At 70.4% G+C, this 81,361-nt stretch carries 72 protein-coding genes, 4 tRNA genes and 1 pseudogene (1 of these 77 only partly in view); 43 read left to right on the top strand and 34 right to left on the bottom strand.

Going from position 1 to position 81,361, the window contains the following annotated elements; translation table 11 throughout:
* Together D0Y53_RS00620 and ppnN are read left to right on the top strand one after the other, a co-directional pair.
* Positions 1-2,121: outer membrane beta-barrel protein (locus D0Y53_RS00620; protein ID WP_117201182.1), on the top strand; the 2,121-nt coding region annotated here is incomplete at its 5' end.
* A gap of 131 nt (positions 2,122-2,252) precedes the next feature.
* A complete protein-coding gene (gene ppnN, locus D0Y53_RS00615) occupies positions 2,253-3,635 on the top strand; it encodes a nucleotide 5'-monophosphate nucleosidase PpnN (RefSeq protein WP_117201181.1) in 1,383 nt (460 codons plus the stop codon).
* 3 nt (positions 3,636-3,638) lie between these two features.
* On the opposite strand, the gene D0Y53_RS00610 is transcribed toward ppnN, so the two are convergent.
* Positions 3,639-4,328, bottom strand: coding sequence for a type IV pilin protein (locus D0Y53_RS00610; RefSeq protein ID WP_158550542.1), 690 nt, complete (start codon positions 4,326-4,328; stop codon positions 3,639-3,641).
* Here D0Y53_RS00610 and D0Y53_RS00605 point away from each other — a divergent pair.
* From D0Y53_RS00605 to D0Y53_RS00585, 5 genes are all read left to right on the top strand, one after another.
* Positions 4,303-4,854 carry a pilus assembly FimT family protein gene (locus D0Y53_RS00605; RefSeq protein ID WP_233511572.1) on the top strand — a complete coding sequence of 184 codons (552 nt, stop codon included), beginning with the start codon at positions 4,303-4,305 and terminating at the stop codon, positions 4,852-4,854. The genes D0Y53_RS00610 and D0Y53_RS00605 overlap by 26 nt on opposite strands.
* Positions 4,848-5,477, top strand: a complete 630-nt coding sequence (locus tag D0Y53_RS00600; protein ID WP_117201178.1) for a PilW family protein — start codon at positions 4,848-4,850, stop codon at positions 5,475-5,477. The genes D0Y53_RS00605 and D0Y53_RS00600 overlap by 7 nt, the downstream gene beginning before the upstream one ends.
* A 1-nt stretch (position 5,478) precedes the next feature.
* Entirely contained in the window at positions 5,479-7,215 is a 1,737-nt protein-coding gene (locus D0Y53_RS00595) for a hypothetical protein (RefSeq protein ID WP_147318969.1), read from the top strand.
* A 9-nt stretch (positions 7,216-7,224) separates the two neighbouring features.
* The gene (gene pilV / locus D0Y53_RS00590) at positions 7,225-9,642 is read left to right on the top strand and encodes a type IV pilus modification protein PilV (RefSeq protein ID WP_117201176.1); all 2,418 of its coding nucleotides are present in this window, start codon (positions 7,225-7,227) and stop codon (positions 9,640-9,642) included.
* Positions 9,643-9,685: 43 nt separating this feature from the next.
* A tRNA-Asn gene (locus D0Y53_RS00585) sits at positions 9,686-9,762 on the top strand.
* Positions 9,763-9,917: 155 nt separating this feature from the next.
* Here the strand turns inward: D0Y53_RS00585 and D0Y53_RS00580 are convergent.
* Entirely contained in the window at positions 9,918-10,454 is a 537-nt protein-coding gene (locus D0Y53_RS00580) for a GspH/FimT family pseudopilin (protein ID WP_158550551.1), read from the bottom strand.
* Positions 10,455-10,888: 434 nt separating this feature from the next.
* Between D0Y53_RS00580 and uvrB the strand changes: the two genes are divergently transcribed.
* From uvrB to D0Y53_RS00520, 12 genes are all read left to right on the top strand, one after another.
* On the top strand, positions 10,889-12,922 hold the full coding sequence (gene uvrB / locus D0Y53_RS00575) for an excinuclease ABC subunit UvrB (RefSeq protein WP_117201174.1): 2,034 nt from the start codon (positions 10,889-10,891) through the stop codon (positions 12,920-12,922).
* A 405-nt stretch (positions 12,923-13,327) separates the two neighbouring features.
* A tRNA-Val gene (locus D0Y53_RS00570) sits at positions 13,328-13,402 on the top strand.
* Between the two features lie 244 nt (positions 13,403-13,646).
* Positions 13,647-15,563: a threonine--tRNA ligase gene (gene thrS / locus D0Y53_RS00565; RefSeq protein ID WP_117201173.1), complete on the top strand. Its 1,917-nt coding sequence runs from the start codon at positions 13,647-13,649 to the stop codon at positions 15,561-15,563.
* A gap of 54 nt (positions 15,564-15,617) precedes the next feature.
* The gene (gene infC, locus D0Y53_RS00560; RefSeq protein ID WP_233511594.1) at positions 15,618-16,142 is read left to right on the top strand and encodes a translation initiation factor IF-3; all 525 of its coding nucleotides are present in this window, start codon (positions 15,618-15,620) and stop codon (positions 16,140-16,142) included.
* Between the two features lie 623 nt (positions 16,143-16,765).
* Positions 16,766-16,963: a 50S ribosomal protein L35 gene (gene rpmI, locus D0Y53_RS00555; RefSeq protein WP_117201171.1), complete on the top strand. Its 198-nt coding sequence runs from the start codon at positions 16,766-16,768 to the stop codon at positions 16,961-16,963.
* A 13-nt stretch (positions 16,964-16,976) separates the two neighbouring features.
* Positions 16,977-17,336 (top strand): 50S ribosomal protein L20, encoded by a 360-nt coding sequence (gene rplT / locus D0Y53_RS00550; protein ID WP_117201170.1) that lies wholly within the window; start codon positions 16,977-16,979, stop codon positions 17,334-17,336.
* Positions 17,337-17,579: 243 nt separating this feature from the next.
* Positions 17,580-18,605, top strand: coding sequence for a phenylalanine--tRNA ligase subunit alpha (pheS, locus tag D0Y53_RS00545; RefSeq protein WP_117201169.1), 1,026 nt, complete (start codon positions 17,580-17,582; stop codon positions 18,603-18,605).
* A 92-nt stretch (positions 18,606-18,697) separates the two neighbouring features.
* Positions 18,698-21,085 (top strand): phenylalanine--tRNA ligase subunit beta, encoded by a 2,388-nt coding sequence (gene pheT / locus D0Y53_RS00540; protein WP_117201168.1) that lies wholly within the window; start codon positions 18,698-18,700, stop codon positions 21,083-21,085.
* 67 nt (positions 21,086-21,152) lie between these two features.
* Positions 21,153-21,455, top strand: coding sequence for an integration host factor subunit alpha (locus tag D0Y53_RS00535; RefSeq protein ID WP_117201167.1), 303 nt, complete (start codon positions 21,153-21,155; stop codon positions 21,453-21,455).
* On the top strand, positions 21,448-21,804 hold the full coding sequence (locus tag D0Y53_RS00530) for a MerR family transcriptional regulator (RefSeq protein WP_117201166.1): 357 nt from the start codon (positions 21,448-21,450) through the stop codon (positions 21,802-21,804). The genes D0Y53_RS00535 and D0Y53_RS00530 overlap by 8 nt, the downstream gene beginning before the upstream one ends.
* 168 nt (positions 21,805-21,972) lie before the next feature.
* Positions 21,973-22,049, top strand: a tRNA-Pro gene (locus D0Y53_RS00525).
* A 122-nt stretch (positions 22,050-22,171) separates the two neighbouring features.
* On the top strand, positions 22,172-22,402 hold the full coding sequence (locus D0Y53_RS00520) for a hypothetical protein (RefSeq protein WP_147318968.1): 231 nt from the start codon (positions 22,172-22,174) through the stop codon (positions 22,400-22,402).
* A 12-nt stretch (positions 22,403-22,414) separates the two neighbouring features.
* On the opposite strand, the gene dxs is transcribed toward D0Y53_RS00520, so the two are convergent.
* The 7 genes from dxs to D0Y53_RS00485 all read right to left on the bottom strand — a co-directional run bounded on the left by dxs (position 22,415) and on the right by D0Y53_RS00485 (position 29,511).
* On the bottom strand, positions 22,415-24,337 hold the full coding sequence (gene dxs, locus D0Y53_RS00515; protein WP_117201381.1) for a 1-deoxy-D-xylulose-5-phosphate synthase: 1,923 nt from the start codon (positions 24,335-24,337) through the stop codon (positions 22,415-22,417).
* A gap of 84 nt (positions 24,338-24,421) precedes the next feature.
* Positions 24,422-25,528: a hypothetical protein gene (locus D0Y53_RS00510; RefSeq protein WP_117201164.1), complete on the bottom strand. Its 1,107-nt coding sequence runs from the start codon at positions 25,526-25,528 to the stop codon at positions 24,422-24,424.
* Positions 25,529-25,744: 216 nt separating this feature from the next.
* Positions 25,745-26,434 carry an HNH endonuclease gene (locus tag D0Y53_RS00505; protein WP_117201163.1) on the bottom strand — a complete coding sequence of 230 codons (690 nt, stop codon included), beginning with the start codon at positions 26,432-26,434 and terminating at the stop codon, positions 25,745-25,747.
* Between the two features lie 59 nt (positions 26,435-26,493).
* Positions 26,494-28,284, bottom strand: coding sequence for an acyl-CoA dehydrogenase C-terminal domain-containing protein (locus D0Y53_RS00500; protein ID WP_117201162.1), 1,791 nt, complete (start codon positions 28,282-28,284; stop codon positions 26,494-26,496).
* Between the two features lie 79 nt (positions 28,285-28,363).
* Positions 28,364-28,840, bottom strand: a complete 477-nt coding sequence (locus D0Y53_RS00495; RefSeq protein WP_117201161.1) for an LEA/WHy family protein — start codon at positions 28,838-28,840, stop codon at positions 28,364-28,366.
* 82 nt (positions 28,841-28,922) lie between these two features.
* Positions 28,923-29,306: a hypothetical protein gene (locus D0Y53_RS00490; RefSeq protein ID WP_147318967.1), complete on the bottom strand. Its 384-nt coding sequence runs from the start codon at positions 29,304-29,306 to the stop codon at positions 28,923-28,925.
* A gap of 129 nt (positions 29,307-29,435) precedes the next feature.
* Positions 29,436-29,511, bottom strand: a tRNA-Phe gene (locus D0Y53_RS00485).
* A gap of 193 nt (positions 29,512-29,704) precedes the next feature.
* Between D0Y53_RS00485 and D0Y53_RS00480 the strand changes: the two genes are divergently transcribed.
* Positions 29,705-30,106, top strand: a complete 402-nt coding sequence (locus D0Y53_RS00480; RefSeq protein WP_117201159.1) for a DUF6491 family protein — start codon at positions 29,705-29,707, stop codon at positions 30,104-30,106.
* A 10-nt stretch (positions 30,107-30,116) separates the two neighbouring features.
* On the opposite strand, the gene D0Y53_RS00475 is transcribed toward D0Y53_RS00480, so the two are convergent.
* The 4 genes and pseudogenes from D0Y53_RS00475 to ftsY all read right to left on the bottom strand — a co-directional run.
* Positions 30,117-30,389, bottom strand: coding sequence for an oxidative damage protection protein (locus D0Y53_RS00475; protein WP_117201158.1), 273 nt, complete (start codon positions 30,387-30,389; stop codon positions 30,117-30,119).
* On the bottom strand, positions 30,386-31,468 hold the full coding sequence (mutY, locus tag D0Y53_RS00470; RefSeq protein ID WP_117201157.1) for an A/G-specific adenine glycosylase: 1,083 nt from the start codon (positions 31,466-31,468) through the stop codon (positions 30,386-30,388). The genes D0Y53_RS00475 and mutY overlap by 4 nt, the downstream gene beginning before the upstream one ends.
* Positions 31,455-32,777 (bottom strand): AsmA family protein, encoded by a 1,323-nt coding sequence (locus D0Y53_RS00465; RefSeq protein WP_117201156.1) that lies wholly within the window; start codon positions 32,775-32,777, stop codon positions 31,455-31,457. Before D0Y53_RS00465 ends, mutY begins: the two co-directional genes overlap by 14 nt.
* A 19-nt stretch (positions 32,778-32,796) precedes the next feature.
* A pseudogene (gene ftsY / locus D0Y53_RS00460) lies at positions 32,797-33,735 on the bottom strand (signal recognition particle-docking protein FtsY); the annotation flags it as partial.
* Between the two features lie 325 nt (positions 33,736-34,060).
* On the opposite strand from ftsY, the gene rsmD reads away from it, so the two are divergent.
* The 7 genes from rsmD (at position 34,061) to D0Y53_RS00425 (ending at position 39,694) form a co-directional block, all read left to right on the top strand.
* The gene (gene rsmD, locus D0Y53_RS00455) at positions 34,061-34,696 is read left to right on the top strand and encodes a 16S rRNA (guanine(966)-N(2))-methyltransferase RsmD (RefSeq protein WP_117201155.1); all 636 of its coding nucleotides are present in this window, start codon (positions 34,061-34,063) and stop codon (positions 34,694-34,696) included.
* Positions 34,693-35,196 (top strand): pantetheine-phosphate adenylyltransferase, encoded by a 504-nt coding sequence (gene coaD / locus D0Y53_RS00450; protein WP_117201154.1) that lies wholly within the window; start codon positions 34,693-34,695, stop codon positions 35,194-35,196. The genes rsmD and coaD overlap by 4 nt, the downstream gene beginning before the upstream one ends.
* Positions 35,197-35,227: 31 nt before the next feature.
* A complete protein-coding gene (locus D0Y53_RS00445; protein WP_233511571.1) occupies positions 35,228-35,713 on the top strand; it encodes a hypothetical protein in 486 nt (161 codons plus the stop codon).
* Between the two features lie 166 nt (positions 35,714-35,879).
* The gene (ggt, locus tag D0Y53_RS00440) at positions 35,880-37,613 is read left to right on the top strand and encodes a gamma-glutamyltransferase (protein ID WP_117201152.1); all 1,734 of its coding nucleotides are present in this window, start codon (positions 35,880-35,882) and stop codon (positions 37,611-37,613) included.
* A 21-nt stretch (positions 37,614-37,634) separates the two neighbouring features.
* Positions 37,635-38,525: an MBL fold metallo-hydrolase gene (locus D0Y53_RS00435; RefSeq protein WP_117201151.1), complete on the top strand. Its 891-nt coding sequence runs from the start codon at positions 37,635-37,637 to the stop codon at positions 38,523-38,525.
* Positions 38,522-39,247: a TMEM43 family protein gene (locus D0Y53_RS00430; protein ID WP_117201150.1), complete on the top strand. Its 726-nt coding sequence runs from the start codon at positions 38,522-38,524 to the stop codon at positions 39,245-39,247. The genes D0Y53_RS00435 and D0Y53_RS00430 overlap by 4 nt, the downstream gene beginning before the upstream one ends.
* Positions 39,248-39,268: 21 nt before the next feature.
* Entirely contained in the window at positions 39,269-39,694 is a 426-nt protein-coding gene (locus D0Y53_RS00425) for an MAPEG family protein (RefSeq protein WP_117201149.1), read from the top strand.
* Between the two features lie 660 nt (positions 39,695-40,354).
* On the opposite strand, the gene D0Y53_RS00420 is transcribed toward D0Y53_RS00425, so the two are convergent.
* Positions 40,355-41,854 (bottom strand): aminotransferase class III-fold pyridoxal phosphate-dependent enzyme, encoded by a 1,500-nt coding sequence (locus D0Y53_RS00420; RefSeq protein ID WP_117201148.1) that lies wholly within the window; start codon positions 41,852-41,854, stop codon positions 40,355-40,357.
* 145 nt (positions 41,855-41,999) lie between these two features.
* On the opposite strand from D0Y53_RS00420, the gene D0Y53_RS00415 reads away from it, so the two are divergent.
* The 6 genes from D0Y53_RS00415 to secF all read left to right on the top strand — a co-directional run bounded on the left by D0Y53_RS00415 (position 42,000) and on the right by secF (position 48,153).
* On the top strand, positions 42,000-42,431 hold the full coding sequence (locus D0Y53_RS00415) for an Lrp/AsnC family transcriptional regulator (protein ID WP_117201147.1): 432 nt from the start codon (positions 42,000-42,002) through the stop codon (positions 42,429-42,431).
* 7 nt (positions 42,432-42,438) lie between these two features.
* Positions 42,439-43,476 carry a tRNA preQ1(34) S-adenosylmethionine ribosyltransferase-isomerase QueA gene (gene queA / locus D0Y53_RS00410; RefSeq protein WP_117201146.1) on the top strand — a complete coding sequence of 346 codons (1,038 nt, stop codon included), beginning with the start codon at positions 42,439-42,441 and terminating at the stop codon, positions 43,474-43,476.
* 184 nt (positions 43,477-43,660) lie between these two features.
* On the top strand, positions 43,661-44,797 hold the full coding sequence (gene tgt / locus D0Y53_RS00405) for a tRNA guanosine(34) transglycosylase Tgt (RefSeq protein ID WP_117201145.1): 1,137 nt from the start codon (positions 43,661-43,663) through the stop codon (positions 44,795-44,797).
* A 73-nt stretch (positions 44,798-44,870) separates the two neighbouring features.
* Positions 44,871-45,224 (top strand): preprotein translocase subunit YajC, encoded by a 354-nt coding sequence (yajC, locus tag D0Y53_RS00400; protein ID WP_117201144.1) that lies wholly within the window; start codon positions 44,871-44,873, stop codon positions 45,222-45,224.
* Positions 45,225-45,308: 84 nt separating this feature from the next.
* A complete protein-coding gene (secD, locus tag D0Y53_RS00395; protein ID WP_117201143.1) occupies positions 45,309-47,177 on the top strand; it encodes a protein translocase subunit SecD in 1,869 nt (622 codons plus the stop codon).
* A gap of 13 nt (positions 47,178-47,190) precedes the next feature.
* The gene (gene secF, locus D0Y53_RS00390) at positions 47,191-48,153 is read left to right on the top strand and encodes a protein translocase subunit SecF (RefSeq protein WP_117201142.1); all 963 of its coding nucleotides are present in this window, start codon (positions 47,191-47,193) and stop codon (positions 48,151-48,153) included.
* A 312-nt stretch (positions 48,154-48,465) separates the two neighbouring features.
* On the opposite strand, the gene D0Y53_RS00385 is transcribed toward secF, so the two are convergent.
* The gene (locus D0Y53_RS00385; protein ID WP_117201141.1) at positions 48,466-49,308 is read right to left on the bottom strand and encodes an inositol monophosphatase family protein; all 843 of its coding nucleotides are present in this window, start codon (positions 49,306-49,308) and stop codon (positions 48,466-48,468) included.
* A gap of 90 nt (positions 49,309-49,398) precedes the next feature.
* On the opposite strand from D0Y53_RS00385, the gene D0Y53_RS00380 reads away from it, so the two are divergent.
* The 3 genes from D0Y53_RS00380 to D0Y53_RS00370 are packed head-to-tail and all read left to right on the top strand — an operon-like array spanning position 49,399 to position 53,325.
* Complete coding sequence (locus tag D0Y53_RS00380; RefSeq protein ID WP_117201140.1) at positions 49,399-50,202, top strand: RNA methyltransferase; 804 nt, start codon at positions 49,399-49,401, stop codon at positions 50,200-50,202.
* A 55-nt stretch (positions 50,203-50,257) separates the two neighbouring features.
* Complete coding sequence (locus D0Y53_RS00375) at positions 50,258-51,184, top strand: phosphate/phosphite/phosphonate ABC transporter substrate-binding protein (protein WP_425477020.1); 927 nt, start codon at positions 50,258-50,260, stop codon at positions 51,182-51,184.
* Positions 51,181-53,325: a putative bifunctional diguanylate cyclase/phosphodiesterase gene (locus D0Y53_RS00370; RefSeq protein WP_117201138.1), complete on the top strand. Its 2,145-nt coding sequence runs from the start codon at positions 51,181-51,183 to the stop codon at positions 53,323-53,325. Before D0Y53_RS00375 ends, D0Y53_RS00370 begins: the two co-directional genes overlap by 4 nt.
* Before the next feature lie 46 nt (positions 53,326-53,371).
* Here D0Y53_RS00370 and D0Y53_RS00365 read toward each other — a convergent pair whose 3' ends face one another.
* Complete coding sequence (locus D0Y53_RS00365; protein WP_117201137.1) at positions 53,372-53,980, bottom strand: exopolysaccharide biosynthesis protein; 609 nt, start codon at positions 53,978-53,980, stop codon at positions 53,372-53,374.
* The gene (locus D0Y53_RS00360; protein ID WP_117201136.1) at positions 53,970-55,280 is read right to left on the bottom strand and encodes a hemolysin family protein; all 1,311 of its coding nucleotides are present in this window, start codon (positions 55,278-55,280) and stop codon (positions 53,970-53,972) included. The genes D0Y53_RS00365 and D0Y53_RS00360 overlap by 11 nt, the downstream gene beginning before the upstream one ends.
* Before the next feature lie 233 nt (positions 55,281-55,513).
* Between D0Y53_RS00360 and D0Y53_RS00355 the strand changes: the two genes are divergently transcribed.
* Both D0Y53_RS00355 and D0Y53_RS00350 read left to right on the top strand, forming a co-directional pair.
* Positions 55,514-56,140, top strand: coding sequence for a DUF47 domain-containing protein (locus D0Y53_RS00355; protein ID WP_117201135.1), 627 nt, complete (start codon positions 55,514-55,516; stop codon positions 56,138-56,140).
* Between the two features lie 19 nt (positions 56,141-56,159).
* Positions 56,160-57,278: an inorganic phosphate transporter gene (locus D0Y53_RS00350; protein ID WP_117201134.1), complete on the top strand. Its 1,119-nt coding sequence runs from the start codon at positions 56,160-56,162 to the stop codon at positions 57,276-57,278.
* A 49-nt stretch (positions 57,279-57,327) separates the two neighbouring features.
* Here the strand turns inward: D0Y53_RS00350 and D0Y53_RS00345 are convergent, their stop codons facing one another.
* Entirely contained in the window at positions 57,328-57,738 is a 411-nt protein-coding gene (locus D0Y53_RS00345) for a hypothetical protein (RefSeq protein ID WP_117201133.1), read from the bottom strand.
* Positions 57,739-57,781: 43 nt separating this feature from the next.
* Here D0Y53_RS00345 and D0Y53_RS00340 point away from each other — a divergent pair, with 43 nt between their 5' ends.
* Both D0Y53_RS00340 and D0Y53_RS00335 read left to right on the top strand, forming a co-directional pair.
* Positions 57,782-58,114 carry an MGMT family protein gene (locus D0Y53_RS00340; protein WP_117201132.1) on the top strand — a complete coding sequence of 111 codons (333 nt, stop codon included), beginning with the start codon at positions 57,782-57,784 and terminating at the stop codon, positions 58,112-58,114.
* 81 nt (positions 58,115-58,195) lie between these two features.
* Positions 58,196-58,855, top strand: coding sequence for a rhomboid family intramembrane serine protease (locus D0Y53_RS00335; protein WP_117201131.1), 660 nt, complete (start codon positions 58,196-58,198; stop codon positions 58,853-58,855).
* Between the two features lie 55 nt (positions 58,856-58,910).
* Here D0Y53_RS00335 and D0Y53_RS00330 read toward each other — a convergent pair whose 3' ends face one another.
* Both D0Y53_RS00330 and D0Y53_RS00325 read right to left on the bottom strand, forming a co-directional pair.
* Entirely contained in the window at positions 58,911-60,923 is a 2,013-nt protein-coding gene (locus tag D0Y53_RS00330; protein ID WP_117201130.1) for a M13 family metallopeptidase, read from the bottom strand.
* A 165-nt stretch (positions 60,924-61,088) separates the two neighbouring features.
* Positions 61,089-63,194 (bottom strand): M13 family metallopeptidase, encoded by a 2,106-nt coding sequence (locus D0Y53_RS00325; RefSeq protein ID WP_233511570.1) that lies wholly within the window; start codon positions 63,192-63,194, stop codon positions 61,089-61,091.
* Positions 63,195-63,445: 251 nt separating this feature from the next.
* Between D0Y53_RS00325 and D0Y53_RS00320 the strand changes: the two genes are divergently transcribed.
* Both D0Y53_RS00320 and D0Y53_RS00315 read left to right on the top strand, forming a co-directional pair.
* Complete coding sequence (locus D0Y53_RS00320) at positions 63,446-64,819, top strand: MBL fold metallo-hydrolase RNA specificity domain-containing protein (RefSeq protein ID WP_117201128.1); 1,374 nt, start codon at positions 63,446-63,448, stop codon at positions 64,817-64,819.
* Between the two features lie 520 nt (positions 64,820-65,339).
* Positions 65,340-66,680, top strand: coding sequence for a DEAD/DEAH box helicase (locus D0Y53_RS00315; RefSeq protein WP_117201379.1), 1,341 nt, complete (start codon positions 65,340-65,342; stop codon positions 66,678-66,680).
* 810 nt (positions 66,681-67,490) lie between these two features.
* Here D0Y53_RS00315 and D0Y53_RS00310 read toward each other — a convergent pair.
* The 14 genes from D0Y53_RS00310 to trxA all read right to left on the bottom strand — a co-directional run bounded on the left by D0Y53_RS00310 (position 67,491) and on the right by trxA (position 80,586).
* On the bottom strand, positions 67,491-69,050 hold the full coding sequence (locus D0Y53_RS00310) for an FGGY-family carbohydrate kinase (protein WP_117201127.1): 1,560 nt from the start codon (positions 69,048-69,050) through the stop codon (positions 67,491-67,493).
* Positions 69,047-70,483 (bottom strand): glycerol-3-phosphate dehydrogenase/oxidase, encoded by a 1,437-nt coding sequence (locus D0Y53_RS00305; protein ID WP_117201126.1) that lies wholly within the window; start codon positions 70,481-70,483, stop codon positions 69,047-69,049. Before D0Y53_RS00305 ends, D0Y53_RS00310 begins: the two co-directional genes overlap by 4 nt.
* Positions 70,480-72,081 (bottom strand): FAD-binding oxidoreductase, encoded by a 1,602-nt coding sequence (locus D0Y53_RS00300; RefSeq protein ID WP_117201125.1) that lies wholly within the window; start codon positions 72,079-72,081, stop codon positions 70,480-70,482. The genes D0Y53_RS00305 and D0Y53_RS00300 overlap by 4 nt, the downstream gene beginning before the upstream one ends.
* A gap of 228 nt (positions 72,082-72,309) precedes the next feature.
* Positions 72,310-72,882 (bottom strand): hypothetical protein, encoded by a 573-nt coding sequence (locus D0Y53_RS12490; RefSeq protein ID WP_147318966.1) that lies wholly within the window; start codon positions 72,880-72,882, stop codon positions 72,310-72,312.
* Positions 72,883-72,975: 93 nt separating this feature from the next.
* Positions 72,976-73,797, bottom strand: a complete 822-nt coding sequence (locus D0Y53_RS00295) for a hypothetical protein (protein ID WP_117201124.1) — start codon at positions 73,795-73,797, stop codon at positions 72,976-72,978.
* Between the two features lie 81 nt (positions 73,798-73,878).
* On the bottom strand, positions 73,879-74,070 hold the full coding sequence (locus tag D0Y53_RS00290; protein ID WP_117201123.1) for a hypothetical protein: 192 nt from the start codon (positions 74,068-74,070) through the stop codon (positions 73,879-73,881).
* Positions 74,067-74,300 carry a hypothetical protein gene (locus D0Y53_RS00285; protein ID WP_147318965.1) on the bottom strand — a complete coding sequence of 78 codons (234 nt, stop codon included), beginning with the start codon at positions 74,298-74,300 and terminating at the stop codon, positions 74,067-74,069. Before D0Y53_RS00285 ends, D0Y53_RS00290 begins: the two co-directional genes overlap by 4 nt.
* A 128-nt stretch (positions 74,301-74,428) precedes the next feature.
* Entirely contained in the window at positions 74,429-75,046 is a 618-nt protein-coding gene (locus D0Y53_RS00280; protein ID WP_117201121.1) for an FmdE family protein, read from the bottom strand.
* A 143-nt stretch (positions 75,047-75,189) separates the two neighbouring features.
* Positions 75,190-75,339 (bottom strand): hypothetical protein, encoded by a 150-nt coding sequence (locus D0Y53_RS12930; RefSeq protein ID WP_199491977.1) that lies wholly within the window; start codon positions 75,337-75,339, stop codon positions 75,190-75,192.
* A gap of 157 nt (positions 75,340-75,496) precedes the next feature.
* Entirely contained in the window at positions 75,497-76,309 is an 813-nt protein-coding gene (locus D0Y53_RS00275) for a queuosine precursor transporter (RefSeq protein WP_117201120.1), read from the bottom strand.
* Positions 76,310-76,365: 56 nt separating this feature from the next.
* Positions 76,366-77,043: a DUF502 domain-containing protein gene (locus D0Y53_RS00270; RefSeq protein WP_117201119.1), complete on the bottom strand. Its 678-nt coding sequence runs from the start codon at positions 77,041-77,043 to the stop codon at positions 76,366-76,368.
* Positions 77,044-77,113: 70 nt separating this feature from the next.
* Positions 77,114-79,174, bottom strand: a complete 2,061-nt coding sequence (locus D0Y53_RS00265) for a bifunctional serine/threonine-protein kinase/formylglycine-generating enzyme family protein (RefSeq protein WP_158550540.1) — start codon at positions 79,172-79,174, stop codon at positions 77,114-77,116.
* A 71-nt stretch (positions 79,175-79,245) separates the two neighbouring features.
* Entirely contained in the window at positions 79,246-79,695 is a 450-nt protein-coding gene (locus D0Y53_RS00260; protein ID WP_117201378.1) for a DUF4442 domain-containing protein, read from the bottom strand.
* A gap of 12 nt (positions 79,696-79,707) precedes the next feature.
* A complete protein-coding gene (trxA, locus tag D0Y53_RS00255; RefSeq protein ID WP_117201117.1) occupies positions 79,708-80,586 on the bottom strand; it encodes a thioredoxin in 879 nt (292 codons plus the stop codon).
* Positions 80,587-80,741: 155 nt separating this feature from the next.
* Here trxA and D0Y53_RS00250 point away from each other — a divergent pair, with 155 nt between their 5' ends.
* Positions 80,742-81,361: the 5' portion of a hypothetical protein gene (locus tag D0Y53_RS00250; protein WP_117201116.1), read on the top strand. The gene runs 31 nt beyond the window's last position; only the first 620 of its 651 coding nucleotides appear in the window; the start codon lies at positions 80,742-80,744; the stop codon falls past the right edge of the window.

The raw sequence follows: 81,361 nt of genomic DNA, 5'->3' as shown, positions 1-81,361 counted from the left end.
ACCGGCATCAACCTGGAGAACAAGCGTTACCTGGCCAAGCTGGACTGGAACATCAACGATTTCCACCGCGCCAGCCTGACCTACCAGCAGACCGAGGAGTTCCTCCCCTCGCCGTACGACGATCGCGCCCAGAACGTGGTGCTGACCAGCCACTGGTACAACATCGACAACATCACCAAAAACACCTCGCTGCAGCTGTTCAGCGACTGGACCGAGAACTTCTCCACCGAGATCAAGCTGAGCCAGCAGACTTTCGATCAGGTCAACGGCAACCCGATCGACCAGCCGGAAGTGGATATCGAGGTGGCCAACGGCGGCCATATCTTCATCGGCGAAGACAACAACCGCCACGAGAACCAGATCAACACCGACCGGATCTCCGCTTCGATCTCGGGCACCTACTACGCCGGCGACCACACCATCAAGGGCGGTTTCGATTACCAGCGCCACGACGTGTACAACCTGTACGGCCGCGACCTGCACGGCACGTACCAGTTCGACAGCCTCGCGGATTTCGCCGCCGGCAACTACTCGCGGTACGACCTGCGCACGCCGGCCGACGGCTTCACGGTCGACGATACCGCCGCCGCGCTCGTCTACAGCCAGTTCAGCCCGTTCCTGCAGGACACCTGGCAGGTCAACGACCGCCTGTCGCTGATGTACGGCGTGCGCGTCAACATCCCGAAGGCTGCCGATGCGCCGCCGAAGATGCCTGGGTTCGAGGCGGCGTTCGGTTTCCCGAACGACTACAAGCTGGGCTCGGACAACAAGGTCGTGCTGCCGCGCGTGTCGTTCAACTACAGCTTCGACACCGAACGCCACTCGCAGCTGCGCGGCGGCATCGGCGCATTCCAGAGCGTGCCGCCGTTCGTGTGGCTGGCCAACCCGTACCAGAACAACGGCGTGACTTCGGTGTCGTATCGTTCGAACGACCCGGCCGATGCGCCGTTCAGCCCCGATGCGTTCAACCAGAACATTCCGACGGGGGGGCCGAGCGGAGGGGTGGCGCAGATCGATGCCATCGATCCGGATTTCAAGCTGCCTACCGTGTGGAAGACCAGCCTGGCGTATGACGCCGAGCTGCCCTGGTATGGGCTGCTCGGGTCGATCGAACTCCAGAACATCCGCGCGCGCGACGCGGTCTTCTACCAGGCGCTCAACATCGGCCAGGTGCAGGGCACCCTGGCCGACGGTCGCAACAGCTACTGGTGCACCCTCGGCAGCCTGTCCGGTTCCAACAAGAACTGCGGCAGGACTCCCGGCTTCGATTGGGATTCCACCCTGCTCGGCAATACCGACAAGGGCTCGTCCACCTCGCTGACCTTCGCCCTGAACAAGCCGCTGGTCGACGGCTGGTTCGGCAGCATCAGCTATACCTACACCAAGGCCGACGAAGTGGGTTCGGACGGCAGCTCGCAGGCGTGGTCCAGCTATCAGTTCGTATCCCGCGTCAACCCGAACGAGGAGATCGCCACCACCGCGACCCGCGAGATCCGCAATTCGATCAAGGCTTCGCTGGGCTGGGAACACGCCTTCTTCGGCGACTACAAGACCAGCATTACCGCCTACTACAACGGCCGCGACGGACTGCCGTACACCTGGATCATGGATGGCGACGTCAATGGCGACGGCATCTTCCAGGATCCCGCCTATATTCCGCTGGTCGATGATCCCAACGTCAGCTACGGCTCGGCTACCGCGGAGCAGATCGCCGCGTTCCAGGCGTTCATCGACGGCGATTCGTACCTGTCGTCGCATCGCGGCCAGATCGCCGGGCGCAACCAGAGCCGGTTGCCGTGGGTCAACCAGCTCGACCTGGGCATCCAGCAGGAGCTGCCCGGCTTCTTCAGCGGGCACAAGTCCATCGTTCGCCTGGACGTCTACAACTTCCTCAACATGCTCAACGAGGATTGGGGCGTCACCAGGCAAATCGATGGTTTCGACACCCGTTTCATGGCGGCTCTGGACGGGATCAATGCCGATGGGACCTATGTCTACGACCTGGGCAGCGACAGCAACCCGTCGTGGCAGAACCTCACGCCATACGATGCCGACTCCAGGTATCCCTCGCGCCTGGTCTCGCGCTGGTCGCTGCTGCTGACCCTGCGTTACGAGTTCTGATCCACCGCCGCAGGCAATCACGGACGGCCGGGGTGACCCGGCCGTCCGCGTTTCCGGCCGGACGCGGACACAAGGCCCTACGGCCATCCGGCTTTGCGCTAGAGTCGGAGGCTTCCAACGGATCGCATTGCATGAACGACAGTACCAGCACCCGGCTCCCCACCGTCGACGCCAGCCTCTATCCGCGCGGCGACCTCGACGTGCTCTCGCGCGAGGAGGTCGCGCGCCTGCGCGATGCTTCCACCGGCGGCATGCACGAACTGCTGCGGCGTTGCGCGCTGGCGGTGCTGACCAGCGGCAGCGCCAACGACGACCCGCGCGCCGCGCGCGAGCTGTATCCGGATTTCGACATCCAGGTGCAGCAGCGCGACCGCGGCGTGCGCCTGGACCTGTACAACGCGCCGGCGATGGCCTTCGTCGACGGCCAGATCATCCGCGGCGTCGCCGAGCTGCTGATCGCCGTGGTCCGCGACCTGATCTACACCGCCACCGAACTCGCGCCCGAGTACGCCGGCGAGCTCGGCACCGCGGCCGGCGTCACCGACGCCGTGTTCCGGCTGCTGCGCAACGCCGGCGTGCTGCAGCCGGGCGACCCCAACCTGGTCGTGTGCTGGGGCGGCCACTCGATCAACCGCGACGAGTACGAGTACACCAAGGAGGTCGGCTACCAGCTCGGCCTGCGCGGGCTGGATATCTGCACCGGCTGCGGCCCGGGCGCGATGAAAGGGCCGATGAAGGGCGCCACCATCGCCCACGCCAAGCAGCGCCGGCGCCACAGCCGCTACATCGGCATCACCGAGCCGGGGATCATCGCCGCCGAGTCGCCCAACCCGATCGTCAACCACCTGGTGATCATGCCGGACATCGAGAAGCGGCTCGAATCGTTCGTGCGCCTGGGCCACGGCATCATCGTGTTCCCCGGCGGCGTCGGCACCGCCGAGGAGATCCTGTACCTGCTGGGCATCCTGCTGCGCGAGGAGAACGCGCAGCTGCCGTTCCCGCTGATCCTCACCGGCCCGACCGCCTCGGCGCCGTACTTCGAGCAGATCGACCGCTTCCTGCGGCTGACCCTGGGCGAGGCCGCCACCGCGTGCTACCGGATCGTCACCGGAGCCCCGGCCGAGGTCGCCCGCGACATGGCCCGCGGCATCAACCACGTGCGCCAGTACCGGATCGAGCAGAAGGACTCGTTCTATTTCAACTGGTCGCTGGACGTGCCGCTGGCGTTCCAGCACCCGTTCGAGCCGACCCACGAGGCGATGGCGGCGCTGGATCTGCATCGCGGCCGCAAGCCGCACGAACTGGCCGCCGACCTGCGCCGCGCCTTCTCCGGCATCGTCGCCGGCAACGTCAAGGAGGCGGGCATGCGCCGCGTGGAGGAACTGGGCCCGTACCAGATCCACGGCGACCGCGACATGATGCAGGCGCTGGACGCGCTGCTGCGCGCCTTCGTCGAGCAGCGGCGGATGAAGATCGCCGGCGAATACAGGCCGTGCTACGAGATCGTGGCCTGAGTCTCAGATGCCGCAGTTGCTGGAACCGGCGGTCTTGGTCAGCACGCCGGCCGCCAGCGTGAAGGTGTAGGTGCCGCAGCGGTCGCCGACCTGCGCGCTGCCTGCGCGCGGCGCCGCGGTGATCTGGTATCCGGAGGGGCCGGTGCTGGCCGTCACGATGGTCAGGGTGTAATACGGCGAAGCCGTCGCATCCGGCAGCGCCGGATAAGCGCCCACGGCAGTGAAGGTCGGGCAGGTACCGACGGCGGACTGGCCATAGCATGGGTTTTCCGCCCGCCAGCGCTCGAGCTCCAGCTGCAGCCGCCCGATCTCCCGCACCGCGTCGGCGCGGCGTCCCTTGCGCACCGATTCGGTGTAACTGGGGACAGCGATGGCGGCGATGATCGCGATGATGGCAAGCACCACCATCAACTCGATCAGGGTGAACCCCTTGCTGATTGCGCGCTGACGCATCGCCGGCCTCCCCTTGGCAGTCGCGCCGATCTTAGCATCGCCGCGGAAACGCCAGCGGGCTCCCGGCGGACGTTCGTCCGTCCCCTGCGGCCGCCCGTCCGCCCGGGGCTTGTTCGCGACGATCCGGCCGCCTAGATTGCCCTGTGGGGAACAAGAGGGGTCGGCGATGCGCCTGCCGCGATCACGCGAAACCGGTTTCACCCTGATCGAGTTGATGGTGACCCTGTCGGTGCTGGCCATCATCCTGATGCTGGCCTCACCCTCGTTCGCCGACTTCTTCGAGCGCTACCGGCTGCGCAGCGCGGTGGACGACACGCTGTCGGTGTTCGCGCAGGCGCGCCAGGCCGCGGTGGAGGCGGACCGCAACGTCACGCTGGCCGTGGGCGGCTCGACCACGGCCTGGTGCGTGGGAGCGGTGCAGGCCGCGGAACCGGCAGCCAATTCCGGGGCGCTGGTGGACGAAACGCCCACGGCCTGCAATTGCAGCACCACGCCGGCTTCCTGCCAGGTGGACGGTGGCCAGATGACGGTCGACGGCTCCGGGCGTCCCGGCGTCAGCGTGGCCGCGGTCGGGACCGCGTTCACCTACGACAGCAAGGGCGGCACGCTGCGCGAAGAAGACATCACTGCCGGCCTGCCCAAGACCATTTCCTTCCTGTCCTCCAGCCAGCGCTACGGACTCGCCATCCAGGTCAACGCGCTCGGACAGGCGCGCGCCTGCACCATCGCCGGCAAGCGGCCGATCCCGGGGTACAAGCCATGCTGATGCGCTCGTTCCGCGACTCCAGGAGGGCGGGCGGTTTCACGCTCGTCGAACTGATGGTGGCGCTGGTAGTGGGCCTGATCGTGGTGCTGGCCGCGGTCGGCTTCGTGGTGTCCGTGGCCAAGGCGAACTCGGAGAACATCCAGGTCACCCGCCTGACCCAGGAGTTGCGGTCGCTGACCGACGTCATGGCGCGCGATATCCGGCGTGCGCGCTATGTCGTCGATCCGGCCGGGCTGGTGGGCGCCGGCCCGGCCGCGATCGATCACGACGCGATCTACCCGGCCCTGGCGGACGGCCCGCAGTCCTGCATCCAGTACAGCTACGACAACCCGCCGAACCTGCCGATCTCCACCCTGTCGCACCGGATCAGGCTGGTCGGCACTGATGTCGTGCTCAAGACGGACGCCGATCCCACCGCGGCATGCGCCAGCACCAGCGACGGCAGCAAGCTGAATTCCTCCGAAGTGCAGATCACGCAATTGCGCTTCAATCCGACGAGCGACAGCAGTTACGACATCGTGGTGAAAGGCAAGCTCGCCAACGCACCCGCCGGTTCGACGCTGGCGGCCATCGAACGTGAATTCCGCGAGACGGTCTTCGTCCGCTCAGGCCCGGTGAACTGACATGCATTTCCCATCCAAGAGAGGTCGCGGTCCGGGGACCGGATCCGCACGCAACGCCGGCAGCGCCTTGCTGGTCGTGGTCGTGCTGTTGCTGCTGGCGTCGCTGTTCGTGGTCTTCGCCCTCAACGTCGGCCGTTTCGAGCAGCGCACCTCGGGCAACGACCTGCGCGCCAAGCTGGCGCTGGAAGTGGCCGAATCGGGGCTTTCGCTCGGCGTGGAGTACCTCAACGCCCACAAGGCGCTGTTCGCCAGCGACGACCATTGGCGCCTGTGCGGCGCGACCGAGACGGCATTCCCGTGCGGCGGCGTGCCGGACAGCCGTCGCAGCACGATGTACACCTATCGCGCAACCGTGGGCGACGCGGCGACGACGATGTCGTCCCGGCTGCTGCCGCTTCCGGCTGCGCTGGCCGACAGCGCCGCGGGCAATTTCCCGGCGACCCGCCAGGTCGGAGCGGTGCTGTGCCGCGTCAGCGTGGTGACCCCGCCCGGCGGCGGCATCGCCTGCGCGGAGGATCCTGCCGACGCCTCCACGACCTGGGTGGTCACGGTCGTCTCCAAGGGCACGCTGACCGGCGAGGGTTCGAGTTCCACCATCACCCAGACCCTGGGCGGCTACAACGTCTTCAACCTGGGGCCCAATACCCCGCCGCTGGTCGCCTCTGGCGCCGTGGCCGTGGGTGGCGGCATCCAGATCGTGACCGCGCCGGACGCGGCCGGCTCGGGCGTGCCGACCTCGATCTGGACCCGTCTGGACGTCGATGCCAACGGCACGCCGAACACCTGCTATTTCGACGAGTTCCTGCGCCAGGGCGGCACCAGCAGCGGCCCTGCGTATTACGACGGCATCGCTGTCTGCCACACCTGCAATTGCCCGACCGACCAGTCGCTGTCCTATGGCAGCGGCGCCAAGCTGTGCGAGGGCATCGACATCGCCGATATTGAAGGTTCCGGTTCCGGGTACGACCAGGCCGCCTACGATCTCTACGACAAGAACGATGCCGTTTGCAAGAATTCGGCCAACCTCAGCATCCACCGCGAGGAATTCCCGGACGACATCTTTGCCTACGTCTTCGGGCAGCCCTCCTGGCGTGATGACATCAAGGGCAGCAGCCCGCCCTCGCCGTGCGCGCGCGACGACCTGGAATGCCATTTCGCCGAGACCAGGATCAACAACCCGGCCTGCAAGTACGTCGATGCCGCCGGCATCACGAAAGTCGCCTCCGTGCCGGAGGACACCTGCTATCTGCTGAACATCCAGAACAAGATCCACATCGGCGACGGCATCGACGATGCGGCCGAATGCGCGGCCCTGGGCGCGGGCACCAGCGGTTTCGTCTGGGTCCACAAGCAGGCAATCGCGGACATGCCCGGTTACGACTGCGACACGACCATCAAGGGGCTGGACGACCTGGGCAAGCCGAGCGCGCCGGTCGCCCTGATCTACGACGGCGAGCTGACCCAGGTCCACTTCCATCTGTACGGGCTGTTGTTCGTGCGCGAGCCCAACGCCACTACCGTGGTGGACAAGACGACCGGCGGCAGCGCCAAGCTGGGTCTCAACGGCGGCGCGGTGATCTACGGCGCCGCGGTGGTGCAGGGCAAGGTCGAATCCGGCGGCGGCGGTACCGCGGCCATCGTCTACAACAAGGACGTGCTGTTCAATCTCATCAACAATCCGGGCAACGTCAATCCGGCGTCGATCCCCGGGTCGTGGACCGATCGGCTGCGTTACTGAGGGCAGGCCATGAAAAGCTCATTCCAGTTCCGGGAGCGCGGTTTCGCCCTGCTCGAGGTGTTGATCGCGGTGGTGGTGCTCGCCACCGGCCTGCTGGCGCTGACCGCGCTGCAGGGTGCCCTGACCCGAGCCAGCGCGGACAGCAAGGCACGATCGCAGGTCGCGGCCTACGCGGCCAGCGAGATGGATCGCATCCGCAGGGATGGAATCGTGGCAGATAAAAGCGCGACGGCCGCCGGGACGGATGACATTTCGCTGGCCGCCAAAGCCGGCGGGTTGTCCGGACTGATCCAGACTGCCTGCGACATCACCTACAGCGCGGACACGTCGGGCAACTTCACCACGGCCGACACCGACTGCGCACGCAATCCTCCCGCAAGCGGGGCGGTCGCGTATTTCTTCCGCAATACGCTGACGCTTTCGTGGACCGACGCCACCGGCGGCTCGCGCGCGCTCAGCGTCTCCAGCGACATCAGTCCGCTGGCGCTCACCTCCAACAACGTCCTGGTCAACCGGCCGCCACCCGGCGCACTGGGCCTGCGTCCGATCGTGCGACGCGAAAACCCGGTGACCGAAGGCATGATTCCGATCGCCACAGGCGGCGAGGACAGCGAGCAGACTGCGGCGACCAACCCGAAGCCGAAGCTGCTCGGCGGCGACGACGGCTCGTACGTGTCCGACACCCGTTTCGACGTGCTGACCTATTCGTCGGACGCGCCGACGGACTTCGCCCGCTTCAACAAGCGCATCGAGACCGCGGTGGTCGGCTGCACCTGCCAGAACAGCACGGCGGGCTTCACCGGGAACGGCCCGGGTGCGGCGTTGAGGGCCTTCAATCTCGCCCAGGGCTACCGGCCCACCTACTGGTCCGGAACCGCGTACAGGACGCCGGAGATCGCGACGGAGGCCGTCAGCACCAGCCCCGCCGACGTGCCGCAGAGCGCGCTGTGCGACATCTGCTGCCGCGACCACAAGGATCCGACGGGCGTGACCGGGCCCAAGTTCAGCCCCTGGCCGGGGCAGACGGCGGCGCACTATCGCGTCGACGGCGCGGGTGCGTTCGTTGTGGCTGCCGCTAACGAAACCTATCTCGAGGCTTGCCGCGTGATCCGCGTGGACGGGGTCTTCCGCGTTTCCGCGGACCCGAAGATCCAGGACAACGCGCTGATCGCCACCCAGGTCTATCCCAGCACCGACACCGCTGGCTCGCAGCTGGCGGGGGTCTTGAACAACAACGCCGCGACATCCCCGGCCCTGTCCACCGATGGCAAGTCGGGTTACGTCGATTACGTATACGGTGCGGTGGCGCGCCTGTTCTTCGATGCAACCGCGGTGGCCGGCACCGGCAATGCCGTGGACTATGCGGCGCTGCAGGCCAGCTCGTTGAACGTGCCCAGCTACGTCCCGATCCTGCCCACCGCGGACCGGCGCTGGCTGCACTCGCGCATCGTGATGACCGATTACCTGGAGAGCGACGCACAACAGCGGGTGGTCACGGCCTCGCAGGACTGCGAGGCTCCGGCCTCGGACGCGGACAAGGCGCACTGCGTGCTGCCCTACATCCCCATGGCCACGATCAACACCACCGAGATCGCCACCTGGTCGCCGCGTGCCAGCACGGATGCGGACGCGCGCCCTGCCAATCTGGCCTCGCTCGCGGCGAAGTACTTCAATTTCGCGCGCACCGTCATCCGCCGTTTCAACTCGGCGCTGGCCCTGTTCGACTCGATCAATCCCACGGATGCGTCCGACCCGGCCGTCGACGAACAGTTGTTCGTGCAACTGGCGGCGACCGAGCCGACCCAGTCGGTCTGGCTGAACACGCCGAGCCCGAATCCCTCCACCGCGCGCTTCTTCGGCAACCCGCTCAATCCGATGCGCGGCTATGCCCAGACTTCGGCGCCGCTGTCGTTCAAGTTGTCGTGGAATTTCCCCTCGGGCAACCCGGCATCGCCGGTCTCCGGCAGCGCGACCGGCGACGATCCGACCGCCAGCGTCACCAACTCCGGCATCTGCTCGCCGAACACCTCGGCCAACAACACCACCAATCCGCACACCTGCAATGCACCGGGCACGACGGGGGTGGAGATTTCCCTGGCCGGCTACAACCGCATCCAGTACAGCGACGTCAAGGATGATTGTGCCGGGGGAAATGCGAAGACGTCGAAGCCCACCTGCGTGATCTACACGTTTACCGGCGCGACCGTGGATCAGCCCAACGGCACCGTCGCTGCCGCCAGTGCGACCGTGGTGGATCCGGCCAAGACCGGCAAGGTCGGCGAGATCATCCGCTTCACCTTGCCCTCACTCAGCAACGCGGTGGCGAATCCGAGCACCGTGACCGCCAGCTTCAGCCGTACGACCACTGACGCGACGCCGTCCTGCGACGCCAGCAACAAGACGGTCTGGACGATTCCTTGCCAGTGATCGAGTTGACTGGACCCGGGCGCGTCCGCATCATATGCGGCCCGCCCGAATAGCTCAGCCGGTTAGAGCACTTGACTGTTAATCAGGGGGTCGTTGGTTCGAGTCCAACTTCGGGCGCCAGACAAATCAAGGGCTTGCGAGCGATCGCAAGCCCTTTTTCTTTTGATACGGACGCTGCCGCTCCGGACCTGTTCGCCGCGGCTGGTGGTGGCGTCCGAGGCTTGCCTGGCGGGCGGCCCAGATGCTGTTGCTGGCGGTCCGGCGTGCAGTCCGGTTCAGCCCTGCACGCAGGCCTGGGCCGCCGCGTCGCTGGGCTGGCCCGCGCGCAGGCGCCCGTCGTTGGCCAGCACCAGGCTGGTAGCCCGGGCCGCGCCGCGGCCGTCGCACAGGGTGAAGGTGACGTTGGAGCCGGCATTGCCGCCGTTGGGCTGGAACACCAGCCGCTTGCGGCCGGCGGTGCTGCGCAGGCGAACCTGGCCGGGCAGGGCGGGTTCGGCGTGCAGCAGGGTCTCGTTGGGGCTGCGGACACGGTCGCCGTCGAGGTCGGCGTAGGCGATCCAGCCGCCGCTCCAGTCGGCCGTGTCGCGGCAGCCCGTGGCGTCGCCGGGGCAGAGCACGACTTCGCTGCCGGTGAGCGCGGCGTGGTTGACCGATTGCAGCAGCGACGCCAGCAGCGCGGCCTGGGCCGAGGAGGCGCGGGCGGCTTCGCTGGCGCCGGTCCAGGCCGGAACCGCGGTGCCGACCAGTACGCTGGCCACGGCCAGGGCGATGACGGCTTCGATCAGGGTGAATCCGGACGGCTTGCCGCGCATGCTCGGCTCCTGGCGAGGGGACCGGGGCAGGATGCGGGGGCGGGCGTGCCTGCGGGATCGGACGATGCCGGCCGGGCGGGTAGGAAAACGCCCGATGGCAACGCCTGATATGCCTGATGCGCAGCCCATTCGAGTTGCGGCGCAGCCCGCCGGCCCTTCGACTTCGCTGCGCTACGCTCAGGGCGACGGGGCCGGGAGAGGGCGCAGCCCGCCGGCCCTTCGACTTCGCTGCGCTACGCTCAGGGCGAACGGAGCCGGGAGAGGCGCGGTCCTCCGGCCCTTCGACTTCGCTGCGCGCGAACGGGGCCGGGAGCGCCGAGGGTTCGCGTGCCGATGCGATCATGGTCGGCGCACCCCGAAATATCGTCGACAGGAACCGGTCATGCACGACACGGCGACGGCGATACACTGGCCGATCCCCGCGACGCGACGCCATGAACGACACGCTCCATCCCGCCGGTTTCCAGCTGCTCGCCCCGTATTCCCCGGCCGGCGACCAGCCGCAGGCGATCGCCCGGCTGACGGCGGGTTTCGAATCCGGCCTGGCGCGGCAGACCCTGCTCGGCGTCACCGGCTCGGGCAAGACCTACACCATCGCCAACGTCATCCAGAACGTGCAGAAGCCGACCCTGGTGATGGCGCCCAACAAGACCCTGGCGGCGCAGCTGTACGGCGAGTTCAAGGCGTTCTTCCCGCACAACGCGGTCGAGTACTTCGTCAGCTACTACGACTACTACCAGCCCGAGGCCTACGTTCCGTCCTCCGACACCTACATCGAGAAGGACAGCTCGGTGAACGAGCACATCGAGCAGATGCGGCTGTCGGCGACCAAGGCCCTGCTGGAGCGGCGCGACGCGATCATCGTCTGCACGGTCTCGGCGATCTACGGCCTGGGCGACCCCGGCGAGTACCACAAGATGGTGCTGCACATGGTCCGCGGCGAGCGCATCGACCAGCGCGAACTGATCCGCCGCCTGACCGAGATGCAGTACACCCGCAACGAGATGGTGCTGGCGCGCGGCGACTTCCGCGTGCGCGGCGAGGTGATCGACGTGCACCCGGCCGAGTCCGACGCCGAGGCGCTGCGGATCGAGCTGTTCGACGGCGAGATCGAGAGCCTGACGCTGTTCGACCCGCTCACCGGCGAGACCCTGCGCAAGCTGCCGCGCTACACCATCTACCCCGGCTCGCACTACGTCACCACGCGCCGCACCGTGCTCGACGCGGTGGAGACGATCAAGGCCGAGCTGCGCGAGCGGCTGGAGTGGCTGTACGCGCAGAACAAGCTGGTCGAGGCGCAGCGGCTGGCACAGCGCACCCAGTTCGATCTGGAGATGATGGCCGAAGTCGGCTACTGCAACGGCATCGAGAACTACTCGCGGCACCTGACCGGGTACATGCCGGGCGAGCCGCCACCGTGCCTGTTCGACTACCTGCCGGCCGATGCGCTGCTCGTCGTCGACGAATCGCACGTCACCGTCCCGCAGATCGGCGCGATGTACAAGGGCGACCGCTCGCGCAAGGAAACGCTGGTGGAGTTCGGTTTCCGGCTGCCGTCGGCGCTGGACAACCGGCCGCTGAAGTTCGAGGAGTGGGAAGGCCGCGCGCCGCGCGCGATCTTCGTTTCGGCCACGCCCGGTCCGTACGAGCTGCGCATGTCGGAAGGCGAGGTCACCGAGCTGGTGGTGCGCCCGACCGGCCTGGTCGACCCGCCGGTCGAGATCCGCCCGGTCGGTACCCAGGTCGACGACCTGCTCGGCGAGATCCACGAACGGGTGGCGATGGGCGACCGCGTGCTGGTCACCACATTGACCAAGCGCATGGCCGAGAACCTGACCGAGTACCTGGCCGAGCACGACGTGCGCGTGCGCTATCTGCACTCGGACGTGGACACGGTCGAGCGGGTGGAGATCATCCGCGACCTGCGCCTGGGCAAGTTCGACGTGCTGGTCGGCATCAACCTGCTGCGCGAGGGCCTGGACATGCCGGAGGTGTCGCTGGTGGCGATCCTGGACGCCGACAAGGAAGGCTTCCTGCGCTCGACTGGCTCGCTGATCCAGACCATCGGCCGCGCCGCCCGCAACCTGCGCGGCAAGGCGATCCTGTACGCCGACCGGGTCACCAACTCGATGCAGCGCGCGATCGAGGAGACCGACCGCCGCCGGCAGAAGCAAATCGAGTACAACGCCGAGCACGGAATCACGCCGAAGAGCGTCGAGCGCGCGGTCCGCGACGTGATGGAGGGTGCGCGCACCGAGCCGGGTACGGTCAAGGTCGGCCGCGGCAAGGGCCGCAAGGTCGCCGAGCCGGCCGAGGACTACGCCTTGCTGACCCCGGCGCAGTCGGCGGCGCGGCTGAAGGAGCTGGAGCAGAAAATGTACCAGCACGCCCGCGACCTCGAGTTCGAGGACGCGGCCCGCGTCCGCGACGAGATCCGCCGGCTCAAGGACGCCCAGCTGGCCGGCTGAGCCCGGCAGGCCAGGCGACCGCCCCGGTCGCGCCGACCGTGCCGTTGCCTTCTCCCCGCTTGCGGGGAGAAGGTGCCCGCAGGGCGGATGAGGGGTGCGCGGTGCTGGTGTATTGCACGGAAGGCCGCGTTCCATGCCACCACTCCGCGACACTCGCACCCCCATGCCGGCGCTCTGCGGACAGACGCGCCCCTCACCCTGCTGCGCTGCGCGCAGCGGTCCCTCTCCCCGCATGTGGGGAGAGGGCGTACCGCATCACCCGCGCCCGGTAGCCGTGGATCCCTTTGCCCGCATGCGGGCAGGGGGCTGTCTCCCGGCGCCCGGAAAAATCCGCATCTTGGTTGTTGCAGGGCTCCGGCCGGGCTAGAATGCGCGCCCCCTGCCGGCGTTTTCCGGCAGGCGATCGGGCGGTTAGCTCAGCGGTAGAGCACTACCTTGACATGGTAGGGGTCACAGGTTCGAACCCTGTACCGCCCACCACGCGATTCCGGCGGGAATGGCGTGGCCCGACGAGCGAGAACGAAGGTGGCCCGCGGCAACGCCGGCCGAGCGTGCGACATGGACACTACCACCGCCCCACGCTGACACCCGCCCGAGGCTTCCGCATCCCGCAGGCGCCCTCGTGGCGCTTTTTTTGTTGCTGCGCCCATGGAGACGCGCTTGCGATAGTCTCCAACGTGCCGCAGCGCGTTGCGTTACCGGCTTACCAGGCAGGCCCTTGTCCATGATCGCCATCACCCTTCCCGACGGCTCGCGCCGCGAATTCGACCATCCCGTCTCCGTCGCCGAGGTCGCCGCCGCGATCGGGCCGGGCCTGGCCAAGGCCGCGCTGGCCGGCAAGGTCGACGGCCGGCTGGTCGATACCGGCTTCCGCATCGACCAGGACGCCGCGCTGGAGATCGTCACCGAGAAGCATCCCGATGCGCTGGACATCCTGCGCCATTCCACTGCGCACCTGCTGGCGCAGGCGGTGCAGCGGCTGCATCCGGGCGCGCAGGTGACCATCGGCCCGGTGATCGACAACGGCTTCTACTACGACTTCGCCTACGAACGCCCGTTCACCGCCGAGGACCTGCCGGCGATCGAGGCGGAGATGCAGAAGATCGTCAAGGAGGCGCATCCGGTGGCGCGCAGCGTCAAGTCGCGCGACGAGGCCACCGCGTTCTTCCGCGGCATCGGCGAGGAATACAAGGCGCAGATCATCGAGTCGATCCCCGCCAACGAGGAACTGTCGCTGTACACCCAGGGCGAGTTCACCGACCTGTGCCGCGGCCCGCACGTGCCGTCCACCGACAAGCTGCGCAGCTTCCGGCTGATGAAGGTGGCCGGCGCCTACTGGCGCGGCGACCACCACAACGCGATGCTCAGCCGCATCTACGGCACCGCCTGGCTCAACGACAAGGACCTCAAGGCCTACCTCACCATGCTGGAGGAGGCCGAGAAGCGCGACCACCGCCGCATCGGCAGGCAGCAGGACCTGTTCCACCTGCAGGAAGAGGCCCCGGGCCTGGTGTTCTGGCATCCGAAGGGCTGGGCGGTGTGGCAGGTGGTGGAGCAGTACATGCGCCGCGTCTACCACGACACCGGCTACGGCGAGGTGCGCTGCCCGCAGATCCTGGACGTGGAGCTGTGGAAGAAATCCGGGCACTGGGACAACTACCAGGACAACATGTTCTTCACCGAGTCGGAGAAGCGCACCTACGCGCTCAAGCCGATGAACTGCCCGGGCCACGTGCAGGTGTTCAAGCAGGGCCTGCACAGCTACCGCGACCTGCCCATCCGCTACGGCGAGTTCGGCGCCTGCCACCGCAACGAGCCCTCCGGCGCGCTGCACGGGATCCTGCGCGTGCGCGGCTTCACCCAGGACGACGGCCACGTGTTCTGCACGGAAGGGCAGATCGAGTCCGAGGTCACCGCCTTCCACGCCCAGGCGATGCGGGTCTACGCCGACTTCGGCTTCACCGACGTCCAGGTCAAGCTGGCGCTGCGGCCGGAACCGCGGCTGGGCGACGATGCCACCTGGGACAAGGCCGAGGACGCGCTGCGCGCGGCCTTGCGTGCGGCCGGGGTGGAGTGGGAGGAACTGCCGGGCGAGGGCGCCTTCTACGGGCCCAAGATCGAGTACCACCTGCGCGACGCCATCGGCCGTACCTGGCAGCTGGGCACCATGCAGGTCGATTTCATGATGCCGGGCCGGCTGGGCGCCGAATACGTGGACGAATCCAGCCAGAAGCGCCATCCGGTGATGCTGCACCGGGCCATCGTCGGCTCGATGGAGCGTTTCATCGGGATCCTGATTGAGCACCATGCCGGCAGCCTCCCGGCCTGGCTGGCGCCGGTCCAGGCGGTAGTCCTGAACATCACCGACGCCCAGGCCGACTGGGCCGGGGAGGTCCGTAAAACCCTTGCAAATCAAGGCTTCCGGGTCGAATCGGATTTGCGGAACGAAAAAATCGGCTATAAAATCCGCGAGCACACGCTGCAGCGGGTGCCATACCTGCTGGTGGTCGGGGACCGCGAGAAGGAGAATGGCGCGGTGGCCGTGCGCACGCGGGGCGGCGAGGATCTGGGGACCATGACCGTCGCCGATTTCGCTTCACGTTTGCGTGGGGAACATACCAGTCGGCGCACAGCGGTTTGACGCCAGGCCCGTCCGGCAACGCCGGGCGGCACGATCCACTCCGGAGATTGCAATATCAGCACCCCCGAAAAGCAGAACCGCAAGAACAACGAGATCCGCGTACCGCGCGTACGCGTGATCGGCAGCGATGGCGAGATGATCGGCGTGCTGTCGCGCGACGAAGCCCTGAGCATGGCCGAAGAGGAAGGCCTGGATCTGGTCGAGATCCAGCCCAACGCCGATCCGCCGGTCTGCAAGATCATGGACTTCGGCAAGTTCAAGTTCGAACTGCAGAAGAAGGCCAACGAGGCCAAGAAGAAGACCCGGCAGGTCGAGATCAAGGAAGTGAAGTTCCGTCCGGTCACGGACGAGGGCGACTACCAGATCAAGCTGCGCAAGATGCGCGAGTTCCTCGAAGAGGGCGACAAGATCAAGGTCAACATCCGCTTCCGCGGCCGCGAGATGAGCCACCAGGAACTCGGCCGCGAGATGGCGGCGCGGATCGAGGCCGACCTGGGCGAGAACATCGTGATCGAGTCGCGCCCGCGCCTGGAAGGCCGGCAGATGGTGATGATGATCGCCCCCAAGAAGAAAACCTGACCGGCCGCAGGCCGGTCAGGCCGACCGTTCTCCGGGAGAAAGCCAGCGGCCACAGGCCGCTCGCCGACCGCTCCCCTCGCCCCGCACTGCGGGGCGAGGGCATAGGGAAAGGGGGAGGGCGCCGCAGGCGCCCTTCGTTTTTTGCGGAAATCCCCGCCAAGGGCGCCCCTCATCCGCCCTTCGGGCACCTTCTCCCCGCAAGCAGGGAGAAGGATAAATCGGCGGCGGGCGGCAGATCGGGCAGCTTCCGGCACCTTCTTCCCGCAAGCAGGGGGAAGGATAAACGCAGAGCCTCGCGACTTTGACGCCCACCGAGCGGGCGCCTTACCCTCGCCCCGCTTGCGGGGAGAGGGACAGGTTCGCGCAGCGAACCAGGGTGAGGGTGTGTCTGACCTGGTCCCCAAAGGCCTGATTCCCAAAGGAATAATTGCAAGCCGCCGAGCCAGGCCGCATAATGTGCGGCCCGGTACTCCGGGCTGGTGTTTGCGTCACCCAGGACCCGTCGCCGGATCCCATCCGGATCAGCGACTTACCGCCGGCAAGGGCAGGACGGAAAGCGTGGCAACTGCAGCGTGCAGGCGCCGCCGCCCAGGCCAGTTCGAAGATTTCGCAAGGACACTCCAATGCCCAAGATCAAGACCAATCGGGCGGCGGCCAAGCGCTTCCGGAAGACCGCTTCCGGCAAGTACAAGTGCGGCCACGCCAACAAGAGCCACATCCTCACCAAGAAGGCGACCAAGCGGAAGCGCAACCTGCGGCAGGCGAACCATGTTCGTGCCGAGGACGCGGGCCGTCTGGACCGCATGCTGCCGTATCTCTGAGGAGGGCTGAACAATGGCACGAGTCAAGCGTGGGGTGATGGCGCGCCGCCGTCACAAGAAGGTTCTCAAGCAGGCCAAGGGCTATTACAACGCCCGTCGCAAGGTCTTCCGCGTCGCCAAGCAGGCGGTCACCAAGGCGCTGCAGTACGCCTACATCGGCCGCAAGCAGAAGAAGCGCAATTTCCGCTCGCTGTGGATCACCCGCATCAATGCGGCCGCGCGCATCAACGGCCTGAGCTACAGCCGCTTCATGAACGGCCTGATGAAGGCCGGCATCACCCTGGACCGCAAGGTGCTGGCGGATATCGCCGTGCACGACGCGCAGGGGTTTGCGGCGTTGGCCGAAAAGGCGAAGGGCGCACTCGCAGCGTAAGTTGTCCGCAAGGCTGCGGGGGTCCGTACCAGGTACCTCGCGGCATTGCGCAACGCGGTACACGCATGGGGAAGGGCGCAAGTCCTTCCCCATGTTTCGTTTCAGGCTGTCGGCTTCGACCGTCGTGGCTGCGCCAGCGGGAATCCGGCCTCGTCCGGACCGGGCGTTCGGCGGGCGAAGGACAAAGTCGCAGGATTGCTTGCGCGGGAACGACGGTGCGGTGATCCGGGAGGTTCGTCGGGAATGAGTGGAATCGAATCGTTGGCACGACAAGCGCTCGCCGATATCGAGTCGGCGAATTCGCCCGATGCGCTCGAGGGCCTGCGCGTGGCGCTGCTCGGCAAGAATGGCAGCGTCACCGTGCAGCTGAAGGCGCTGGGCGCGCTGCCGGCGGACCAGCGCAAGGCCGCGGGCGAGGCCATCAACCGCGCCCGCGACGCGCTCGCCGAGGCGCTGTCGGCGCGCAAGCGCGCGCTCGAGGAGGCTGCGCTCGACGCGCGTCTGGCCAACGAGACCGTCGATGTCAGCCTGCCCGGCCGCAACGGCGCGTACGGCGGCCTGCACCCGCTCAGCCGCGCGCTGGAGCGGATCGTCGACATCTTCGGACGCCTGGGCTACGAACTGGCCGACGGTCCCGAGATCGAGGACGACTGGCACAACTTCGAGGCGTTGAATTTTCCGCCGCACCATCCGGCGCGGGCGATGCACGACACTTTCTACCTGCCGCCCGACGGCGGCGGCGTCGCCCGCCTGCTGCGCACGCACACCTCGGGCGTGCAGGTGCGCTACATGGGCGACCACGCGCCGCCGCTGCGGATGATCGCCGCCGGCAAGGTCTACCGCAGCGACAGCGACCAGACCCACTCGCCGATGTTCCACCAGGTGGAGGGCCTGCTGGTGGACGAGCACGCCACCTTCGCCGACCTCAAGGGCACGATCGCGGAATTCCTGCGCGGCTTCTTCGAGCGCGACTTCGAGATGCTGTTCAAGCCGACTTATTTCCCGTTCGTGGAGCCCGGCGCCGACGTGGTGATCCGCTGGAGCACGGACGACGACGGTCGCGACGGCAGCGGCGCGCGCTGGCTGGAGGTGCTCGGCTGCGGCATGGTCCATCCCAACGTGCTGCGCAGCGTCGGCATCGACCCGGAGCGTTACACCGGTTTCGCCTTCGGCATGGGCGTGGAGCGGCTGGCGATGCTGCGCTACGGCGTGGGCGACCTGCGCGCGTTCTTCGACAACGATGTGCGATTCCTGAAGCAGTTCGCGTAAAGGCGTCCATGCCCGGGCGGCGACGCACCCCGGGAGCGCGATCCGGGTGCGCTGGCTGACCCGGGCTACGGTGGAACCGGAAAACCCTGCAGATGAAACTCTCGGAAAACTGGCTGCGACAGCACGTCGCCATCGATGTCGACAGCGCCGCGCTGGAGCGCCGGCTGACGATGATCGGACTGGAGGTCGAGGGCGTGGAGCAGCCCGGGGCGGCGCTGGACGGCGTCGTGGTCGCGCGCATCGTCGACTGCGCCAGGCACCCGGAGGCCGACCGCCTGCAAGTGTGCACGGTCGACGCCGGCGGCGCGCCGCTGCAGATCGTCTGCGGCGCGCCGAACGCGCGCCCGGGATTGGTTGCGCCGCTGGCGACCATCGGCGCGCAGGTCGGCGGGCACGCCATCCAGGCGGCGACCCTGCGCGGGGTGGCGTCCAACGGCATGCTGTGCTCGGCGCGGGAGCTGGGGCTGGACGCCGATGCGTCCGGGTTGCTGGAACTGCCCGCCGACGCGCCGCCCGGCACCCCGCTCGCCGACTATCTCGGTCTGCCCGACACCGTGTTCGAGCTGGGCCTGACCCCCAATCGCGGCGACTGCTTCAGCGTGCGCGGGATCGCCTACGACGTCGCCGCGGCGCTCGGCACCGAGGTGTTGCCGTTCGACGCCGCACCGCAGCCGGTCCGGCACGCCGCCGCGCTGCCGGTGGAACTGCACGCGGGCGCCGATGCGCCGCGCTACCTGGGACGCGTGATCGAAGGCGTGGACGCCACCCGCGCGACGCCGGTGTGGATGGCCGAGCGCCTGCGCCGCAGCGGCGTGCGCCCGGTGAGCCTGCTGGTGGACGTCACCCAGTACGTGATGCTGGAACTGGGGCAGCCGATGCACGCCTTCGACCGCGACCTGCTGCACGGCCCCATCGGCGTGCGCCGGGCACGCGCGGGCGAGGCGCTGAAACTGCTGGATGGCCGCGACGCCGCGCTCGACGATGGCTTCCTGGTGGTGACCGACGCCGACCGCCCGGTCGCCCTGGCCGGGCTGATGGGCGGCTACGACACGCGCGTGACCGAGGCGACCCGGAACGTGTTCCTCGAGGCCGCGCATTTCGCGCCGGCCGCGATCATCGGCCGCGGCCGCCGGCTCGGCCTGCACACCGACGCTTCCCACCGCTTCGAGCGCGGCGTGGACCCGGAGCTGCCGCGCACCGCGATCGAATACGCCACCCGCCTGATCGTCGAGATCGCCGGCGGTGCGCCCGGCCCGGTGGTCGAGGCGCTGCTGCCCGAACACCTGCCGGCGCCGCAGCCATTGCACCTGCGCCGTGCGCGCCTGGCGCGGGTGCTCGGCACGGCCATCGCCGATGCGCAGGTCGAGCGCATCCTGCGCGCGCTCGGGCTGGCGGTGGTCGCCGACGCCGAGGGCTGGCAGGTGACGCCGCCCTCGCGCCGTTTCGACCTGGCCATCGAGGAGGACCTGATCGAGGAGGTCGCCCGCATCCACGGTTACGACGCGATTCCGGCGACCCTGCCTGCCGGCAGCCTGCGCATGGCCGCGCCCAGCGAAACCCGCGTGGACGAGGCGGGCCTGCGCCGGCAGCTGGCGGCGCGCGATGCCCTGGAGGCGATCAACTACGCCTTTGTCGATGCCGGCCTGCTGGCGACGTGGGACGCTGCGGCGGGAGCGGTGCCGCTGGCCAATCCGCTCAGCGCCGAACTCGGCGTGATGCGCACGCAGCTGTTGCCGGGCCTGGTCGCCGCGCTGGCGCGCAACCTCGCGCGCCAGCAGACGCGGGTGCGCCTGTTCGAGCTGGGCAAGGTGTTCGCGAATCCGGATCCGCAGGCGGCGCCGGTGGAGACGCTGCGGGTGGCGCTGGCCGCCTGCGGCGGCGCGGCGGCCGAGCAGTGGGGCCTGCCCGCGCGGGGCGTGGATTTCCACGACCTCAAGGGCGACCTGGAGAGCCTGGCCGCGCTCAGCGGCGCGCGGCTCGCCTACCGGCCGTCGCAACGCTCCTGGGGCCATCCCGGCCGCTCCGCGGACGTGCTGCGCCTGGCGCCGGACGGCGGCGCGACTCCGCTGGGCTGGATCGGCCAGCTGCATCCGCGCCTGCAGCAGGCGCTGGGGCTGGACGCGGACGTGGTCGCGTTCGAACTCGACCTGGAGCCGCTGCTGGCGCGGCCGCTGCCGCGGGCGCGGGCGCTGTCCCGGTACCCATCCGTGCGTCGCGACCTTGCGTTCGTGGTCGCCGAGGCGGTGCCGTGGGCGGCGGTGGCGGCCAGCGTGCAGGCGGCCGCGGGCCCGGTCCTGCGCGAGCTGCGGCTGTTCGACCGTTACGCCGGCAAGGGCGTGGAATCGGGTTTCAAGAGTCTCGCTATGGGCTTGATTCTGCAGGATGAATCCCGCACATTGACCGAGCGCGACGTGGAAGCGGTCGTGGCGGCCGTGACCGCCGCCCTGCAGCACGACCACGGCGCGGCGATCCGGGCATGAGCGCCTGCGCGCGCGCATGCCGTTGCGTCCGTGGCCGGACATTCCACTTCGTTCACAGGGGGACGAGATGGCATTGACCAAGGCGGAAATGGCCGAACGCCTGTACGAGGACGTCGGCCTGAACAAGCGCGAGGCGAAGGAATTCGTCGATGCGTTCTTCGACGTGCTGCGCGGCGCGCTGCAGCAGGGGCGCCAGGTCAAGCTGTCCGGGTTCGGCAATTTCGACCTGCGGCGCAAGAACCAGCGCCCGGGGCGCAACCCCAAGACCGGCGAGGAAATCCCGATCAGCGCGCGCACTGTGGTGACCTTCCGCCCGGGGCAGAAGCTCAAGGAGCGGGTCGAGGCCTATGCCGGGGTGAAGCATGCTTGACCCGGGCAGCAACCGCGAACTGCCGCCGATCCCGGCCAAGCGCTACTTCACCATCGGCGAGGTCAGCGAGCTGTGCGACGTCAAGCCGCACGTGCTGCGCTACTGGGAGACCGAATTCCCGTCGCTGAAGCCGGTCAAGCGCCGCGGCAACCGCCGCTACTACCAGCGCCACGACGTGCTGATGGTGCGTCAGATCCGCGGCCTGCTGTACGAGCAGGGTTACACCATCGGCGGCGCGCGCCTGCGACTGGAAGGCGAGGGCGCCAGGCAGGAGTCCGCGCTCAGCACGCAGATCGTGCGACAGGTACGCATGGAGCTCGAGGAAGTCCTGCAGTTGCTGCGCCGGTAGAACCCGGGATGTGCGTTCCATCACGCGCGGCGGCGCGTCGGGAAGGCGTCTCAAGCCGATTTCCACCTGGCGCGGTACGCATGGAGCTCGAGGAAGTCCTGCGGCTGCTGCGCCGGTAACCGCCGGACGCTGCACCCGCGTCGCCGTGGGCTATAATCGCGGCCCCGTCGGGGTATAGCGCAGCCTGGTAGCGCACTTGTCTGGGGGACAAGTGGTCGTCGGTTCAAATCCGGCTACCCCGACCAAAACACGGCGCGCCCGGCTCCCGGGCCGCCAGGAAGACGCCCGGCTTGCCGGGCGTTTTTCGTGCGCCGGCACGCCGGCCCTCGACACGGTCGCGAGCCGGAAGATTTGCTACCGTCGGCGCATGCGGCCCGTCATGTACTTCGTTTCCGCCGTCGCCGACCACTGGGAGGTGCGCTGCCGCGCGGCCCCGGAGGGCCCGGATTATCCCGACCGCGGCGCCGCGGTCGCGGCGGCCACGCAGGCCGCGCGCGTGCTGTGGGAGCAGCAGCAGGTCGCCACCGAGGTTCTGGTCGATGGCGGCGACGGGCACTGGGTCAAGGCCGCCGGCTTCGGCGAACTGCTGTCGCGGTAACGGCCGCCGGCCTCAGCCCGCGGACACCTGCCGCGGCGGTCGGGCCAGTTGCGGCCAGCGCGCCAGCAGCGCGGTGCGGATCCCGGCCGCGTCCAGGCCGGCTTCCGCCAGCAACTGCTCGCGGCTGGCGTGGTGCTGGAATGCATCGGGCAGGCCCAGGTGCAGGATCGGCAGCGCGAGGCCCTCGGCCGCCAGCAGCTCGGCCACGCCGCTGCCGGCGCCGCCGGCGACCACGTTGTCCTCGAGCGTGACCAGACCCTCGTGGGTTTTCGCCAGCTCCAGCAGCAGCTCGCGATCCAGCGGCTTGACGAAGCGCATGTTGGCCACCGTCAGCCCCAGTTCCGCCCCCACCTGTTCGGCCGCCGCCACGATCGCGCCGAAGCCCAGCAGCGCGATGCGGGTGCCGCGCCGACGCAACTGCGCCTTGCCGATCGGCAGCGTCTCCAGCGCCGGTTGCACCGCGACCCCGGGCCCGGTCCCGCGCGGGTAGCGCACCGCGGCCGGGCCGGGGTACGCGAACCCGGTCGACAGCAGTTGCCGGCATTCGTTCTCGTCGGCCGGCGCCATCACCACCAGGTTGGGCACGCAGCGCAGGTACGACAGGTCGAGGTTGCCGGCATGGGTGGCGCCGTCGGGGCCGACCACGCCGCCGCGATCGATCGCCAGCAGCACGTCCAGGTTCTGGATCGCCACATCGTGCACCAGCTGGTCGTAGCCGCGCTGCAGGAAGGTCGAATAGATGGCGACCACCGGCTTGGCGCCTTCGCAGGCCATGCCGGCGGCCAGCGTCACCGCATGCTGCTCGGCGATGGCGACGTCGAAGTAGCGTTCCGGGTATTGCTGGCTGAAGCGCACCAGGCCGGAGCCTTCGCGCATCGCCGGGGTGATGCCCATCAGCGTCGGGTCGCTGGCCGCCATGTCGCAGAGCCAGTCGCCGAACACGTCGGTATAGGTCGGTTTCTTCGCCGCGCCCGGCTTGCTGACCACGCCGGTGGACGGGTCGAACGGCGAGACGGCGTGGTAGCCGATCTGGTCGTCCTCGGCCAGCTCGTAGCCCTTGCCCTTGGTGGTGATGACGTGCAGCAGCTGTGGACCCTTGAGCGTGCGCTGCAGCTTCAGCGCGGCGACCAGGGCGCGGATGTCGTGGCCGTCGACCGGCCCGGTGTAGTGGAAACCCATCTCCTCGAACAGCGTGGACGGCACGAACATGCCTTTCCAGTGTTCCTCCCAGCGACGCACGAATTTCGCGGTCGGCTTGTTCTTGTCGCCGAGCAGTTTCTTGCCGCCTTCGCGGATCGCGTTGAGGGTGCGGCTGCCGGTCATGCGGCCGAGCATCTTGGTCAGGCCGCCGACGTTCTCGGAGATCGACATCCGGTTGTCGTTGAGGATCACCAGCAGGTCCGCTTCCGGCTCCAGGCCGCCGGCGTGGTTGAGCGCCTCGAACGCCATGCCGGCGGTCATCGCGCCGTCGCCGATCACCGCCACGATCTTGCGCGGCGCGGCGGCGCCCGCGGCGGCCGCGCGCTGATTAGCGATCGCCATGCCCAGCGCGGCCGAGATCGAGGTCGAGGAATGGCCGACGCCGAAGGTGTCGTAGCGGCTTTCCTCGCGCTTGGGGAACGGCGCGATGCCGTCCTTCTGCTTGACGGTGTGGATGCGGTCGCGGCGCCCGGTGAGGATCTTGTGCGGGTAGCACTGGTGGCCGACGTCCCAGACCAGGCGGTCCTCGGGCGTGTCGTAGACATAGTGCAGCGCCGTGGTCAGCTCGATCACGCCCAGCCCGGCGCCGAAATGGCCGCCGCTCCTGCCGACCGACTCGATCAGGTAGGCGCGCAGCTCCGCGGCGATGGCCGGCAGCTCGGCTTCGTCGAAGCGGCGCAGGTCGGCGGGGGTATCGATGCGCGACAGATGCGGGTAGCGGGTCGCGTCGATCAGTGGGGAGTCGATCATGCGGGCATTTTCGCCCCCGCGACGGCGGGGGGGCAAGGCGATCCGGGCCCCGCGTGGCGGACGGCGCGGTTATTTTCCGCGCAGCCGCCCGAACAGGCCGCCGCGGCCCTGCGGTTCGGTCGGTTCCGGGGCCGGTTCCGCCGCGGACTCCGCGTAACCGGTGGCGAGGTTGGCGTTGACGAAGTCGGCCACCTCCGGCAGCGCCACGCCGCTGGCGGCGACGATTTCCTCGAGCGTCGCCGGCCCTTTCATCATCGCGGTGGCGATGCGGAAATGCTTGGGGAATTCGCGCTCGGTCTGCGGCCACTTGCTCAGCTTGTAACGGCCGGCGGGGTCGAAGCCCGGGAGCAGCGCGCCCTTGCCGGCGAGCAGGCCGCCGAACCACTGCAGGCGCGCCAGCGGTTGCGCCGGGCCCAGCGCGGCTGTCTCGCGCGCCCAGATGGCGGCGTCGACGGCTTCGAAGTCCGCCTCGGCGACGAGGCCATCGAAATAATCGGTCAGCGGTTTCAGCGCCGTCGGCCCGTGGTACTGGTGGCTGTCCGCATCGATCCACAGGACCGGCCCGGCGCCGTGGCGATAGCGCACCCGACCCGAGAGTGCCCCCGGAGCCAGCCAGTCGGCGAAGGCGTGCGCGCGCGGCGCGGCCGGGGCGATCGTGGCCTGCGTCAGCGTGCCGGCCTCGGCCGAGGCCGGGTGCCCGGGCGCCGGACCGGGCGCGGCGGCTTCCTCGTCGACCGGCTGCGGGTGCTCTTCGGGCAGTTCGTCCTCGGGCACGGGCGCGGCCGCCATGCCGGCCGGCCTGGCCCGGTCGTCGGCAACGCCGGCGGCGGTTGCCGGCGGCGCGGGTGTTGCGCCCTGCGGGCCGCTGTCGGCGCCGCCCGCGACCGCCTGCAGCAGCGCTGCCACGCTGTCCACGTCGAACGGGCGCGCCAGGCGGAAATCGGTCTGCGTGCGCGTCGCCTGGGTCATCCCGATCACGCACTTGCCGGCTGCGTGCAGCCGCAGCCAGCTCATCGGCCCGTACATGCTGTCCAGGTCGACGATGACGTGGGTGGCCTCGGTTTCCGGCAGCAGCTGCCAGCGCCCGCCCAGGCGCGCATTGGCTTGCTCGAAGGCGGCCTTGAGTTCGGTTTCGGTGGCCGGATCCATGCCGGTCAGGCCGAGGGTCAGGGACATCGTCGCGGTCCGTGAGGAAAACTCGAGTGTAGCTTGCATGGCCGCGGTTGCGGCGGATAGCGGCTTGCGCCTGGCACGCGCGCGACGGCAGTCCGGATGCGAGGGCGTCGGGGCAAGGACCGCCGAAACGGGCGCGTCGCAGTGACGGCGGTCACGCCGCAAACGTCGTGCCGGCGGCCGCGCCACGCCGCGCGTCGCCCGGATTGCGGCGGATTTTCAGTTGAAGCGGCGGCTGCGCCGCGGCAAGTGGCTTCTGAGGAAGGCCATCTGGTCCGCCAGAATGTTGCGATTGCTCAGGATCAGGTGCTCGATCCAGCTCGGCCGGTACGGCACCGCGAGCAGCGGCATCGACGCCTGCTGCGGGGTGCGGCCGCCCTTGCGCGAGTTGCAGTGGAAGCAGGCGGCGACCACGTTTTCCCAGATGTCGCGCCCGCCTTGCGACAGCGGCAGGACATGGTCGCGGGTCAGTTGCTGGCGGCTGTACTCGCGGCCGCAGTACAGGCACAACTGCTGATCGCGTGCGAACAGCGCGGCGTTGGTCAGGGCCGGCGTGGGATCCAGCGCCTGCGCGCGGGCGTGGCTGCGTGCAGCGATGATCGGGTGCAGTTGCAGCACGCTCTGCGTCCCGGTGGCGCGGCTGGTGCCGCCGTGCACCTGCAGGCACGGGTCGCCCAGGGTCCAGGCCACCGCGCCGCGTACGTACAGGCAGGCCGCGTCCTGCCAGCTCATCCAGTCGAGCACGCGGCCATGGGCATCGAGCGAGAGCAGGCGCACCGCGTCCAGCCGGATCGGCGGCGCGGCGGCGTCGGCAACCGCGACGGCGGCGGAGTCGGCGCCGGGATCCGCAGGGGATCCGTTGGCGTACGTGCCGGGGTCAACCGGGCCAATCGCTCTGTCGGTCTCCATCGGAAATTCAGCTTATACCCGTTTGCCGGGGTTTTGTAGGCGCGCGTCCAGCCGCCGGTTCAGGCATCGAAACGGTCGGCTTCCAGTGCCAGCAGGCTGCCGCCGCCGCTCTCGATCGCGGCCTTGTGGGCGAGGGTGCGCGGCAGCAGCCGCGCGAAGTAGAAGCGCGCGGTCTGGCGCTTGGCGTCCTTGAAAGCCTCCGGATGCGCGGATGCGTCGGCCGCGGCGACGCTGCGCGCCCACCAGTAGGCGAGCGCGACGTAGCCCGAATAGAACAGGTAGTCGTAGGCCGCGGCGCCGACCTCGTCGGCATCGGCCACGGCGCGCTGGCCGATGGTCATGGTCAGGGCCTGCCATTCGGCGGCCTTGGCGCGCAGCGGCTCGACGAATTCCGCCAGCGCGGGACTGCCGGCGTTGGCCCGGCAGAAGTCCTCGATCATCTGCAGGAACACGCGCAGCCCGGCACCCTGCGACTGCATGATCTTGCGGCCCATCAGGTCCAGCGCCTGGATCCCGGTGGTGCCTTCGTACAGGGTGGTGATGCGCGCGTCGCGGGCGAGCTGTTCCATGCCGTGCTCGGCGATGTAGCCGTGGCCGCCGAAGCACTGCAGCGCGTGGTAGGTGCATTCCACGCCCCATTCGGTCAGGCAGGCCTTGACGATCGGGGTCAGGAAGCCGAGCAGGGCGTCGGCCTGTTCGCGCTCCGCGGCATCGGCGCCGTGGCCGACGATGTCCACCAGCAAGGCGGCGTGGTAGCCGAGCGCGCGTCCGCCCTCGACCAGCGCCTTCTGCGTCAGCAGCATGCGGCGCACGTCGGGGTGGACGATGATCGGGTCGGCCGGCTTGTCGGGGAACTTGGCCCCCGACAGCGCGCGCATCTGCAGGCGCTCGCGGGCGTAGCGCAGTGCGTTCTGCCAGGCGCGGTCCGCCAGCCCCAGGCCTTGCAGGCCGACCGCGAGCCGGGCGGTGTTCATCATGGTGAACATGGCGGCCAGGCCCTTGTTCGGCGCGCCGATCAGCCAGCCCTGCGCGCCGTCGAAATTCATCACGCAGGTGGCCGAACCGTGGATGCCCATCTTGTGTTCCAGCGCGCCGCAGCGCACGGCGTTGCGTGCGCCCATCGCGCCGTCGCGGCCGACCTTGGTCTTGGGCACGATGAACAGCGAGATGCCCTTGCTGCCGGCCGGCGCGTCCGGCAGCCGCGCCAGCACCAGGTGCACGATGTTGTCGGTGAAGTCGTGCTCGCCGGCGGTGATGAAGATCTTGGTGCCGGTGATCGCGTGGCTGCCGTCTGGCTGCGGTTCGGCGCGGGTCTTGAGCAGGCCCAGGTCGGTGCCGCACTGCGGCTCGGTCAGGCACATGGTGCCGGTCCAGCGGCCGGCAATGATCGGCTTGAGGAACGCTTCCTGCTGCCACGGCGCGCCATGGTGCAGCAGCGCCTCGGTGGCGCCGTGCGAGAGCAGCGGGAAATTGCCCCAGGCCAGGTTGGCGGCGTCGATCATTTCCTTCAGCGGCACGCCGGCGGCCTGCGGCAGTCCCTGGCCGCCCAGTTCGACCGGCGACACCAGTCCGGCCCAGCCGCCGTCGACGTACTGTGCGTAGGCCTCCTTGAAGCCCGGCGGCGTGGTCACCGTGCCGGTGGCGGGATCGTAGCTGCAGCCGGTCGCGTCGCCGCCGCGGTTGAGCGGCGCCAGCACGGTTTCGGTGAAACGCGCGCCTTCCTCCAGCACCGCGTCGACGATGTCGCGGGTGGCGTCGGTGAAGCCCAGCCGCGCGAACAGCGCCTCGGCGCCGAGCACGTCGAACAGGACGAAACGCATGTCGGACAGCGGCGCGCGGTAGCTGCTCATGGCAAACCCGGGAAGGAGGGAGTCGGATCGAGGGTGCAACTCCGGCGTCGAGCTTTTGCTCGGGTGCCGGCCGGCGCGCTCAGCGCAGCACGCCCGGCAGCCCCGGGACCGGGCTCAGGGTGTTGTCGCGCTCGATCCGGAAGGTCCGCGCGCCGGCGTCCTGCGGCGCGGCCGTGAGGCTGCCCTGCAGGCGGTAGCCGATGCTGCGGCCCGCCGCCAGCGCGTCGGCGATCAGGATTTTCGCGCCGGCGGCGGGGACCAGCGCCAGGGTGGCGACGTCCGCGGTTTCCGGCCCGATCGACAGCGCAGGCTGCCCCTGCAGGGTGCCGGCCGGCTGGTCGCCGACGCTGACCGCCAGGCTGATGCCGTCGAAGCGCATCGGCATGCTGCTGAAATTGTCGATGCGCAGGTCCACCGACCAGCTGCCGTCGGCGCGCACGCTGAGCTGCTGGATGCTAGCCGCGGGTTCCGACACGCGCCGCACCGGGCCGCTGCTGTTGCAGGCGCCCAGCCACAGCAGCGGCAGCAGCACGCCCGCCATCGCCAGTCGTTTCATGCCGATCGTCCCGCGATGAAGTTGCCGGCGAGCATACACTGCGCCCGCGGCGGTACGCCGGGGCGCGCCGCGCATGCGCGGATTACTGCGCGCGGTTGCGGGTAGCGAGCATGACCATGCTTTCGCCCAGCGACTGCATCGTCGCCTGCGGCATGGAGAAGGCGAGGTGCGATTGCCCGAACGACAGGATCAGCGCCTCCTGGCCGGGCATCATGCCGGGGCCGAGCGAGAACGAGGACGGCAGCACCAGCGCGCCGGAGTCCTGGGTCTCGCCGTCGCGCGCGGGCAGCTTGTCCGCGCCGTCCTTGGAGGCGGCCAGCAGTGCGGCGGCCATGTTGGCGACGTCCAGCGGCGACAGGGTGAAATCGCCCATCAGCACGCCATCCTTGGCGAAGCCGACGGCGATCCTGCCCTCGGCGGCGGATTCGATCAGCAATCCGGTGGTGAATCCGCTTGGTACCTGCATGGTGATGTCCCTCGGGTCCGATGACCGATGTCTGCCGGCGCCCGCATCTGCAGGCGGAGTCCGGAAAACGAACGCCCCGCACGGCCGGGCCTGGCGGGGCGTTGCTGATCCGTGATGCCGCCACCGAAATGGTGGCCGGGGAGGGAATCGAACCCCCGACACGGGGATTTTCAATCCCCTGCTCTACCAACTGAGCTACCCGGCCGGTGCAACCCCCGCTCTGCCCGGAGACCGGGCCGGCGGATGCCGCGAAGCCCGCATCTGCGAGGGCGCGATGATACGGAGGCGGGGCGCGCGGGGCAAGCCGGATGCCGGCTGAACGGGGATCGGCCCGGCGCCTCCGGCGCCCGCGCCGCGGCGCAAGATACGGTCACCCCTGCGACTTCGAGGTCACCGCCATGCGCAGTCTGCCTTTCGCAATCGTGCTGCTGCTCTCGCTTGCCGCCTGCGCCTCGACCGGGCGCATGAGCGAGGCCGACAAGCTCGCGCTCTACAGCAGCCACGCCGGCGCGCCGGTGCGCGACATCCGCTACAGCAACCCGGTCGGCTGGGACAAGGTCGACGACCAGCACCTGCTGCTGACCATGCGTCCCAGCGAGGTCTGGCTGCTGCGCATCTCCGGGCCGTGCCTGGACTGGGGCGGGGCCTCGCCGACGATCCTGATCAGTGCCCAGACCGGGCGCCTGAGCGCCGGCTTCGACCGCATCCGTACGGCCGAGTCGCCGGCCAGCTGCCGGATCGAGGAGATCCGCCGGGTCGACATCGCCGCGGTGCGCGCGGCGCAGCGCGCGGCGGAATAAACCGCGCGCGTCAGTCCGCCGGCGGCACGTAGCCGGGCGGCTTGTCGGCGCCGCCGGCGAACAGGAACTTCTGCATCTCGCCTTCGAGGAAGGCGCGGTGTTCCGGATCCAGCGGCGACAGCCGGTTTTCGTTGATCAGCATGGTCTGGTGCGCCAGCCAGGCCGCCCAGGCCGGCTTGCCGATGTGCGCGAACACGCGCTTGCCGAGTTCCCCCGGCCAGGGCACGAAATCCAGGCCTTCGGCCTGGCGTTGCTGGTATTCGCAGAAGACGCTGCGACTCATGGACTGCGCTCCGGAAATGTGGTCTCGAGCAGGGTGCGGATCGGGGCGGGGATGCCGAGCGTCGCCAGTTCGGCACGCGCGACCCAACGCAAGTCGTCATTGTCCGCTACCCGTGCGCGCAGGGCCACCGCGCGCCACTGCAGCGGGTGCAGCCGCAGGCGGTAGTGGGTGAAGCCGTGGTCGATCGCGGTCAGCGCCTCGCCGGCCTCGTGGTCGCCGCGCAGGTGGGCGGCGAACCACGCGCGCGCCAGGGCGTGATCGGTGGCTTGCGGCAGCGACCACAGCGCCGCCCACACGCCGACGGGCGGGCGCCGCTGCAGCAGCACGCGGCCGTCGCGGTCGCGCGCCAGCACGACCACGACGCTGCGCTCGGGCAGCGGCTTGCCCGGTTTGGGCGTCGGCAGTTCGGCGATCCGGCCCTCGCGCAAGGCGACGCAGTCGTCCCGTAGCGGACATTGCCCGCAGGCCGGCTCGAAACGCGTGCACAGGGTCGCGCCGAAATCCATCTGCGCCTGGGTGTAGTCGGCCAGGCGCTGCGCGGGGAGATGCGTTTCGGCGAGCGCCCACAGGCGTTTCTCGACTGCGGGTGCCCCCGGCCAGCCGGCGATGCCGTGGTAGCGCGCGAGCACGCGCTTGACGTTGCCGTCCAGGATCGGGAAACGCTCACCCCAGGCCTGCGCCAGGATCGCGCCGGCGGTGCTGCGGCCGATGCCGGGCAGGGCGGTCAGCGCGGCGAGGTCGCGCGGCAGTTCGCCGCCGTGGTCCTGCATGCAGCGTTGCGCGGCCGCGTGCAGGTTGCGGGCGCGGGCGTAGTAGCCCAGGCCCGACCACAGCGCCAGCACCGTGTCCAGCGGCGCCGCCGCCAGCGCGGCGATGTCCGGCAGCGCGGCCACGAAGCGCTCGAAGTAGGGCACGACCACCCGCACCTGGGTCTGCTGCAGCATGATTTCCGACAGCCACACGCGGTAGGGCGTGCGCGGCCGCTGCCACGGCAGGTCGTGGCGGCCGCAACGGTCGAACCAGGCCAGCAGCCGCGGCGCGACAGTGCCGGCGGCCGGTTCTGCGTCACGGCCCGGCATCGGGCACGCCGGGGTCGTCGAAGGTGATTTCCACGCCGTCCAGGCGCGCGCCGGCGATGTCGAGCCGCGGCGTACGCAGCGTGCCGTCCAGCGGCGGCAGCGGCGATGCCGCGTCCGCCGCGGCCCAGGCACCGACTTCGCGCAGGCGGAAACGGCCGTCGAAACGGGTGGCGTCGCGTTGCAGCCGCAGCGCGACGACGGCCGAAAGATCCGGCGCACCGGCGTAATCGAGCGCGAGCGGCAGCGGCGCGCGCGATTGCGCCAGCGGCGGCGGCAGCGCCGGCCAGGACCGCGGCCAGTCCGCCAGCGTGCCGTGCAGCCGCAGTTGCAGGCGTTGTCCCAGCACGAGCTGGCCGCGCGCGTCCAGGGTCGGGACCGCAGCGGCCGCATCCCCGCCGCGCGGACGCAGCGTCACTGCGACCGGCGCCAACGTCCACGTCGCCCGCTCGAACCGCAGCGGGCCGTGCGTGTCGAACGCGAACGGCAGCCGGGTGGCGCCGGAGGCGTAGATCGCCGCCACGCCCAGGCGTGCCGGCGCGATTCGCAGCCCGTCCCCGGCGAGGACCAGCGGGCCGGAGAAGGTCACCGTGGCCGGCAACCGCCAGTCGTTGCCGTGCACGACGGTAACCCGTCCGGCGATGGCGGCACCGGTGACGCGCGCCTGCAGCAGCGCATCGGGGCGCGCGATCGCCAGCGCCAGGTCCAGCGGCATTGCCAGCGGCGGCGCCAGGTAGCGGCCGCGCAGGCGCGCTTGCAACGGCCGCTCGGCGATCAGCCGCGGCAGATCGACCTGGATGCGGTCGATGCGCCAGCCACCGCCGCCGGCAGCGTCGTTGCGCAGGCTGCCGTCGCGGATGCGCAGGCCGGCGCTGAGCGTGGGCAGTTTCTTCTCCGTCGGCGGCCGCGTCGCCAGCCAGTGCCGCAGCGCGGGCAGGTCGAGCACCGGCGCATCGAGCTCCAGCCGGGTGGCGGCGAGCACCGCGCCGCGGGCGCGCAGCGTCGACCACGGCAGCGACACGAAGATGCGTTCGGCGCGCAGCAGCGGCGTCGCCGCGCCGGGTTCGCGCACCACGACCTCGCGCAGCACCAGTTGCGGCGTGCCGCGCAGGCGGTATTCGGCGCGGCCCGCGGCGGTGATCTCCAGCCCCAGCGCAGCGCCGGCGCGCGCGAGCAGAAACCCGGTCGCGCGCTGCGGCTGCAGGGCGAAACGCAGCGCCAGCCCCAGCGTCAGCAACGCCAGGGCGACGCCGAGGACAATGCGCGCGCGGCGACGCGACGTTGGCAGACCGGGGTCGGTGCCGGTGCTCATGCCGCGCGCGGGCCCGGCGTCAGCCGCCGAGCGACTCGGGCAGCAGCGCGTCGACGAAGGCCTGCGCATCGAATACGCGCAGATCCTCCGGGCGCTCGCCGATGCCGGCGTAGCGGATCGGGATGCCGAACTCGCGTGCCAGCGCGAACACCACGCCGCCCTTGGCGGTGCCGTCGAGCTTGGTGACGACCAGCCCGGTGACGCCGACCGCGGCGTGGAACTGGCGCAGCTGCGACAGCGCGTTCTGGCCGGTGGTGCCGTCGATCACCATCAGCACTTCGTGCGGTGCGGCCGGGTCGAGCTTGCCGAGCACGCGGCGGATCTTGCCCAGTTCGGCCATCAGCCCCTGCTGCGTGTGCAGGCGACCGGCGGTGTCGGCGATCAGCACCTCGACGCCGCGCGCCTGCGCCGCCTGCAAGGCGTCGAAGGCGACCGAGGCGGCGTCGGCATTCTGTCCCTGGGCGATCACCGGCACGCCGTTGCGCTCGCCCCAGGCCTGCAACTGCGCAACCGCGGCGGCGCGGAAGGTGTCGCCGGCGGCCAGCATCAGCGAGCGGCCTTCGTCCTTGAAGCGACGCGCCAGCTTGCCGATGGTGGTGGTCTTGCCGACGCCGTTGACGCCGACCGCGAGCAGCACGAAAGGTCTGGCCGCCGGATCGATCCGCAGCGGCACCGCGACCGGTGCCAGCAGCGCGACCAGGTCCGCGCGCAAGGCCGCCAGCAGCGCGGCGGAATCGGCGAACTCGCGCGCCTGCATGCGCTTGCGCAGGCCCTCGACCAGCTGCGAAGTCGCGCCGACGCCGACGTCGGCAGTCAGCAGCGCGGTCTCGATCTCCTCGAGCAGGGCCTCGTCGAGCTTCGGATGGCGCGAGAACAGGCCGCCGAGGCTGCGCGCGAAGCCGCTGCCGCGCAGGCGCTCGCGCCAGCCCGTGGGGCCGGGCGTGGCCGGCGCCGCCGGGCCGTGCGCAGCGCCGGCGCTCTCGCGGGGCGCGTCCGTGGCCGGCGCGGCATCGTGCGTGCGGTTGCCGGCGCCGGGGTCGGCGGCCTCAAGCGCGGGGGGCGGACCGGCGGCAGCGCCCGGCGTCGGCTCTGCGGCGGCGGGAAAAACGGCCGCGAGTTCCTCGATCGAATAGCCGGGACCGTCCTTGCGTCCGCGGTCGTCGCCGGCCGCGTCCGCGGCGGGTGCCGCCGCGCCGGTCTTCTTGCGGCGGAAAAAACTCACCATCGTGGGGACCATCGCGCAGAATGGCGCGCATGGTAGCACCGCCCTCCGTGCAGACCCGATGAGCCGGCGCCGCGACAACGGCCCGCCCGGCGCCGTGCGCATCATCGGCGGTCGCTGGCGCGGCACGCGCCTGGCGGTGGCCGACGCGGCGGGGCTGCGGCCGAGCTCCGACCGCGTGCGCGAGACCCTGTTCAACTGGCTGCAACCGAAGCTGCCGGGCGCGCGGGTGCTGGACCTGTTCGCCGGCAGCGGTGCGCTCGGGCTGGAGGCGCTGTCGCGCGGCGCGCGCGAAGCGCTGCTGGTGGAACGCGACCCGCGCCTGGCCGCCACGCTGCGCGATACGGTGACGCGGCTGCAGGCCGGCGCCCAGGCGCAAGTCGTGCGCGCGGACGCGCTGGCCTGGCTGCGCGCGCCCGCGCACGGGCGTTTCGACGTGGTATTCCTCGACCCGCCGTTCGCCGCCGGGCTCTGGGACGCGGCGCTGGCCTTGCTGCCGCCGTGGCTGGCCGTCGACGCCTGGCTGTACCTGGAGGCGCCGCTGGCGGCGGCCCCCGTGCCCGGTGCCGACTGGTCGGCGCATCGCGCCGGCAGCACCCGCGAGGTGCGCTACACCCTGTACCGGCGGGTGCAGCGGCCTCCGGCGGCCGCTGCTACACTGGCCGCCGATCCCAACGCCGATGCAGCGACCCAATGAGCGTGGCCAGCACCCGCATCGCGGTCTATCCCGGCACGTTCGATCCGATCACGAACGGGCACGTCGACCTGGTCGACCGCGCCTCGCCGCTGTTCGAGCGCCTGGTGGTCGGCGTCGCCGAGAGCCACGGCAAGGGTCCGGCGCTGTCGCTGGCGCTGCGGGTGGAACTGGCGCGCAACGCCCTGGCGGCCTACGCCAACGTCGAGGTCCGCGGCTTCAACAGCCTGCTGGCGCACTTCGTCCGCGACGTCGGCGCCGGAGTGCTGCTGCGCGGTCTGCGCGCGGTGTCGGATTTCGAATACGAATTCCAGCTGGCGAGCATGAACCGCCACCTGATCCCGGACGTGGAGACGCTGTTCCTGACCCCGGCCGAGGAATACGGATTCATTTCTTCTTCGCTGGTGCGCGAAATCTCCCGCCTGGGCGGCGATGTTTCGGCGTTCGTGCCGCCGGCGGTGGCCCAAGCGCTGCAGGCCGAATGGCAGCGCACTGTCGCATGACTCGACTCCTTGGGGGAGACGTATGAAAACCATGACCCGCTTGATCCTGATCGCCTTGCTGGTGTTGCCGTTCGCGGCATGCAAGAAGGCCGAGGCGCCGCAAGCCGCGGTCAAGGCGCCGATGAGCGCGCCGACCACCGACGACCGCCAGGCCTGGGTGGACTATCTCAACGACGTCGTGCCGCGCAACATGGCCGGCATCGCCAACCAGCCCTACGTGTACTGGCTGCCGGGCGAGGCCACGCCGGACTTCCAGGACCAGTACGACCGCCTGCTGGAAAAGGCGCAAGCCGACGTTGCCCGCGGCATCATCGCCGGCAACCTGCTGGCCTACGGCTCGCCGGCCTCGGCGAAGATGGCCGACCTGGTGATCGCCGCGTTCGACGGAGTGCCGGCCGATTCGATGAAGAACGTGCGCGTGCTGTTCATCGGCCAGCCCGCCGACAACGAGCGAGTCAAGGCCGCGCTCGCCCCGGCCGGCGTCGATTACGTGTTCATCGATACCAGCAAGCAGTGACCTGCGCCTGACCCGGGCTTGCGTGCGTGTCCGCGGGGAGCCGCGGGCACGCCTTCCCCGTCGTCGCCGGCCCGCCGCCGCGGGCAACGGCGGCCGCGTCGCGGTATCGTGTCGGCATGGCGTTGAAAATCACCCGAACCGTGACCTTCCCATCCGTGGGCGGGGCATGAAGACCCGCTGCGGGAGCCACCGCAACGCGAGCTGGGGCCTGGCATTGCTGCTGCTGGCGTTCGCGCCGGGGCTGGCGGCGCAACGGCAACACGCCGCCCCGGCCACGCATCCGCCCGGCGCGGCGATCGCCAGTGGCCATGCACTGGCCACCGACGCCGGCCTGGCCACCCTGCGCGCCGGCGGCAATGCCTTCGATGCCGCGGTCACGGTGTCGGCGGTGCTGTCGGTGGTGGAACCGATCAGCTCGGGCTTGGGCGGTGGCGGCTTCTTCCTGCTGCACGACGCGCAGTCGGGCAAGGACGTGTTCCTGGATGCGCGCGAGACCGCGCCGGAAGCGGCGACGCCGGCCGCCTACCTCGATCGCGACGGTGACCTCGATCCCGATCGCGCGCAGAACGGCCCCTGGTCGGCCGGCATCCCCGGCTTGCCGGCGGCGCTGGTGGAACTGGCCGGGCACTACGGCCGGCTGCCGCTGCGCCGCACGCTGGCGCCGGCGATCCGCATCGCGCGCGAAGGTTTCCCTGTGTATGCGCGACTGGAGAAGGGGTACGCCGCGCGGCGCACGGTGATGGAGCGCTATCCCGGCACGCGCGCGGTGTTCCTGGCCGACGGCGATCCGCCGCAGGTCGGCGAGACGCTGCGCCAACCCGACCTGGCACGCACCCTGGAACTGCTCGCCGAGCGCGGGTTCGACGGCTTCTATCGCGGCGACGTGGCCGATCGGCTCGTCGCCGCGGTCAACGCCGAGGGCGGCCGGTGGACCGCGGCGGAACTGGCCGCCTATCGGGTGCGCACGCGCGAACCGCTGCGCTTCAGATACCGCGACTGGGACATCACCACCGCGCCGCCGCCGTCCTCCGGCGGGGTGGCGCTGGCGCAGATCCTGCAGATCGCCGCCGGCTGGGACCTGGCACAGCTCGATCCCGCCCATCGCGTGCACATCCTGGTCGAGGCCATGCGCCGCGCCTACCGCGACCGCACCATCTACCTCGGCGATCCGGACTTCGTGACGATGCCGCTGGCGCGCCTGACCAGCGCCGACTACGCCGCCGGCTTGCGCGCCACCATCCACCCGGACAAGGCCACCCCCAGCGCGCTGCTGCCCGGGCAGCCGGCGCCGCTGGAGGACGAGGAGACGACGCACTTCTCGATCATCGACGCCGAGGGCAACATCGTCTCGGCGACGCAGACGGTCAACCTGCTGTACGGCTCGGGCCTGGTCGCGCCGGGGACCGGCGTGCTGCTCAACGACGAGATGGACGACTTCGCGCTCAAGCCGGGCACGCCCAACGCCTTCGGGGTGATGGGTTTCGCCGCCAACGCGCCGGCGCCGGGCAAGCGCATGCTCAGCTCGATGACGCCGACGATCATGGCCTCACCCGACAAGATCGCGGCGCTCGGCGCGCCCGGCGGCAGCCGCATCATCACCGAGGTGCTGCTGGGCATCCTCGGTTACGACGCCGGACTGGGCGCGCAGCAGGTCGCCGCGCTGCCGCGCATCCACCACCAGTGGTGGCCGGACGTGATCTCCGCCGAGGCCGGCGCGCTCGACGCCGCCACGGTGCAGGCACTGCAGGCGATGGGCCACACCGTGAATGCGGCCGAAGGCCCCTGGGGCAACCTGCAGACGGTGGCCTGGGACCGGAGCGACAACACGCTGTCGGGCGGCAGCGATCCGCGCAACCCAGTCGGCTCGGCCCGGGTCCAGCCGCAGGCGCCGGCGCGATAGCGCAAGCGATAGAATCGGCCCATGAAACTCTGGTCGATCCTGGGCAATTCGCAGAAGCTCGACGGCGGGGCGATGTACGGCAACGCGCCGCGCGCGGTGTGGGAGAAATGGTCCCCGCCCGACGCCGCCAACCGCATCGATCTGGCCTGCCGCGCGCTGCTCGCCAGCCCGCTGGCCGGCAAGACGGTGCTGTTCGAGACCGGTATCGGCGCCTTCTTCGAGCCGAAACTGCGCGAGCGCTACGGGGTGCAGGAGGACCGGCACGTACTGCTGGAGTCGCTGCGCGCGGCCGGCTACGGCCACGAGGACATCGACGTGGTGGTGCTTTCGCACCTGCACTTCGACCACGCCGGCGGCCTGCTGGCGCCGTGGCGGGAGGGCGAACCGCCGCGGCTGCTGTTCCCCAACGCGACCTTCCTGGTCAGCGCCGGCTGCTGGGATCGCGCGCGCGCGCCGCATCCGCGCGATCGCGCCAGCTTCATTCCGGAACTGCCGGCGTTGCTGCAGCAAAGCGGCCGCCTGGAGATCGTGGACGACACGTATTCGCAAACGCTCGGCCACGCCGTGCGCTTCCACTACAGCGACGGCCACACCCCCGGGTTGATGCTGGCCGAAATCGTCGGCCCCGGGCACGCGCCGGGGCAAACCCGCGGTGGCGTGGTGTTCTGCGCCGACCTGATCCCGGGGCGGCCGTGGGTGCACGTGCCGATCACCATGGGCTACGACCGCAACGCCGAGTTGCTGATCGACGAGAAGCGCGAGTTCCTGGCCGACAAGCTGGCGCGCAACGTGCATCTGTTCTTCACCCACGATCCGGGCTGCGCGCTGGCGCAGGTGACCTGCGACGCGCGCGGCCGCTACGGCACCGCGCACGAGCTCGCCGAGCTGCACGCACGGGCCTTGCCTGCATGAAGCGCGGCTGGTGGCTGGCGGCGGCGTTCGCGCTGTGCGCCGGCTGTGCGGCCAGCGCACGGGCGCAGGACACGGCGTCCGCAGCGGACGCCGGCATGCCGCGCGCGGATGCGCCGCCGCAGCCGGAGCGGAGCGTGCGCGACCCGGACTTCGGCGTGGTCGCGCGCCATTTCGGCCTGGAGCGCCGGGTCGCGATGTACCAGTGGTACGCGACCGCGCGCGGCTATGCGCGCGGCTGGAGCGAGCGGTCGCTGGACTCGGCCGGCTTCGCCCCCGGTCACGACAATCCGCCGTTCCCGCTGCAGGGCCGGCGCTGGCTGGCGCGCAAGGTCACCGTCGACGGCCGGCCGCTGGAGGCATCGGTGCTCGAGCGCCTGGGGCAGTGGCGCGAATTCCGCCCCAGTTTCAACGCGCTGCCCGGCAACCTGGCCGCGACCTTCCAGCCGCAGGGCGACGGCCTGGGCAGCGCCGAGAATCCGCTCGCCCCGCAGGTCGGCGACCTGCGCATCCACTGGCGCGAATTGCGCTTGCCGCCGCTGCAGGATCGGATCGTGCTGCGCGAGGGGCGCTGGCAGTTGCGCGAGGACGCGCTGCCGGCCGCGGTCGCCGCGACGCCGCCTGCGCCCGCACCGGCGCCCGCGCGCGCGCCGTGGCGGTGGATGGCCGGCGGCGCGCTGGTGTTGCTGCTGGCGGCCGCGATCGTGCGCCGGCGCGGTCGCTGATTGCCGCTTCGGGGGAACGTCATGCCGTGGATCACGTTGCTGTTCGCCGCCCTGCACGCGTTGCTGCTGCTGGTCCTGCTGGCGCGCATTTCGCGCCATCGCCACGGCCACCGGATCGGTTTCGGCGATGGCGGCGACGCGTTGCTGGCGCGCAAGATCCGGGTGCACGGCAACTTCATCGAGCACGTGCCGATGGCGTTGCTGCTGCTGGCGCTGCTGGAACTGTGCGGGCTGGCGGCGCCGTGGCTGTGGGCGTTCGGCGCCGCCTTGCTGCTGGCGCGGGTGTTGCACGCCGTCGGCCTGTCGCGCAGCGCCGGCGCGTCCTTCGGCCGCTTCTGGGGTACGGCCCTGACCTGGCTGGTGCTGCTGGCGATGGCGTTGGCCGGACTCGTGCTGGCCGGGGATGCACTGCTCGGGAGCGTGCCGGCCTTGCCGTCTCCGCGATAACCCGGGGTCCGGGCAGGCAGGCCGTGGCTGCGGGGCGGGATCGTCCCTGCGGCGCAATGAAACCTGGGTGCGGGAACTTTGCGGGGAAGCCGGCGGCCCAGCCTGTACGGGACTCGCCGTGTAGATTTCCCTTCAAGTGCGGAAGCTTCCGTGGGGGGAAGCCAGTGGCCCGGCCTGTGCGGGACACGCCGTGAATACGTCCCTGTAGGCTCCTCGGCGGCATCCATGCCGCCGACGGTCCCGCACAGGCCGGGCCACTGGCTTCTCGCAAGTGAGTTGGCGCTTGTAGAAAAGCCCACGAAGCGAGGAACTCCAATCTCGCGAAGTCGCCGGCCGGCGGGCTGGGGGTGCGGAGAGTGGACCATGGAGGGCCCACGACCCGACTTAAAGACAGGAGGTCGTCAGGAGGGCGCAGCACCCCCAGCCCGCCGGGCGGCGACTCCGTCCGAAGCCGATCCCCCAAGGTCAGGCCACCAATGGCGCTTGCGTCCCGGCTTAAAGACAGGACGTCGTCAGGAGAGCGCAGCACCGCCGGCCCGTCGGGCGGCGACTCCCTCCGAAGCCGATCTCCCGAGTGCAGGCTATTGATGGCCTGCGCCCCGATTTGAAGACCAAAAAAGGCCGGTTGCCCGGCCTTTTCCTGCCCTGCGGCGGCGGGCGTCAGGCGGCGGCGGACTGCTGCTGGCGCGGACCTTCCAGCAGCACGCGCTTGACCAGTCCCAGCATCAGTTCCAGCTCGTCCTGGGTCATGTCGAAGTGCGGGGTGAAGCGCAGCGAATTGGCGCCGCCGTGGATCACGCCCAGGCCGTGCTCGCGCAGCCATTCCTCGCTGGAGCCGGCGCCGTAGCCCTTGAACTGCGGAGCGAGCTCGCAGGAAAACAGCAGGCCGGTGCCCTGGACCTTGGTGATCAGGCCGCCGAGTTCGGCTTTCAGCGCTTCCAGCCCGGCCACCGCCTGCTTGCCGCGTTCGCGGATGTTGGCGCGCAGTTCCGGGGTCAGCTGCGCCAGCACCGCGCAGGCGACGTCGAGCGCGCGCGGGTTGGCGGTCATGGTGTTGCCGTAGGTGCCGCGCTGGTAGATGCCGGCGGCGCGCTCGTTGCAGGCCAGCACCGACAGCGGGTACTGGCCGGCGTTGAGCGCCTTGGAGTAGGTCTCCATGTCCGGCGCTTCCTGGCCCTCGAAGCCGGGGTAATCGACGATCGACAGGGCGCCGGTGGCACGCAGCCCGGCCTGGATCGAGTCGACCAGGAACAGCGACCCGTGCGCCTTGGTCAGCTCGCGCGCGGCGGCGTAGTACGCCACCGGCACGCTGCGACCCGGGTCGCCTTCGCCCATCACCGGCTCCAGGAACATCGCCTCGATGAACCAGCCGTTGCTCTCGGCGTCGGCGAACACCTGCTTCAGCGCGTCGATGTCGTAGGGTGCGATCGCGATCACCGAGTCCTCGCCACGGTAGCTGGCCAGGAACTGCAGGTAGGTCTTGCGGCTGGAATCCGAATACAGCGCCGGGCGGTCGGTGCGGCCGTGGAAGCTGCCCTTGACCACCAGCCGCTTGACCTTGCGCCCGGCGTACTTCGCGCCCGGGTCGGTCATCAGCTTGGTGTTGGTGTCGGCGATGCGCGCGGCCAGCGACACCGACTCGGAGCCGGAGTTCAGGCACATGAACTTCGCGTACGGGCAGCCGTCCTTGCGGGCATGGCCGATTTCCTTGCGCAGCGCGCGGGTGAAGCGCAGCTGCGACAGGCTCGGAGTCATGATGTTGGCCAGCGCCTGCGGCCTGGCCATCGCCTCCAGCACCGCCGGAGGCGCGTGACCCAGGCCGAGCATGCCGTAGCCGCCGGTGTCGTACAGCACCGCGCCCTTGAGGGTGACGATCCACGGCCCGCGCGCGGCCAGCGCGACGTAGGGGTTGACCGCATCCTGCGGGTAGAAGTTGACGAAGCCGGCCTGCACCGCCTGCACCTGCGCATCCTCGTCGAGGTCGAGCAGGTCGGCGCAGTCCGCCTGGATCCTGGCGTACTCGGTCGCGGCCGCGGCGATGGCGGCGGCCAGGTCGGGATGGCCGGCGCCGAAGCGCAGCACGGTGGCGTCGTCGAGCCCCTCGGTGCGGCGCTTGCCGTGACGGGCGCGGAGCGGGGCGAGCTGGTCGAGCAGGGACATGGGCGGGCCTCGGGTCTGGATGGGGGCCGCGAGCGCGGGCTGTCGCGGCGATCTTCCTATTATCGGGAAGTTTTCGTCGAATAACAGGTGCGTTTTGCGCATAATCGATGTAGATTTCGTCGATTCGACGTACCGGAGCCGGCAAATGGCCTTGACCCCCGCCGACGAGGCCCTGCTGTCGCTGCTGCGCGAGAATGCGCGCGCTCCGGCCGCCGAGATCGCGCGCCGCCTGCAGCTGTCCCGGACCACCGTGCAGAGCCGGATCGAGCGGCTGGAGCGGATGGGGGTGATCGCCGGCTACACGCTGCGGATCGGCGAGGACTTCGCCCGCGATCGCATCCGTGCGCTGATCATGCTCACCGTCTACCCCAAGCAGATGCCGGCCGTGGTCGAGGCGCTGCGGGCGATGCCGGAGGTGCGCAGCCTGCAGTCGGTCAACGGCAGCTGGGACCTGGTGGCGGTGGCGGTGGTGCCGACGGTCGGCGACATGGACCTGCTGACCGACCGCATCGGCGCGTTGCCGGGCGTGGAACGCACGACCTCCTCGCTGGTGCTGTCGACCAAGTTCGAACGCTGAGGCATCCTTGAAGAAATCCGACTTCCACTACGACCTGCCGCCGGAACTGATCGCGCAGGCCCCGTTGCCCGAGCGCTCGGCCAGCCGCCTGCTGCTGGTGCCGCCGGCGCCGGCGGCGTTCGCCGACCACGGCATCGCCGAGCTGCCGCAGCTGCTGCGGCCCGGCGACCTGCTGGTGTTCAACGACACCCGGGTGATCCGCGCGCGGCTGTTCGGGCACAAGGCCAGCGGTGGCCGGGTGGAGATCCTGATCGAGCGGCTGCTGGACGGCGACCAGGCGCGGGCGCAGATCCGCGCCAGCAAGCCGCCCGCGGCCGGCAGCACGATCGTGCTGGAGGCCGGCGCGCAGGCGCGGGTGCTGGGGCGCGACGGCGAGTTCTACCGCCTGCGTTTCGAGGTCGACGAGCCGCTGGAGGCCTGGCTGCGGCACGCCGGCCGACTGCCGCTTCCGCCCTACATCCACCGCGATCCGGACGCCGCCGACGACGCCCGCTACCAGACCGTGTTCGCGCGCGAGCCGGGCGCGGTCGCGGCGCCGACCGCGGGCCTGCACTTCGACGCGCCGCTGCTGCAGGCCCTGCGCGCGCGCGGCGTGGAGACCGGCCAGCTCACCCTGCACGTGGGCGCCGGCACTTTCCAGCCGGTGCGGGTCGAGGACCTGGACGCGCACCACATGCACAGCGAATGGCTGCGCGTCGACGCGTCGCTGGTGGCGCAGGTGCGCCGTACCCGCGCGCGCGGCGGCCGCGTGGTCGCGGTCGGGACCACCGTGGTGCGGGCGCTGGAGTCGGCCCTGCGCGAGGGCGAACTGCAGCCCTTTGCCGGCGAAACCTCGATCTTCATCCGGCCCGGCTACCGCATCCGCAGCGTCGACGCGCTGCTGACCAACTTCCACCTGCCCGAAAGCACCCTGCTGATGCTGGTGTCGGCCTTCGCCGGCCAGGAGCGGATCTTCGCCGCCTATGCACACGCCGTGCGGGAGCGCTACCGGTTCTTTTCCTACGGCGATGCGATGCTGCTGTGGCCGCCGGTGCAGACACCGTGAGCCTCGTCTTCGCCTACCGCAGCGCGGGGTCTGCCGGGCGCGATGTGGGCGGCGCCGGCGCGGCGTCCGCCGCGTGCGCCAGGGATAACGCACGGCGACTGCGGGCAGGGACAGCGCGGACGCAGCCGCGCAGGATGCCTCGCCTGTGCCGCCAACCCCTCCGAAGCCCTCTCCCCCGATATCCATGAGCCGCCTTTCCTTCGATTTGCTCAAGACCGACGGCGCCGCGCGCCGCGGCCGGCTCACGTTCCCGCGCGGTACGGTGGAGACGCCGGCGTTCATGCCGGTGGGCACCTACGGCACGGTCAAGGGCATGCTGCCCGACCAGGTCCGCGCGCTCGGCGCGCAGATCATCCTCGGCAACACCTTCCACCTGTACCTGCGGCCGGGGCTGGAGGTGATCGCGGCGCACGGCGGCCTGCACGGCTTCGCCCGCTGGGACGGGCCGATCCTCACCGATTCCGGCGGCTTCCAGGTGTTCTCGCTGGCGCACCGCCGCAAGATCACCGAGCAGGGCGTGACCTTCCAGGCGCCGACCGACGGCTCCACCGTGTTCCTCGGCCCCGAGGAGTCCATGTGCATCCAGAAGGCGCTGGACAGCGACATCGTGATGATCTTCGACGAGTGCCCGCCGGTGCAGGTGGATGGCGTGCCGGTCGCCGCGGACCTGGTGCGGCGGTCGATGGAACTGTCGCTGCGCTGGGCCGAGCGCAGCAAGCGCGCGCACGAGGGCAACGACGCGGCGCTGTTCGGCATCGTCCAGGGCGGCGTGCACCGCGAGCTGCGCACGCGCTCGGCCGCAGGCCTGAAGGCGATCGGTTTCGACGGCTACGCGATCGGCGGCCTCGCGGTCGGCGAGACCGAGGCCGAGCGCAACGCCATGCTCGAGCACACCTGCCCGCAGCTGCCCGGCGAGCGCCCGCGCTACCTGATGGGCGTCGGGCGTCCGGAGGACCTGGTCGAGGCGGTGGCGCGCGGGGTGGACATGTTCGACTGCGTGCTGCCGACCCGCAACGCCCGCAACGGCCATTATTTCACCGCCGGCGGCGCGATCCGGATCCGCAACGCGCAGTACGAGCGCGATACCCGCCCGATCGAGGAGGGTTGCGGCTGCCCGGCCTGCGCCGGCGGCTACAGCCGCGCCTACCTGCGGCACCTGGACCGTTGCAACGAGATGCTGGCGCCGATTCTGGGCACCCTGCACAACCTGTGGCACTACCAGCGGCTGATGGCTGAGATGCGCGCGGCCATCGAACGGGGAACCTTCGGCGCCTTCCGCGACTCCTTCCACGCCGTGCGCGGCCTGTCGCCGCCGACCTGACCCCGCCCGCCCGGGCCTGCCGGCGGCCGGCGGCATGGCATAATTCCCCGTTGTTTCGCCACCGGATACCCCGATGACCCTGCTCGACCTGATCGTTTCCCCGGCCTACGCCCAGGCTACCGGCCAACCCGCCCCGGGCGGCCTGTTCGGCGGCGGCCTCGGCGGCCTGCTGTTTCCGATCGTCCTGATCGGCGTGATGTACTTCCTGATGATCCGGCCGCAGATGAAGCGGCAGAAGGAGCACCGCGCCATGCTCGACAAGCTCGGCAACGGCGACGAGGTCATCACCAACGGCGGCATCGCCGGCGTGGTCCGCGAGATCGGCGACAGCTTCGTCACCGTGGAGATCGCCGACAACGTGCGCGTGCGCATGCAGAAGGGCGCGATCGCCAACGTCCTGCCCAAGGGCACCCTGAAGTCGGCTTGAGCCGGCGCTCCGATTGATCCGATCCCGACCTGAATTTTGCGCCGGTCCGGCCTTCCGGGCACGGGCCGCGCGCGGGGCTTGACGATGCTCGAATACAGCCGCTTCCAATACTTCATCATCCTGATCGTGGTGCTGCTCAGCACGCTGTACGCGCTGCCGAACGTGTTCCCGCAGGACCCGTCGGTGCAGATCACCGCCAACCGCGGTTTCCAGGTGAACGAGACGCTGCAGCAGCGGATCGAGGCGGACCTGAAAAAGGCCGGCATTGCGCCCAAGGCGGTGGAACTGGAGAAGGACGGCGAGCTGCTGGTGCGTCTGACCGACGTGATCGAGCAGGGCAAGGCCAACGACGTGCTGCGCGAGAGCCTGGGCAACGACTACGTGGTGGCGCTGAACCTGGCCTCGACCGTGCCCGACTGGCTCGGCGCGATCGGCGCGCGGCGCATGCTGATGGGCCTGGACCTGCAGGGCGGCGTGCACTTCCTGATGCAGGTGGACAAGAAGGCCGCGCTGGACAAGCGCTTCGACGCCTACGCCGAGGACCTGCGCGTGCTGCTGCGCGACAAGCGGGTGCGCTACGAGTCGGTCGAGCGCCGCGCCGACAACTCGATCGTCGCGACCCTGGCCCCGGGCGTCGACGCCGACGCCGCGCTGGGACTGGTGATGCAGGCTCTGCCCAACCTCACCAGCGAGGTCGCGGACAACACCATCGTGGTGCGGGTGCCGGAGAAGGAAATCCAGCAGATCACCACCGACGCGATCGAGCAGAACGTCGGCACCCTGCGCAACCGCATCAACGAACTCGGCGTGGCCGAGCCGATCATCCAGCGCCAGGGCAGCGACCGCGTGGTGGTGCAGCTGCCGGGCGTGCAGGACACCGCCCAGGCCAAGCGCATCCTCGGCGCGACCGCGACCCTGGAATACCGCGGCGTGATCGAGGGCAACCCGTACGACGCGGTCGCCAGCGGCAACGTCCCGCCGGAGGCCAAGGTCTATTACCGCAAGGAGATCGGCGCCGACGGCAAGCCGATCCCGATCCTGCTCAACAAGCGCGTGATCGCCTCCGGCGAGCAGCTGGTGAATGCGCGATCGGGCTACGACTCGCGCAGCGGCACGCCGATGGTGAGCGTGACCCTGAACGGTATCGGCGGCCAGCGCATGTTCGATTTCACCAGCGAGAACGTCGGCAAGCCGATGGCGGTGGTGTACATCGAGCGGATTCCGGAGGTGAAGGTGGTCGACGGCCAGGAGGTGCGCACCACCCGCACCAGCGAGCAGGTGATCTCGGTGGCCACCATCCAGGGCGTGTTCGGCAAGGAATTCCAGACCACCGGCCTGGACAGCCCCAAGGAAGCCGCGGACCTGGCGCTGCTGCTGCGCGCCGGCGCCCTCGCCGCGCCGATGGACTTCGTCGAGGAGCGCATCGTCGGCCCCAGCCTGGGCAAGGAAAACGTCAGCCGCGGTCTGACCGCGGTGCTGTACTCGTTCGGCTTCGCCCTGGCCTTCTTCCTCGTCTACTACCGCATGTTCGGCCTGATCACCTGCGTGGCGCTGCTGATCAACCTGCTGATGGTGGTCGCGGTGATGTCGTTCCTCGGCGCCACCCTGACCCTGCCGGGCCTGGCCGGCATCGCCCTGACCGTGGGCATGTCGGTGGACGCCAACGTGCTGATCAACGAGCGCGTGCGCGAGGAACTGCGCGCCGGGCTGCCGCCGAAAGCCGCGATCGCCGGCGGCTACCAGCATGCCTCCGGCACCATCGTCGACGCCAACCTGACCGCGTTGCTGGCCGGCGTGGCGCTGTTCGCCTTCGGCACCGGCCCGGTCAAGGGCTTCGCGGTATCGCTGATCGCCGGCATCATCACCTCGATGTACACCGCGGTCTCGGTGTCGCGCGGCATCGCCACCCTGATCTACGGACGTCGGCGCAAGCTGAAGTCGGTGGCCATCTGACGGAACCATTGCCATGAAACTTTCCAACCTGTTTCCGCTCAGCGTGTTCCCGCACGACAGCAAGTTCGACTTCATGCGCCTGCGCTGGGCGTCGGCGACGCTGTCGGTGATCCTGCTGGTGATCGCGATCGGCGCGATGGCCACCAAGGGGTTCAATTTCGCCCTCGACTTCACCGGCGGCATCGTCACCGAGCTGCGCTTCGACAAGCCGGCGGACGTGGACGGCGTGCGCCAGCGGCTGGAGCAGGTCGGCTACCCCGGCGCGCAGGTGCAGACCTTCGGTTCCGGCAACGACCTGCTGGTGCGCCTGCAGCCCAAGGACCTGGCCGAAGGGCAGACCAGCCACGCCGCCGACGAGGTGCTGAAGGCGGCCTCGACCGCGGAAAACCCGGCACATGTGCTGCGCAGCGATTCGGTCGGCCCGCAGATCGGCAAGGAGCTGGCGCAGAACGGCATCTACGCGATGCTGTTCGTGATCGTCGGCTTCCTGGCCTACATCTCGTTCCGCTTCGAGTGGAAGTTCGCGGTGGCCGCGATCCTGGCCACCATGCACGACATCGTGGTGGTGGCCGGCTGGTTCGCGGTGACCGGGCACGAGTTCGACCTGACCGTGCTGGCCGGCGTGATGTCGGTGATGGGCTACTCGATCAACGACACCATCGTGGTGTTCGATCGCGTGCGCGAGAACTTCCGCGGCATGCGCGCGCCGGCGCGCGAGATCCTCAACGCGGGCATCAACCAGACCCTGTCGCGCACGGTGATCACCTCGTTCGTGGCGTTCCTGACGGTGCTGGCGCTGTACATGTACGGCGGCGGCTCGCTGCAGGGCATGGCCGAGTCGCAGATGATCGGCATCGTCGTCGGCACGCTGTCGTCGATCTTCGTCGCCTGCCCGCTGCTGATGTGGCTGGGCGTGAGCAAGCAGGACCTGATGCCCAAGGCGAAGGACGAAGCGGCGCTGGCGCGGCGGCCCTGAAAGCAGCGGATCGCGCACCGCGCGATCCCGCCGACCCGCCCTCGCCCCGCGTAGCGGGGAGAGCGGCAGCCGCGCTCGGCGCGGCAGGGTGAAGGGGCTGCTGCTCAAGCGATGGCGGCCGACGCCCGCCCCTCATCCGCCCTTCGCGCACGTTGCATCGGCGACATCCCCGTCGCCGCCCCCTTCGGGGCGGTTTCGCCGTGCAAATCGGCATCCTGCCGATTCGAGCTCCCCGCAAGCAGGGAGAAGGAACGGCACGAGGCTCCGCCGCCTTGTTACCCTCACCCGGCTTGCGGAGTGAGGGCAGCTGGGTCAGTCGAAGCTCGCCGCGTAGCCCGACGACACGATCGTCTTCTGCAGCGGTTCGACCAGCTTGACGTTGCCGGCCACGAGCTGGCGCCCGCGCGCCTCGGCGCGGTCCAGGCGGCCGGTCGCCGCGCCGCGGTAATCGCAGACGCGACCGCCGGCCTCGCGCACCAGCAGCACGCCGGCGGCGATGTCCCAGGGCTGCAGCCCGGCTTCGAAATAGCCGTCGGCGCGGCCGCAGGCGATGTAGGCCAGGTCGAGCGCGGCCGAGCCGGTGCGGCGCACGTCCTCGGCCGCCACCAGCAGCTCGCGCACGCAGTCCAGCTGGGCGCCGGCGCGGGCGCGCTCGCGCGGCGGGAAACCGGTGACCAGCAGCGCGCCGGCCAGATCCTTGCGCTCGGCGACGCGGATGCGGCGCTCGTTGAGCGCCGCGCCGCTGCCGCGGCTGGCGGTGAACAGCTCGTTGCGCAACGGGTCGAAGATCACGCCGTGGACCGGTTCGCCGTTCTCCACCAGCGCGATCGACACGCACCAGTGCGGCCAGCCGTGCAGGTAGTTGCTGGTGCCGTCCAGCGGGTCGACCACCCAGGTGTAGCGGCCGCTGGCCTGCGCGCGCGGGCCGAGCCCTTTCTGCATGCCGCCTTCCTCGCCGAGCACGGCGTACTCGGGATACGCGCGCCGCAGTTCCTTGACGATCTCGGCCTCGGCGAGGCCGTCGACCTCGCTGGCGTAGTCCATCCGCTCCTTCTCGACGACGTTCAGCGCGTCGAGCTTGTTCATGTGCCGCAACAGCACGCTGCCGCCAGCGCGGGCCGCCTTGACCATGACGTTGACGGCGGGTTTGAGCATGGCGGCACGACCTCGGTGGCAGGCGGAAGATGGCAAGGGGAAAGAACGCACCGGCGCTGCGGCCGGGGCGCGGAGTTTAACATTGCCGCCATGAGCGCCAGTCCGCCCGAAGAAAACGACCGCGTCCCCCCGTTCGTGGCGGCTGCGCGCATCCGCACGGTGCTGGTCGGCACCCAGCACCCCGGCAACATCGGCTCGGCGGCGCGGGCGCTGAAGACGATGGGCCTGTCGCGGCTGGCGCTGGTGGCGCCGGAACGCTTCCCGCACGCCGACGCCGACGCGCTGGCGGCCGGCGCCGGCGACCTGCTGGCCGCCGCGACCCGCCACGCCGGCCTGGCCGAGGCCGTGGCCGACTGCCACCTGGTGCTGGGCTGCACCGCCCGCAGCCGCCGGATCGCGCTGCCGGAGCAGTCGCCGCGCCAGGCCGCCGCGGCCGCGCTGGCCGCCGCCGCGCAGGGCCAGGAGGTGGCGCTGGTGTTCGGCCGCGAGCGCACCGGCCTGGACAACGACGAGCTGCAGCTGTGCCACGCCGCGGTGCACATCCCGGCCAACCCCGGTTACGGCTCCCTGAATCTGGCCGCGGCGGTGCAGGTGCTGGCCTACGAGCTGCGCATGGCCTGGCTGGCGGGCCTGGCGGCGCCGGCTGCGGCCGCGCCGGTGGCCGCACCGGCATCCCACGCCCAGCTGGAAGGCTTGTTCGCGCAGCTGGCCCAGACCCTGGAGGCGATCGACTTCCACAAGGGCCGCGCCCCGGAATCGGCCCTGCGCAAACTGCGCCGGCTGTTCCTGCGCTGCGGGCTGGACGCGCGCGAGGTGCGGCTGCTGCGCGGCGTGCTGGCCGATGCGCAGCGGATGGCGCGGCTGGCGGGCGAGCGCGCCGGACCGCTGTCGTAGACTACGCATATCCGTTAGGCTCGCCGCCAGTCCATCGCCCGCGGGACACCCGTACTTGCGCATCTCCCAGACCCGCCTGCTGACCTGTCTGCTCGGCCTGCTGGCGGGCGTCGTCCTCGCCGCCCCGGTGCGCGCCGGCGATCCGCACGTGCTGGTGCTGGGGCGGATCAGCGACGATCCCAAGGCCCACTACGAGCAACTCAAGCCGCTGCTGGATTACGTGGTGCCGCGAATGGCCGACGTCGGCATCACCGAAGGCCGCATCCTGATGGCCCGCGACCTGCAGCAGATGGGCAGCTACCTGCGCCGCGGCCGCGTCGACTGGGTCACCGAGACCTCCGCCAACGCGATGCGGCTGCAGGACCGCGCCGGCGCGCAGCCGCTGCTGCTGACCGAGCGCAACGGCGCGCGCGACTACCGCACCCTGATCTTCGTGCGCCGCGACAGCGGCCTGGCTTCGCTGGACGATCTGCCCGGGCACAGCGTCGCGTTCCAGAACACTTCCTCCACCAGCGCCTACGTGGTGCCGGCGATGCAGCTGCTGCAGCACCGGCTGCCGCTGCAGATCCTGCTGTCGCCGATGGACCGCCCCGACCAGCGCTCGGTCGGCTACGTGTTCGCGCGTTCGGAGCGCAACATCGCCACCTGGGTGCACAAGCGCCTGGTCGACGCCGGCACCATCAGCAACCTGGACTGGGACGATCCGCAGCGCATCCCGCCCTCCTACCGCAAGGATTTCCGCATCATCGGCCAGAGCCGCGCCTACCCGCGCGCGCTGGAGATGGTGCGCGGAGACCTCGACGACCGGATCCAGGCGCGCCTGCGCGAGGTGCTGCTGCAGGCCGGCGGCGACCCCGACGCGCGCGAAGCGCTGCTGCAGTTCTTCCGCACCACCCGGTTCCTGCCGATCGACCCGGCCACCGATGCCGCGCTGCGCGAGCTGCGCGGCGGCGTCAAGCGCGTCCGCACGGAGGTCGAATGAGATTCGACCGGCGCCTGGGCGGGCTGCACGCCAAGTTCATCGCGCTGGTCGGCGCCACCCTGGTGCTGATGCTGGCAGTAGTGCTGCTGATGCTGCAGCGGCAGAGCGCGATGCAGCGCGAGGTCGTGCACCAGAGCCGAGATTCGATGCACGCGCTGGTGTTCGAGCGCCTGCGCGTGCACGGCGAGGCGCTGAGCGCGCAGGTCGCCGACACCCTGGTCAACCCGCTGTACTACTTCGACCTCGACAGCATCGGCGTGGTCGCGCGCAACGTGCTCAAGCAGCCGGACGTGCGCTACGTGCTGGTGTACGACACCAAGGGCGACATCATCCACGACGGCTCCGGCGACATCCCCACCTACGGCCAGGCAATGCGCGACCCGCTGGCGTACGAGGCGGTGTCGGCCAACGGCGTGCATGCGCAATGGACCGACCGGGTGCTGGACGTGTCCAGCCCGATCCGGGTCGGCGACCAGCGCCTGGGCGGGGTACGGATCGGCTATTCGCTGGACGGGGTGCGCGCCGACGAGACCCGCGCCGCCAACGCCCTGGGCGACCGCCTGGGCGCGATCGGGACGCAGCACCTGTGGTGGATCGGCCTGCTGCTGGCGGCGCTGGTGGGGCTGGGAGCGATCGCCAGCTGGGTGCTGCAGCGCGCGCTGGTGCGTCCGATCCGGCAGCTCGCCGGCGTCGCCCAGGAGATCGAGACCGGCAACTACGCCACCACGGTGCCGGAGAGCCGCCGCAACGACGAGGTCGGCGAGCTGATGCGCGCCTTCGGCCGTATGGGCGACAGCATCGCGCGCCACGACCGCGACATCCGCCGCATGGCCTATACCGACGCGCTCACCGGCCTGGCCAACCGGCTGGCGTTCCGCGAGAGCCTGGACCAGCGGCTGATGCAGCTGCGCGGCGCCGGCCGCCAGCTGGCGCTGCTGTTCGCCGATATCGACGACTTCAAGCGCGTCAACGACACCCTCGGCCACGACGCCGGCGACGAGGTGCTGCTGCAGTTCGCCAACCGCATCCGCAGCGCGGTGGAGCGCTACGGCGAGGCCGAGGACACGCTGCTGGCGCGCTTCGGCGGCGACGAGTTCGTGATCCTGCTGCAGGGCGGCGAGGCGTCCGGCCGCGACGTGCGCGCGCAGGCCACCGAACTGGCGGAAACCCTGGTCGCGGAGCTGGGGCGGCCGATCGTGGTGCAGGGCCGCCAGGTGTTCCTCGGCACCTCGATCGGGATCACCCTGTTCCCGGAGGACGCGGCCGGGGCGACGGCGCTGATGAAGAACGGCGACATCGCCATGTACCAGGCCAAGGTCGCCGGCAAGAGCTGCTACCGCTTCTACAGCCGGGCGATGGACCAGGCGGTGGAGCGGCGCGTGCGCATGGAGCAGGACCTGCGCGGCGCCTGGGAGCGCGGCGAGCTGAGCCTGGTCTACCAGCCGATCTACCGCCTCGGCGACGGCCAGCTGGTCGGCGCCGAGGCGCTGCTGCGCTGGCAGCACCCGGAGCAGGGCAGCATCGCGCCGTCGGTGTTCATCGACGTCGCCGAGCAGAGCGGGCTGATCGAGACCATCGGCCCGCAGGTGTTGCGCGCGGCCTGCGACGACGCCATGCGCTGGCACACGCAGTTCCCGCGCGGCAAGGACCTGTTCGTCTCGGTCAACGTCTCGCCACGGCAGCTGCGCAGCGGCGAGTTGCCCGAGCAGGTGGTCGCCACGCTGCGCGACACCGGGCTGCCGCCGCCGCAACTGCACATCGAGCTGACCGAAACCGCGGTCATCGGCGACGAGGTCCACGCCAGCGCGCTGCTGGCGCGGCTGCGCAGCAACGGGGTCAAGGTGTGGCTGGACGACTTCGGCACCGGCTTTTCCGGCCTGAGCCACCTGCGGCGGGTGCCGGTGGACGGGGTCAAGATCGACCGCAGCTTCGTTTCCGACGTGCTGCGCGATCCCGACGACCTCGCGCTCACCACCGCGATCATCGCGATGGCGCATTCGCTCGGCATCACCGTGATCGCCGAGGGCGTGGAAAAGGAAGGCCAGTACGCGATCCTGCGCGAGCGCGGTTGCGACCTGGCGCAGGGCTACTGGCTCGGGCATCCGGTCGGCGCGCAGGAATTCAGCGGGCTGCTGGCCTGAGCGGCCGGCCGGTGCGGCGCCGCACCGGCGACGGGCCGCGCCCGGGTCAGAACAGCGCGCCCAGCGCCTGCGCCGCCAGTCCGGCGACCTTCTCCGACAGCACCCCGAAGCTCGCGATCGCGATCGCACCCGCGCCCCAGGCCACCAGCAGCAGCCCCCCGTCGCGCTCCAGCAACGCCAGCGCGAACAGCAGCAACAGGCCGCCGAACAGGTAGTTGGTGAGCGGGATCGGCAGCGACAGCAACAGGCCCAGCAGCACCAGCAGCAGGCCGGTGAGCATCATCGCCGGCCGCTGCCGGAACAGCTGCGGCAGCCGCGGCCGCACCAGCTTTTCCAGCCGCAGCAGCCACGGCGAGACCTTGCGGCCGAAGCGCGCCAGCGCATGCCGGTGCGGGCCGCGCTCGGCGATCGCCCGCGGCAGCCACGGCCGCCGCGTCCCCAGCAGCAGCTGCACGCCGATCAGCATCACCAGCGGGCCGCTGATCGCGCCGCCGATCGGGATCGGGATGAAGGCCGGCAGGATGGCGACCAGCAACAGCATGCCGAAAGCGCGTCGGCCCAGGCCCGCGAGCAGCTCGCGCAGGCGCAGCACCTCGTCCGGATCGCCCGCGGCGAAGCCGTCGAGCAGCGCCCGCAGGCCGCGTTCACCCGCCATCGTCGGCGTCTTCGGCGGCGACCCGCTGCAGCAGCAGCTTGTCGATGCGCGGACCGTCGAGGTCGACCACCTCGATCCGCCAGCCGTTCCAGTCGAAACGCTCGCCGGCGTGCGGGATGCGGCCGAAGTGCGCGATCGTCATGCCGGCGGCGGTGTGGTAGTCGTACTCGGCCTCGCCGGGCAGTTCGCCGCCGCCGAGCAGCTCGTGCAGGTCGTCCACCGGCAGCGAGCCGTCGACCAGCAGCGAGCCGTCCTCGCGCGTCACTACCAGCGCCTCGGCGTGGATGGTCTCGCCCGACTGCATCCGGCCCAGCACCGCGCCCATCAGGTCGTTGACCGTGACCATGCCGGTGACTTCGCCGTACTCGTCCACCACCAGCGCCAGCGACTGCTGCTCCTCGCGGAAGATCTCCAGCAGCTTCAGCGCGTGCGTGGATTCGGACACGAACACCGCCGGTCGCAGCTTGCCGAACAGCTCGGGCGCGCGCTGGTCGAGGCGGTCGAGCAGGGTCTTCACCTCGAGCACGCCGAGCACGTCGTTGTCGCTGCCGCGGTAGACCGGGTAGCGCGAATACGGCGTCTCGCGCATCGCCGCGAGGTTTTCCTCGAAGCTGGCGGCGGCATCGAGCCAGACGATGCGGGTGCGCGGCGTCATCATGCTGTCGGCGGTGCGGTCGCCCAGGCGCAGCACCCGGTTCATCATGTTGCGTTCGTCGGAGTCGATCACGCCCTGCTCGTGGCTTTCGCTGACCAGTAGGCGGATCTCCTCCTCGGTGATCGCGGTCCGCGCGTCGTCGCCGATCCCGAGCATGCGCAGCACCAGGCGGTTGATCGCGCCGAGCGCGAACACCACCGGCTTGGCGGCGCGCGCCAGCCAGTCCAGCGGGAAGGCGACCACGCTGGCGATCTCCTCGGCGTTGGTCAACGCCAGGCGCTTGGGGATCAGCTCGCCGAAGATAACCTGCGCGGCGGTGATCAGGCCGACCGCGGTGCCGATGCCCAGCGGCGCGGCGTACTGGCTCGCCGACGGCCACCAGCCGTCGATCCAGCCGGCGATGCTGGCGCCGATCGCCTCGCCGCCGAACACGCCGGTCAGCACGCCGATCAGGGTGATTCCGATCTGCACCGTGGACAGCAGGTCGTCGGGGTGCTCGGCCAGGGCCAGCGCCTTGCGCGCGCCGCGACTGTGCTCGGCCATCTGCCGCAGGCGCGACTTGCGCGAGGTCATCACCGCCATCTCCGACAGCGCGAAGAAGGCGTTGAGCACGATCAGGGCGAGGACGATCAGCAGCTGCAGCACGCGCGCGGATCCAGGCGGAGGGCGGGGCGGGCCAGTGTCGGCGCCGCGGGGTCGGCGGCGCGTGCAGGCGGGGGCGGGGAGACGTCGTCCATAGGTCGCGCCGGGGCGCAGCCGGAATCATAACAGCCGCGCCGCGGGAGCCGGCCGGGGCGGAATTCGCGACGGCCGCTGCACGGATTGCCGCGAAACCGTCATAATTTGCCGATTCCACGATCCTTCCACGGGGCCCTGCGATGTTCTCCCTGCAGACGATCTTCGGCCAGGGCAAGCAGTTCTACGCCTTGCTCGACCAGGCGGCCGACGCCGCCCACGACAGCACCAAGGCCCTGCACGCGATGTTGCGCGAGCCCGCGCGGATCCATTCCCTGGACGCGTTCAAGCTCGCCCGCCAGCGCGAGCGCGAGGCTTCCGACAAGATCAGCCAGGCGCTGGTGGACAGCTTCATCACCCCGATCGAGCGCGAGGACATCGAGGCGCTGGGGTCGGCGCTGTACCGGATCCCCAAGCAGGTCGAGCGTTTCGCCGACCGCTACGCGCTGGCGCAGCATCGTCTGGAAGGCATCGATTTCGCCCCGCGCGCGGCGATGCTGGAGCAGGCCGCCGGGGTGGTGGTGGAGATGGTGAAGGAGCTGCCGCACCTGCGGCTGGAGCGGATGAAGGCGCTCAACGACCGCCTGCGCGTGCTCGAGGCCGAGGCCGACCGGTTGATCCTGGAGCTGTACCGCGACATCTACTCCGGGCGCCTGGAAGCCAGCGAGATGTTCCTGCTCAAGGAGTTCTTCGAGATCCTGGAAAAGGCGATCGACCGCTGCCGCGAGGCCGGCGTCGTCGCCTACGAAATCGCGCTGAAGAACAGCTGAGCCCGAGGCAGGTACCCCGATGCTGACCCTGGTCCTGGTGGTGGTGCTGGCCGCGCTCGTGTTCGAGTTCGTCAACGGCTTCCACGACACCGCCAATTCCATCGCCACCGTGGTCGCGACCAAGGTGCTCTCGCCCGGGCAGGCGGTGATCCTGGCCGCGACCATGAACCTGATCGGCGCGTTCATGGGCACCGCGGTCGCCAAGACCATCGCCTCGGGGCTGATCGACACCAATGTGGTCGCGGTCACCGCGCAGGTGCTGCTGTGCGCGCTGGGCGGCGGCATCAGCTGGAACCTGATCACCTGGTGGCTGGGGCTGCCGTCCTCGTCCTCGCACGCGCTGATCGGCGGCCTGTGCGGCGCCGCGCTGGCGGCCGCGCACAACGACTGGGACGCGCTGATCTGGTCGCAGAGCGTCGGCGACTGGACCCAGAACAAGGGCCTGCTGTGGAAGGTGTTCGTGCCGATGATCAGCTCGCCGATCGCCGGTTTCGTGCTCGGCATCGCGATCATGGTCGCGCTGTGGGCGATCATCGCGGCGATGGCCGGCGCCGGCGGCGTGGCGGCGCGGCTGGCGCGGCCGCGCTGGGTCAACGCCTTCTTCGGCAAGGCGCAGCTGGTGTCGGCCGCCTACATGGGCTTCGCCCACGGCACCAACGACGCGCAGAAGACCATGGGCATCATCGCGCTGGCGATCTTCGCCGCGCAGGCCTCCGGCGCACTGGACCAGCTGCCGGGCTGGCTGGGTTTCATGCACCCGGACGGCGGCGAGACCGACATCGACAGCTGGATCATCGCCACCTGCGCGCTGGTGATGGCGGCCGGCACCGCCGCCGGCGGCTGGCGCATCATCAAGACCATGGGCCACAAGATGGTGAAGCTGCACCCGATCCACGGCTTCGCCGCGGAAAGCGCCTCGGCCACGATCCTGACCCTGGCCGCGCACTTCGGCATGCCGGTGTCCACCACCCACAGCATCTCCACCGCGATCATGGGCGTGGGCTTCGCCAAGAATCCGCGCGCGCTCAAGTTCACCGTGATCGAGCGCATCATCTGGGCCTGGATCCTGACGATCCCGGCGGCCGGCGGCATCGCCTACCTGCTGCTCAAGCTGTTCGATCTGTTGCGCTGGCTGTAGGTCCGCGCCGCGCGCGGATGCCGCGCCGCGGCTGCTGCTACAGCTACAGCTACAGCAGGTCGCCGCCGGCCGACAGCGCCCGCTCCAGGCGGTCGCCCATGCCGCCGATCTCCAGCACCAGCCGGTCCAGTTCGGCCGGGGTCAGGCCTTCGTAGGGGCGGTTCTCGCACAGCTGCATCCACGGCACCCCGTCGAGCTCGCCGATCGCCAGGTAACCGACCCGACTCTGCCAGTTGAACGCAAGCGCGCGCTTGCAGTCGATGCCGGTGATCGGCGCGATCACGCTGTTCACGCGCAGGTAGCGGCGGCCGTCGTCGTCCTCGATCTCCGACAGGAAGATCGCCTGGTGGCGGCGGCCGCCGTCCAGCGACAGCTCCACGCACAGCACGTAGGGATCCTGCACGGTGACGTGGAAATCGCTGCCGTCCAGATGGTCGCGGATCTGCTCGAAGTTCTGCATGGCGGCATGGCTGCTTCGGGGGTGGGGGGCTATGCTAATCGATATGCCAGAGCCGTCCGCCGCCGACCGGATCCTCGCCGCGGTGCGGGCGATCCCGCGCGGGCAGGTGGCCGGCTACGGCGAAATCGCCCGCCGCGCCGGGCTGCCGGGGCGGGCGCGGCTGGCGGCGCGGGTGCTCAGCGGCAATGCCGATCCGGCCCTGCCCTGGCACCGGGTGCTGCGCGCGGACGGCCGGATCGCCTTCCCCGAGGGCTCGGCCGGATTCCGCGAGCAGAGCCGGCGCCTGCGCAGCGAGGGCGTGGAGGTCCGCAACGGCCGCGTGCGCCGGGCGCGGGCGGCCTTCGACCTGGATGCGGAGGTCTGGGGCGTGCGCTGACGGCGACGCGCGGCACCGGCGGCGCCGGTATCATGGCCGGCCCCGCCACGCGCCACTCCGGCCCGGCCCCGCAGGATCGCGATGTTCTCCAATCTCCCCCCGGTCACCAAGGCGCTGCTGATCGCCAACGGCGTGGTGTTCGTGCTGCAGCAGCTGCTGGGCGACGGCACCTTCGCCGCGTTCATGCTGTGGCCGCTGGGCGATGGCGGCGCGCCGTTCGCGTCGACGCCTGCGTTCCTGCCGTGGCAGCTGCTGAGCTACGGCTTCCTGCACGGCAGCCTGGCGCACGTGGGCTTCAACATGCTGGCGCTGCTGATGTTCGGCGCGCCGCTGGAATACACCTGGGGCAACCGCCGCTTCCTGACCTATTACCTGGTGTGCGTGGCCGGCGCCGGTCTGTGCCAGCTGGCGGTCGGCTCCTGGGCGGTGGCCCAGGGCGCGGGCGCCTATCCCACAATCGGCGCGTCCGGCGGCGTGTTCGGCCTGCTGCTGGCCTATGGCCTGCTGTTCCCGAACCAGCGGGTGATGCTGCTGATCCCGCCGATCCCGATGAAGGCGCGCACCCTGGTGATCGTGTACGGCGCAATCGAGCTGCTGCTCGGCGCGACCGGCCTGCAGCCGGGCGTGGCGCACTTCGCGCACTTGGGCGGGATGCTGTTCGGCTGGCTGCTGATCCGCTACTGGCGCGGGCAACCGCCGTTCGGCAAGGGCGGCCCGCGGCGGCCGCGGATCGTGCGCTGACGCAACGCGAAACGGCGCGGAATCCGCGCCGTTTCTCGGTGTCGGGCAAACGGACTCAGCGCCAGATCCTGACCTGCTGCGCGCTCTCGCGCTGCATCGGCGTGCCGGCCTTGCAGGCGAAGGCGGCGCCGAACGCGGGCAGGTCGGCGAGCGGGCCGTTGCTGCGCCACTGCCCCGGCGCATGCACCTCGGTGGCGGCCAGGCGGGTGGCGACGTCGGCGGACATGCGTTGCGGCCACAGCTGCGCCCAGCCCAGGAAGAAGGCCTGGCGGCCGGCGTCGGCGAGCGCCGGCTGGGCATTGGCGAGCGCGTCCCAGGCCAGTTCGAGCCCGCCCAGGTCGGCAGCGTTTTCCTGCCGGGTCTGGCCGCCGCCGACCGAGGTGCCCTTGAGCTGCGGGTACGGATAGGCGCCGTACTGCGTGGCCAGCGCCGCCAGGCGCGCGTCCCAGGTGGCCAGGTCGGCCGGCGTCCACCAGTCGCGGACCGTGCCGGCGGCGTCGACGTGACGCCCGCTGCCGTCGAAGCCGTGGGTCAGCTCGTGCCCGACCAGCGCACCGAACGCGCCGTAGTGCGCGGCCGCGTCCCGCGTCATGTCCAGCACCGGCGGCTGCAGCATCGCCGCGGTCACGAGCAGGCGGTTCTGGCCGAGGTCGTAGGCCAGCGCCGGCTGCTGCGGCAGCACGTTCCAGCGGCGGTCGGCGTTGCCGCGGCCGATGCGCTTCATCTCCTCGCGGTGGCGCCAGGTGGAAGCGATCAGCATGTTGCCGCCGAAGCTGCCGCGATTCATCGGCTGCACCGTGTAGTCGAGCTCGCGTGCCGGCGCTCCGACCTCGATCTTCAGCCGGGCCAGCTTGGCCGCGGCCTCGGCCTTGGCCGCCGGGCTCATCCAGTCGTTGCGCTCGATGCCGCGGCCGAGCGCGTCGCGCACCTGGGCGGCGATTTCGGCGGCGCGGGTGCGGGTCGCGTCGGGCAGGTAGCGGCCGACGTATTCGCGGCCCAGCATCGGCCCGGCGACGAGGTTGATCGCGTCCAGCACCTGCTGCTGCCGCGGCGCCGGCGCGGCCTGCCCGCGCAACACCGTGCCGCGGAAAGCGAAGTCGGCCTCGCGCCAGGCGCGGGACAGGTACGGCGCCATCGCCGCGCCGACCTGGTAGCGCAGGTAGGCCTTCCACTGCTCGGGCTTGAGTCCGGCGACCAGCGCGTCCAGCTGCGCGAACAGTTGCGGATCGGCCAGCGACACGCGGTCGTCGCTCACCCCTTGCGCCTGGAGGAACCGGTCCAGCTGCAGGTGGCGGTACTGCTTGCCGAGGCCGGCGACGGGCACCGGCGCGTAGCGGTCGCGCGGATCGCGCGATGCGCTCTGTGGCGCGGACGCCTGCGCGATCCGCGTCTCCAGGTCGAGCACCGCCCGGGTGTCGGCCTGCAGCCGCTCGGGCTGGCTGCCGGTGAGGGCGAGGATGCGGGAGACGTAGTCAGTGTAGCGGCCGAGCAGGGCGCGGGTGTCGGCGTCGCTGCGGGTGTAGTAGGCCGGGTCCGGCAGGCCGAGGCCGCCCTGGCCGAAGTAGCCGATGTGGCGCTCCGGATCGGCCAGGTCGACGTCGGCGCCGAAGTCGAACAGCGCCGGGATGCCGGCCTGGTGCAGCGCCGCGACCGCAGCCGGGACGTCCTTGCCGCGGCGGATCGCGGCGATGCGCGCGAGCAGCGGCGCGATCGGCGCGGCGCCGTCGCGCTCCACCGCCGCCTCGTCCAGGCCGCTGGCCCAGAAATCGCCGAGTAGCTGGGGCACGCCGGCCTGCGCGTTGCGCATGTAGTCGTCGAGCAGCGCGATCTGCTGCTGCCGCGCGCGCTCGCCCAACTCGCCCAGCGCCGACTGCAGGCCGCTGCCGGCGACGGCGTCGTGGGCGCCCAGCCAGTCGGCGTTGGCGTGCGCGTAGAAATCGCTGCAGGCCAGGCTGACGGCGGGCCTGGCGGATTTCCGCTTCTTCGCGGCATCGGCCGGCGGCAACGCGGTCAACGAGGCGGCCAGGACCAGGCCGAGGGCGAACGCGAGCGGGCGCGGATTGGACATCTGCGGAGTCGTCCGGTGGGGTCGGCCGAGTGTAACAAGCGGCCGCGCGCGGACACTGAACCTGCGGCCCGGAACGCGCGCAAAAAACCAGGCCCGGACATGCCGGGCCTGGGGGACACGCAGACGCGCCGTCGCGCGTTGCGCGATCGGGCGTGCGACGGCCGGCTACCAGATCACCACGCGCTTGTCGTCGGGACGCACCATCGCGTCCCCCGCCTTGCACTGGAACGCGGCCGCGAACGCCGGCATGTTCGAGGGCGCGCCGATCGCGCGGAAGTCGGCCGGCGCGTGCGGGTCGGTGTTGAGCCGCACCTTCAGCTCTTCCGGCTTGAAGTTGCGGCGCCACACCGTGGCCCAGTTGATGAAGAAGCGCTGGTCCTGGGTGTAGCCGTCGGTCTTTTCCTGCGGCGACATGCCGGCGTCGGCCAGCGCCTTTTGCAGCGCGTCGTAGGCCACGGTCAGGCCGCCGAGGTCGGCGATGTTCTCGCCCAGGGTCAGCTGTCCCTTGACGTGGATGCCGTCGATCGAGACGTAGTCGTCGAACTGCTGCACCAGCTTCTTCGTGCGCGCCTCGAAGCCCTTGCGGTCGGCGTCCTGCCACCAGTTGGCGAAGTTGCCGCTGGCGTCGAACTGGCTGCCCTGGTCGTCGTAGCCGTGCAGCATCTCGTGGCCGATCACCGCGCCGATGCCGCCGTAGTTGAGCGCCGGGTCGGCCTTGGGATCGAAGAACGGCGGCTGCAGGATCGCCGCCGGGAACACGATCTCGTTCTGCAGCGGGTTGTAGTAGGCGTTGACCGTCTGCGGGGTCATGCCCCATTCGGTGCGGTCGACCGGCTTGCCGATCTTGCCCATGCGCCAGTCGTGGTTGAACTTGGCCGCGGCCAGCACGTTGTCCACGTAGCCCGTGCGCGAGGTCGCCAGGCCGTCCCAGCTGCGCCACTTGTCGGGATAGCCGATCTTGGGCATGAAGCTGTCCCACTTGGCGACCGCCTTGGCCTTGGTGTCCTCGCTCATCCAGTCCAGCTGCTGCAGCCGCAGCTTGAGCGCGACGCGCAGGTTGTCGACCAGCTTTTCCATCGCCGCCTTGGACTCGGCCGGGAAGTACTGCTGCACGTAGATCTGGCCCAGCGCCTCGCCGACGCTGCCCTCGACGCTGTCGAGCACGCGCTTCCAGCGCGGCTTCTGCTCCTGCTGCCCGCGCAGGGTCTTGCCGAAGAAGTCGAAGCGCTCGTCGGCGAAGGTGTCGGCCAGGTACGGCGCCATGCCGTCGATGGCGTGGATCCGCAGGTACGCCTGCCACTGCGCCACCGGCACCTCGGCCAGCATCCTGTCGAACTCGGCGAAGAACTGCGGCTGCGACAGCGAGAAGCCCTCGACCTGCAGCCCGTTGGCCTGCATGAACTGCGACCACGGGAAGTTGGGCGAGGCCTTGTCGGCGTCGGCGAGGGTGACGAAGTGGTACTGGTTCTCCGGGTTGCGCAGGTCGATCGGCGACAGCGAGGCCTTGGCCAGGCGGGTCTCGAACGCGAGCACGTCGGCGGCCTGGCGCGCGGCGTCGGCCTCGGCGACGCCGGCGTTGCGCAGCTGCCTGGCGACGTGGGCGACGTAAGCCTCGCGGATCGTCTTGTAGTTGCCGTCCTGGCCGTCCTCCAGGTAGTAGGCGCGCTCGGGCAGGGACAGGCCGTCCTGGAAGGCGTAGCCGATCACCTGCGAGGAATCCTTGAAGTCGGCCTCGGCGCCGAAGGAGAACACCTCGCCGCGGCCGGCGGCGAATTCCTCGCGCAGGTACCGGGCGACATCGGCTGGCGTCTTCAGCGCGTCGATGCGCTCGAGGATCGGCTGGATCGGCTTCAGGCCGGCGGCGTTGACCGCGGCCGCGTCCATGCCGGTGGCGTAGAAGTCGCCGACCAGCTTGGCCACGCCGGCGGCCTGGGCGTCGGCGGCCGCGGTTTCGGCGATGTGCCGGCTGGCGGCCTCGGAGCGCTCGTCGAGCATCTCGAAGCTGCCCCAGGTGGTGCGGTCGGCCGGCACCGGGTGCGCGGCCAGCCACTTGCCGTTGACGAAGCCCGACAGGTCGTCGCAGGCGTTCTTGCTGGTGTCCAGGTCGGCGAGGGCGAAGGCGGCGGTCGGCGGCAGCTGCGGCGCGACCGCCGGCTTGGCGGCGTCGGCGGCCGGCGCGGCGGCGTCGGGCTTCTGGCAGCCGGCGAGGGCGGCGGCGACCGCCAGCGACAGGATCAGCGCTTGCGGCTTGAAGGCGGGGGCGTGGCTCACGGGCGACTCCTGCGGACGGGTTCCCTGCACCGCAACATCGGCGCAGCAGCCCCGCATCGGGGCATCCGCCGACTCTAGCCGAGCCGTCTGCCGGCAGGGGGTGTCGAAGGTCACGACGATGCACGGCGCGCTGCGGCCAGACGGCCTCGGCGCCCTGCCGGCGACGGCCGCCGTCGGCATCGCCGCGCCGCCGGTCGGCAGCGCCGGGCCGCATGCTAAGTTGCCGGCGACCGAGACGGCGAGGGCGGCAGATGCGCGTGCATTTCCACGGGGCGGCCGGGATGGTGACCGGCTCGATGCATCTGGTCGAGGCGGCCGGCCATCGCGTGCTGCTGGACTGCGGCATGATCCAGGGCAGCCGCGAGCTGGAGGCGCTCAACGCCGCCGAGTTCCCGTTCGACCCGGCCGCGCTCGACGCGCTGGTGCTCAGCCACGCCCACATCGACCACATCGGCCGCGTGCCGCTGCTGGTCAAGCGCGGCTACCGCGGCCCGATCTACACCCAGGCCGCGACCGCCGACCTGATGCCGATCATGCTGCTGGATTCGGCGGCGCTGGCCGCGGGCGACGCCGAGCGCGCCAACCGCGAGCGGCGCAACGGCGAGCCGCCGGTGGAACCGCTGTACACCAGCCACGACGTGCAGGTCGCGCTGCGGCAATTGCAGCCGCTGCCTTACGACGCCCGCAGCGAAATCCTGCCCGGGGTGGAGCTGGCGCTGCGCGACGCCGGCCACATCCTCGGCTCGGCGATCGTGGAACTGTGGGCCGACGGCCGCAAGCTGGTGTTCTCCGGCGACCTCGGTCCGCGCGCCGCGCCGATCCTGCGCGACCCCACGCCCATCGCCGAGGCCGACCTGGTGCTGCTGGAATCCACCTACGGCGACCGCAACCACCGCGAGCGCGCCAGCACCGTCGCCGAGCTCGGGCAGATCTTCGAGGACGCCTGGCACGACCGCGGCAACGTCTGCATCCCGGCGTTCGCGGTCGGCCGCACCCAGGAGCTGCTGTACTGGTTCGCCGCGCACTGGGAGCAGTGGCAGCTGGCGCGCTGGCGGATCTTCCTGGACAGTCCGATGGCCAGCAAGGTGGTCGCCGCCTACGACCGCCACCACGACCTGTTCGACGAGCGCGCGCGGCGCGTCTGGAACGGCCGCCCGAGCCCGTTCCGCCTGCCCAACCTGCGCGCCACGCCCACCCGCGAGGAGTCGGTGGCGCTCAACCGCATCGGCGCGGGCGCGATCATCATCGCCGGCTCGGGCATGGCCAACGGCGGCCGCATCCTGCACCACTTCAAGCAGAACCTGGGCCGGCGCGAGGCGCACGTGGTGTTCGTCGGCTACCAGGCCGAAGGCACGCTCGGCCGGCGCATCGTCGACGGCGCCCGCTGGGTGCGCATCCACGGCCACGACTACCACGTCCACGCCCGCGTGCACACCGTCGGCGGGCTGTCCGCGCACGCCGACCAGCGCGGCCTGATCGAGTGGTACGAGCACTTCGACCCGCCGCCGCCGCTGGCGCTGGTGCACGGCGAGGACAAGGCGCGCGAGGCGCTGGCCGGCGAGATCGGCGAGCGCCACGGCATCGTCGCCACGCTGCCGCATCCGGGCATGCGGCTGACGGTGTAGCGCCTGCGCGCCGCCCGCGGCACCGGGCGGGCCGCGCGTTTTTACGGCGCGAGGCCGGGCCGCCCGGTCAGGAACACCGTGATGTCGCCCTTGTGGCGGCCATGCGCGGCCGCCCGCGCTGGCGCGGTCGGCCCGATTCGCGTACAGTGCGCCGGTTCGCGCACGGCTGATCCGTTTTCCTGGTAAGCCCGCCGCCCGGTCGAGTCCCTGATCGAGTCCACACGTATCTCGTGTGGATTTCGATGGATCCGGTCCCCCGCGGCCCTCTCTCCCCGCACGCCTTTCGTCGCGCAGACACGGCCCCGGAATTCCGGCGCCGTCAAACCATCGCTCGCAGCGCGGTTCAAGGAACGCTCCGGGTAACGCTCGCATCGACCCTGCCGTCGCCAGCGGATCGCAAGACCGCGGCCGGCGCAGGCGCGTGCGGGCGCAAGCAACGGAGTTTTCCATGACATTCGATTCCACCCCGGCCGCCCAGGCCGCGATCGCTGCGGCCGAAACCGACGCCGCCGACGACAACATCGGCTTCGCCCGGCTGGGGCTGTCGCCCGCGCTGCTGCGCGCGCTGGCCGAATACCACTACACCACCCCGACGCCGATCCAGGCGCAGGCGATCCCGCTGGCGCTGGCCGGCCACGACCTGCTCGGCGGCGCCCAGACCGGCACCGGCAAGACCGCCGCCTTCGGCCTGCCGCTGCTGCAGCGCCTGGCGAAGACGACCCCGGCCAACGGCCCGCGCAAGCCGCGCGCACTGGTGCTGACCCCGACCCGCGAGCTGGCGGTGCAGGTCGCCGACAGCCTCAAGACCTACGGCCGCCATCTGCGCCTCAACGTCACCACCGTCTACGGCGGCGCCGGCATGGGCCCGCAGGTCGACAACCTGCGTCGCGGCGTCGACATCCTGGTCGCCACTCCCGGCCGTCTGATCGACCACCTGGAGCGTGGCAGCGCCAAGCTCGACGCGGTCGAGATCCTGGTGCTGGACGAGGCCGACCGCATGCTCGACATGGGCTTCCTGCCGCCGATCAAGCGCATCCTCGGGCGCGTGCCGAAGCAGCGGCAGACGCTGCTGTTCTCGGCGACCTTCGAGGACCGGGTCAAGGCGCTGGCGCTGGAGTTCATGCGCAACCCGCAGCAGGTGCAGGTGACCGCGCGCAATACCATCGCCGAGACCATCGTGCACCGCGCGCATCCGGTCGACGCCTCGCGCAAGCGCGAGCTGCTGATCGACATCCTGAGCCGGCGCCACACCGACCAGGTGCTGGTGTTCGGCAAGACCAAGCACGGCTGCAACCGCCTCGCCGAGCAGCTGGAAGCCGCCGGCCTGAAGGCCGTCGCCATCCACGGCAACAAGAGCCAGGCGCAGCGGCAGAAGGCGCTGAACCTGTTCAAGGCCGGCAAGGCCCGCGTGCTGGTGGCCACCGACGTCGCCGCGCGCGGCCTGGACATCCCCGACCTGCCGCTGGTGATCAACCACGACCTGCCGATGGTGGCCGAGGACTACATCCACCGCATCGGTCGCACCGGCCGCGCCGGCGCGCAGGGCGAGGCGTTGTCGCTGGTGTCGCCGGAAGAGGGCGGGCTGCTGCGCCAGATCCAGCAGCTGCTCAAGGTCGAACTGGTGATGGACGTGGTGCCCGGTTACGCGCCGAGCAAGCCGATCCGGCTGGACACCCCGATCCCGAAGAACGGCGGCGGCCAGCGCCAGGGCGGCCAGCGCGCGCCGGGCCGCGCCCCGGGCAACAAGCCCGCGCATCGCGCGCACGCCAAGCCGGCCGCGCGCGGCCCCCACGCCGGCCCGAAGAAGCAGCGCTCCGGCGGACAGGCCGCGTGGGCAGGCAGGCGCGACACGCGCGCCTGAGCGCACGCCGCGTCAGCGACAAAAAGGGCCGGCATGCCGGCCCTTTTTTGTGGCGCTTCTCTCGGCCGTAGGGATCGGCTTCGGCAGGAGTCGCCGCCCGGCGGGCTGGGGTGCTGCGCCTCCTGACGACGCCCCGTCATTGAAGGCGCGGGTCATCTTTGGCCTGATCTCGAGTCAGGCCAGGCTTCGGGAGATCGGCTTCGGCGGGAGTCGCCGCCCGGCGGGCTGGGGGTGCTGCGCCCTCCTGACGACCTCCTGTCTTTAAGTCGGGTCGTGGACCATCCATGGTCCACTCTCCGCACCCCCAGCCCGCCGGCCGGCGACTTCGCGAGCTTGGAGTTCCTCGCTTCGTGGGCTTTTCTACAAGCGCCGACTCACTTGCCAGAAGCCGGTGGCCCGGCCTGTGCGGGACCGTCGGCGGCATGGATGCCGCCGAGGAGCCTACATGGATGTATTCACGGCGTGTCCCGCACAGGCCGGGCCACCGGCTTCCCTCGCAGAGGTTTCCGCACTCGGAATGGATTCACGGCGTGTCCCGCACAGGCCGGGCCGCCGGCTTCCACCGCAGAAGCTTCCGCGCTAGGGGATGGATTCACGGTGCGTCGCGCACAGGCCGGACCACTGGCTTCCCCCACAAAGGTTTCCGCACTCGGAATGGATTCACGGCGTGTCCCGCACAGGCCGGGCAGCCGGCTTCCTCCGCAGAGGTTCCCCGCTGCTGAGTATCAGGAACCCCGGCAGGTGCGAGCGGTCGTGAGGCGTCGCGTTTGCCGGTGCGCGAGCGCTGCGCGCACGACGCGCTGGCACGCCTCAAGCGGGATAGCCGGTGATCGCGCGGATGCGGCGGTACAGCGGCCGCAGGCGCGGATACAGCGGCTGGTAAACCTCGCGGTACAGCGCGTCGTAGGTCTTGTGGGCGCCCGGGTCCGGCGCGAAGCGCGCGCCGACGCGGCACATCGCCCGCGCCGCGGCGGCATGATCCGCGTGCACACCCAATCCCACCGCGCAGTTCATCGCCGCGCCCAGCGCCGAAGTCTCGTGGATGTCGGGGCGCTCGGCCGGCAGGCCGAAGACGTCGGCGGCGATCTGCATCGCCGCGTCGCTCTGCGCGCCGCCGCCGGACACGCGCAGCAGGCGCACGCGCCGGCCGATGCGTTTTTCGATCTGCTCCCGGCCCGCGCGCAAGCCGTACATCAGCCCTTCGATCATCGCCCGGTACAGGTGCGCGCGCGTATGCACGTCGCCGAAGCCGATGATCGCGCCCTTGCCCTCGGGGCCGGGGCTGCGCACGCCCGGCGTCCAGTACGGCTGCAGGGTGAGCCCCATCGCGCCAGGCGGCACCGAACGGATCAGGTCGTCGAACAGCGATTCGGTGGCCACCCCGCGCTCGCGCGCCAGCGCCTCCTCGCGCTGGGCGAACTCGCGCTTGAACCAGGACACCATCCAGAAGCCGCGGAAGATCTGCACCTCGGTGTTGTAGTGGCCCGGCACCGCGGCCGGATACGCCGGCAGCAGGCGCTCCACCTCGACGTACCGGGGCTGCGAGGTATTGATGGTCGCGGTGGTGCCGAACGAGAGCTGCGCGAGGTCCGGCTCCAGCACGCCGCAGCCGAGCACCTCGCAGGCCTTGTCGGCCGCGGCGGCGGCGATCGCCACGCCCGCCGGCAGGCCCAGCGCGTCGGCCGCCGCGCGCTGCAACGTGCCCAGGCGCGCACTCGGCGCCACCAGCCGCGGCAACTGCGAGGGCCGCAGCGCGATCGCCTTCCACTTGAAATCCGCAGCGCCCGCCCATGCGTGGCGCTTGTAGTCGAACGGCACGTAGCCGACCTGCGCCGCGCTGGAATCCACGTACTCGCCGCACAGCCGATGCAGCAGCCAGCCCGACAGGAACAGGAACTTGTCGGTCTGCCGCCACAACGCGGGTTCGTATTGCGCCAGCCAGTTGGCTTCCGCCTGCGCCTGCAGGTGCTCGATCAGGTCGGACGCGCGCGCGAGTCCGAACGCGGCGTTCCACAGCGGCCCCAGCGGCGGCGGCTGCGTGCAGCGGCGCTGGTCGAGCCAGAGGATCGCCGGGCGCAGCACCTGGCCGCCGCCGTCGACGCAGACCATCGTCGCGCGTTGGGTGGTGAGCGCAATGCCGTCGATCTCGTCGGGCTTGACGGCGGTGCCGCGCCACAATTCGGCGCAGCATTGCGCGAGGGCGTCCCAGTACACCTCCGGGTCCTGCTCGGCCCAACCGGGCTGCGACGAGACGTAGGCCGGGTCGAACGCGCACTGCGCCTTGGCCAGCATGTGGCCGTGGGCGTCGAACACGATCGCGCGCGCGCTTTGGGTGCCGACGTCCAGGGCGAGCAGGCGGGCGGATTTCATGCGGGCACCGGTGCGTGCTGGCGTTGCCAGCCGTCGAGATAGTCGCGTTGCTCCTGCGCCCAGCGCGCCTCGTCCCAGCCGAGTTCCTGCTGGCACAGCGTGCCGATGCGCGGCAGCAGGTCCGCGCCGCCGCGCTCCAGCACCAGGCCCAGGCGCGTGCGTCGCAGCATCAGGTCGGCCAGGTGCACCACTTGTTCGTGGCGCAGCGCGTGGCGCATGCCGTCCCAGGTGAAGGGCGTGCCGGCGATGCGGTCGTCGCCGCCGCCGGGCGCGGGCGTCGCGAACAGGGGGCCTGCCTCCACCGGCGCCAGCTGCGGCACCTGCTTCGCCGCTTCCCGCAGCACCTGGCGCGCGGTGACGCGGAAGGTCGTCAGCTTGCCGCCGGTGACGCCGACGCTGCGCGGCCCGCTCCAGATCGCCGATTCGCGTGATTCCGCCGACGGCGACGCCTTGCCGTGGGCGACCACCGGCCGCACCCCGGCGTAGGTGGCGATCGCGTCGCCGGCGCGCAGCCCGAGGCCCGGGAACTCCCAGGCGAGCCCTTCGAGCAGGTATGCGGCTTCCTCCGGGGTCATCCGCGGCGCGTCGAGGGCGCCGGCGTGGTCGAGGTCGGTGGTGCCGTAGACCACCACGCCCAGCCACGGCAGTGCGAACAGCGGCCGTGCATCGCGCGGATGCAGCCACGACACCGCGCGGCGCAGCGGCCAGCGCTGCGCCGCGAACACGAAGTGGCTGCCGCGCAACGGCCGCAGTGCCGGTGCGCCCGGGGTGGCGTCCGGCCAGGCGCCGGTGGCGTTGACGACCATCGCCGCCTCGACCTCGCGCACGCTGCCGTCGATGCGGTCGCGCATGCGCACGCGGCCGGGCGCGACCGCCTGCGCCTGCACGTAGTTCAGCGCGCACGCGCCCTGCGCCAGCGCATCGAAGATCAGCCGCAGCACCAGGCGCGCATCGTCGGTGCTGGCATCCTCGAACGCCAGGCCGCCGCGCAGCGCCTCGCGCGCCACGCCGGGCGCGCGCGCCAGCACCTCGTCCGCGGCGACGAAGCGCGAGCGGCGGCTGCCCGCCATCAGGTCGTACAGCGCCAGCCCGATCCGCATCGGCCAGCGGCCGGGCTTGCGGCCGCGATGTAGCGGCATCAGGAACGGCAACGGCACCACCAGCTCGGGCGCGTCGCGCAGCAGGTGCCCGCGCTCGCGCACGGATTCCAGCGTCAGTCGCCACTGGCCGCTGCGCAGGTAGCGCAGGCCGCCGTGCACCAGCTTGGAGGAGCGCGAGGACGTGCCCGAGGCGTAGTCGTCCTGCTCCACCAGCAGCGCCCTGGCGCCGGCGCGCACGGCTTCGTGCAGCACACCCGCGCCGGTGATGCCGCCGCCGATCACGACCAGGTCGTAGCGGTCCGCAAGCTCGGGCAGGGTCGGGCGCGTGCTCATGCGTCGGCGAACAGCTTGCCGGGGTTCATCATCGCCTGCGGATCGAACTCGCGCGCCATCGCCCGGATCAGGTCCATGCCGAGCGCGCCTTTTTCCGCCGGCAGCCACGGCGCATGGTCGACGCCGACGCCGTGCTGGTGGCTGATGGTGCCGCCGTGGGCGAGGATCGCGTCCGAGGCGGCGCGCTTGAAGCGGCGCCAGCGCGCCAGCTCGGCGTCGGGATCGCCGCTGGCGCGGAACACGAAGGTGGAATAGACCGAGCAGCCCTGCCGGTACACGTGCGAGAGATGCGTGAACGCGTGCACGCGCTCGCCGTCGGCGGCGAACACCGCGCGCACGGCCTGCTCGACCGCGCGCATCACTGCGGTCGCCTGCGGCCACATCACGCAGGTCTCCAGGGTGTCGACCGCGTAGCCCGCCTCCCACAGCGAATTGCGCAGGTACGGCCCGCGGAAGCGGCTCCCGGCCCAGCCCGCGCCCAGCGCCGGGCCGACATGCACGCCGCGATGCTCGCGCGTGGCCGCGAGCAGCATGCGCTTTTGCAGCGCGCACTCGCGCGCGCTGCCGGTGATCCCCGCCAGCAGCAGGCAGCCGTCCGCGCCGATGCCGCGCAGGCCGAGGTAGCGCCGCAGCCACTTGAGCGCGGTCTCGTGGCCCTGCACCAGCGCGAGCTGGGTCTGGGTCTCGACCTCGTTGGCCAGGCGCAGCATCGACAGCGGCGCATCCTGCTGCACCAGCGCCCGCACCGCGTCCACGCCCGCCTGCCACGACGGGAAAAACACGCCGTGGAAGCTCTCGTGCGCGGGCAGGGGGCGCACGCGCGCGGTGACTTCGGTCAGCAGGCCCAGACGGCCTTCCGAACCCAGCAGCGCCTCGCGCAGGTCGGGGCCGGCGCTGGACGCGGGTACGCCGCCGACGCGCCATTCGCCCCTCGGCGTCGCCACGCGGCCGGCATGGAACAACTGCTCGATGCGGCCGTAGCGATACGACTGCTGGCCGGAGGAACGCGTGACCACCCAGCCGCCGAGCGTCGCGTACTCGTAGGACTGCGGGAAGTGCCCGAGCAGGCAGCCGTGCGGCGCCAGTTGCGCCTCGATGCGCGGGCCGGGAGTGCCGGCGCCGAAGGTCGCGGTCAGCGTGGTGGCGTCGAACGCCAGCAGCCGGTCCATGCGTTCCAGCGAAATATCGACCACCGGCCGCTCGCCGCGCGGCACGCCCAGATGGCCGACCACGCTGGTGCCGCCGCCGTAGGGCACCACGATCGCGCCGATCCGGCGCGCCTCCGCCAGCGCGGTCGCGGCTTCATCGTGCGTGCGCGGGCGCGCCACGGCATCGGCCACCGGACCCATGCGCCCGGACTTCATCGCCACCCAGTCGGGGAAACTCTGGCCGCGCGAGCGGTCCAGCCGCAACGCCGGGTCGTCCTCGAACAGCGCGCCGGCGCGGATGCGCGACGGGCCGACCGCCCGCAGGGCCTGCTCGCGCGTGGCGTCGCGCGGCGCCGTCCCCGCACCTATACGCTGGCGCAGGAACGCGCGGGCGGCGTCGGTCAGCGAATACGCGACGGCATCGTCCCCCCAACCATTCCAGCGGCGCATCACCGTACCCGGACGTATGTCTGCCTTGATCTTAGCCGAGTGCCGGGATGCCGCGGTAGGAGGCGTCTAGCAGGCAGCCCCTGAGGCCAATCGATGCGCCATCTGTAATGGAAAGCTCATACACGAGAAGTGCCTGGGCTCCAGATTCATCGGAAACATCCAGAAAGGGCCTAACGCCAGAATTAAGCCGTGCCGCGAAGAGGCATCGGCTTGAATGATTTGTCCAGCCTAGCCACCGTGGAAGCAGCGCTCCAAATCTGGATCAATTGCAAAAATTTCCCCACGAAGCGTGGCAATTTCTTGCTCGAACTCTGCCATGGTATCGATGCCGCAAGATTCTAGTTCTTCGTCCGGCCAGACGGTTGAGAGTGAGCTAAGAGCATTATCGCCTGCTGCTTTGTGGTGGCTAATTGCCGTGGCGATTGCGTACACCGCTAACTCACCAAGCAGCAATTGACCAGCGAACGTTGTTGGGACTTGGCCTGGACCAAAAAGGGTTGTTGGGTTCACTAGGCGGCCATCCTTGCCGCGAAATCCATGAGCCAGCATTGAAGATCTCGCGCGCGATATGCCCCGCCAATCCCGGATGCGACGAGTTGCTGGTTCTGCGGCAATAAGGGTGCGCCTGATTTCAAGGGATGAGCCAAGCCGCTCAAGCCGTTGCCACTCTTGAAGGAAGGAAGAAACAAGAATGAGGGGGTAGTTGGCAAGGCAAGTCTTAGCCTCTTGGTCGTGCCGGTATCGCTTGAACGTTCGCAAGCATGGTTCTAGCTGATTCTTGAGCCCAGCCAGAACCAGCATCACTTCTTCCAGTCGACTTAAACCTGTCATGGCCCCTAACGCCTGAATTAAGCCGACCCGCGAAGCGGGTTCGGCTTGAATGAATTGTTAGCCTTACAGCCCGCCAACCATGCTCTTGAAGCGAGCTCGATGCTCTTTCCGTGACGCGAGCTCACTCACAAGGAATGCTAGACACTCGCTAGTAGCTCTGGCCTTCTTTAGACACTCAGCCTCCGAGAGGCTGTGCACACCCTCACTTAGCACCTGATACAGCCGGCCCAGCGGATTAAGGCCGTCTGGCTGCAAATGGCTGGGAAGCGCTAGGTTTGCGACCCTGATCTTGTCGCTCATTGGCGAATCATCTCGAAGAGATTGAATTGCCTTGAGCGTTTCGGAGGCCTCTCCAGATGCTTGCGCATCTTCCTGGATCAGGTCTAGCATGCGACTGATGTTGTTCTCTACGACGCGCCTAAAGTAAGCGAAAGCCGCAATGCCATATTCATGGCTGAGGCATATCACAGCCTTCTCGTAGTTGTCCCGGTCGTCCTTTAGAAACTTCTGCAAGATCTTGTCACGGGGAATATTGCCACGCGGCAACTCCCCATATTTTTGGATCTTGATGGTCTCGTCATCCAAAACCTGCTCGACTAAGTACGTTCTCTTGGATTTTTTGCAGGAAACGCAAGTGAAGCTGAAGTAGGACGTGCCTGTCTTTAGCGCGGCGATGGCCATGCCAGCCCCACCACCCCGAGGCTGGAGGTCGTGGAATGGGCGAATCTGACCACAGACATCGCAGTACGAGTCGATCTCGTTAATGTGCAGGCTGGAGCGATTGACGCTTGGCCTCTTGAAATGCCTCCATGAGTACAGTGGAGCGTGCTCAAGAAACATCTTGATGTCGGCGTCAGTCAGGATTAAGAGATCTTCGGCACTCATCGAGCTTTCCAGTAAGGCTAACAATTAATAGATCTCAGAAAAGGGGATATGCCGGCTGGTTACCATCCGCAAGCCCGTCCCTCAAAACCACACCACCAGCAGCACGCTGACCGCCGCGTAGATCGCGATCAGCGTCCAGAATCCGTTGGGGTCCTCGTTGCGGTGCCAGCTGCGGCCGCCGGCGCCGCTCTTGCCGTAGACGCGGCCGCGCCAGGCGCTGTAGGCGGTGTACAGGCCGAGCAGCACGCCGAGCAGGTCGAACAGGTGTTTCATCGCTGCAGCCGCGCGACCAGCAGCCGCAGCAGGCCGATGCCCAGCAGCAGGGCGCCGACCGGCACCGCGACCACCAGCAGCAGGCCCAGGCCGATCGGATTGCCGTCGGTGGGGCCGAGCAGGGTATAGAGCAGCAGCGGCGCGGCGCCGAGCACGATCACCAGCGCGCCGGCCTTGAGGAAGCTCGCCGCTGACCAGCGGCGCAGCAATCGGGATTCCAGATCCGGCATCGGCGCCTCCCCGGCACGCGTGCGCTGGCGCCACGATAGCAGCCGTCGCGGCCGGGCGCAGGAGCCGACGGACGCGTGCGGTGCAGCGCGGGCCATGGCGGCCCGCGGCGGGGAGCGTGGGTGTCGCTTCAGGCCGCCAGGCGGGTGACCCGGACCACGCGGGGATCGTCGGCGAACTCCAGCAGCAGGCGCCGCACGCGCTCCTGCCAGCCGTCGGCGAAGGCCTGCTTCTGTGCGTCGTTGGCGACGCCCTGCAGGATCGCGCCCAGCAGCTCGCGCACGTGGGGGTTGCCGGGCACCGGCGAGGTGTCCAGTTCCACCGCGACCGTGGCGCCGGTGTCGCGGCGGCGGAAGGTGATCGCGCCTTCGTCGTGGCGGCCGGCGTAGTCCAGCAGGCCGTTGCGCGCGTGGCGCCCGGCGATGCCGTGGAAGCCGTTGTCGGCGGCGGCGCCGGTGAGCAGGGTCAGCACCTGGGCGATCACGCCGGTGGTGCCTTCGCTGGCGGGCGCGGGCATCGACACTTCGATCTGGCCGCGTTCGGCGGGACCATCGGGATACAGCGCCTGCAGCGCCGCGCGTCCCATCAGATAGGCGCCGGCCACGGTCGGGCAGGAATGGCCGGCCAGGCGCACCGCGTCGGCGTAGGTGTAGTCGATGCGGCCATCGCCGGAGGCGCCCAGCAGTTGTGCCAGCGCGTCGTGGGTATGGATCACCGGTGCCTGCGCGAAGAAGGCGGGAAAAGCCATGGCAATGTTCCCCGTAAACGGAAACCATTACCGTAGGCCGCACCGCCGTTGCGCGACATGATCTGTATCAAGCGCGCATCCGCGGGGAGCGCGCAGTGCCGGCCGCGGACGCGCATGCAGCGCGCGCGCGGCCGGGGCGCGGGTTACCAGGCGGAGCGTTCGGGCCCCATCGTCCAGCCGGGCGGATCGCTGGCGGGGAAGCTCTGGTCGAGTTCGCGGTCGATCACGGCCTCGCGTTCCTGGGCGTCGTGCTCGCTGCGCGCGACGGCGTAAGCGCTATCGGAGACGGACATGGAAGACCTCCTGTGTTTGTGTCTTCGCCCCCACGGTGCGCGGCGCCTGCGCCCGTCGCCCTGATCTGGATCAATCGCAAAGCACACTTCGCCGGGCACCGTCAAGAGACCAGGATCCAGTGCCCGATGCGGCACTACGCGCGTCGGACGGCGCGGCTCAGCCGGCTGCAGCGCGCAGGCGCAGGGCGTCTGCGCGCGCGCGGCCGAGGTAGCGGTGGATGCCGGCGCGCGCCAGGTACAGCAGCGGGATCAGCGCGATCGCGGCCAGCATCTTGTAGCCGTAGTTGAGCGTGCCCACCGCCAGGAACAGCGAGGTCGGCCAGTGCTGCGGGCCGATCACGAAGGCGATGTACAGCACCACGAAACTGTCCACCAGCTGCGACACCGCGGTGGAGCCGGTGGCGCGCAGCCAGGCGTGGCGCTCGCCGGTGGCGCGGCGGATGCGGTGGAACACGTGGACGTCGATCAGCTGGCCGACGATGAAGGCGATCAGCGAGCCCCAGATCGTCCACAGGCCCTGGCCGAACACCGCGGCGAACGCGGCCTGGTAGTCCGGCACGCCCTCCTCGGCGACCACCGTCACCCACCACGACGCCGGTGCCAGGTGGATGGCGACGAAGGCGAACACGAAACCGTACGCGATCAGCCCCGCCGCCAGCCAGCTGATCAGCCGCACGCCGCGCTTGCCGTAATACTCGTTGACCGTGTCGGTCATGATGAACACGATCGGCCACAGCAAGGTGCCGGCGGTGAAGTTGAGCGAGCCGCTCTGGCCGAACAGGTTCCATTCCAGCGGACGGATGCCCAGGGTGTCCTCGAGCGCGAAGATCTTGACCCCGATGAACTCGGCCAGCACCGCGTTGACGCAGAAGAACGCCGCCAGGCCGACGAACAAGCGCACGGCGCGGTCGTCGAGCAGCGCCAGGCCGGCGCTGCGCAGGCCGGACTGGCCGTGTTCCGTGGATTGCATGCGTGCCCCCGGTTGTCGTGCCGAATGGATGCCGCCACCGCGCGCGGCGACGGTGTTCACTCCGGGGCGATGGTGGCGGCCGGCGCGGCGAACGGAATCGAGTCCGGCGACACCGCGCCGCCGGAGATGATGAAGCTCATCGCCTGGTCCACGGTCCAGTCGGTCGGCGTGATCTTCTCGATCGGCACGATCTCCAGGTAGCCGGAAGTCGGGTTGGGCGTGGTCGGCACGTACACCGCGGCCAGCTCGCGGCCGGTGCCCTGCTCGCGGATCACGCGGGTGACGAAGCCGACCGACTTCATCTGGTCGTGCGGAAAGTCGATCAGCACCACGCGCTGGGTGCCGTCGGGCTGGGTCTGCAGGATGTCGAGCAGCTTGCGCGCGCTGCCGTAGATGGTGCTGGCCAGCGGGATGCGCGCGACCAGCGCCTCGAACCAGCGCAGCATGCGCTGGCCGAACATGCGCCGCGCCATCCAGCCCGCCAGCAGGATCACCGCCAGCGTCGCCAGCAGCGCGATCGCGGTCTGCACCCAGGGATCTTCCAGCCAGCGCAGCGCCGGATCGGCGACGGCGAGGTTGTGCAGCAGGGTGCCGGTCAGCGGCCGGCTGGTGTCCGACAGCAGCACGAACACGAACTTGACCACGACCCAGGTCAGCCAGATCGGCAGCAGGGTCAGCAGACCGGTGAGGAACAGCCGTTGCAGGCGTTGACCGGTGGACAGGGGCGGGCGCATGCGTGGATTGTAGGGTGCGTCGCGGTCCGCCGTCGCGGCGGCGTGGCGCAAGCCGCGTGGCGGAGCCGTGCTACAGCTCGCGCACCAGGCGGAAGCCGACGTCGTCGTAGCCGCGCGCGGCCTCGCGCGCGGCGTCGGCGCCGCCGCGCCAGCTGCGGCCGCGAGTCAGGCGTTCGCGGCAGCCGTCGCGGCATTCGCGCAACCATTCGGCGACCGGTTTGGCGCCGCCGCCGGCCGGCAGTGCGCCGGCCTCGGCCGCGTCCGGCAGCCGGTAGCGGTGGCCGCTGCGCTGGCTCAGCCAGCGCGCGTAGGCGTCGGCATCGGCCCAGGACACGCACACCACCGGCTGGCCCGGCGTCGTCGCGAAGCCCGGTTCGCGCCAGGAGATCGGCTTGACGATGCGCAGCGGCGACAGCCGTTCGCGGCACAGCGCGGCGTCGCGTCCGGTGGCGCTGGCGAAGCGCGCGTACTCGGCGTGGCTGACCTCGCTGCGGGCCACCGCGATCATGCCGTCGCCGGTCGCGACCAGGCGCATGTCCGCCTCTCCGGGCAGCGCGTCGCCGCTGCGCGGGATCGCCTGCGCGCGCGCGCGCAGCGCCTGGCTGGCGGCGGCGTCCAGGCCCAGCGCGCGGGCGCTGTCGGCCAGCCGCAGTGCGGTGTCGCGGTCGTAGTGCGCGGCGGCATCGGCGATGCGTGCATCCAGCGCCTTGGCGACGCGCGCGCGCAGCTGCGCCAGCGCGGCCGGATCGCCGTGGGGCGCGGCCGCGCTCAGCTGCGCGGCGCGGTCGACGTAGTCGCGCGCGCGCGCGGTGTCGCCGCTGCGGATGCGGCGCTCGGCCTGCTCGGCGAAGGCGCCGAGCAGCGCCGCGGTCGCCGCCGGCAGGCGCGGGTGGCCGGCGTCGGCGTGCCAGGCGGCGAGCAGGCTGTCGTAGGCGTTGGCGCCCCGGGGCGCGGTCAGCGCGTGCGCGCGCAGTTGCTGTTCGGCGGCGGTGATCCAGCGCTCGGCCGGAGACACCGGCAGCGGCCGCAGCATCGGGTCGGTGATGTCGCCGAGCAGGCCGGGGGACGCCGGCGCGCTGCGCTCGGCGCCGGGCACGCGGAAGAAGCGCTCGTCGCCGCCGCCCTGGCGCAGGGCGAAACCGATGCCGGCCGCTCCCAGCAGCAGCACCGCCAGCCACGCCGCCCGCGGCCAGTGCCGGACCCGGGCGAGGCCGCGCTGCACGCCGGCCAGCGCGCGCGTCAGCGGCTGGCCGCCGCGCAGCGGCACCCGGTCCAGCGCCTCGCGCATGCGCTGCGCGTTGTGGAACCGCTGCGCCGGCGATTTCGCCAGCGCCTTGTCGAGGAACCGCTGCCAGTGGCGCAGCGGCCGCGGCAGCCGCGGGATCGGGTCCTGCGCGTGCATCACCGCCATCGACAGCGCGTCGCCGGCCATGTACGGCAGCTTGCCGGTGAGCATTTCCCAGGCCAGCACGCCGACGCTGTAGAGGTCGGCGCGGGCGTCGACCTCCTCGCCGCGCGCCTGCTCCGGCGCCATGTATGCGGTGCTGCCCACGGCCATCCCGGCGGTGGTGACGCGCGGGCCGAAGCCGCGGCGCAGGGCGATGCCGAAGTCGGCCAGCAGCGGCCGCTCGGCTTCGTCGAACAGCACGTTCTCGGCCTTGACGTCGCGGTGCACCACGCCGCGCGCGTGCGCGTAATCCAGTGCCGACAGCAGCGCGTGCAGGATCGCGCGCACCCGGGCGTGGCCGTTCTCGTGCCCGTCCTGGGCGAACTCGCGCTGGCCGAGGTGGCCGCGGGCGAGATAGGGCATCGCGTAATAGGGCAGGCCGGCCCGGGTGCGGCCGACCTCGAAGATGCCGACGATGTGCGGGTGCTCCAGCCGGGCGATGGTGCGCGCCTCGTTCTCGAAGCGGCGGCGGCTGACCTCGTCGGCCAGCGCCTCGGGCAGCATCACCTTGATCGCGACCTCGCGTCCCAGCGATTCCTGGCGGCCGAGGTACACGGTCGACATGCCGCCGGCGCCGAGCACGCGCAGCAGCCGGTAGCCGGCGATCTCCGGCAACGGCACGCCGTCGGGCGCGTCCCCGGGGGCGGGCGTGGCGGCGTCTGGGTCTGGCGGTGTGGCGGACATCCGGGCCCCCGGTTGCGGAGCGCCGAGCATACCGCCCCGCGGCGAGTCTGCGGGCGCTTCGGGGCGGGCGGTCAGCGCCCGCGCTTGCGCCGCAGGTACAGCTGCTTGCGCACGCGCGCCACCACGGCGCCGCCGGCGTCGTGGACCGGGGTCTCGAACCAGCGCAGCACCTTGTCGCCGCCGGCGGTGGCGGCGCGCAGCTCGTCGAGCACGGCGTCGTCGAGGCGGAACTCGGCGGCCACGGTGCCGCGCGCCGGCTTGTCGAAATCGATCGTCGCGGCGCGGTCCCAGACGATGTGGTCCTCGCCCAGCGCGTGCAGCGCCAGCAGCATCCAGAACGGATCGGTCATCGCGAACAGCGAGCCGCCGAAGTGGGTGCCGACGTAATTGCGGTTCCACGGCCGCATCCGCAGTTCCACCCGCGCGTGGCGGAAGTCCGCGGCCAGATGCGAGACGTGGATGCCGGCGCACAGGAACGGCGGCCACAGGTTGAGCGCATGCCGCAGCGTGCGCGCCGACAGCCTGCGCACCGGTTACACCAGCAGCAGCGACGACATCCTGCGGCGGTAGCGGCCGACCAGGTCCTCGTCCTCGACGATGCGGAAGGCGTCGATCAGCGCCTTTTTCGGCAGCCCGTCGTCGAAGTCGCGGTTGCGGCCCAGCATTTCCATGAACTGCTCCAGCCCGGCCTCGGCGTCGCCGGCGACGATGCGCTGCACGCCCAGCAGGTGGCGTGCGCGCAGGTCGTCGGGGTTGGCGGCGATCGCGGCCTGCAGCGTTTCCGGCGGCGGCGCGTCCTGCAGCAGCGCGGCGAAGTCCAGCCGCGCATGCGCCTTGACCGCGCGCTCGTCGGTGGCCAGGTTGGCCGGCAGCGCGTCCAGCAGCTGCCGCGCCTCGTGCGCGCCGCCGATGGCCAGCAGCGCCAGCGCCAGATCGAGCTTGAGCTCGGCCTGCTCCGGCGCGGCCTCGACCGCCTTGCGCAGGCGCATCACTTCGGCGTGCGGATCCAGCGGCGCGGCGGCCGCTTCCGGCGCCGGCGCGGTGTCCGCCGGCACGCCCGGCGCGATGCCGTGGTGGCTGAGGAACTCGCGCAGCTGCGCTTCCGGCAGCGCGCCGGGGAAGCCGTCGACCAGTTGCCCGTCCTTGACCAGCATCACCGTCGGGATCGAGCGGATCTGGAACGCGGCGGCCAGCTGCTGCTCCTTGTCGACATCAACCTTGGCCAGCTCGAACGCGCCGTGGTAGTCGGCGGCGAGCTTTTCCAGGATCGGGCCGAGGGTCTTGCACGGCCCGCACCACGCCGCCCAGAAATCCACCAGCACCGGGACCTGCAGCGAGCGCTGGATGACGTCGGCCTCGAAGCGGTCGGTGGTGGCGTCGAACACGTGCGGCCTGGCGGGGGCGGTGGGCATGGGCGGGTCCGTGGGGGATTTGGTGGTCGAGATGGTGGCACCGGGGCGGGAATCCAACCGCGGCGGGATGTCGCGGGAGTGATGTAAAAAATACTTGACATCGTACTTTCCCGATGTAATGTACAGGTTACATCAAGTCCGCTACAGGTGACATCATGGCATGGCTCCCGCCGCGTACCCAGCTCATCGCTTCCCTGCTGCTCGCGGGCATCGGCCTGTGGCTGTTCTTCGGCGACGGCATCGAGATCGTCGGCATGGCCTTCGGCTTCGTCGGCGTCTGGGTGTTCTGCGCTGCCGTCTGGCTGCTGGTCGATGCCGTCCACCGCATCCCCCGCAGCGAAGCGGAACTGGCGATCGCGCCGGGCGAATGGCAGGCCTGGATCGGCACGGCTTTCCTCGCCGCCGTGCTGGCGGCGATCGTCGTCCACCTCGACGCTTTCGCCGCGCCGGTGCCGATCCAGCACAACCCCGACGCCGGTGCCGCCGGCAGCGGCATCGGCACCCTGTTCGTGGCGTGGCTGGTGCTGGCGTACGTGTTGAAGCAGCGCTGGAAGGGCAGCGTGCTTTCCGACGAACGCGACCTGCGCATCGAACAGATGTCTTCGAACTGGGGCCGCGGCGCGACCATCGCGGCCGTGGTCGGCGTCGCGCTGATGCTGGGCTTCAGCCCTGCCGATCGCCTGCAGCAGTTCAGCTACCCGATGCTCGCGCAACTGCTGATGGGCGCGTTGGCGCTGGGTGCATGGTTCGACCACGCTGCGGCGGCGGTGCTGTA

This window comes from Cognatiluteimonas weifangensis, from assembly GCF_003416885.1.
In the GTDB taxonomy this organism is placed as follows: Bacteria; Pseudomonadota; Gammaproteobacteria; order Xanthomonadales; family Xanthomonadaceae; genus Cognatiluteimonas; species Cognatiluteimonas weifangensis.
Note: the sequence above shows the minus strand (reverse complement) of the source record. Positions and strands in the feature narration are given on the sequence as shown.

Bases quoted from the DNA above. Each gene is read 5' to 3' on its own strand.
- ppnN (WP_117201181.1), top strand. From the start codon at position 2,253: ATGAACGACAGTACCAGCACCCGGCTCCCCACCGTCGACGCCAGCCTC.
- D0Y53_RS00605 (WP_233511572.1), top strand. From the start codon at position 4,303: ATGGTGACCCTGTCGGTGCTGGCCATCATCCTGATGCTGGCCTCACCC.
- D0Y53_RS00610 (WP_158550542.1), bottom strand. From the start codon at position 4,328: ATGGCCAGCACCGACAGGGTCACCATCAACTCGATCAGGGTGAAACCG.
- D0Y53_RS00600 (WP_117201178.1), top strand. From the start codon at position 4,848: ATGCTGATGCGCTCGTTCCGCGACTCCAGGAGGGCGGGCGGTTTCACG.
- D0Y53_RS00595 (WP_147318969.1), top strand. From the start codon at position 5,479: ATGCATTTCCCATCCAAGAGAGGTCGCGGTCCGGGGACCGGATCCGCA.
- pilV (WP_117201176.1), top strand. From the start codon at position 7,225: ATGAAAAGCTCATTCCAGTTCCGGGAGCGCGGTTTCGCCCTGCTCGAG.
- D0Y53_RS00580 (WP_158550551.1), bottom strand. From the start codon at position 10,454: ATGCGCGGCAAGCCGTCCGGATTCACCCTGATCGAAGCCGTCATCGCC.
- uvrB (WP_117201174.1), top strand. From the start codon at position 10,889: ATGAACGACACGCTCCATCCCGCCGGTTTCCAGCTGCTCGCCCCGTAT.
- thrS (WP_117201173.1), top strand. From the start codon at position 13,647: ATGATCGCCATCACCCTTCCCGACGGCTCGCGCCGCGAATTCGACCAT.
- rpmI (WP_117201171.1), top strand. From the start codon at position 16,766: ATGCCCAAGATCAAGACCAATCGGGCGGCGGCCAAGCGCTTCCGGAAG.
- rplT (WP_117201170.1), top strand. From the start codon at position 16,977: ATGGCACGAGTCAAGCGTGGGGTGATGGCGCGCCGCCGTCACAAGAAG.
- pheS (WP_117201169.1), top strand. From the start codon at position 17,580: ATGAGTGGAATCGAATCGTTGGCACGACAAGCGCTCGCCGATATCGAG.
- pheT (WP_117201168.1), top strand. From the start codon at position 18,698: ATGAAACTCTCGGAAAACTGGCTGCGACAGCACGTCGCCATCGATGTC.
- D0Y53_RS00535 (WP_117201167.1), top strand. From the start codon at position 21,153: ATGGCATTGACCAAGGCGGAAATGGCCGAACGCCTGTACGAGGACGTC.
- D0Y53_RS00530 (WP_117201166.1), top strand. From the start codon at position 21,448: ATGCTTGACCCGGGCAGCAACCGCGAACTGCCGCCGATCCCGGCCAAG.
- D0Y53_RS00520 (WP_147318968.1), top strand. From the start codon at position 22,172: ATGCGGCCCGTCATGTACTTCGTTTCCGCCGTCGCCGACCACTGGGAG.
- D0Y53_RS00510 (WP_117201164.1), bottom strand. From the start codon at position 25,528: ATGTCCCTGACCCTCGGCCTGACCGGCATGGATCCGGCCACCGAAACC.
- D0Y53_RS00505 (WP_117201163.1), bottom strand. From the start codon at position 26,434: ATGGAGACCGACAGAGCGATTGGCCCGGTTGACCCCGGCACGTACGCC.
- D0Y53_RS00500 (WP_117201162.1), bottom strand. From the start codon at position 28,284: ATGAGCAGCTACCGCGCGCCGCTGTCCGACATGCGTTTCGTCCTGTTC.
- D0Y53_RS00495 (WP_117201161.1), bottom strand. From the start codon at position 28,840: ATGAAACGACTGGCGATGGCGGGCGTGCTGCTGCCGCTGCTGTGGCTG.
- D0Y53_RS00490 (WP_147318967.1), bottom strand. From the start codon at position 29,306: ATGCAGGTACCAAGCGGATTCACCACCGGATTGCTGATCGAATCCGCC.
- D0Y53_RS00480 (WP_117201159.1), top strand. From the start codon at position 29,705: ATGCGCAGTCTGCCTTTCGCAATCGTGCTGCTGCTCTCGCTTGCCGCC.
- D0Y53_RS00475 (WP_117201158.1), bottom strand. From the start codon at position 30,389: ATGAGTCGCAGCGTCTTCTGCGAATACCAGCAACGCCAGGCCGAAGGC.
- mutY (WP_117201157.1), bottom strand. From the start codon at position 31,468: ATGCCGGGCCGTGACGCAGAACCGGCCGCCGGCACTGTCGCGCCGCGG.
- D0Y53_RS00465 (WP_117201156.1), bottom strand. From the start codon at position 32,777: ATGAGCACCGGCACCGACCCCGGTCTGCCAACGTCGCGTCGCCGCGCG.
- rsmD (WP_117201155.1), top strand. From the start codon at position 34,061: ATGAGCCGGCGCCGCGACAACGGCCCGCCCGGCGCCGTGCGCATCATC.
- coaD (WP_117201154.1), top strand. From the start codon at position 34,693: ATGAGCGTGGCCAGCACCCGCATCGCGGTCTATCCCGGCACGTTCGAT.
- D0Y53_RS00445 (WP_233511571.1), top strand. From the start codon at position 35,228: ATGACCCGCTTGATCCTGATCGCCTTGCTGGTGTTGCCGTTCGCGGCA.
- ggt (WP_117201152.1), top strand. From the start codon at position 35,880: ATGAAGACCCGCTGCGGGAGCCACCGCAACGCGAGCTGGGGCCTGGCA.
- D0Y53_RS00435 (WP_117201151.1), top strand. From the start codon at position 37,635: ATGAAACTCTGGTCGATCCTGGGCAATTCGCAGAAGCTCGACGGCGGG.
- D0Y53_RS00430 (WP_117201150.1), top strand. From the start codon at position 38,522: ATGAAGCGCGGCTGGTGGCTGGCGGCGGCGTTCGCGCTGTGCGCCGGC.
- D0Y53_RS00425 (WP_117201149.1), top strand. From the start codon at position 39,269: ATGCCGTGGATCACGTTGCTGTTCGCCGCCCTGCACGCGTTGCTGCTG.
- D0Y53_RS00420 (WP_117201148.1), bottom strand. From the start codon at position 41,854: ATGTCCCTGCTCGACCAGCTCGCCCCGCTCCGCGCCCGTCACGGCAAG.
- D0Y53_RS00415 (WP_117201147.1), top strand. From the start codon at position 42,000: ATGGCCTTGACCCCCGCCGACGAGGCCCTGCTGTCGCTGCTGCGCGAG.
- tgt (WP_117201145.1), top strand. From the start codon at position 43,661: ATGAGCCGCCTTTCCTTCGATTTGCTCAAGACCGACGGCGCCGCGCGC.
- yajC (WP_117201144.1), top strand. From the start codon at position 44,871: ATGACCCTGCTCGACCTGATCGTTTCCCCGGCCTACGCCCAGGCTACC.
- secD (WP_117201143.1), top strand. From the start codon at position 45,309: ATGCTCGAATACAGCCGCTTCCAATACTTCATCATCCTGATCGTGGTG.
- secF (WP_117201142.1), top strand. From the start codon at position 47,191: ATGAAACTTTCCAACCTGTTTCCGCTCAGCGTGTTCCCGCACGACAGC.
- D0Y53_RS00385 (WP_117201141.1), bottom strand. From the start codon at position 49,308: ATGCTCAAACCCGCCGTCAACGTCATGGTCAAGGCGGCCCGCGCTGGC.
- D0Y53_RS00380 (WP_117201140.1), top strand. From the start codon at position 49,399: ATGAGCGCCAGTCCGCCCGAAGAAAACGACCGCGTCCCCCCGTTCGTG.
- D0Y53_RS00370 (WP_117201138.1), top strand. From the start codon at position 51,181: ATGAGATTCGACCGGCGCCTGGGCGGGCTGCACGCCAAGTTCATCGCG.
- D0Y53_RS00365 (WP_117201137.1), bottom strand. From the start codon at position 53,980: ATGGCGGGTGAACGCGGCCTGCGGGCGCTGCTCGACGGCTTCGCCGCG.
- D0Y53_RS00355 (WP_117201135.1), top strand. From the start codon at position 55,514: ATGTTCTCCCTGCAGACGATCTTCGGCCAGGGCAAGCAGTTCTACGCC.
- D0Y53_RS00350 (WP_117201134.1), top strand. From the start codon at position 56,160: ATGCTGACCCTGGTCCTGGTGGTGGTGCTGGCCGCGCTCGTGTTCGAG.
- D0Y53_RS00345 (WP_117201133.1), bottom strand. From the start codon at position 57,738: ATGCAGAACTTCGAGCAGATCCGCGACCATCTGGACGGCAGCGATTTC.
- D0Y53_RS00340 (WP_117201132.1), top strand. From the start codon at position 57,782: ATGCCAGAGCCGTCCGCCGCCGACCGGATCCTCGCCGCGGTGCGGGCG.
- D0Y53_RS00335 (WP_117201131.1), top strand. From the start codon at position 58,196: ATGTTCTCCAATCTCCCCCCGGTCACCAAGGCGCTGCTGATCGCCAAC.
- D0Y53_RS00330 (WP_117201130.1), bottom strand. From the start codon at position 60,923: ATGTCCAATCCGCGCCCGCTCGCGTTCGCCCTCGGCCTGGTCCTGGCC.
- D0Y53_RS00320 (WP_117201128.1), top strand. From the start codon at position 63,446: ATGCGCGTGCATTTCCACGGGGCGGCCGGGATGGTGACCGGCTCGATG.
- D0Y53_RS00310 (WP_117201127.1), bottom strand. From the start codon at position 69,050: ATGAAATCCGCCCGCCTGCTCGCCCTGGACGTCGGCACCCAAAGCGCG.
- D0Y53_RS00305 (WP_117201126.1), bottom strand. From the start codon at position 70,483: ATGAGCACGCGCCCGACCCTGCCCGAGCTTGCGGACCGCTACGACCTG.
- D0Y53_RS00300 (WP_117201125.1), bottom strand. From the start codon at position 72,081: ATGCGCCGCTGGAATGGTTGGGGGGACGATGCCGTCGCGTATTCGCTG.
- D0Y53_RS12490 (WP_147318966.1), bottom strand. From the start codon at position 72,882: ATGCTGGTTCTGGCTGGGCTCAAGAATCAGCTAGAACCATGCTTGCGA.
- D0Y53_RS00295 (WP_117201124.1), bottom strand. From the start codon at position 73,797: ATGAGTGCCGAAGATCTCTTAATCCTGACTGACGCCGACATCAAGATG.
- D0Y53_RS00290 (WP_117201123.1), bottom strand. From the start codon at position 74,070: ATGAAACACCTGTTCGACCTGCTCGGCGTGCTGCTCGGCCTGTACACC.
- D0Y53_RS00285 (WP_147318965.1), bottom strand. From the start codon at position 74,300: ATGCCGGATCTGGAATCCCGATTGCTGCGCCGCTGGTCAGCGGCGAGC.
- D0Y53_RS00280 (WP_117201121.1), bottom strand. From the start codon at position 75,046: ATGGCTTTTCCCGCCTTCTTCGCGCAGGCACCGGTGATCCATACCCAC.
- D0Y53_RS12930 (WP_199491977.1), bottom strand. From the start codon at position 75,339: ATGTCCGTCTCCGATAGCGCTTACGCCGTCGCGCGCAGCGAGCACGAC.
- D0Y53_RS00275 (WP_117201120.1), bottom strand. From the start codon at position 76,309: ATGCAATCCACGGAACACGGCCAGTCCGGCCTGCGCAGCGCCGGCCTG.
- D0Y53_RS00270 (WP_117201119.1), bottom strand. From the start codon at position 77,043: ATGCGCCCGCCCCTGTCCACCGGTCAACGCCTGCAACGGCTGTTCCTC.
- D0Y53_RS00265 (WP_158550540.1), bottom strand. From the start codon at position 79,174: ATGTCCGCCACACCGCCAGACCCAGACGCCGCCACGCCCGCCCCCGGG.
- trxA (WP_117201117.1), bottom strand. From the start codon at position 80,586: ATGCCCACCGCCCCCGCCAGGCCGCACGTGTTCGACGCCACCACCGAC.